Genomic DNA, 115,343 nt, shown 5'->3' with positions numbered 1-115,343 from the left:
ATATCACAAAAATCGACTATAACTATATGGTAGAAGAAGTTTTAAAAAATCCAGATTTCCCAAGAGATAATATTCTTATAAATCTTCCAGGAAGACTTGGAGATACAGCAGTTAGTGTACAAAATCGATTTGTAAAACCAATAGTATTTAATCCTAATACAAATGAAAAAATAGAAGATGAATCTAAAGAAATTACATATTTAGCAGCTTTTTTAAATGAACTTCATTATGGACAACCTTTAAAACTTATTGGAAGATTGGCTTTTGGATTTACAGCTGTTGGAACTTTGGCTTTAGTAGTAACTGGACTTATTTTAATATATTTATTTAAATTTAAATATCAAGCAAAAAATAGACAAGCCCTATTCTCTACAATTCATGTAAAAATTTTTACTTGGGCTTTTGTGCCATTTTTACTTATTACAATTAGTGGTGCAGTTATGAATGTAGGACTTATTTCTGCTCCACCAATGGCAAAAATGTTAACTCATGGTGAAGCAAAAGCAATAGATGAACTTGTAGGAAGTACACTTTTCCCACAAAATAAACCTATAAAAAAAGAGAATATTGAAGTTTCAATGTTACCTTTGAATGAACTTTTGATAAAAGCACAAGAGATAAATCCACAACTAACATTTAAACAAATAAAACTTATAAACTGGAATGATAAAACAGCACGAGTTGAGTTTATAGGATATAACCCTTATAAACCATTTTTTAACGGTGGAATATTCAATATTCCTTATGTAGCCTTAGATGCACACACAGGAGAATTACTTGAAAATAAAAAAGTTCTTGATAATATAATTCCTGTATTTATAGGAGAAGGACTATTTTTCTTACATTTTTTATTTGGTATTGATATCTTTTCAAGAACTATAGTAGCAATTATAATGGCACTTTGTGGAGTTGCTATTGGATTTGGGGTAATGTTATGGCTTGAAAAAAAAGCAAAAAAATTTGAAGGGAAAATCACTTTTTATCATTGGATGGGGAAATTATCTTTAGCAACAATGGTCGGAGTTATTCCTGCAACTGCAATTTTATTTATATTACAATGGACTTTACCATTTACTTTAGAAGATAGAGTTTTATGGCAACAAGGACTTTTTTATAATGTTTGGCTTTTCACTCTATTTTGGTCATTTTATAGAATAAATTCGTATCAAGCAAGTAAAGAGTTTTTATTTATTGGTGGAGTTTTATTTATTGTAGCTGTTTTCATGCACTTAACAAGTTTCAATTTTCAAACACTTTTAAATAGCTATTTTGGAGTTGATATAACTTTAGTTTTATTTGGATTATTATTGATTTATATTTCAAAAAAATCACCAAAAAATAGAGAAGATTTTACATTAACTAAAATATTTAACAAAGGAAAAACAGATGAAAAAACTATTTAAAATTTCACTTATATTATTTACACCTATATATCTTTTTGCTCACTCTTTAGTTTTGAGTTTATATGATAACAATGATGGAACAATAAGTGTTGTAGGAGAGTTTAATACAGGTGAAAGTGCTGCTGGAGCTTTAGTAAAACTTGAAGCTATTCATTCAGGAGAAATCCTTTTTCAGCAAAGATTAACTGATGATGAAATGGTTATAACAATTCCAAAAATTCCATATAAAGTTATTTTAGATGGAGGAGAAGGTCATACACAAGAAAAAATGGGAATTGCTCCACAAAATGGTTTTGAAAAAGTAGAAGAAAAAAAAGAGCTAAAAACTGAAACTAAAAAAGAAGAAAAACCAAGTAGAAATTTGATGCAAATATCTTCTAGTCCTGCTGTAACTATCAGTATAGTTTTAGCTTTTGTTTTACTTTTTGCAACAATTTTTATAAGTATAAAAAATACAAATAAACTTTTAAAAGAGATACAAAAATAGATATGTGAAAATCACATATCTATTTTATTCATCATCGCTAACTGTACCAACGGGCTCTAGTGCTGCTAAATAATCTTTAAATCTTTTTTGTCCTAAATTGTCAGTTTTATAATCACTTATAAGAGTTCCTATATAGTCTATAACTTTAGTTGAAGGAACTTTAATACCAATTTTTCTTGAAATTCTACTATTTAATGTACCTTCTAAATTTCCACCTAATAAAACTTCATATCCTTCAACTCTTTCACCTTCATATCTCATCATACAACCAACAAATCCAATATCAGCAATTTGAGGATGAGAACAACCATTTCCACATCCAGAAAATGAAATAGTTACATCTTCTTTAAAATCTGGGAATTTATTTTCAAGTTCAACTACAACTTTTTTTGCGTACTCTTTTGTTTCAGTAATTCCAAATTTACAGAACTCTTTTCCTGTACATGATTGTAATCTTGCTCTAAATGGTGTTGGTTCATAAGGATAACCCAAAGCTACAAATTCATTTGCTAAATCTTGAACAACCTCATCTTTTACATCATAAACTACAAAATTTTGAGTTGCAGTTAAAGCTATTCCACCTGCATTATATTTTTTACAGATTTCATAAAATTTAGCAAAATCACTTCCAGCAACTCTTCCAGAATTTGTTGCAAATCCAACATAAGAGTAACCTTTTGTTTTTTCTTTATTTATTCCAAAGTGATTTCTATTTTCAAAAGATGCAATCTTTGGTTCTTTTTCCCCAACTTCAAGTTTATAACCAATAACTTTTTCTATTTCATCAACAAACTTTTCGATTCCCCAATCATTTAAAAGATGTCTAACTCTTGCTTTATTTCTATTACTTCTATTTCCATTATCTCTAAAAATCTCAGCACAAGCAACTGCTACATCTAAAACTTGCTCAGGTTTTACATATCTTGAAGCTCTTGTTGCTATTTGTTTAGATTTTGATAAACCTCCACCAATAGTTAAATCAAAAGCAACTTCACCATTTTCTTTTTTAAATGCAGTAAAAGCAACATCTTGAATTTCATGAGATGCACAGTGACATTTACAGCCACTTATACCTATTTTATATTTTCTTGGAAAATTACAGAATCTATCATCATTTTTATCAAAATAGTTATCAACTTCTTTTACAAGTTCTCTTACATCATAAATTTCACCTTCATCTACTCCACTAACAGGACAAGTCATAATTGGTCTTGGTCCATCTCCTGATGCCATTCTTGAAGTTAAATTAACACTACCTAATAAATCAAATATCGCCGGAATATCTTTTATTTCAATATAGTGAAATTGAACATTTTGTCTTGTTGTAAAATCAACAAGTCCTTGAGCATATTTTTGCCCTATTTCACTCATAACTCTTAGTTGCTCTAAATTCATTTTAGTATCAACTAATTTGATTCTTTTCATAAAATATTTTTTATCTTCTGTTCCATCACTATTTACATGAGGATACATTCCATACCATTTTAAAAGTCCAATATACTCATCTTTTAATGGTATTCCTTCATTTGCCTCTTTATATAAATCATCTATTACTCTTAATGGATTTCTTGAAGCTTTTAGTTGCTCTAAAGCTGATAATTCTTTTTCCATAATAACTCCACAAAATAGTTAAATTTTTTGTTTTAAAATGTGATATTATATTCCTTTAACTTTAAATAAGTATTAAAATAATCTTGATTAAATTAGTATAATATAATTTTAATTATAAAAATTGAAATTTTTTAATTTTTTATAGTTTATAATTACGTCATAGAATAAAACAATTTCTTTATTCTATCTAAATTTTTCAGGAGAATATATTGAGCGCTTCATTTATAAATGAGCCAGAAAATTTTGTTCCTTTTCTTGACCTTTTAAAACAGCTAATAAGAGTTCCATCAGTAACTGGTGCTGAACACTCTTTTTTGCTATATTTAAAAAGAGAATTAGAAGAAATAGGAATAAAAACACAATATTACGATGGTTTACTCGTTGCACAAGGAAATAGTCCTACAAAAGGAATATTAAGTGCACACATCGATAGACACGGAGTTATTTGTACTGGACCAAATGAATTTCAGTTTGCTGCATTTTTGGCTAAAAATCGTTCAGATTTAAGAGGAAATTCACTATCAGAACAAACATATCAATTGATTGCTAAAAGATATATAAATCAACAAGTTCTTGCTTACGAACCTTGGAGTGGAAGTTATCTTGGAATTGGTCAAATAAAAGATGCTTTTATGTGCGAAGAAATAAACAATCTTATTTTTGAAATTGAAGGTTTATCTCACTTACAACCAGGAACACCTATAGCTTTTAGTGACAAATTAAAAAGAAAAGATGATTTAATATCTGCTCAACTTGATAATGTTATCTCTGCTGCAATAATAATCCATTTATATCAAAATGGATTTCAAGGTACTGCATTTTTTACAGCACAAGAAGAAGCTGGAAAATCTTGGAGGTATGTGTATGAATGGTTTAAAAAAAATAATCTATCAACAAATGAATTATTAGTTTTAGATACAAGTCCTTATGATACAAGAGAAGAAGCAGATAAACAGTTAGTTGTTTTGAGGAATAAAGATGTAAATGCAAAATTTAAATCTCCAATATTAAAACAGCTAAAAGAGTTTTGTCATAAAAATGATATTGATTTTTCTTGTAAAGATACTTTTATTGAAGAAAAAAATAAAATTAGAGAAGAAAAAGGATTACCAATTTTATCTTTGGGAAGTACAGAACTTGGAAGAATAGTTATGGAATCAGGCGGAACTATTCAAGGTACAACTTTACAAATACCAACAACTGGTTATCACACTGTTGAAGAAACAGCTTCAATAAAGTCTGTTAAAGCAATTTTACACATCTTAAGCAGTTTATATATTGATAAATGCTTAAAAAAATAAATACAATTTAATTTAGAGGAAATTAAAATTATGAATTTAGCTATTATTTACGAATTAAGAGCAAATGATGTAAGTGAAGAACATATTGAATTAATTATGGATAGAGTAAAAAATAGATTGACTGAAGATAACATCGATAAAGAACTTGTAAAGTTAGGTTATCCTAAAATATTCACTGTTGATTACGATGACTATGACAACTACAATTATGATGATTATAGTCCTACAAGCAAGGGAAATTATGAAGAAATTGACTAATAAAGAATTAGTAAAACTATATTATGATGAATTATGGAATAAACACAAAAAAGAGTATATTGATATCGTATTTGATGATAATATCACTTTTCACGGTTCATTAGATATAACTGTAAAAGGGAAAAAAGAGTTTGAAAAATATATGGATAGTATGATAACTGCTATTCCAAATCTTTTTCATAGTATTATAACAATGGTTTGTGAAGAAGATAATATCGCTGTAAGAGCTTTATACAATGGAAGACACACGGGTAAATTACTTGATTATGAACCAACTAACAATAAAATCACTTATAATGGTGCTTCATTTTTTAAATTTAAAGATGGAAAAATCATAGATATTTGGGTACTTGGTGATTTAAAAACACTTATTCAACAACTTTCATAAACTTAATGTTTATGAAAGATTTATAAATCTTTTTTAACAATAAACACTCACTTTTATATAAAACAAAGGCTTATTTTGAACAATCATTTAATAGAAAATTTAAAAGAAAAAACAAATTTTTCATCTAAAGTAATTTCAAATATCATAAAACTTTTAGATGAAGGTTGTACTATACCATTTATCGCAAGATATAGAAAAGATTTTACAGATGGTGCTACAGATGAACAACTTCGTATCTTTGAAGAAGTTTATGAATACTCTAAAAAACTTCTTGTGCGAAAAGAAGAGATAATAGCTCTTTTAAAAGAGAAAAATTTTTTAAATGAGAAAGTTTTAAAAAACCTTGAAAGTGCAACAACACTTCAAGCTTGTGAAGATATTTATGCTCCATTTAAAGAGAAAAAATCTTCAAGAACAACAGCTGCTATTGAAAATGGCTTAGAACCTTTGGCAAATATAATTCAAAGTATGAAATACTCACTTGAAGAGATAAATCAAAAAGCAAAACAATTTTTAAATGAAAATGTTTCAAATATTGATGAAGCAATAAATGGTGCAAAAGATATCATCGCACAAAGATATGCAGATGATTTTAAATCAAAAGAGGTTTTAAGAAACCTAATAGCAAATTGGGGAATACTTGAAGTTAAAGCAACTAAAGAGCTTGATAAAAATGGTCTTTATGCTTCATTTGTAGATAGTAATGAAAAAATAAAATATATAAAATCTCATAGAGTTTTAGCAATATTAAGAGGTGTAAATGAAAAACAACTCTTAATAAAAGTTGAAATTGATGAGAATCATATTTTAGAAAATATTAAAAAATATAAAATCCCAACAAATTCAGCCTCTTCAAAAGAGTTGGTTTTTGATGCTTACAAAGATGGACTAAAAAGACTACTTCTTCCAAGTCTAAAAAGAGAAGCAATAACAGCTTTAAAAGAAAAAGCAAGTAGTGAAGCCATAGAACTTTTTGGAAAAAATCTAAAAGAGTTACTTCTTACTGCACCACTTGTAAATCAAGTGATTTTAGGAATGGATCCAGGATATAAAACTGGTTGTAAATTGGCAGTTATTGATGAAAATGGACTTTATTTAGATAGTGCTGTTATCTATCCAACAAAACCAAAAGAGGATATAGTAAGCTCATCAAAAGTTGTATTAGATTTAATCAAAAAATATAAAATCACAACTATTGCAATAGGAAATGGAACAGCTTCAAGAGAAACTGCAAATTTTATAAATGAATTAATCAAACAAAATGATTTAAAAATAAACTATGCAATCGTTAGTGAAATAGGAGCTAGTGTTTATTCTGCTTCAAAAATTGCTATTGAAGAGTATCCAAACCTTGATGTTACAATAAGAGGTGCTATTTCTATTGCTTCAAGGCTTCGAGATCCTATGGCAGCTTTAGTAAAAATCGACCCAAAATCTTTGGGTATTGGTCAATATCAACATGATGTAAACCAAAAAGAGTTAGCTTTAAAACTTGAAAATATAACAATTGATTTGGTAAATAAAGTTGGAGTTGATTTAAACTCTGCTTCATATAAACTTCTATCTTTTATATCTGGTATTACTGAAAAGTTAGCAAAAAATATAGTAGAACATAGAAATAAAATCAAAAAGTTTAATACTAAAAATGAACTACTTAAAGTAAAAGGTATTGGAGAAAAAGCATATGAACAATGTGTTGGATTTTTAAGAATCAAAGATGGGAACTCTATCTTGGATAACACTGCAATTCACCCAGAAGATTATGAAGTAACTGCAAAACTACAAAAATCTTATAAAATTGAAGAGATAAAAGATTTTGAAAAAGTTTCAAATGAGATAAATACAAGTTTACTAAAACTAAAAGATATCGTAACTGAACTTTTAAAACCTGGATATGATGTAAGAACTGAGTTTAATCAAGTAAAATTTGCAAATGATATTTTAGATATAAATGATTTAAAAGAAGGCTATGTTTTAAGTGGAATTGTAAGAAACATTACTGATTTTGGTGCTTTTGTTGATATTGGACTAAAAAATGATGCCCTACTTCATATCTCACAAATAAGTGAAAAAAGAATCTCTCATGCAAGTGAAGTTTTAAGTATAAATCAAAATCTTGAAAATCTAAAAGTAATAAGTGTGGATTTAGAAAAACAAAGAGTTGGGTTGAGTTTAAAATGAAAATATCACAATCAAATATAGGAATAATATATATTGGATTATGTATTTTTCTTTGGTCACTGCTTGGCATTTTTGTAAAATTTGCACAATCAAACCTAGACCATTATCAATATATGTTTTATTCATCAGCTTTTTCATTTTTATCACTGTTAGTTTTATCAATCATAAATAAAAATTTAAAAGAAATTTTTACATATTCGAAAAAAATTCTTTTATTTTTATTTGCATTAGGATTTTTAGATTTTACATTTTATTTACTTCTATATTTTGGATATCACCATGCAAATTCTTTAGAAGTCTTAGTTATCCAATATACTTGGCCAATTTTTATAGTAATTTTATCTTTAATCATTTTAAAAGAAGAGTTCACAAAAAGAAAACTTTTCGCTGTTATATTAGGATTTATTGGAGTTAGTTTAGTTATAACAAAAGGCAATATTTCATCTCTTAGTTTTGAATCCGTAGATGTTTTGTTGATAGTTATGTTATCTGCTTTTTGTTTTGCTCTATTTTCTGTTTTAAGTAAAAAAGTTAAAATTGATGCCATAAACGCCGTTATGATTTATTTTTTTGCGGCAACAATTTATTCATTTATAAGTATGCAAACTTTTTCAAGTTTTGTTTTACCAACATCAAAAGATTGGATTAGTATTTTAGTAAATGGAATTTTTATAAACGGTATATCTTATGTATTTTGGATAAAAGGACTTCAAATTTTTGATGCTTCAAAAGTAGCACCATTTACATTTATAATTCCTATTTTATCAGCATTTTTTCTAATTTTAGTTTTTGATGAACCAATTTTAATGATTTATTTTGTAGGACTTGCTTTTGTAATATTTGCAGGATTAATAAATAGTTTAAAAAATAAAAAACAATAAAAATATATTAGTTTTTTATTTTTTAATCACCAAACAAAACCTCAACACCATATTCAGGATGAAGGATTACTTTTTTAAAGTAATCAACTCTTTGTTTTTGTCCATATCTTTTTTGAGATTTGAACTTTAACTCTAATTCTTCACCATTTAATATAGCTCTTACTTCACTATGTTTTAGATAGTGACCATATCGACTTAATGCATTTTGCCAAATCTTAAATCCACATTTAGAATCTGCACTCAATTCAAATAGTTCGCCATCTTCACTTACCCAAGAAGCATTTGAACAAGCATAAAGTTCGACTTTTTTACCTCGAACTTCTTTTTTTCTAACTTCTATTTGTCCATCATCACAATATGGGCATTTTCCTAAAAACATAAATATTTTTTAGTTTTTAAAAGCTATTGTATCTACTTCAACTAAAACATTTTTTGGTAATGTTTTAACAGCAACTGTACTTCTTGCAGGTGCAGTTTCACCTTTGAAGTATTGACCATAGATTTCATTGAAAGCTACAAAGTTATCCATATCAGATAAATAACAAGTTGTTTTTAAAACATTTTCAAAAGAACTTCCAGCTTCTTCTAATACAGCTTTTAGATTTTCCATAACTTGTTTTGTTTGCTCTTGAACTCCACCACTTACTATATCCATAGTTTTTGGGTCAAGTGCGATTTGTCCTGAAGTAAATACTAACTTTTCAAAAGTTGTTGCTTGATTATAGGGTCCTATTGCGCTTGGTGCATCTGGTGTACTTACTATTTTTTTCATTTTTTATCCTTTATTTTAAAATTTGTATTATATTTAGTTTTTACTTGTTTTTAGAAAAAAACAGTTCAAATTCATTTTTAAGATGATTTAAAATTGGAGTTTCACTCATATATAAACCACCACTTTTTACAGCAGCTTCTACGATAGCTTTTGTATAGTTATGAATATCATCTCGAATAAACATTTCATCAACATTTAGCCAAATAGCTTCACTAATTTCTTCTTTATCTTTTATATCAATTTTTGTACTTTTGGGAATAGCTTTACATAAAACATACAAATTTGACTTATGAAATTGATGTGGATAAAAGTGTCCCAAAGAGATAATCTTCTCAAATTCTACAACAACTCCAGTTTCTTCAAAAACTTCTCTACTTAAAGCAGTTGTTATCATCTCAGCATCATCAATATGTCCACCAGGAAGTTTATAATACTCATTTCGTATTTGCTCTTTTATCAAAAGTATCTCATTTTTTTTATTTATAACAACCGCACCAACTCCTAAAGTGTGATTTGCTAAAGTTGGAACTATTGCATTTTCTTTTAAAACTTTTACTAAAAGTAAATAATCACTATTACAAGAGTGAAAAGTAAAACCAAAATTTGTAGCTATTGAAATAAATGATGATTTTTTTATATCTATATAAATCCAAATTAGATTTCTTTTATCTTTTACTTCATCTATCAAATTAGCTAAATTAGTTTCAAACTCTTCTTTTGTTTTAGGTAAATCTTCACTTTGTATAGTCAAACCATTATATGGATCAAGACTTGTTTTAAAATCGAATATATATTCAATACTTGTATTATTCATAATATGCCCTTTTTAAACATACCTAATAGGTAAATAATAATCCAAAATAAACTCTCCATCATCACTTAAAAAATGGTTTTTATGGTAAATCGTATAAGATGGGCTAGGTGTTGTTTCATAACCACTTTTTATTAGCCAAGTATGGTAAACCCACTGAATTAGCTTTATAACATCTCCATATTTTCCACTTAAAGAAAATTTTGCATAAATTCCTTTTGGAATAATTAAACTTGGAAGTAAAAAATCTTGATAAGCTTTTTCTTTGTCTTCTAGAACAACAATCGCAATATATTGACAATCTTCAAGTGGTGTAATAATAGGATTATCATGATGAAGAGCCATTTGTTTATACTCTTTTATATCATTTGTATATATCCAAGTTTGAAGTTTTTGCCAAGTTTTTTTAATACTTTTATCATATCCTTTATGTCTTATATAATACCCTTTTATTTCTGGCATTTTTACAATACTTGGTTCTATATTTGAAAAATCTATTGTTTGACTATTTGTAGATATTTTTTCAACTATTTTATTTGAATACTCTTTATAACCACCATTTTTCCACTCTTTTGGTGTCATTAAAAATCTTTGTTTAAAACTTCTTAAAAATGAAGTTTGAGAGCTATATCCTGTCATTTTTGAAATATCTGTTATAGTTGAATATTTATTTGTAATAAGCAAATTTGCAGCTTTTTGCAATCTTATTGATTTTATACTTTCATAAATATTTTTACCAAACTCTTCTTTAAAAATTCTATGAAGATGAAATTTACTTATTTTCAAAGTCAAACATAACTCATCTATATTTATATCTGTATCTATATATTCATAAATATAATTCATCACATCATTTGATATTTTGGCTCGTTTTTCGAAGGTAACTCTTTTCATAAATAGAGTATAGCATTTTATGTATATAAAATTAGCAAAAATAGATAATAATAAAAGCATTTTTTGTAAAGTATAATTCAAAGTTTTTTTGTAGACTTTTAAAAAATAATATATAAGGGAATTTTTATCCATGAGTATCAAAAGATCATTTATTAGAGAAATCCTAGAAGCAATCGATGAAAAAACTATTTCATTTGCTGGTGGACTTCCAAGTGAAAATCTATTTCCAACACAAGATTTAAAAGAAGCAACATTAAAAATACTAGATAATCCAAAGGTTTATCAATACACAGTTAGTAATGGAATAAATGAATTAAGAGAACAAATTGCACTAAGATATACTAAAGAAGGCTTTCCAACAACTAAAGATAATATTTTGATAACAACAGGAAGCCAACAAGCCATGTATATTTTGGCAAAGTTTTTTGAAAATAAAGATATTACTATTGAAGAACCATCATATTTAGGAGCTATGAATATTTTTAGACTAAATAATCTAAAAATGAAAGGTGTTAAACTTGAAAATGATGGAGTAAATATTCAAGAATTTGAAAAAAGTTTTAAAAATACAAAATTAGCATATCTAATTCCAGATTTTCAAAACCCAAGTGCAACAACTTATAGTTTAGAAAAAAGAGATGAAATTGTAAAAATAGTAGAAAAAAATGATGGATATTTGATAGAAGATAGTCCTTATAGTGAACTATTTTTTGATAAAAAAATGCCTTATATCAGTGCAAAATTACCAAAAAATTCTTTTCATTTAGGAAGTTTTTCTAAAACTTTAGTTCCAAGTTATAGAATTGGTTGGATAAGAGCTGATGAAAAATTAATTCAATCTATTATGATTATAAAAGAGAGTATTGATTTACACTCAAGTGGATTTTCACAATATATACTTGCAGAATATTTAAAAGATGAAGCTAAATATGAAAAACATCTTCAAGAAATAAGAGATGACTACAATAAAAAAGCATCTTATTTTTCAGAACAATTAAACTTAATAATGCCAGAGTTTAAACACGAAAAACCAAAAGGTGGGATGTTTTTATATGGAACTTTTGGACAAGGAGTTGATACTTTTGCACTTGTTCAAGAGTGCTTAAAGAAAAAAGTAGTTTATGTTCCTGGAAACCAATTTTATATAGATAAAATTCCAAATGGTGAGATAAGATTTAACTACACACACTCAAACTTTGAGCAAATTGAAAAAGGTATTAAACTTATTAAAAGTTGTTTGTAAAATAGATTTTTCTATTTTACAAATTTACTTTTTAGTAATTTATAAATTCTTACAATCTTCTCTTTTAATCTACTTTTTGAAATAAAAAGATTTTCTTTTATCTCTTTTTTTATAATTGATGCTTTCTCTTTTATCAACAAATATGCTTTTGAACTTTTTATTTTATTTATAAATAAAACAAGCTTTTCATAAATATATTTAAACCAAATAAACTCTAACAATTTCTCTTTTGTTATATTAAAAAACCAAAAAATAAGTGCAGCAATTGGAATTTTTAAAAGATATAAAAAAGTTCCTAAAATTATATGTCCTGATATAAATACAAATCCTGCATAAACTCCTAAAAGTTCAACTAAAAAAAATGGAATTATAAAAATAATTAAAATGATATAAGAGTTTAAAGCTAAAATTTTAGGAGTTAGATTTTTAAAAAGTGGAAAATTTGATATATAAGAGATAATTGGTTTTGCAAATTTATCCCAAATTAACTCTTCAAAAATTATATAAACAAATACTAAAAATATTAAAAGAAAATTTATTATTCGTTTATACATATTCTATCCTTTTGTTTTTTTAACTCTTCTATAATAAAAATAGGCAAATATTGCTAATAAAATTAGAATTACTATAACAATTATATGCAAATACTCTTTTACTAAAGCTTGATTATTCCCTAAAAAATATCCTAAAATTGTCAAAATCAATACCCAAATTCCTGCACCTAAACTTGTATATAAACTAAATACAAAAATATTCATTTTTGCCAAACCTGCAGGGAGTGAAATATATTGTCTAACGCCAGGAATTAATCTTCCTGAGAATGTTGAAATATGTCCATGATTTTTAAAAAATTCTTCCATTTTTAAAATAGTCTCTTCACTTATTAAAATATATTTTCCATATCTTAATAAAAATGCTCGTCCAAGTTTTATGGCAAAATAGTAGTTAAATAACGCACCTGCAAGCGAACCTAATATTCCAAATAATAAAACTAGATAGATATTCATTTCACCTTTTGAAGCTAAATAACCAGCAGGTATCATCACAACTTCTGAAGGAAATGGGAAAAAAGAACTTTCTAAAAACATCATTATAAAAATTCCAAAGTAACCTAAGCTACTAACAGTTTCAACAATAAAATTAATTATACTCGATAACAAAAGATTTCCTTGAATTAGGATTTGTATTTAAAAAAGTTTTTTGAAAAGATTTGTATTTTTTGAAGGTTGACATAGAGTCAAAATTAAGGCGATGCCTTAATTTATCTTTTTAACTCTTTAATTCTTGCAGCTTTACCTTTTAATCCTCTTAAGAAGTTAAGTTTAGCTCTTCTTACTCTTCCTCTTCTGATTACTTCAAAAGATTTTAAAGATTCAGAATATAATGGGAAAATTCTTTCAACACCAATAGAGTTAGCACCAAGCTTTCTAATTGTGAAAGTAGCATCTACACCATTACCACTTCTTCCAATGATAATACCTTCGAAAGTTTGAATTCTTTTTTTCTCACCTTCTTTAATTTCAACACCGATTCTTACAGTATCACCTGATCTGAATTGAGGAATTTGTTTTTCTGCAATTTGCGCTGCTTCAAAGCTTGCAATATATCTATTTTTCATCGTATTTCCCTTTGGCGAAAGTGCCCGCATTTGCAACTTGCGGGGTATCACACTTTTATTTAAATTTTTTGTTTGTAACTAAACCTGGTCTAAAGTATTTTGTTTTGCAAATAGACAGGTTTTTTTTTAGGTCGAGAATTTTAATATGATTTCCCTTTAAATATTCTTTAATGACACTTAAATTTTGGTAATTTTCAGGTTTTGTAAAAGAAGGTGCTTCTAGAAGGTTGTTTTCATAACTTTCAACTTCTAAAGAATCAGCATTTCCTAAAACATTTTCAATATTTCTTGAAATTGCATCTGCCATAACAGTTGAAGCTAATTCTCCTCCTGTTAGTATGTATTCTCCAATACTAAAAACTTCATTAGCATACTTTTCTATAACTCTTTCATCAATTCCTTCATATCTTCCACTTACAAATACTATATTTTTTTTCTTTGCTAATCTTTTTGCATCATTTTGTTTAAAAGGTTTTGCTGCAGCTAAAGGAAAAATTATATAAGCATCTTTATTTTTGTTTTTTATTTCATCTAAACAGTCAAATAAAGGTTGGCAAGATAGAAGCATTCCTGCTCCACCACCTACCATTTCATCATCAACTTTTTTATGTTTATTAGTTGTAAAATCTCTAGGATTGTAAAACTCATAACTAATAAAGTTAGATTCAATAGCTCTTTTTAAAATAGAGTCTTGAAAATAAGGTTCGATTAAACTAGGGAAAAGTGTTACAAATGTAAATTTCAAAATTCCAAATCCATTTTTATTTGGAATAATATCATATTTATTTTTATTTATTATTAAGTATTATTAATTTAAACTTCACCTTTAATTATATTTATAAGGTTTTTACTTGAAAGTATTGAATGGTTTTGGAAAAAAATACTTCTCATTGTCATCTATTCAAGCATATAGTGTCGCTATAACACTACACAATATTGCTATATCTTGTAAAAATCACTTACAAATAAAATTACAATTGTCTTCTTCATTAGAAGATGAAGAAGAATCCATTCATCAAGGTTTAGAAGAAAGTTTATTATCTTGCTTTGCTATAAAAAGTAAGCCTTGTCATTGTGATTGTCTTTTTAGAAGAAAAACTGCATTAGCAGTAAGACTTTTTAGATATATTCCTAGATGTCCATTTTATTGTACATTTTTTGCTTTTAGAAGAACTGGCGTTCACCCTCCATTACATACTTTATAATTTCGTATCAATATAAATTTATAAGATACCTTTGTTTCTATTTTAGGCTTCGTTTTCGTAGCTTTTTAGGTCTTAATACTTTTTAGTGGTTTTTAATCCACTCTATAAAAGTAGTTAAATTATATATGGTTCTTAAAAAAAGAACCTTTGAAAAAGGATAAAGAATGTCAAAAAATTATGTAATAGGATTTCCAAGAATTGGAGAAAAAAGAGAATTAAAAAAAGTTTTAGAACAATATTGGTCTAAACAAACAGATTTCAATGAAGTTAAATATGTTGCAGAACAATTAAGAAAAAGACACTGGAATTATCAAAAAGAGGCAAAAATAGATTTTATTGCATCAAATGATTTTTCATATTATGACAATATGTTAGATACTACTATTTTATTAGGAGCAATTCCTCAAAGATTCCAAAACTTAAAAGATGAAGAGTTATATTTTGCAATGGCTAGAGGAAATGAAACTAGTGTTGCTATGGAAATGACTAAATGGTTTAATACAAACTATCACTATATCGTTCCAGAAATTTCAAAAGATACAAAATTTACTCTAAATTCAAAAAAAGTAATTGAAGAGTATAAAGAAGCTTTAGAGTTAGGAATAAAAACAAAAATCAATCTTATTGGTGCAATCACTTACCTTGGACTTTCAAAAAGTATAGATAATAGTGATATTTTTGCACATATAAATAATGTAGTAGAAGTTTATAAAGAACTTTTATTAGAAATTTCTAAACTTAATGATGAAATTGTTGTTGAATTTGCTGAACCTTTATTTGTAAAAGATTTAGACACTAAAGTTTTATCTTTAATCAAACCTGTTTATGATGCTTTAACAAATGTTGCACCAAATATCAAAATTGTTGTAACAACATATTTTGAACACTCAAATGAAGCTACAAAAATTTTGGTTAATACTCCAATTTGGGCATTAGGTTTAGATTTTATTCATGGAAATAAAAATCTTGAAACTTTAGAACTTATCAAAAACTCAAATAAAGTTTTAATTGCTGGAGTTATTGATGGAAGAAATATTTGGAAAAGTAATTTTGAAGATAAAGTAGCTTTACTAAATAAAATTTCAAATGTTGTTTCTAAAGAAAATATTATTGTAGGAACTTCTTGCTCTTTATTACACGTTCCATTTACTTTAAATTATGAAGAAAAATTAGATTCTGAAATCAAATCTTGGTTAGCTTTTGCAGTAGAAAAATTAAAAGAGTTATCACTTGTAACAAAACAATTTTTTGATTTAAAACTATCTTTAGAAGATACTGCAACTATTAAAAGAAATGTTGAAGAAAATAAACAAAGAAAAATATCTTCAAAAATTCATAATAAAGTAGTTCAAGACGAAATCAAAAATTTAAAAGTATTTGAAAGAGCTGATAAATTCCAAGATAGAATAAAAGTTCAAAGAGAATTTTTTAAATATGATGCACTTACAACTACAACTATTGGTTCATTTCCTCAAACACCTGAAATTAGAGAAAATAGAAAACAATATAAAGCAAATGCTATTTCAAAAGAGCAATATGTTGCAGAAATCAAAAAATATATTGATGATTGTGTAGCTTTCCAAGATGAAATCGGACTTGATGTTTTAGTTCATGGAGAACCAGAGAGAAATGATATGGTTGAATATTTTGGTGAATTAATGGAAGGTTTTGCATTTACTCAAAATGCTTGGGTTCAATCATATGGAAGTAGATGCGTAAAACCACCTTTAATTTTTGGAGATGTTTCAAGACCAAATCCAATGACTGTTGAGTGGATTAAATATGCTCAAAGTAAAACTAAAAAAGTTATGAAAGGTATGTTAACTGGACCTGTTACAATTTTAAATTGGTCATTTGTAAGAGATGATATTCCAAGAAATGAAGTAACAAAACAAATCGCACTTGCAATTAATAAAGAAGTTGATGATTTACAAAATGCTGGAATTAAAATGATTCAAGTTGATGAAGCAGCGTTTAAAGAAGGATATCCTTTAAGAATTGAAAATATAAAAGCTTATGAAAACTGGGCAGTTGAAAACTTCCGTCTAAGTGTTAGTTGTGCAAAAGCTGATACTCAAATTCATACACATATGTGTTATAGTGAATTTAATGATATTATAAAAACTATCGAAGCAATGGATGCAGATGTAATTTCAATCGAAACTGCAAGAAGTGGAAATAGACTTTTAAAAATCTTTAAAGAAGTTGCATATAAACAAGAAATTGGACCTGGAATTTATGATATTCATAGCCCAAGAGTTCCAAGTGTTGAAGAAATGGTAAATCAAATTAAAGCATTAATTGAAGTTTTACCAAAAGAACAATTATGGATAAATCCAGATTGTGGACTAAAAACTAGAAAATGGCCAGAAGTAAAACAAAGTTTAATAAACTTAGTTGAAGCTGTAAAAATTGTAAAAAATTCTAACTAGAGCTTTTGCTCTAGTTTAAAAATATGTTTTGTTATAACTTAATTATGATAAAACATATTTTTAGATACTATTTCGTTTCTAAATAAAAAAAACGAGAAAAGTAAAATGATTACATTAAACGATATAAAAGACGCAAAAAAACAGTTAGAAAAAGCCATTTCTCTAACTCCTTTGATGAAAGCCCCAATTTTAAGCAAAGAAAAAAATGCAGAAATCTATCTAAAAGAAGACAACCTTCAAATAACTGGTAGTTTTAAAATCCGTGGTGCATTTAATAGAGTTGCTTTACTTGATGAAAAAAGAAGAAAAAATGGAGTTGTAGCAGCAAGTGCAGGAAATCACGCTCAAGGTTTAGCTTTTGCAGCTAAATATTTTGACTGTGAAGCTACTATTTTTATGCCAGAAGCTACTCCACTTACAAAAGTTTTAGGAGTAAAATCTTATGGTGCAAATGTTGTTTTAACTGGTGAAAATTTTGATGAAGCATATGCAAGTGCAACAAAATTTGCAAAAGAAAATAACAAAGAATTTATTCATCCATTCGCTGATAATGCGGTTATTGCAGGGCAAGGAACAATTGCTTTAGAAATTTTAGAAAAACTTGAAGATGTAGAACAAATCATTGTACCAATTGGTGGTGGTGGTCTAATCGCAGGTATTGCTATTGCTGCAAAAAGTATAAATCCAAAGATTAAAATAACTGGTGTTGTTGCAAGTGGTGCAAAAGGAATGAAAGACTCTTTTTTAGCTGGAATTCCTATTGATTCAGCTTCTGTTAAAACTATCGCTGATGGAATAGCAGTAAGAGATGTTACTCCAAAACTACTTGATTTGATTTTAGAATATGTCGATGAAGTTGTAGAAGTAAGTGATAATGAAATAGCAAATGCAATTTTATTTTTATTAGAAAAACATAAACTTATGGTTGAAGGAGCAGGAGCAGTTCCAGTTGCAGCTATTATGCATGATAAAATTGATATTTCAAACAAAAAAGTTTGTGCTGTTGTAAGTGGTGGAAATATTGATGTTACGATGTTGTCACTTATTATTGAAAAAGGTTTAGTAAAATCTTATAGAAAAATGAACTTAATCGTTACTCTTATGGATAAACCAGGTTCATTGATGAAATTAACAGAAATATTTACGCAATGTTCTGCAAACATAATAGAAATAGATTTTAATAGAAACTCTTTAAAACTTGAATTTGGTGAAGCTTATGTAACAATTGCTCTTGAAACAAAAGGTGAAGAACATCAAGAACAAATAAGAGAAAATTTGAAACAAAATGGCTATAGATTTAAACAAATCTAAACTAAATTTTTTTATTTATAAAAATTTTAGAAAACAAATAATATAATAGGCGCATAATTTAGTAAATGTAGAAAACAAAAAAGGAAGAGTATGGAAGGAAGACTGTTTACATTCTTGGGTGCTATTGGTGGACACGGGCAAGAGTGGATAATCTTATCACACTATGTTTTAGTTATTGGAATTATTTTTATAATAGCAAGAGCTGCTACTAGAAAATTACAATTAGTTCCAACTGGAAGCCAAAATGTATTAGAGGCTTTTGTAGGTGGTATCATCTCTATGGGAGCTGATACAATGGGTGAAAAAAATTCTAGAACTTATATGCCACTAATTGGTTCATTAGCTTTAGTAATTTTTGTTAGTAATATGATTGGAGTAATTCCTGGTTTCGAAGCTCCAACTTCAAATATTAACTTCACTTTATCTTTAGCTTTAATAGTATTTGTTTACTATAACTATTTAGGTATTAAGAAAAATGGTTTTGTAAACTATTTTAAACATTTTATGGGACCAATGCCTGTGCTTGCACCTTTAATGTTCCCTATTGAAATAATCTCTCACTTATCAAGAATTGTTTCTTTATCATTTAGGCTTTTTGGATCAATCAGAGGTGATGATATGTTCTTAATGGTACTTTTAATGTTAGTACCTTGGATTTTACCTTTACCTGGATTTTTCTTATTAACTGCATTTGGTGTTTTACAAGCATTTATTTTCAGTATATTAACTTATGTTTATATTGCTGGATCTATTATGATGGAACACGAAGAGCACTAAAAATCAAAATAAGGCTTATATTAAAGGGAATAAGTTTTTACTTATTCCCTTTTTTAATTTCATGAAAAAATATCTTATAACAGACCCAAACTACTACACAAATAATGAACTAATATTTAAACAAACATTATCAGATGTTTTTGAAAAACATAACGTTGACTTTGCTTGTTTTAGAGATAAACAGTCAAATAACTTTGAAGCTTTAGCTAAAACTTTTATTGAAACTTGCCATGAAAAAAACATAAAAAATACTTTTTTAAATTCAGATTTTCTTTTAGCTCAAAAATTAGGATTTTATGGTGTTCATTTAACTTCAACACAATTTGAAGATATAAAAAAAGCAAAAGAGTTAAATCTTAAAATAATCATCTCTTGCCACAATACAAAAGATATAGAAACTGCTAGAGAGTATGAAGTGGATTATATAACATATTCTCCTATTTTTGATACACCAAACAAAGGAAAAGCAAAAGGTATCAAAGATTTAGAATTAGTATTAAATAGCTTTAAAGATATGAAAATCATAGCTTTAGGTGGAATAATAGATGAAACTCAAGTGAGTAAAATAGAAGAAACAAAAGCTTATGGATTCGCTTCTATTAGGTATTTTATATAGTTTTTTATTTGCATAAAAAAAGGTTGAGCTAAGCCCAACCTTTGAAAGATAAGTTTTTTAACTTCTAAAAATATTAGAATGTATATTCAACTTGGATTCTTCCTCTATTTTGGTCAGAATATTTTTCTTTATCACCATTGTTTTTGTATTTTTCTTCATAAGTACCATATCTTAAATATGTACTTAAGTTTTTAGACATTTTATAAGTTAATTGTCCAAATACTTCTTCAACTTCTAAATCAGTAAGTACACTTTTAGTACCATTTAATCCACTTGAAGGTCTATCAGCTTTTAGGTTACCATAGTTAGCAGATAAATTTAAGTTATCTAAAATATTTACACCTAAAACACCTTGCCAATAGTCAGCATCTGCAATACCGTTAGATGATAAATTCCATCCTAAAGTAGCATTTTCAGCATCTTGGTCAAATGCAGTTATACCACCATCTTTATCTGTTCCTGTATAAGAAACTTTAGCATTGAAAATACCTAAGTTACCAGTAACAGCAAGTCTATACATTGCATTATCATCTGAATCTAAACCAACTTTTTTACCATTGTCTAAAGTTAAAGAAACATATCTAGCTTCAACACCAATTTTTGAATCAGTAGAAGGTTTGAAATCAGCTTTAGCAACTAATGTATAAGAATCTAAAGCATCTGCAATATCTACATACCAAGCTTCAAGTTTAACTGGACTTAAGTCAGCTTGTAACGTACCAACATATAAATCTCTACTTCCTAAATTTTCACCAGCTGTAAAAGTTCCTGAAATAGCAGCTACATTTGCAACGTTAGTACCAGAATTGCTAACTAATTTTGTACCATTAATATTTCCAGATCTATCTAAGTTAGTTTGGTTAAAGTAACCAGCACCTGCAGTTACAGGTCCAACAGAAGAAAGAGCTAAAACCCCTGTTCCTGTATGTTCATTTCCATCAGAATCAATCGCAACTGTCCATGGAGTAGCTAAACCTTGTTTACCAGCAATAACCGTAGTATTTTGGATACCTGTAAACGCAAAGTTAGCATGAGATAAAGTTACATCTGGATTACTATCAGAACCTTTGTGCGCATCTAAATCAGCGAATTCACCTGTTCCACTAGCAACTAAAAATCTTGAATTGAATTTAACATAATCATTAACTTTTGAAGTTAAATTTAAACCAATTTTATATTTATTTCTTTCACTGTGGTGCTCATTTCCCCAAGTACCTTTGTCATCATCAAAGTTATCATATCTATAAACAACAGAACCTGAAGTTTCTACATTTTTGATAGCTTCTTCTAATGGTTGAGCATTAGCAGTTGAAAAACCAGCTACTGCAACAGCAGCTACTAAACTTAATTTTGAGATCTTTCTCATTTTTTTCTCCTAAAATTTCGAAATTCTAATCGATATACAAGAACTAGTTAGTTTTAGTACACCATGACGGGCATTTTATACGAGTTAAAATTAAAGTTTTCTTAAAATTGTTATTTTTTAGTTAATTAACTGTTAATTTAAGTTAGATTTCAATTAACCTTTAAAATATGCTACACTAATGCTATTTAGGACTTTTTTACTCGTATTTTATGCTTCAAAAATTAATATATTTATTGACTTTTATTTCAATTTGATTACAAATATTATAATTAAAAAAAACTTATTTTTATTTAATTCGATAAACTAACAATACAATCTTTTAATATTGTTGGTTTTGAGATTTTTAGTTTGAGATTTTTTATCTCATAAGTTTGATTTAGAAGTTTTGTTAGATATAAAATTGCATCTTCTATTAATTGAAATTTTTCTTTTTTCATAGTTTGTTTTATCAAATCTACTACTTGGGCATAATCTATGAACTTATCATTTGAGAAATTATACTCAAATGACAAATTTATAATAACTTTTTGTTTTTTTACTCTTTCAAAATCAAGTATTCCAATAATACATTTAAAAGTAAGATCTTCTATGTCTATTTTCATATAACTTTACTTTCTTGCCCTTTTATAAGTCTTACAATATTTGGAATGTGTTTATATAGAATAATAAATGCTATTAAGTACATAGGAACATTTGAATTTATTCCTAAATCATCATATATAAATATTGCACTTATAACAGCAGCAACCAATCCTAATAAAGAAGATAATGATGATATTTTTAAAACTTTTGCGCAAACTATCCAAACGAGTGCACCAATTAGTGTTGAATAAGGAATTAATACAATATACACACCAAGTCCAGTTGCTACTCCTTTTCCACCTTCAAGTCCTAAATAAATAGAATAACAGTGACCAAGTACAGCCAATACAGCTATTGCCCAAAGAGTTTCGCTACTTACTCCATAATATATACCAACTAATAAAACCAAAGTTCCTTTTAAAGCATCAAGTAATACTGTAGCAATTCCTAATTTTTTTGCTAAAGATGGGTTTGTTTGTTTTACAACTCTTAATACATTTGTAGCACCTATACTTTTACTACCTTGTGATTTTATATCAACTCCAGCAAAAGTTTTTGCTAAAATTAGTCCAAATGGAATAGAACCTACTAAATAAGCAAGAAGATAAAAAACTATATTTTGATTTGTTAAAAAATCCATAAATAACCTTTGATTTGTGTTTAAAATAAATCAGATTATAACTAAAAATTTGTTATATTCTCACTTAATAAAAATATGAAGGTTTATTTTGGATTTAAAAGAAGAGATTAAAAAACTAAAAGAAGAATTAGATGTAACTTTAGTTGCTCACTTTTATCAAAGAGATGAAGTTTTTGAATTAGCAGATATTACTGGCGATTCTTTAGAGTTAGCAAAAAAAGTTATGAATACAAATACAAAATTTGTTGTTTTTTGTGGTGTTGGTTTTATGGGTGAAAGTGTAAAAATAATGAGTCCAGAAAAAAGAGTTTTGATGCCAAAAGTTGCCTGTTGTGCAATGGCTAGAATGATTGATGAAGGCTATTTTGAACAAAATTTAAAAAAGATTAATGAAGCTGGAATACCAAATGAAAATATCTTACCAATTACTTATATAAACTCGAGTGCGAGAGTAAAAGCAAGAGTTGGAATGATGGGAGGAATGGTATGTACCTCATCAAATGCCTATAAAATTATAGAAAAAGGTTTAAAATCAGGTAAAAAAATATTTTTTGTACCTGACCGTTGTTTAGGACAAAATTTTGCTAAATCACTAAATCTAAAATCAGCTGTTGTTGGTGATGGAAGTGATTTAAAAGAAGCTGATATTATTTGTTATAACGGTTTTTGTTCTGTTCATCAACAATTTTCAACTGATGATATAGATTTTTACAGAGAAAAATTTCCTGATATTTTGATTGCTGTTCATCCAGAATGTGATCCAAGTGTTTGTGATAAAGCTGATTTTGTAGGTTCAACTTCTCAATTAATAACATATATTAAGAGTTTGGATCCAGAGCAAAAAATAGCCGTTGGAACAGAGTTTAATATGGTAAATAGATTAAGAACAAAAAATACTTATATTTTAAGTTCTACAAAACCAGAATGTCCTACTATGAATGAAACTACTTTAGAAGATGTTTATCGAACTTTAAAATCTATAAAAGATGATAGCATTTCAAAAGAAACTGAAATTTATGTAGATGAAGAGACTATAAAATGGGCAAAAGTAGCATTAGAAAGGATGTTTGAATTATGATAAATATAAGAAAATTTGTAAAAAATGCAATAAATGAAGATAATGGTAGAGGAGATTTATTTTTTGATATAGCTCCTGAAGGAAATTTTACTGCAAAAATTATTTCAAAAAGTGAAGGAATACTTGCAGGAGTAAAATATGCAGATATTTTGGCTAAAACTGAAAAATTCAAAATAGTATTTTTAAAACAAGATGGTGATTTTATTCATCCGGGTGATGTTTTAGCAACTTTAGAAGGTCGAGCTTCAAAACTACTTTCAAGTGAAAGAACTCTTTTAAATATGTTGCAACATGCTTCTGGAATTGCAACAATGGCAAATAAATATTCTAAGATGATTGAAGATACTGGTGTTGTATTACTAGATACAAGAAAAACTAGACCACAACTTAGAGATTTTGAAAAATATGCTTCAAGAATTGGTGGGGCAATAAATCATAGACTTGGACTTGATGACTGTTTGATGTTAAAAGATACACATTTAAGAACTATTGATAATCTTGCAGAATTTGTAAAAAAAGCTAGAAAAAGAATATCTTGGGTTACAAAAATAGAAATAGAGTGTGAAACTTTAGACCAAGTAAAAGAATCTATGGCTGCTGGAGCAGATATAATAATGTGTGATAACATGACTCCTGAACAAATAAAAGGTGTTGTTACTTTTAGAAATGAAAACTATCCACATATTTTGCTTGAAGCTAGTGGAAATATAAATTTTCAAACAATTAGAGAATTTGCACTAACAGGTGTTGATGCTATTAGTAGTGGAAGTATCATTCATCAAGCAACTTGGCTTGACTTTTCAATGAGAGTTGATTAACTTTTGGTTAGTAAGTTTTTGTTAGATTTAATTTTGAAAAAGGAGGATTAATATTGAAAAAAGATTTTATTCTAAATAATAAAGTTGATATGTCAGAATACACTAAAGCTTTAGAATTAATAGAAAAAAGCAAATATATTCTAATTATTACTCATGTTAATCCAGATCCTGATTCTATTGGTTCAGCTCTAGCTTTATCAAATCTATTTTATGAAAATAAAATAAAGCATAAGGTTTTTAATATAAGTTCTGATTTACCACAAAACCTTGATTTTATACCAAGATTTGAAAAAATCACATCAGAACTTCCTAGTTTTTTTGATTTAGCTATTAGTGTTGATTGTGGAACTTATGGAAGACTTGGATTTGAACTTCCTTCAAATATTCCACTTATAAATTTTGATCATCACAAATCAAATGATAATTTTGGAACAGTAAATGTTGTGGATTCAATGAAAAGTTCAACAGCAGAACTTGTTTACGAATTTTTCAAACACAATGGATTATATATCACAAAAGCTAGTGCAACAGCTCTTTATGTTGGAATTTATGATGATACATTAGCTTTTTCACTAAATCGTTGTGATGAGATAACTTTCCAAAAAATAAATTTTTTAGTTGAGTGTGGAGCTAGTCCATCTGATATAGCAAATAAACTTTTACGAAGAGATTCTTTGGCAAAATATAGAATAATTCCAAAAGTTTTAAATAGCTTAGAACTTTATCAAGAAGGAGCCGTTGCTTCAATTATTGCTAAAGAAGAGTGGTTCAAGGAAACAGGAGCTCACAATAGAGATTGTGAAGATGCTCTTGATATGATTATGAGCATGGCTATAGTGAGAATAGCTTTTTTTGTAAGGATTGTAAATGGTGTATCAAGAGTATCATTAAGGTCAAAAGGTAAAATTGATGTTGCTTTGATAGCGTCTAAGTTCAATGGTGGTGGGCATTTTAATGCCTCTGGTTGTACTTTAGAAATGAAAGATGTAGAAATCGCAAAAAATATAGTTTTAAAGGAAATTCTTGAGTTATATAAATAAAAAAAGTAGTTGGCTATACGTTCTTGTAGCTATTATGTTTGTTGTTGTTGGTGTGTTAGCATATGCTTTAACTTTGGATAGAAGTGCTCCAAAGATTATTGTTCAAAATGAAGTTATGGATAAAGATATTTATTGGAATTTACAAAATCCTATAAAAATTGATATAGGTGATGCAAGTGGAATTAAATCTTATGAAGTAACTTTCAATGATGGTCAAAGTCAAATAAATTTAGACACAAAAATAGTAAAAGAAGATTCAAATAGCGTATCTCTTGAAATTTATGCACCAAAAAATTCTGAGTTTTTAAAAGCTACAAATGGTACTTTAAAAATTGTAGCTTTTGATAATAGTAAATGGAATTTTTTTAAAGGAAATGAGAGTGTTAAAACTTCTAACATAATAATTGATAGAAGAAGTCCAATTGCAAATGTTATTACAAACTCTTATTTATTAAGACAAGGAGGAAGTGGTGTTTTAGTTGTAGAAGTAGCTGATGACAATCTAAAAGACTATTATGTAACTTTTAATGATGAAGTTATCTTTGAACTTTTTCCTTTTTACAAAAAAAATTATTATATAGCTATCATTACTTGGCCTATTGATATAAAAGAGTTTAAAAGAGTTAACCTTGTAGCTGTTGATATGGCTGGAAATAAAACTATTACAAAAATTCCATACTATATTCAACCATTTAAAGAAAAAGTTGATGAATTAAAAATTTCTGATGAATTTGCAAATACAATAAGTAAAAGAGTACTAGAAGAGAGTAATATGCCTGTTCCTTTAGAACCTGCAGAAATTTTTGTAAAAGCAAATAAAGAATTAAGACAAAAAAATGTTCAAACAATGAGAGATGTTGTAGTACAAAACTTCAAAAATAGTGAACAAATTCCTTTCAATGTAAAAACTTTCGTTAGACTTCCAAATGCAGCTACTTTTGCTATGTTTGGTGAAAGAAGACACTATTTTTATAATGATCAAAAAATTGATGAAGCTTGGCACTTGGGTATGGACTGGGCAAGTGTAAAAAGAGCGGATATAAATATAACAAATCCTGGAAAAGTTATATTTAAAGACTATTTAGGAATTTATGGAAATAGTATTATTGTTGATCATGGATTAGGTCTTGCATCACTTTATGCTCATACAAGTAGTCAAAATGTTGAAGTTGGAGATTTTGTAACAGCTGGTCAGCATATAGCAAATACTGGTGCAACTGGTGCAGTATTTGGTGATCACTTACACTTTGGAATCTTAATTCAAGGAATAGAAGCAAATCCAAATGAATGGTTAGATGTTAGTTGGATGAATAAAAATGTTGACCAAACAATGAAAGATGCAATAAAAATAATAGATGGGAAAAAATAGTAAATGAAACAAAGAACAATAGCAAAAAATGTAGATATTGTTGGAATAGGACTTCATAAAGGTGTTCCAGTTAAAATGAGACTAGAACCATTAGATAGTGATATGGGAATCATCTTTTATAGAAGTGATGCTGGTGTTACAATTCCAGTAAAAAAAGAGTTTGTTGTTGATACAAAAATGGCAACAGTTATTGGAAAAGATGGAGTAGTTATTTCTACAATAGAACATCTTTTATCAGCTATTTATGCTTATGGTATAGATAATTTACGAATAGTATTAGACAATGATGAAGTTCCTGTACTTGATGGAAGTTCTGCTGGTTATTGTATGCTTATTGAAGAAGCTGGAATAAAAGAGTTAGAAAAAAGTAAAAAAGCTATAAAAATCAAAAAAGAGATTGAAATCACAACAGAAGATGGAAAAAGAGTAACTTTAAAACCATCAGATAGAATAGTTTATGATTTTGAAATAAATTTTGAACATCCTGCTATTGGAAAACAAAAGTTCCATTTTGACTACTCAATTGAAGAATATAAAAATAATATTAGTCGTGCAAGAACTTTTGGATTTTTACATGAAGTACAATATTTAAGAAGTATAGGATTAGCACAAGGTGGTTCTATGGAAAATGCTATTGTACTTGATAAAACAAAAGTTTTAAATCCAGAAGGTTTAAGATTTGATGATGAATTTGTTAGACATAAAATCTTAGATGCAATTGGTGATATGGCACTTTTAGAATATACTTTAGTTGGTGAATATGATGCGGTTGCTGGAAGCCATCATTTAAACCATTTATTAACTAAAAAACTTTATGAAGATGAAGCAAACTATGAAATAATTGATTTAGAAGAAGCTAGTAGTGAAGCTAGTGTATTTGAAATGGCTTATTCAAAAGTTGAAAGTTTATAAAATTGATAGAAATTTTAGTTATAACTATTTCAAATCCTTTATTAATAGGAATTTATGAAAATAAAAAACTAATCAAAGAGTATAAATTAGATGGTAAAACAAGTGATGTTTTACCGACTCTTTTTCAAAAACTTTTAAATGAATACCAAATAGAAAAAATAATCTATGTTAACACACCTGGTTCTTTTATGGCTATTAAAGTAGCTTATATATTTTTAAAAACCGTTTGCCTTACAAAAAATATAGAATTTAACTCAATAAGTGGATTTGAATTCAATAATAATTCACCAATAAAAGCTTTAGGTCAAAAATACTTTATAAATGAAACAAATAACCTTAAAGTAGATTTTTTAGAAAAAGATTGTATAATCTGCGACTTTAAATTACCTATGTGTATAGAAAAATATAATTTTAATAAAGAAACGCTGCCAATTTATAATTTACCAGCTGTTTAAAGGAAAACTCCATTATGAAAGTAAGCGTTCCAGCTACGAGTGCAAATTTAGGACCAGGATTTGATTGTTTAGGTCTTGCAGTATCATTAAAAAATCAAGTAATTATTAGACCTTCAAAGTTTCATAGTGTATCATTAAAAGGTGAAGGTGCAAACAATCCAGCACTTAAAGATAATAATATGTTTATCTCTATTTTTAATGATTTTTATCAAAATTTATCTCATAAAAAAAGATTTTTTAGATTTGAATTTCAAAATGAAATTCCTTTATCAAGAGGTTTAGGAAGTTCTTCTGCTGTTATTGTTTCAGCAATTGCAAGTGCTTATGCAATAGAAGGAATAAAATTAGAAAGAGATAAATTATTGAATTTAGCACTTGCTTATGAAAGTCATCCAGATAATATAACTCCAGCAGTTATGGGTGGATTTAACGTTGCTTGTGTTCAAGAAAATGAAGTAAAATATATAAATAAAGCTATTCCAAAAAGTTTAAAAGCTGTTATTGTTGTACCAAATAGAGCTATTTCAACTGCCATGTCAAGAAAAGCTTTACCATTTAAATATTCAAAAGAAGATACTATTTTTAATATTTCTCACTCTTCACTTTTAACAGCTGCTTTTATGAGTGAAAATTGGGAAATGTTAAAGCATGCTTCTAATGATCAAGTTCATCAAAAATATAGGATGAAACAAATGCCAGAACTTTTTGATGTACAAAAAACTGCTTTAAAAGAAGGCGCTTTAATGAGTACATTATCAGGTTCAGGTTCAACTTTATTTTCAATGGCATACACTGATGACAGTAGAAATCTTGAAAAAGCTTTAAAAAGTAAATTCCCACATTTTAGAGTTTTTGTCGTTGATTTTGATAATACTGGTGTGAAAATAGAACTTTGATATTTTTTGCAATTAAGTATACTTTGGATATAATGCTTGGCTAATTTAAAAAAAATCTTAAGAACTTGTATTTTCTGTAAAGGGAAGTTTGAGCAAAAAGAGTTATTGAGACTTAAATGTAAAGATAAAAAATTGTCCTCTTATGACAATTTAGGAAGAAGTTTTTATATCTGTGAAGCTTGTATTTTGAAATTTCAAACTATAAATGAAAAAGATTATAAAAAATATGAAAAACCTCTTTGTAAAGAGTGTAAAAATAAAGATGAGTATGTTATACAACTTAAGGAGATTCTAACAGATGTCAGATACAGTAAGAGTTTATGAAATTGCAGAAGAAGCAGGTGCAAGTAGCCAAGATGTTATTGCAAAAGCTAAAGATTTAGGAATAGAACTTAAATCTCCTCAAACAGCAGTTTCTTATGAAGATGCAGAAGAGATCACAAATTATATGATGACAGGAAAAAGCAAAAAGCTAGTTAACAAACCTGCAAAAGTAAAAAAAGTAATAAAAAAAGAAGAAGAAAAAAAAGTAGAAGTTGAAGTTAAAACGCAAGAAGAGAATATAGAATCTATTCCAAAAATTGAAAATGAAATTAAAAAACCAGAAGTAAAAAAAGTGGTGATTTCAAAGCCAATTTCAAAAACTCCTCAAAAATCTGAAGAAGAATCTGAAAATATAGAAAATCCAAATAAAATTGTTCCAAAAAGAAAAGGTCTAGTTATTATTAAGAAAAAAAGACCAAAAGAAGAAGAACTAGAAGAGCAACAAGCTATAACAGAAAATCAAGCTAAAAAACAAATGAAATCATTAAGTGAAATACTTGGTGGAACAGATGATGAAGAAAAATCATATAATGAACCAAAAAATAAAGAAAATGATGATATAAGAAAACAAAAAGTTAAAAAAGAGAAGAAAAAAACTCTTATAAAAACACAAGATCATGGTAAAAAACTTGATGTTGATAGAGAATATTCAGATGAATTTTCAAGCAGTGAAGATTCACTTTTAGGTGAAGAAATTGTTTTATTAGATATGGATTTAAGCGATTCTTATAAAATATTCGATGAACCAAAACCTCAAAATCCTGTAAACCAATCAAGAAGTTCAAAACCAGCTGCATTTGGAAATGTTCCTCAAGGTTTAAAAAGAGGAAAAAGAAAAAAAAGAATCGTTAGAACTCAAGAAAAAGCTGAAATCACATCAGTTACAATTCCTGAAGATATCAGAGTTTATGAATTTGCAGAGGCTTGTGGTAAATCTCCAGCAGAAGTTATTACAGTTTTATTTAGTTTAGGAATGATGGTTACAAAAAATGACTTTTTAAAACAAGATGAATTAGAAATTCTTGGTGAAGAGTTTGGAATTGAAGTAACAGTTAAAGATGCTTTAGAAGATGTAAATTATGTTGAAACTTATAATGATGAAGAAGATATTGATACATCATCATTTGTAACAAGACCTCCAGTTGTTACAATTATGGGACACGTTGACCACGGTAAAACTTCACTTTTAGATAAAATTAGAAGTTCAAAAGTTGCTGCTGGTGAAGCTGGTGGAATTACACAACATATTACATCTTATACAGTTACTAAAAATGGTCAAGAAATTACATTTGTTGATACTCCAGGTCACGCAGCTTTCTCAGCTATGAGAGCAAGAGGAGCTAACGTAACAGATATTATTATTATCGTTGTTGCAGCTGATGATGGTGTTAAAATGCAAACAGAAGAAGTTATTTCTCATGCAAAAGCAAGTGGTTGCCCAATTATCGTTGCTATGAATAAAATGGATAAAGAAACAGCAAATCCAGATATGGTAAAAGCTCAAATGGCAGAAAAAGGTCTTACTCCTATTGATTGGGGTGGAGATATAGAATTTATTGGAGTTTCTGCTAGAACTGGTGATGGAATTGAAGATTTACTTGAAAATATTTTATTACAAGCAGAAATTTTAGAATTAAAAGCTGATCCTACTGCAAAAGCAAAAGCAACTGTTATAGAAGCTAGCTTAGAAAAAGGTAGAGGACCAGTAGCTAATGTTATTGTTCAAAATGGAACTTTAAGAATTGGTGATAATATAGTTTGTGATACTACTTTTGGTAGAGTAAAAGCAATTACTGACGATAGTGGAAAACCTGTTAAAGAACTTGGATTAAGTCAAACAGGTACTGTTTTAGGATTAAATGAAGTTCCAACTACTGGTTCTGTTTTAGTTGCTATGGATACAGAAAAAGAAGTAAGAGAAATCGCAACAACAAGAGCTGAACATGCACGTGCAAAAGAGTTATCAAAATCTACAAAAGTTTCTTTAGAAGAGATGAGTGGATTAATTGCCGAAGGAAAAATCAAACAATTACCAGTAATTATCAAAGCTGATGTTGGTGGTTCATTAGAAGCAATTAAAGGTTCTTTAGAAAAAATAGCAAATGATGAAGTTAAAGTAAAAGTTGTTCATGCAGCTGTTGGTGGAATAACTGAATCTGATTTAGTACTAGCAGGAGCTAGTGGTGATTGTATTATTTTAGGATTTAATGTAAGACCAACTGGTTCAGTAAAAGCAAAAGCAAAAGCTGATGGAGTTACAATCAATACTTACTCAATTATTTATGATTTAATTGATGATGTTAAAGATGCACTTTCTGGAATGATGAGTGCAGTAATAAGAGAAGAAAATACTGGTCAAGCTGAAGTTAGAGATACTTTCGTTGTTCCAAAAGTTGGAACAGTTGCAGGATGTTTAGTAACTGATGGTAAAGTAATCAGAGGTGGTCATGCAAGAATTATTAGAGATGGTGTTGTTACATATACTGGTAAAATTTCATCTTTAAAAAGATTTAAAGATGACGTTAAAGAAGTTGCTAATGGTTATGAATGTGGAATTATGTTTGATAAATTTAATGATATTAAAGTTGGAGATTTTATTGAAACATTTATTCAAATTGAAGAGAAAGTATCAGTAGACGATTAAGATGAAAAGTATAAATCTTCAAAGAACAGAATCACTTTTAATGGAATTAATTCCTCAAGCATTATCTAATTTAGATGATGAAAGAATTAATTCTTTACCTATTACAGGTGTAAACTGCAAAAATGGTAAATATGATGCAATAGTGTATTTTGATGGTAGTGATTTTGATAAAGATGAAATAAAAGCTATTATTTCTTTATTAAATAGAGCAAATGGTAGAATAAAAAGCGATGTATTAGCAAGTACAAGTTGGTATAAATGTCCTAATTTTACTTTTGTAAATGATACTAGTTTAGAAAAGTCAAAACATATTGAAGATTTATTTGCACAAATTAGAAAAACAAAAAGTAGTGAAGAATGAGTTTAGAAGAATCAATAAAATTAACAGTTGAAAGTCTTGGTGCTAAGCTATATGACATATCAACTCTAAGAGAACATGACAAAAATATTTTTAGAGTTAGCATAACTTGCGAAGGTGGAGTTAATCTTGATAAATGTGCAGAAATTTCAAGAATGTTATCTCCAATTTTAGATGTTGAAGAACCTATGAATGGTGAATATCTTTTAGAAGTTAGTTCTCCTGGAATTGAAAGAAAATTGAAAAAAGTTGATCATTTTCATGCTTCAATTGGAGAAAAAGTAAAAGTAAAAAATTTTGCAACAGAAGTTTTCAAAGGAGAGCTGGTTTGCGCAGATGAAGAAAAAATTGTAATTAAAACTGAATTTGGGAACGAAGAATTAACTTATGATAATATCTTAAGTGCTGCAACTTATTTTGAATGGTAAAAATAGAGTCAAATTATGAAAATTGATGATAATTTTTATATGAGACTTGCCATTGATGAAGCTTGGAAACATCAACTTTTAACTTATCCTAATCCTGCTGTTGGCTGTGTTATTGTAAAAAATCAAAGATTACTAGCTGTTGAAGCACATAAAGAAGCTGGTATGCCTCATGCTGAAGTAAATGCTCTTAAAACTGCTTATTTAAAAGATAATCCAAATAGTATTTTAAAAACAAAAAATTCATCTTTTGATATTCACCAATATTTATTACAAAATCATAATGGTTTTTTTAATGATTGTGAAATATATGTAACACTTGAACCTTGCAATCATATAGGCAAAACTCCTTCTTGTGCAAACCTTTTAAAAGAGTTAAAACCCAAAAGAGTAATTATTAGCGTAAAAGATCCTAATAAACAAGCAACAGGAGGCTTAGAAACGCTTAAAAATGAAAATATTGATGTTACATTAGGCATATTAGAAAAGGATGGTTTAAATCTAATTTTACCATTTATCTCTTGGCAAAATAAATCTTGTATTTTTTTTAAAATGGCACAAACATTAAATGGAAGTATTGATGGAAAAATATCTTCAAATAGAGCTTTAGCATATGTTCATACATTAAGAGATAAGATTGATTTACTTGTTATTGGTGGAAATAGCGTAAGAATTGATAAACCAACACTTGATACTCGATATATTCAAGGAAAAAATCCTGATATATTTATATATAGTAAAAATAAAGTATTTGATACTAATATCCCTTTGTTTAAAATTCCAAATAGAAAAGTCTTGATAAGTGATGATTTATATAAATTACTTGATTATAAATTTATTATGATAGAAGGCGTATATAATCTACTTGATAAATTAAAAGAAAGAATCGATTTTTTTATTTTAATAATAAGTCCAAAAATAAGAAAAGGACAAAATGCTTTAAATGAAATTGATTTAGATTTTGAAATAATTCATGAAAATTTTATTGGAAAAGATAAGATAGTTTTTCTAAAAAGAAAATAGTAGCTTTGCTACTATTTTACTTTTTCTAAGTATTCACCTGTTCTAGTGTCAACTCTGATTACATCACCTTCTAAGATATGGAAAGGAATTTGTACAACAGCACCTGATTCTAAAGTAGCTGGTTTTCTTCCACCTTGAGAATCACCTTTAAAGTTTGGTGGAGTATCAATTATTTTAAGTTCAACAACCATTGGTGGTTCAACAGTAATTGCTTTTCCGTTAAAATACATCATATCTACTTGCATTCCATCAATAATCCAATCAAATGCATCACCAACTTGCTCGTAAGTTAATCCTTCTTGTTCATACGTTGATGTATCCATGAATTGTAATAATTCACCATCATCATATAAAAATTGCATTTGTTTTTGTTGTAAGTTTGGAACTTCACATTTATCACCTGCATGGAAAGTTTTTTCAATAACTTTTCCATTTAAAAATGATTTTATTTTACATCTAACAAATGCTGCACCTTTACCTGGTTTTACGTGTTGGTATTCTGTAATTTTATAAGGAACTCCATCAACTTCGATTTTTAATCCCTTCTTTAATTCGCTCATTCCTATTGCCATATATTTCTCTCCTTAAATTTCTGCATAAGCTACTGCTACTGTAGCTTCTAAGTTGTCAAGATTTTTTATTATTTCTGAAGTTACTTTTTCATCAATTAAAGCAATAGCTAAAGCTATACCATCTTTCCCTCTTGATAATCTAAAATCAGCAATATTAATTTTGTTATCACCTAAAAGTTTTCCAACTGTACCAATAACACCTGGAATATCTTTATTTTTCATAATAATCATTTTACCTTTTGGATCAACATCAATTGCAAAACCATCAAGTTCAATTACTCTTTGAACATCATCTGCAAAAACTGTTCCAGATATAGTTTTGATACCATTTACTGTAGTTATTTTTATTGTTACTTTATTTTTATAACCACTATGATTTGCTAAAGCAGAAACTGATAAATCTATACCTTTTTCTTTTGCTATAAAATTTGCATTTACATAGTTTACTTCACTTCCACAACTAACTGCTAAAATGCCTAAAGTTGCAAAAGTTTGTAAAGAGTCTAAATAATCAGCTAATTCACCTTCAGCTGAAACATTTATTGATCTAATTTCACTTTTACTAATTTGAGCTAATAAAAATGCCATTTTTTGAGTAAGTTCAATATATGGTTTAACAAAAGGTGGTATTTTACTCTCATCAATTGGTAAATTTAAAGCATTTGGATAAGCAATTCCTCGTGCACTTTCAATAGCATTATTTGCTGCTTGAATAGCAATTTCTTTTTGAGATTCTTTTGTATTTGCTCCTAAGTGAGCTGTTACAGTTATATTTGGTAAATCTAATAAAGGATTTGAAGTTGCAGGCTCTTTTTTAAATACATCAATTCCAGCCATTGCAATTTTTCCTGATTTTAGGTTTTCATATAATGCTTCTTCATTATATAATCCACCTCTTGCACAATTAATTAAAACAACACCATCTTTCATTTTTTTGATTTCATCAAAACTTATCATATCGATAGTTTCTTTATTTTTTGGTGTATGAATTGTAATAATATCACAAGCTAAAATATCTTCAAAATTTGTTGTATATTTGATACCTAAATCAGTTGCTTTAGTTGAAGGAATATATGGATCGTAAGTAATTACTTCCATTTCAAATGATTTAGCTCTTAATGCAACTCTATGACCGATGTTACCAAAACCAATAACACCTAATTTTTTACCATAAAGTTCATTTCCATACCAGTCTTCTCTTTTCCAAACTCTATCATTTTTTAATTGATTATGAGCATAAGGAAATTTTCTCATACAAGATAACATATGCGTCATTGTTAATTCAACTGCCGCTATTGTGTTTGCAGTTGGAACATTCATAGCAATTATTCCTCTTTTACTACAACCATCAATATCAACATTATCATAACCTACTCCAGCTCTAATTAGAGCTTTTAGATTAACAGCGGCATTTAAAAACTTTTCATCAACATCAGTTGAAGATCTTGTAATTGCTACGTGAGCATCTTTTATAACATTTAATAATTCTGTTTTATCAATATCTGCTGCATATACATAATTTACATCGTCAGTATTTTTTAAAATCTCTAAACCAGCTTCATGTATATGGTCACAAACTACAATTGTATGTTTACTCATTTTAAATAATCCCTACTTTATTTGATCTTTTATAATATCACCTAAAGTCATAGATGTATCATCATTTACAGATTTTAAAACTTCTCTTTCTTGTTGTTGTTCTAATCTTCTTACAGATAATCTCACTCTATTCTTTTTAGTATCAATATTTATAATTACAGCTTCAATTTCATCACCATTTTTTACTTCATCAACTTTTAATGGCCCAAAATCTTCATTTCTAATTAATCCATCAAGATTATTTTCTAATTTTATAAAAATACCAAAATCTTTTATATCTTTAACTGGACCTTTTACAATATCACCTAATTTATAAGCATCTTGAAATCTTTTTGCTGGAGAATCAGAAATATCTTTGATTGAAAGAGAAATATTTTCTTTTTCTTTATCAATTTTTATAATTCTTACTTCAACTTCATCACCTTTTTTAAATAATGATTTACATTTTGCATTTGGTTCCCATGAAGCTTCTTCGTTGTGTAATAATCCATCAACATCACCAATATTTACAAAAGCTCCAAAGTCAGTTAAAGTTGCAATTTTACCTTTAATAACATCTCCAACTTTATGTTCATTTATAAATTTAGTAAATGGTTTTTCTTGAAGATTTTTTAAAGATACTCTTAATCTTTTTTGTTCAACATTTAATTCAATAACTTCAACATTGATTTCATCACCAATAGTTAAAAGTTCTTTTGGATTTTTTAAGTTTTTATTCCACGAAATTTCAGAAATATGTAATAATCCTTCAATATCATTTCCTAAATCAACAAATGCTCCATAAGATTCAAAATTAGAAACTGTAACAGTAATTGTATCTCCAACTTCTAATTGATCTTTTATCTCTTTCCATGGATTTGAAAGAGCTGCTTTAATTGATAAACTTAAATGTTGTTTTGCTTTATCATAAGCTAATACTACAACTGAAACTTCATCACCTTCATTATAATAATTTGCAGGATTAACTGGACCTTTATAAGAGATTTCATTGTAGTTTACTAAACCATCAATTCCACCTAAATCAACAAACATTCCATAAGAAGTTATTTTTTTAATAATTCCATTAATTGCTTCTTTTTTCTCTAAAATTTCTGCAACTTTATTGTCTTTTACACTTTTTGATTCTTCAATTAATTTTTTTCTTGAAACAATAATTGAATTTTGAGCTTTGTTAACTTTTATAACTTTAGCTTTTACAGTTTTTCCAATAGCACCTTGAGTTTTTAAATAAGATTGTGCCATTGGCATAAAATATTCACAACCAGCAGCGTCTTCAATTACAAAACCACCCTTTTGTTTAACTGAAACTATTTTACCTTCGATTGTAACATCTTCAAAATCTTCACCGTGAGTTTTTACAAAATTGTCAAATTTTTCTTTTTGAAGAACTTTTTTATGTGAAATATTAGGTCTTTCACCTTTATTTCCCATTAACATAACAGGAATTACATCACCAACATTATATTTTACTTGACCGCCAATTGTAATTTCAGAAACTGATAATTGTCCTTCAATTTTTTGACCAACATCAACTAAAACTCTATCGTTAGAAATTTCAACTATTACACCATCAACTACAGAATTATTTTCCGCATTCTCAAAAGACTCATTAAGCATTTGCTCAAAATCAAAGTCTTCACCTAAATCTATATCTTCGATACCCATATTATTCCTTCGTATTTACCAGTTTTATTAAATGGGACGATTATACAAAAATTTGACTTAAATCTCTTAGTTGACTGATTTGATTTTATCTATAACCTGTTTTATAATCCAGTCTGGTGTACTCGCACCTGCTGTTACTCCACATAACTTTTTATTAAAAAACCAAGCGTCTTTTAACTCATTTTCATTTTCAATTAGATAAGAATCTGAACAATTTTCTAAACAAATTGAATGAAGCTGTTTTGTGTTTGATGAATTTTTTCCACCAATTACAATCATAACATCTGCTTCTTTTGAAAGCTCTCTTGCAGAGTCTTGATTTTCGAAAGTTGCATCACAAATTGTATTAAAAACTCTAACTTCTTTGTTTTTTAAAATTAATGCATTTACAATTTCAAGATATTTTTCTTTTTTTCTTGTTGTTTGAGCAACTGTAGCAATTTTATTATTTTTAAAAGTAATCTTGTCTAAATCTGCTACTTCCAATACAATATGAACATCCTCTTGATCTTCACCATATGATTGTACACCTTTTACTTCAGGGTGTTCTGCATCACCAAAGATAAGAATAGAATATCCTTCACTTGACATTTTTTTTACTATTTGTTGAGGAGTTGTAACAAAAGGACAAGTTGCATTTATTATTTTTGCATCCAATGCCTTTAAATTTTTTAAATCATTTTTTGGTATTCCATGAGTTCTAATAATTACTGTATCATTTTGTTTTACATCACTTAAATTTGAATATAAACCAACATTAAATGAATTTTTTAATCTATTTATTTCATCTTGATTATGAATCAAAGGTCCCATTGTACTTGAATTTTGGTGTTCTTCTGCTATTTTTATTGCTCTTTTAACGCCAAAACAAAACCCATAATTAGATGCTAATTTTACTTCCATCACTTACCCTTAAAATTGTTCCAATTTTTAGGAACTTTTATTTAGTCATTTCTTTCTCTAAAAAAAACAACGAATTGTTTTTAATATAATGAGTCCAAAATCTCTTTAAAATTTGGGAAAGATGTTTCTATACATTGAATATCTTCAATATCCATATCACAGTTTAATCCAGCAATTGCAAAACTCATAGCAATTCTATGGTCTCCATGTGAATCTATAACTGCTTTTTGTAAAGAACCACCAACTATTTCATAACCATCTTCAAATTCTGTAAAATCAACTTTACAAAGCTTTAAATTATTTACTACACTTGAGATTCTATCGCTTTCTTTTACTCTTAACTCTTTTGCATTTGAAACTTTTGATTTGCCTTTTGCTAAACTCATAGCAATTGAAAGAGCTGGTAATTCATCAATCAACCAAGAGATATTTTCACTTACATCAACACCATTTAGTTCGTTGTTAATTACTTCGATATCACCAATTGGTTCATAAACATTCTCTTTTTCAATAAAATTTACAATTGCACCCATTCTTTTTAAAACTTGATATGCTTCAACTCTTGTTGGATTTAATGTTACATTTTTAATTAAAACTCTTGATTTTGGAGTAATAGCTGCTGCAACTGCAAAGAAAAATGCTGAACTAGGGTCAGTTGGAACTGTAATATTTAAAGGTTTTAAATGACCATTTAAAGGATGAATATTTATAAAACCATCATTATCATACTCTAAAGTTGCACCCATTCCATTTAACATTCGTTCTGTATGATCTCTTGTTAATTCATTTTCTTTGTATTTTGAAATTCCATTTGCTCTTAAAGCTGCTAAAATCATAGCTGATTTAACTTGTGCTGAATCAACAGGAGAATGATAAGTAAATGGTTTAAGCTCTTTTACACCTCTTATAAAAAGTGGTGCTTTATTTCCATTTTCTCTTCCATCAATAAGTGCACCAATACTTCTTAAAGGATCTGCAACCCTTTTCATTGGTCTATTTCTTAGATACTTATCACCAGTTAAAATAAAACTTCCATCAACACTTGCTAATAGACCACAAAATAGTCTCATTGCTGTTCCAGAATTTCCACAATCAAGAACATCAGATGGTTCAGTTAAAGTTGAAGTGGGAGTTATCTCAACATAACTTCCATCTCTTTTGATTTTTGCTCCAAGTTGCTCAACAATGCTTAAAGTATTTAAAGTATCTTCTGCTGTTAAATAATTTTTTATATATGAAGTTTGATTTGAAAAAAGTGAAAACATAGCACATCTGTGTGATATTGATTTGTCACTTGCTATTGAATCTATTTCAATATTGAATGGCTTTGTCAATTTTTTGATGTTAAATTTTTCCACTTTTTTATCCTTTTACCTTAATCCAATAGATAATTTTTGTTTTAAAACTTCTAAGATAGAGTTTATTATTGAATTAATATCATCTTCTTCTAAAGTTTTTTCATCACTTTGTAAAACAAATCTAATTGTTAAACTTTCATTTTCACCTAACTTTTCATCACTATAAATATCAATTAAGTTATATTGTTTGATATTTGGATTATTTAAAGAATTTATTGCTTTTTTTATCTCTTTATATTCTAGAGATTTTGGTGCAATAATACTTAAGTCTTTTTTAGACGACTGAAATTTTGAATAAGAAGAAGTTTTTAAAAGTTCATCTTTTACAGCTTCAAAATCAATTTCAGCAACAAATGTATCATTTAAATCAAAATCTAAACAAACACTTGGATGTAATTTACAAATATACCCTACATTTTTTCCATCAATAAAAACATTCGCATTTTGATATGGATGAATAAATGAATTTGAAATTTCGCTCATTGGTTCTAAATCAAATTTTCCAATAGTATTTAGTATTTTTTTAGCAAAAGCAAAAAAATCAATATTTTTTGGTTTTCCAGCATTTGAAATATCTTCAAGTTCCATTGCTCCAGTTTGAATGAAAGCAATTTTTTTACTTTCATTTCTATTTTCATCAAATATAGTTCCAATTTCAAAAAAAGCTGTAGAACGAGAACCTGTTTTAAAGTTATTTGAACAAGCTTCAACAAGATTTAAAAGTATTGTTGTTCTATATGTATTTAACTCTTTTACAATAGGATTTATCAGTTCTAAATCATCTTTTACTGTTTTGAATCCATATTTTTGAAGATCTTCTTTAGAGGCAAAAACATAAGTTAAAGTTTCAAAAAAACCATTTTCAATAGCTTTAAATCTAAGTTTATTTTTTTTGATTAAATCTTTTGAAGTTTTATTTACTCTATTTACTTCATCAATCTCTAAAGGTTTTGAAATGATATTATCAATCCCAATTATTCTTACAATTTCTTCTGTAACATCAGCAATATTTTTTATGTCATGTCTAAAATGAGGAATTTTAACTATTAAAATATCATCAATAGACTCTTTTACTTCAAATCCTAAAGATACTAAAATTCTTTCAATTTCAAATTTATCTATTACTTGTCCAATAATAGAATTTACTTTATTTATATTTACATCAATTGATGCTTTTTCTTTATCTTCAATGAAATTTTCATTTCCTTTATAAATTAAAGCACCTAATTTAGAAATATATGATGAAAAATAATTCATTCCAAATTCTATATCAGGTTCACTTCCTCTTGTTGCTTTGTAATAAATTTCACCTGTTTTTATCTTTTTTTCATACACTCTTTTTGATATTAAATCTGGATTTATATATGAAGCTTCAACTATAAAATCACTAATATTAGAAACATCTATTTCTTTATGTTCTACACAAATAGTACTTAATTTTTCATTTCCATAAACTGCATCAAAACCATTTTCATCTTTTTTAACATCTAAAATATATAGTTCACCATTTTTGATTGCTTTTTCTTTTGTATAAGCATTTAATATCACACCTATTGCATGAGTAGTATAAGTTAATATATTTTTTATATCATTACTATTTTCATATTTTCCAATAATTGCTGTTCTTAACCTATTTATTAATGATAATTTAAAATTAGTAAAATCAATAGCTTTATAAGATAAATCAGCATCAATATGACTATCAGAATTTATTTCTAAGAGTTGTCCTATACTGAATTCACTATAACTTATTTGCTTATCCTGCTCTATTAAATCTATATCATAAAAAGCACTTAATTCTCTAGCAATTCCATAAATACTTAAACAATCACCTCTATTTGGAGTTAAACCAATTTCTATAACATCATCACATAATTTTTTATAATCTTTTAACTCTTTTCCTAAAACTAATTCTCCAATAGAATTATCTAAAACCATAATTCCATCATTTAATTTTGGAAGTCCAAGTTCTGTAGAAGAGCAAATCATACCATTTGATTCAACACCTCTTAATTTTGCTTCTTTTATTATAAAATCATTTCCTAAATCACAGCCAATAGTAGCAACTGCTACAAATTGTCCAGCATCAACATTAGGAGCTCCACAAACTATTTGAACTGTTTTATCACCTAAATCAACTTGACAAACATTTAATTTATCAGCATCTGGGTGTTTTTCTTTTTCTAAAACTTTTCCTACTACAACTTTTGATGCAATATCAAAGCTTTCAAGACTATCAACTTCAAGACCTATTGCATTTAGCGTTTTACAAATATCTTTTGTAGAAATATTTGAAATATTAATAAACTCTTCTAACCAACTTCTTGTAATAATCATTTGAACTGTCCTAATAATCTTGTGTCACTTTCAAACAGTGATCTTAAATCTCCAATATTATGAATAAGCATTGCAAATCTTTCAATACCTAATCCAAAAGCATATCCAGATTTATTTTCATAACCAACTGCTTTAAATACATTTTCATCTACAACACCACAGCCTAAAACTTCAAGCCAACCAGTTTGTGAACAAACTCTACACCCATCACCTTTACAGAAAACACAAGAGATATCAACTTCTGCTGACGGTTCTGTAAATGGGAAAAACGATGGTCTAAATCTAACTTCAACTTCACCAAACATATGTTGTAAAAACTCAACTAAAACATGTTTTAAATTAGCAAAAGATACTTTATCTGCTTCATCAACAACTAAAGCTTCAATTTGGTGAAACATTGGTGTATGCGTAATATCAAAATCTCTTCTAAAAACTGTTCCTGGAGCAATCATTCTAATAGGAGATTTTTGACTAAGCATAGTTCTAATTTGAACAGGAGAAGTATGAGTTCTTAAAAGTGTAAAATCTTTATTATAAAAAGTGTCTGCCATTTCACGTGCTGGATGATATTTTGGTAAATTTAAGGCTTCAAAATTATGAAAATCATCTTCAACAAGAGGTCCTTCTTCTACTGCAAAATTTAAATTTTGAAAATATGTAATAATTTTATTCATTGTTTCAACAACTGGATGAGTCGCACCACAAGATAATTCATTGTTAAATTTTGTTACATCTATTTTTTCAGCTTCTAATTTTTCATTTAAAGCATCTTTTTCTAAAACTAATTTTTTTGTATCTAAAGCTTGCGTTATTAAAGTTTTTTGTATATTTAAATTTTCTGCAAAAGCTTTTTTATCTTCATTTGGAACACTTTTCATTTTAGCAAATTCTAAAGTTAATACACCTTTTTTCCCCAAAGTGTCAATTCTTAAATTTTCTAACTCTTCAAGTGATTTCGCATTGTTAATTTTTTCAATCCACTGAGTCACTTTTTCTCCTGACTTTTATAAAAATTTTATCGAATACTATAAGCTTGCGATTATACATAAGATTTTATTAGAGTTTGGTTATAATCGCTTTTAATCCAATTTTTAAGGAAAAAATATGTGTATATTTTGCAAAATTGTAAAAGGTGAAATTCCAAATCAAACTATATTAGAAGATGAAAATTTTTTAGCTTTTAATGACATAAATCCAACAAGAAAAGTTCATGTCCTAATCATTCCAAAAGAACACTATGATTCGTTTCAAGTAACACCTACAAATATCATGTCTTCAATGAGTGAATTTATTCAAAAAGTAGCTACAAAACTTAATATTGATGAAAGTGGTTATAGATTAATTACAAATATAGGAAATCATGGCGGGCAAGAAGTGCATCATTTACATTTTCATATGATTGGTGGAGAATCAGTTGGAAGATTAGTAAGAGACAAAGAAGATATTTAATCTTTTTTGTCTATTTTGTAAATGAACCTAAGTTCATAAGTTTTTGATATTTTTTATCTAATCGCTCTTGAGGAGTTAGTTTTTTTAACTCAGCTAGAGATTTTATAAAATACTCTTTTAAAGCAAAAATTGCTTGTTCTTTTTGTCTATGAGCACCAATTAAAGGCTCATTTATAACATCATCTATTAAATTTAATTCTTTTAAGTTTTCAGCTGTTATTTTTAAGGCATTTGCTGCTGTTTCAACTTTTGTTGGATCATTCCATAAAATTGCACTACAGCCTTCAGGAGAAATAACTGCATAAACTGAATATCTCATCATTGCTAATCTATCAGCAACCGAGATAGCCAAAGCTCCACCTGAACCACCTTCTCCAATAACAACAGAAATAGTTGGTGTTGTTAAATCTGCAAATTCAAATAGATTTTTTGCTATAGCTTCAGATTGATTTCTCTCTTCAGCTCCAATTCCAGGATATGCACCCGGAGTGTCAACTAACATAAGAATTGGAATTTGAAACTTATCAGCCATCTTAGCTGCTCTTAAAGCTTTTCTATATCCTTCAGGACTTGGCATACCAAAATTTCTTTGAAGCTTCTCTTTTGTTCCTCTTCCTTTTTGTTCACCAATTACTAACACTTTTTGATTATCAATAAAACCAAAATAACATACTATTGCATGGTCATCAACATAATGTCTATCTCCATGAACTTCATAGGCATTTTTTAAAAGTCCTGAGATATAATCAAGAGCATAAGGTCTATCAGGATGTCTTGCTAATTGTAATTTTTGATAGTCATTTAAATTTTTAAAAGTTTTTTCAACTTCTTTTTCTAATTTTTTTTCTAAGATATCCACAGCAGGTTCATCAGCTTTTGTTTTTGCTACAATGATATCCTCTTCTATTTTTTTGATTTTTTCTTCAAATTCTAAGTAAGTCGCCAAAGTTTTTCCTTAAAAAAAGAGCTAAATAAATTAGCTCTTTAATGGTTAGGTTTATAAATTATTTTGTATATTTTTTAAAAATTACGGAACCATTTGTTCCACCAAAACCAAAGTTATTACTCATAACAGTAGTTAACTCTAATTTTCTTGCAACATTTGGAACTACGTCTAAATCGCATTCAGGATCTTGATTTTCAACATTTATCGTAGGAGGAATAATTCCTTCATCTAATGCTTTAATTGCAAAAACTGCTTCAATAGCACCAGCAGCTCCTAAACAATGACCAATTTGACCTTTTGTTGAAGAAACTGGAGGACATTTTTCTTTTCCACCAAATAATTCTTTTATTGCTGATGTTTCATTTTTATCACCAACTGGTGTTGAAGTACCATGCACATTGATATAATCAATTTTTGGATATTCTCCTGTTATATTTTTAGCCATTTCAAAAGCAGCTTTCATTGCTCTTAAAGGTCCATCAATTACAGGAGAAGTTATATGATTAGCATCACCTGACTCTCCAAAACCTATAATTTCACAATAAATTTTTGCATTTCTAGCTAATGCAGATTCTAAAGTTTCTACAACTAATGCTCCTGCACCTTCACCCATAACAAAACCATCTCTATCAATATCAAATGGTCTTGATGATTTTTTAGGATTATCATTTCTTGTTGATAATGCTTTCATTGCAGCAAATCCACCAACACCTGCTCCACAAACAGCAGACTCAGCTCCAACAACTAAAATTCTATCTGCACCACCTAGTGCAATTGTTTTAACTGCATCATTTAAAGCATGAGTAGAAGCAGCACAAGCTGTAACATGTCCTAAAGATGGTCCTTTTAAATTATGCTCAATTGAGATAAAACCACTTAGCATATTTGCTAAAGAAGATGGAATAAAAAATGGTGAAATTTTTCTAGGCCCTTTATTTTCACAAGTCACAGAATTTTTTTCGATTGTAGATAATCCACCAATTCCTGAACCTGAAATAATTCCAAATCTATCTGCAATAGAAGAATCAACTTTTTTATCTTCTTGTGTTACGTAACCAGAATCAATCATCGCTTCTAATGCAGCTTTAATTCCTAATTGAATAAACCTATCAGCTTTTTTTACTTCTTTTTTATCCATTACAGTTTCAGGGTCAAAATTTTTAACTTCACCTGCTATTTGTACAGGAAATTCACTCGCGTCAAATAATGTTATTGTATCAATACCACAAACACCATTTGTAACTGCTTCAAAAGAATCTTTTACGTTGTGTCCTGTTGAATTTATAGTACCCAAACCTGTAATAACAACTCTTCTCATCTAAATATGCTCCAATGTAAATTAATTATTCGAATTATTCAATTTTTAAATAATAAAAACTCAATATTTTAAATATGTAAATAGAAGATCAAATCTTCTATTTAAAAGCGTTAAAATTACGCGTTATTTTCGATGTATTTTATAGCATCTGCAACAGTTAAGATTTTTTCAGCATCTTCATCAGGGATTTCGATGTCGAATTTTTCTTCTAAAGCCATTACTAGTTCAACTACATCTAGTGAATCAGCACCTAAATCTTCAATGAATTTTGAATCTTCTTTTACTTCAGCTGGATCACAATCTAATTGCTCTACAACTACCGCTTTTACATCATCTAATAATGCCATATTTATTTCCTTTTATAAAATTATCGCTGTATTATAGCAAAAAAGTTTTTAAAAACTCTTTTAAACTATAAAATTATATTTTTTTGATTATAGTAATTAAACGTATAATCCACCATTTACTTTTAAAATTTCCCCTGTAATATAAGAAGAATGATCACTTAATAAAAATGCTACTGCATCGGCAATTTCACTTGGTTGACCAAATCTTGAAAGTGGAATATTTTTTTCATATTCAGCTTTTACTTCCTCTTTTAATTCATGTGTCATATCAGTTTGAATAAATCCAGGAGTTACTGCATTATATCTAATACCTCTAGACGCTGCTTCTTTTGCAAAAGATTTAGTCATTGCATTTAATCCACCTTTTGATGCTGAATAATTTGTTTGACCAGGATTTCCCATTTCTCCAACAATTGAAGAGATATTTACAACAGAACCAAATCTTTTTTTACCCATAACTTTTAAAGCTTCTTTACATCCAATAAAAGCCGAAGTTAAATTTGCATTTATAACATCAGTAAAATCTTGTACACTCATTCTTAAAGCTAATTTATCTTTTGTAATTCCTGCATTATTTACTAAATATGCTAATTCTCCATCAGCATCAATAATTGTTTTAATAGCATTTACAAACTCTTCTTCATTTGTAACATCAGCTTTAATTATTGCAGCTTTTCCACCAGCTTTTTCAATCTCTTCTTTTATTGCTTCAGCAGCTTGTGCACCACTTCTATAATTTATCCAAACTTTTAATCCGAAACTTGCAAGTGTCTTTGCAATTTCAGCTCCAATTCCTCTGCTTGCACCTGTAACTAATACATTTGAACCAGTAAATTTCATCTTAATCCTTTTATTTTTTACATTTCGTACTTATTATATCAATATTTTTATTAGAGTTTAAACTCCTCTTTTATTATTCCAAACTCTAATGTGTAACCTATCACAATATTTAAAACCATTTTCTATTGCCATATTTATAACATCTTCACAATTTTTATTTATTTCATCAGCTGTATCACCTAATGGCATTAAATAAACTTCACATTTTGGAATATCTTTTAATATTTCAATAATTTCAGCTTTTGATTTATTCAAAAAATCTTTTCCAATTACAAATTTCATATAAGAATCTTTTGTATTTTCTAAAATCTTTACTAAAGTATTTTTATTTATTCTTTTATTTAAAGGTTCCAAAGAATTACTTAATTTGACACTCATTGAAAATAAAATTTCTTTTTGGTAATCAAATTCAAAATTTATATTTAAAGAAGCATTTGTCTCAATAGTAACTTTATGCCCATTTTCTATGTAGTGTTTTAATAATTTTTGAAACTCTTTTTTATTCCAATATAAAAGAGGTTCTCCTCCAGTTATTACAATATCAATTTTGTAATTATAATTATATGTTGAAATTAAATTATCAACTTCAGCCACAATATCATTATAACTTTGATATTTCATCCAAGTATCTTTAAACTCTTTATCTACAGCATAATAAGAATCGCAAGCACACTTTTTTATACCACTTGGAGTTTCATAAACGACACCAAAACCAGTACAACTAAAATTGCATTTTCCAAATCTTATAAAAATAGAAGGTGTTCCAACAAGTTTTCCTTCTCCTTGAATTGTTGGTCCAAATATCTCATTTATTTCAAGCATAAAAAGTACTTTTACTTTTTGGAGTTTCTAAAAATTCAATTTTTGATACTTTTATATTTAATCCATTCATTTTTTCTTGTACGATTTTTAAAAACCATGCTGATAAATTTTCACTTGTAGGTACAAAATCAACCACTACATAACTTTCATACAATTCTAATTCTTCGTTTTTGAAATTTGTTAAATTTATTGAGAAATAACCTTCATCAAATTTTATTAAGTCTTCTTTTTTTATATTTGGAACCAAAGTAGAAAACAATGGATCATTAATATCTAAAATAAATTTATGGTCAAGTACATCATCTAAAAAAGCTTTAAACCAATTTAAGTGTTTAAAATCTGTAACCATTGAATTATTTAATTCATTTGATTCTAAATATACAATGACTTTTCCTTGATGACCGTGAAGATGCCTACATTTCAAACAAGCATCTAAAGAAAAATCAATATTTAAAGTTTGAGACCAAACTCTATGTCCATAACAAAAGTCAAACTCTTTTGAAATTTCCCATTTCATTGAAATTCCTTATATTTTATTGGATCTTTTTTTCCAGCTTGTTCAAATCCATTTAATCTTAATCTACAAGAATCACAAACTCCACAAGCTTCTTCTTCCTCTTTGTAACAAGACCAAGTAAGTTCAAGTGGAACATTTAGTTTTATAGCTTCTTGAACAATTTGAGCTTTTGACAGATGAACTAAAGGCGTAATTATCTCTATTTTTGTATCTTCTTTAGTTCCTTGATTTATTGCTTTTTTCATATCTTGAATAAATTCTTCTGTACAATCTGGATAACCAGAACTATCCTCTTGTACAACACCAATATACATAGCAGTTGCTCCTTCTTTTTCAGCAATTGCTGCAGTAATTGCTAAAAAAATACCATTTCTAAATGGAACATAAGTTATAGGAACACCAGCTTCTAAACCACTAGTTGGAACATCAATACTCATATCTGTTAAGGCATTTGCTCCAATTTGAGTAAAAAATGGAATATCAATTTCATATTTACTTTTTATATCTAGTTCATTACAAATATCTCTAAATGCTTTTAATTCTCTATTTTGAGTTCTTTGTCCATAATTAAAATGTACAGCAATTATTTCAAAACCATCTTTTTTTGCAATGTATGAACTTAAAGTAGAATCCATTCCTCCACTTAAAATACATATTGCTTTTTTTGTTGATACTTTATTCATATTATATATAAATCCTTTGATTACACTAAAATCATATTAAAATTTAAAATTTAAAACTTATGACAAGTTGGCTATAATACCAAAATTTTTTAAAAGTGAGATAAACGATTAATGGAACTAATGCAAGATGCAATTCAAACTCATGTTTACACAATATATTTTTTCTTATGTATAATGTTATTTAATTTATACTCTGTTTTAAGTCAGAAAAACTTTATTAGCTTAGCTAAAAGACTTAAATTTATGACACCTTTATATCATTTAACAAACGCAATTGTTATTTATACAGGAACAATTGTAGCTTTTTATGCTCAACACTTTAGTATTACAATAGCTTTGATGATTCCAGCTTCAATATTTTTACTTGTAATTGAAATAAAAAGATATAAAAAAATGAGAGTTATAAAAAGTGAACAAATCGAACTTCAAAATGATTTTTATAAATATGCAAAAAAGATCTATATTATTGAAATTTCAGTTTTGATTTTTGTTTATGCAATTTCTAAGGTATTTTAATGCAATTTACTTATGATGAATTTTGTGGAAATGAATCTTTAGAAATAAAAGATGAAGTTTACAATTATTTAATAAAAGCTAGACGTCATAAGATTGATGATGAAATTTATTTTAGAAATTTAAAAGATAAATATATTTATTTATATAAAATTTCTTTTATTGATAAGAAAAAAGCTCTTTTAAACTTACTTTCAAAAGAAGAAAAAGTTTTAGAAAATGAAAAAAAACTACACCTTGGTTGGTGTATTGTTGATCCAAAAACTATCGAAAAGTATATAACATCTTTAAATGAAATTGGAATTGAAAAAATCACTTTTATATATAGTGATTTTTCACAAAAGAACTTCAAAATAAATATAGAAAAACTAGAAAAAATACTTATCAATTCTTCTTCTCAGTGTGGTCGTTCAAGTATTATTAAATTAGAAATTTGTAAAAATTTAGATGAATTTATGGAAAAAAATGATGAAGTTTATTTTCTTGATTTTTCAACTACTTCAATTGATGAAAAAAAAGAGAATATAAAAACTTTAGTTATTGGCTGTGAAGGTGGGTTTTCTAAAAATGAAAGAGATAAATTCAATAAAAATTTTATTGTTGGATTTGATTCAAACTTAATACTTCGTTCTGAAACAGCAATTATTTCTGCTAGCTCAAAAATTATTCTTTAATAAATAAAAAAAGGTATAGATTTTAAAATCTATACCTTTTTTATTTTGAAAAGATGTTCTTAGTGAACATCTCTCCATTTACTTGCTTTCCATAAGAATGCAAATATTGCAAAAACTACTAGATAGATTAAGAACTTAGGTCCTAATTCTTCTCTTTGTAATTTTTTAGAATCTCCAACTTCTTCTAAATAAGAAATTACTTGTTTTTGTGACTCTTCAGTTAATCCAACTCTTGGCATAGATGTACCTTCAAGTTGTTTTTGAGGATCATTAATAAATGTATCTAAATACTCATGACCTCTACTTCTGATATATTGAGATAAATCTGGAGGTAATTTACCCATATAAGTTTTAATATCTGCATTTGGAGTAAATGCAGTCATTGAACCACCTTTCATATCAGCATATTTAATAGAGTGACATCTTTGACAAGCATCATGGAAAACTTCTTTGTTAGTCATCTCTTTTGGAGCAATTGATTGTAAGTACGCAACTATATCAGCAATTTCTTGTGCTGACATCCAATCATATCCTGGCATTGGATGAACTTTTCCATCAACAAATTTGTGTTCAACTTTTGAAGCTTTAACTGGGTTTTTTACAAATCCAACTAAATACTCTTTAGAATAAAGTTTTCCTACTGCACTTAAATCAGGAGGAGTAACACCATAAGCTGATGCTGCAGTAGCATTATCCATAACTTTTGGAAAACCTTTTGATTCAATACTATGACAAGCTGTACAGTTTGTTGTAACTAAAGTTTCACCATTTGCTACATCACCAACTGCTTTAATTGATTCTTCGTTAGAAGCCCAAAATTCATTAATGTCTTTTTCAAAAGTTGTTTTAGCATCTAAATCAGTTTTTGCTGTATGAATAGCTTTTTCATTTCCAGCTTTTTCAGCTTCAGCTAAAGCTTTTTCAGCTTTTTCAACACCTTCTTTTGCTGATTCTTTATCAGCTTCAGCAAAATTAAAATTTGCAGGAGACACATGTGGATGCATTTGCGAATGAGCAAATGGTTCAACTCCCCAGTAAGTAATTAGTGTTAAAACTATTACTACTGCTAAAATTTTAAATTCTCTCATAGTGTTCCCCTTCTTTTTGCATCAATTTTTGTAATTATTGGAAGTACAATGAATAATAAAATAAATATTACAGCTGCAAAGAATCCAACCCATGCATTTGCTCCTGTTGGAGGTAATTTACCATAAACAGTTAAAACAATTAAATCTACCATTAATATCCAGAACCAAATAAAGAATGCTGGTCTTCTGTGTGCTGGTAAAATTTTTGGATCTCTATCTAACCAAGGTAATACTAAGAAAATACCATTAGCGAAAGCAAAAGCCATTAATCCAATATCAAAAGCTTTAATTCCAGCAATATCAAAGAAGAAACCTCTTAATACTTCATATGACCATAAGAAATACCACTCTGGATAAATGTGAGCAGGCGTAACCATTGAATTTGCCGGGTCAAAGTTTACTGGATCCATTGCAAAATTATAATGGAAGAATACTAAGTAGAAATAGAAAATCAAGAATATTCCAAGAACCGCTAAATCTTTAGAGATAAATATTGGCCAGAAAGGAATAACTTTTGATTCTTTTTTGTTTCCACTTAAATATTTTTCAGCTTCAGCATCAAAATCAAATTCATCAGAAGATTGGTTATTAACGTGAGGAATTCTTAATGTATAAAAGTGTAGTCCAATAATACCCATAATAGTAATTGGTAATAAGAATACGTGTAACATAAAGAATCTTGTTAATGTAGCATCAGCAACGTTAAAGTCACCTCTAATCCATACAACTAATTCAGGACCAATAACAGGAACTCCACCAAATAAGTTAGTAATAACCATTGCAGCCCAATAAGACATTTGTCCCCATGGTAACATATATCCAGAGAATCCAGCAGCAGAGAATGTCATAAATAATAACATACCTGAAATCCAAATCATTTCTCTACCTTGTTTATAAGAACCATAATAAATTCCTGTAAACATGTGAATATAAATAATTAAGAATACAACAGAAGCTGCAACACCATGCATATGTCTAAATAACCAACCAAATGCAACTTCTTGCATAATTGTATAGTTAACTGAATCAAATGCTAATGCAACATCAGGTTTGTAATACATCATTAAAAACAGTCCAGAAATTACTAAAATACCAAAAGTAGTAGCTAATAATACACCCATTGCCCATAAGAAATTTATATCTTTAGGAATCCAATATTCAGTCATCATAACTTTATTGAATGTAGTTAGATTTAGTCTTTGGTCTAACCATTCTCCAACAGAGTTAGCTTTTTCAAATTTTGCCATTCATCACTCCTTATGCTTTTAATGTATCAGCGATTTTTTTGTATTCAGGACCTTCGTTACCTAAAACGATTGTAGTTCCTTTTACTTCAAATGGAGGTAAATCTAGCGGTCTTGGTGGTGGTCCAAAAACATTTTTTGCACTAGGGTTAAATTCCCCACCATGACATGCACATTTCCACTTATCTTTTTTCCATGCAGGAATACAACCTAAGTGTGTACAAAGACCAATAGCAACAGTATATCTATCTTCACCGATAACTAAATCTCTATCACTATTTTCCATCTCAGTTGTTTTTTTCAAAACAAAAATAGGTTTTCCTCTCCATGTAAAAGTTTCTGGTTCACCCGCTTTTACTGAAGATAAATCTATTTCTGTAAATCCACCTGCAAGAACACTTGGAAGTGGATCCCATACTTGTTTCATTCCAACAAGAGACGCAGCACCACCTACCGCAGCAACTGCAGCAAATGAATAACCAATAAAATCTCGTCTATTTGTTTTATTAGACATATTTGGCTTCCTTTATATAAAATTTAGAATTAGGCTTGATTTTATAATAATTTTTCTTAAAATATATTGATACATATCAAATTATTTAGAGGATTAGTTTTGTAATTTTTAATTATTTTAGTATAAAATATTTATATAAAATTTTTATTAGAGAAAATTATAATTCTCTAATAAATTTTACGATTTCAGTTTCAATATCTTCTTTATTTATTACTAAAGAGTGGTTGATTTTTGCATTAAATAATTCTTTAATACTTTCAGGTAAGATTGCACTATATTTTGATGAAATTTCTTCTAAAGCTTCTTTGTCAGCATATTTTATAGAGTTTTCATTTAAAGAATTTAATACAGTTGGAGAAAATTTTGTCCATTCAGCAGTTGAATAAATAACAGTTTTTAAAGGTTTTTCTTTCAACTCATTATATGCTTTTATACAAGTTGCAGTATGAGGATCCATTAAGTATCCAATATCTAAAAACTCTTTAATTGTTTTAGCTCCAAAAGTGTCATTTGAGTAAATAGCAGAAAAATATTTTTGTAGTTGTTCTGTTTCTTTTTTACTCATTTCAAATATATTATTTTTATTTAACTCTTCCATTAACTCTTTTGTTCTATTTGCTCCAAAAAGTGAATAAATTACTCTTTCAATATTTGAAGATTTCAAAATATCCATTGCTGGAGATTTTGTAAGTTTTAGTTCTTTATTTCTAATATCATAAATTCCTGTATTTATCCACTCTGTTAAGATATTATTTTCATTTGATGCTACTAAAAGTTTTTCTATAGGAAGTCCCATTTCTTGAGCATAAAAAGCTCCTAAAACATTTCCGAAATTTCCACTTGGAACAACTAAATAAATTTTTTCACCAAATGTAATTTCATTTTGTTTCAATAGTTGAATATATGACCAGAAGTGATAAATTATTTGAAATATAATTCTTCCAAAGTTTACTGAATTTGCAGCACTTAATTTAATATTATCTTTTTCTAATTCCTCTTTAAAAGTTTTTGAAGCAAGTAAATTTTTAAGGGCATTTTGAGCATCATCAAAGTTTCCTTTGATTCCTAATACTTTTAAGTTTTTCCCATCTTCACAAACCATTTGAAGTCTTTGAACATCACTTGTTCCACCATCTGGATAAAGGCAAACTACTTGAATATTCTCTTTATTTTTAAATGTATTTAATGCTGCTGGTCCTGTATCTCCTGAAGTTGCAGCAAGAATAAGGTACTTTTCATCTCTTTTTTTTGCAATTGAGCTTAAAATTGAACCAAAAGGTTGTAATGCCATATCTTTAAATGCTCGTGTTGGTCCATGATATTGTTCATGAACAAATAAATCTTCTTTTACCTTTACAACTGGACAAGGATTTGAAGCATCATCAAAATTATCATATAAATCTAAAGCTTTTTTGATTTCATTTTCATCAATATCAATTTCAAAAGCTTTCAAAATATCATAAGCTAGCTCTTTGTAGCTTTTATTTACATGATTTTGAATAAAATTATCTTCTAATTTTGGTAAATGCTTAGGTACATAAAGCCCTCCAAAAGATGTACTTGGATTTAAAATAGCTTCACTAAATGGAACTTCTACAGGTTTTATTCCGTCATTTCCTCTTGTTTCTATAAAATTCACTTACTTTCCTTTTCTCTTTTAATCTTGTTTATTTAATAATTTTTCGATATCAACACCATTATTTGGATTATCAACTCTGATAAATTGTGTTCCAATTCCATCACTTGTAAATAACTCTAATAAAATTGAATGCTCAACTCTACCATCAATAATATGTGCTTTATTTACACCATTATGAATAGCTTCAATACAAGAATCAACTTTTGGTATCATTCCACCAGCAATTGTTCCATCTTTTTTAAACATTTCAACATTTGCTTTATCTAAAGTTTGAATCAATTCACCATTTTTATTTAAAACACCAATTGTATCAGTTAAAAATATAACTTTTTGAGCTTTTAATGCCATTGCAATTTCACAAGCTGCAACATCAGCGTTTATATTAAATCCTGGATGATTTGCTTCATCTCCATTTGCTATTGGTGCAATTACAGGAATAAATCCCTCTTTTATTAGATTATTTATAAGTTCTCCATTTACAGAAGTTATATCTCCTGTATAACCAAACTTTCCACCATCTTTTGGAACTGCTTTTATAATTCCAGAATCTTTCCCTGAAATTCCAATGGCTTTTGCACCATGAAAATTTAATAAAGAAGCAATATTTTTATTAATTTCTCCACTTAAAACCATTTCAACAACTCTCATACTCTCTTTACAAGTAACTCTATATCCATCAACAAAAGATGATGGAATTTCAAGTTTATTTAAAAGTTCTGTAATTCTTGCTCCTCCACCGTGAACAACAACAGGTTTTATTCCTAAAAGAGTTAATAAAACTATATCTTGAGCAAATTTTTCTTTTAAATCATCACTTGTTTGTGCAGATCCACCATATTTTATAACTATCGTTTTTCCATAGAATTTTTTAAAATATGGAATAGCATCTATTAGAGTTTGAACTTTTGGATTTGTTTGTGCCATTAAATATCCTTGAGATTTTTAAAGTTAAGATTATAGCTAAAACAATCTTATTAACAAAAAAGTATTACTTTAGTATTATTAGTCCATGAAAAATTACTTAGCATTAAAAGCAAGTGCAGGAAGTGGTAAAACTTTCGCACTAACAGTTCGATATATTTGTTTACTTCTTCTTGGTGCAAAACCAAATGAGATTTTAACTCTAACATTTACAAATAAAGCTGCAAATGAAATGAGCGAAAGAATCTATAAAACTCTTCTTACTTTAGGAGATGATGAAGCATATTTAAATGCAATAGAAAATGAAGTAAATTTAAGTAAAGAAGAAATTCTTGGTAAAAAAAATATCTTAATCAAACAATTTTCAAATGCAAACTTATCTATTTTTACAATAGATAAATTTGTAAATAAAATTTTAAGAGAATTTTGCGGATATATCGGAATAGGTGATGATTTTGAAATAAAAAATGATGATATTGAAAAACTTAGTTATGAATTTTTAAAATCACTTAATGAAAAAGATTTTCAAACTTTGATAGATTTATCATTTTATGAAAAAAAGAAATTCAACTCTATTTTTGAATTGTTTAAAACTATTTTAGAAAAAAATGAAGATATAGAAGTTATAAATATCGATGCAAGTTTGATTGAACTACAAAAAGAGAATATTTTAAAAGAGGCATTTAAGATAAAAGAATCAATTTTATCTTGTGCAAATGCAAGTAATAGTGCAAAAAATGCAGTTGATTTTGAGACTTTTGAGGATTTATTTGGAAGAACTTGGCTTGAAAAAGAGAATTTTGAAGATTATTCATATTTTAAAAAATGTGCAAATGAATCAAATAAAAATGATTTTTTTAAGTTAAAAGATGAGTTATCAATTTACTATAAAATAAGAGCTGGTTTTAGCTTGAACAAGATATTTGAAGTATATTTAAAATTTAAAAATTTTAAATTTGAGTTTAATAAAAATAAAAACTATTTAGAATTTAATGATATTTCAAATTTAGTTTATGACTTGTTATCTACAAAAATAGATAAAGATTTTTTATATTTTAGACTTGATTCAAACTATTCTCATATTTTAATAGATGAATTTCAAGATACTTCACTTTTACAATACAAAATTTTAGAACCATTAATTGATGAAATTTTATCAGGCGATGTTACAAAATTCAAAACATTTTTTTATGTGGGAGATACAAAACAATCAATTTATAGATTTCGTGGTGGGAAAAGAGAACTTTTTGATTATGTAGCAAATACAAATAAGATTTTGGAAGTTGAAGTTTTAAATACAAATTATCGTTCATGTGAAAATGTAATAAATTTTGTAAATGAGCTTTTTTTAAATTTGCCAAATTATGAGTATTTTAAACAAGAATCAGTAAGAACAAATGGTTATGTAGAAGTTGTTGTTGACACTGCTTTTGAAGAAGATGAAAAGTTTGTAAATGTTGCAAAAAAAATTGAAGAGTTATTGAAAAATGGCGTAAATTTTAATGATATTTCAATTTTAACTTATACAAATGATGATGTTTTATCTTTATATTATTATTTAAAACAAAAATTTCCAAATATGAAAATTTCAACAGAAATGACTTCAAAACTCATAAATCAACAAAATGTAAAAGCAGTTATAAATGCCATAAAATATACCTATTTTAAAGAAGAAATTTATAAAGAAAATCTAAATGCTATTATTGGAAATAAACTTTTAACAACTTTAGATTTGGAAATTAATTTAGATGAAATTTCTGTTCAAGAACTAATAAAAGAGTTATCAAAAAAACTAAAAATTATAGATGAAAATATAATTAAACTTATTGAAGTAAGTTCAAATTTTAATAACATAGTTGATTTTGTTTATGAAATCGATAAACTCGAAGCTATTATGGAAAATAGTGAATCTAAAGGGCTTCAGATATTAACTATTTTTAAATCAAAAGGTTTAGAGTTTCACACTGTAATACTTCTTGATAGAATAAAAAGAAAAAATGTTGATAAATCTTCACTTCTTTTTGATTATGAAAACTTAGAATTAAAAAATATTTTCTATAAAATAAAAGGTTATGAAAACTTCAATAAAGAGTATGAAAAAGCTATAGAAAAAGAAAAAAAACTAAGCTTAGAAGATGAAATAAATATTTTATATGTTGCAATGACAAGAGCAAAAAATAATATGATTATTTTAAAAAAAGAGAAATCAAGCGTTTTTGATATATTAAATATGAATGTTTGCAAAATTGGAAAAATAATTGAGAGTTCAAATTTAGTAAAAATAGACGAAGGAAAAAATATAATTTCATATACTCCATTAAATTTAGGAACTCAAGAAAAACAAATAGTAAAAGAAAAAGAGATAGAAGTAAATCATCTTCATGCAAAATATTTTGGTTTAGCAACTCACTATTGTTTGGAAATGATGAATGATTTTTCTAAAGAAAATTTAAAATATTTTGTAAACTTATCAAAAACAAGATTTTCAAACTACTTAAATGATGAAGATTTTGTGGATATTGAACGACGATTAAATTTTTTATTAAATAATGAATTATTTAATTCCATAATAATAAATTCTTCGTTCATTAGTGAACAAGCTCTAATCTATAAAGAAGAAATAAAAATTATAGATTTGCTTCTTTATAAGGATGATAGTTACTACATTATAGATTATAAAACTACAAAAGAAGAGTTAGAAGAACACAAAAGTCAAGTTTTATATTATAAAAAAGCAATAAAAGATATATTCCAAACTGCTAATGTAAAATCATATCTAATATATCTAAAAACAGATAGTTGTTTGATGTATGAAGTTTAATTTCTTATAAAAATTTAATCTTATTATGATAAAATCTTGCAATTTAAAAAAAAGGATTTTATCTTGAAAAAAGCTATTCTTTCTTCTATTTTACTATTAGGAACGACTTCTATTTTAGCTGATACAACTATGTGCTTTAAAGAAAATCATTCTTCTATGAGTACTATTGAAAATATTGCCCTTGATGGTGGTGCATGTGCTGGAAAGTTCTCTGTAAATGATATGAAAAAACAAGGTTGGGCAGTTGATGATATTAAAATTTCTCAAACTGCAAATGGTATGAATTTTATTTATATTCTAAAAACTCCAACAACTCAACAGTTTGGAACAACTCAATTTGTAGGGAATCAAGCTCAAATGGAAGCAAATATCCTTGCAAAATTAGAGCAAAAAAAACAAGCTGAAGAAAAAGCAAAAATTGAAAAAGAGGTTCAAGAAGCAAAAGTTGATGCTCAAAAAATTTATGTTAATCAATGCCAAACTTGTCATGGAGCAAAAGGTGAAGTTAAAAAAGGTGGTGTAGCTTTAAATTCTTTATCTGTTGAAGATATGCAAAGTTCTTTAAAAGATTATGAATTAGGTAGAAATGGAAAAGAAAGTTCTTTAAATGCAGCAATTCATACAAGTAACTTAAATAGCAAAACAATTAAAGGTATTTACGCTTACTTAAAAGATTTAAATAATCCTTCTAAAAAATGAATAAAGGGCTAATAGCCCTTTTTCAACTCTCTTTCAAAACACAACTTTTATAAACACTTTTTAAAGGATTAAAAAATAAATGGACGCATACGAATATTCAGAATTATTAAAACTTCTAAATACAAAATTAAATAATATAAAAGGTATTCTAAAACCTGATATTTTAAATAATAGATTAGCTGAAATAAAAAATGAGGAAGCATCTCAAGATTTTTGGAATGATGTTGAAAATGCTACAAAAATAGGAATAGAAAAAAATAGAATTTTAGGAAAACTAAATAAATTTAATAAAGCATTTGACTCATTAACTGGAACAAATGAACTTTATGAAATGGCAACAGCAGAAAAAGATGAAGAAACTTTAGAGATGCTTTATGAAGAAGCTAGTGATTTAGAAAATTTAATCAAATCAACTGAAATATCTGTAATGCTTTCAAATCCAGATGACGCTTCAAATGCAATAGTTTCTATTCATCCAGGAGCTGGTGGAACTGAATCACAAGACTGGGCAAGCATTTTATATAGAATGTATCTTAGATGGGCAGAAAGAAATGATTTTAAAGTTGAACTTCTTGATTATCAAAATGGTGATGAAGCAGGAATAAAAGATGTTTCTTTTATCATCAAAGGTGAAAATGCTTATGGATATATGAAAGCAGAAAATGGTATTCACAGACTTGTACGTATTTCTCCATTTGACTCAAATGCTAAAAGACACACATCTTTTTCATCAGTTATGGTAAGTCCAGAAATTGATGATAATATCAATATTGTAATTGAAGATAAAGATATTAGAATTGATACATACAGAGCAAGTGGAGCTGGTGGACAACACGTAAATAAAACTGAATCAGCTATTAGAATTACACATATTCCAACAGGAATTGTAGTTCAATGTCAAAATGATAGAAGTCAACATAAAAATAAAGATAGTGCTTTTAAAATGTTAAAATCTAGATTATATGAATTTGAACTTGAAAAACAACGAGCAAGTAAAGATGGTATAGAAAAAAGTGAAAATGGTTGGGGTCATCAAATTAGATCTTATGTACTTCAACCTTATCAACAAGTAAAAGATAGTAGAAGTAATATTGGTTATTCAAATGTTGATGCTATTTTAGATGGCGATATAACAAAAATTATTGAAGATGTATTAATAGCAACAAGTTCTAATAAATAGAACTTGTGTGTATTTATTCCCTATTACAAATGATTTTATAAGAACAGTATAAACAATTTGCTTTATCTTCGCACTTAAAAAAAGATATTTTTTCTTTTGAAAGCTCTTTTAATTCATCAAATTTTTGACTTAGTAGCTCTAATTTCTCATTTATTGAAATTTCTGGGATAAGAGAAGGAGTATTTAAATCATAATAATATGCTTTTATGTTAGTTGTCTTAAAAAGTTGATTCATTGCAATATAATAAAATTCTAGTTGGAAATCTGAACTTTTTTCATAATTTTTTAAAGTATCAACACTTAAACTTGAAGATGTTTTATAATCAATCAACTCATAATTATCTTCAATTTTATCAATTCTATCAATAATTCCTCTTATTTTTATGCCATTAAATTCACATTCAAAATTCTTTTCTAAATTAACAATTACCCTATTTTGTAATCTTTGTTTATCATATAAATAAAATTCATAAAGTTTTTTCTTCCAAATTTCCAAATCTAAAATCAAAAAAGGATTTGAACTTTTATATTTATAAAAAAGTTCTTCAATTTTTTCAAAACTTAGTTCATTTGAATTTTTATCAATAGTATAATAATCTTCTAAAATAGAGTGAATAATATCACCTAACTCATACCCTTTTGGTTTTAAAGAGATTGAATGTTCCCTGATTTTTAATATATTTTGCAAATAAAACTTTCTTCTACATTGTAAAAAAGTTTTAAATGATGTAGCAGACCAAATAAATTTTGTTAAATCAATTTGCTCTAATATCTCTTCCTCAAAATGAGAAATTTTATGATTAACATATAAAATATGTTTGTAGAAGTTGTCATTTGTATCTGTTATAATATTCTTTTCAAAAAGTTCATTTGCAAATCTTGAAATTTGGTTTGTTTCAGAGTTCACATAAGATATAAAAACATTTTTTGAAGAACTTATCAATCGTTTGTAATAATATTTTTGTAAAGATTCCCTATCAAATTGAGTTGGAAGATTTGCTAATTGTTTTAATTTTGTTGATAAAAACTTATCTTTAACTGAAATCTTTGGAATAAATGACTCATTAAAATCACAAATTATCACGGTATCAAAAGAAATAGCTCTTGTTTCAAGTAATCCTAAAACTGTAATTCTTCCAGAATTTATATCATCTAAAGTAATTGTTGATAATTTTTGTAAAAATATTTTATATACATCTTTTAATAAAATTTGATTTTCATTTGAAAAAAGTACAATATTTAGTTTGTAAAGAAGTTCATCATACTTTTCAAGTAACTCTACATTTTTTTCTTTTTCTTTTATGAAATCTGTAATAAATAAAAGTAACTCTTTATTTGTAATTTTATTCCAAAAAGGTTTTATGTTTTTATCTATGACTTCTTTATCAACTTTTAAATAAGTTAGATTTGAAATATTTTTTTCTTCATCTTCACTAAGATATAAATAAATTGCATTTGCTATTTGGTAAAGTTCTTTATTTTTTATGCTTTTCCCCATAGCGTAATTAAAATATCTTTCATCATCAAATAGTTGAAGAGTATCTGCAAAACTCTCATCCGGTAAAACTAAAGCTATATTTGTAGGATTCACTCCATTTAACACAGATTTTTCTATAGAAGATTTTATATATGCTATTTGATTTAACCTTGATGAAAATCCTTTTATTTCATAACTTTCTAATAAGCTTTTTATCTCTTCTTCATCTAAAATAATTTTATTTGTTAAATCAATTTTATATTTGTGATCAATTTTTAGATTAATATTAAGATTTTTAAAAACTTCTAATGATTTTTGATTGTAATAATTTGAATAAAATATAATTTTTGTATCTATTTTTTGGGATATTTTTTCTACAATTTCAAACTCTACTTTCGTAAAATATCCTTCAAAATAGAGCTCAACATCTTGAAATTTATCTAAAAAGTTTTTATTTATTGAGTAAGATTTATCAAAATTTATTTTATCAACATAAGAGTTTTTTTCTAAAATTTCTATATATTTTTTTTTAATAACTTTTAGAATTTCTAAATGCTCTAAATAAAAGTCATATGTATCAACATTTTGTATCTCTTCAATTTCAACTTTCTCACTTGCTAATTCCAAAAAAAATCTATATATATAATCACTTTGCTTCAAAAATTTTGTAAAATTATTTGAAATTCCTAGTTTCTTTATATCAACATTTTTTATTGCTTCATTTAAAAAAAGAATTCTATGTTCTTCTTCACAATATTTTAAATCTGGTAATGATATTGATTTTTTTAAAAATTCATCTATAGTTAGAATAAAAGGCAAAAGAGTATTATCACTCTTTTGTTTAGAGATATAATCTCTGATTGCTCTTGAAGTTGGAAAAACTAAAAGTTTTTTTTTAGATAGCATTTGTTTTAATATAAATATAACCTATTGTTTCATCAACATTGAAACTACCTGTTATAATCCAATTATTTGCCTCTTTTATATCAAAATTTGAAGAAAAAGTATTATTTAAATTTGTAAAATTATCATTTTTAATAGGTATATCACTATCATTAGTCATAGTTTTTGAAACTATTAAATCAATTTTCATATCTTTTTTTTCTTTTGTTATTTTGTCTACTACTACAATCTTTAGATTGTTTTCACCTATTTTTAAAAGGTTTTTATTTTCTGAATATTTTTCAATTACTCTTTGAGAATATTTTATATCTTCTGTAGTTAAATCAAATTTCTTACCATTTAAATACATTTCAAAATCATATTTTGATAGAAATTTTTGATTTGATTCCATCATTACATTAAAATGTTCATCGACATCTTGATATTTTTTCATAAAACTTCTATCTTCAATTGTAGGGACACTTACAGCTTTGTTAATTGTCCAAACAATCATTGAAAATACAAAACTAAAAATTCCTACAAAAAACAGTGGCCAATAATTTCTTTTCATAATTTATTTTCTCTTTCTTAAAACAGCATAAGTATAAGTCAATAGTGCAACAACAACAAGAGTATACATAAATACCCTCCAAATTGTACCAGAAACTTTACCAGAATTTCCTATACTACTTTCTAATTTTATATTTTTAGAATCTGCTAAAGTATCAGCAATAGCTGCATAGCCATTCAAAGTTGCTGCACTAACTTTTGCATAAAGAGTATTTTTATCTTTTGATGCAAGAAGAGGAACAACATAGCCATCTAAAATATCATTTTTATCAATTGTATTTTTTAAATCTTCTGTAAAAATTAAATTTACGATATTTTCTTCAACATAAATAGTCATTAAAATATATGGATTTTGCAAATTTTCTAAAATCTTATTTTCATTTGATTTTATTATTTCAATTTTATCTTTTATTTTAATATTATCATCTAAGCCTAAAGTAGATTTTGCATAAATATATATATTAACACCTAATTTAGACTTAACTTCATCACCAATTTGATTGATTTTTTCTTTTGCTCTATCATCAATTAATTTATCATCATTCAAGATGTAATTTTGAGCATTTAAGCTTGTATAGAAAAAAAGTAAAAGTGAAAAAATCACTCCTACTTTAAAAAATTTAACTTTTTTCATTTAACCAACATATACTTTTGCTGCATCAAAATAACCAAAATATATAGTCATTATAGCTGCAACTACAAGTAAAATACCAATAATTTTTTCCATATTTTACTCCTTATTTCTCATTACCAACAAGTTGGTACTGTGTATGATTATCTGCACTATTTGCTTTTAAACCATTTAAATCTTGGTTTATTTTATAGTAGTTTGTAGCTTCTCTTTGTTGAACTAATACTGCATTTACTACTAAAACAGCAAGGATTGTTAATAATAGAACAACAGCTACTAACATACCTGAAATTCCATTTAATTTAAAAATACCTCTTTCATTTTCGTTCATTTGTGTATTTCCAGCCATATTACTCTCCTAAACTTCTTAAATATGAAGCCAATGCTCTCTCTTGAGTTTCGTTAAGTCTTTCATTAAAGCTTGGCATTGTACCAATTAGACCTTTTTTACCTTCTTTTAATACAGCCATAACTAATGCATCATCATAAGCTTTAATATTTGGACCAACAAAAGGCATACCAGTTCCATCTTCACCATGACAAGTTGCACAAACAGCATAAGCAGCTGGTTGTTCACCTTTGAATCCACTTGCAACGTATGTAGCAACTGTATCAATATCAGCATCTTCTGTTAACATCATTGGTGGCATTCCTGCAGGGAAATCTGTTGTTAAATTATTTGCACCATTTTTAATAGTATAAACAATTTGTTCTTTAGATATTCTTTTTGTTAAATTATGAGCTTTCCCTTCAATACCTTCTGCATCAACACCGTGACAAGGAGCACATTGAACTAAGAATACTGATTGTCCCATAGCTTTTAAAGTCTCTTCAGATGGATTTACCCATTTTTGTTCAAATTTAGCATTATACTCATTAGTCTCTTCATTCCATTGACCAATTTGAGAGAATCCAGTAATTGGATAACCTACAGTAAAATACCAGAACATCCATAAAATTGCACCTATAAATGCTAATCCCCATCCTGTTGGAATAGGATTTTTATATTCACCGATACCATCCCATTTTTCTTCAGTTAATTCCCCACTTGCAGTATCATTTTTCATTTGATTAACATATTTTAATACAACAAATACGCTGATTGTAATAATTGCTACTGCACCTAACATTGTTAGGCTATTAATATAATCATCACTGTTAAAAGCATCACCCGCTACAAAGTAAGTTCCTGCCATTAGAGCGATGATAAGAATTATTCCACCTATAACCATAGATTTCATCTTATTTCTCCTTATTATCTATATCATTATTTTTTTTTCTTTCTTCAAGAGGAGTTGAAACACTTGAATCATCATGTACAAGCTTTGAGTATTTTTCAAAATCCCTTTCCCCTGTTTTATCCCTTTTATAAATAGAATAAGCATATGAGTAAAATATAATGAATACAGCTAAAACTAAAAAGAATTTAGCGTAGCCTTGTACTGTTAAAAGTGTTTCATATTCCATCAGAGACCTCTTATTTTAAAGAATTTAAATATGCAATTAATGCAACTATTTCAGGAACTTCACCGTTTGCAACAGCTTTTTTAACATCTTCATTTTTCATATTTTCTGCAATTGCTTTTGCTTCTTCTAAAGCAGCAGCTTTTGCTTCTTCCCAAGTTCCAAGTTTAGGCATACCTTCTTGGTCATAAGGAGTATTAAATACTTTTTTAACTGTTAAAGCTTCTGCATAAGCAGTTTCTACATCAGCAATATTTGAAAATTGATGTTTATACGCTGGCATAATACTTCCAGGAACAACAGATGAAGGTTGCCACATATGATTTTCATGCCAATCAGTAGTTCTATAATTTCCAACTCTCATTAGATCTGGACCAGTTCTTTTTGAACCCCATAAGAATGGTCTATCATATGCATATTCACCTGATAATGAATACATACCATATCTATCTGTTTCAGATTTAAATGGTCTAATTAACTGAGAGTGACACGCATTACACGAATCTTTAATATAAACATTTCTTCCAGCTAATTCTAATACTGAATATGGTTTTGTACCAACTGTTGGTCTACTTTGTTTTGCAAAGTCTGGAATTACTTCTATAATTCCTGCAAATGCAACAAATAAAAATACTAGTACCGCAAAGAAAAACGGTCTTTGTTCAAACCAATGAAACATAATCTCTCCTTTTCTTACGCAGCTACTGGAGTTGCATTTACTGGCTCTTTATCAAGCACTCTACCACATTTAATTGTTTTATAAATGTTATATGTAAATATAAAGAATCCAATTAGGTATAATAACCCACCAACTGCTCTAATTGTATAATATGGATGTAATACATTTACTGTATCAATAAATGAATATACTAATGAACCATATTCATCATAAGCTCTCCACATCATACCTTGTGTAATACCTGCAATCCACATAGAAGTAAAGTATAAAACGATACCAGTAGTTTGTAACCAGAATTGTGTATCCATTAAAGATTTAGAATATAACTCTTTTTTATACATTCTTGGAACCATGTGATATAAAGCTGCCATAATCATAAATACAACCCATCCTAAAACACCATCATGAACGTGACCAGGAATCCAATCTGTAAAGTGTGCAATTGCATTTACCGATTTGATTGATTGAATTGGACCTTCAATAGTAGATAACATATAGAAAGTTGAAGCTAATACCATAAATTTAATTAATGTATTTGTTTGTAATTGTTGCCATTCACCTTTCATTGTTAAAAGCATATTAATTGCAGATCCCCATGATGGTAAAATTAAAACAACTGACATAACAGAACCCATAGTTTGCATCCAATCTGGAACAGTTGAATAAATAAGGTGGTGTCCACCAGCCCATAAGTAAACAAATAATAATCCCCAGAATGCTAAGATAGATAATTTATAAGAATAAACATTTTGTCCAGATTCTTTTGGTAAAAAATAATAAATCATAGCAATAATTGGTGTAGTAAATACGAATGCAACAGCATTATGTCCATACCACCATTGTACTAGTGCATCATTTGTACCAGAATACATAGATACAGAGTGAATCCATGAACCATATCCAGAAACTAAATAAGTTGGAACTTCCATATTATTGAATAAATACAACATTGCAACTGCAATAAATGTAGAAATATAATACCAAACTGAAATATATAGAGTTCTTTCTCTTCTAATTCCAATAATTCCAAAAATTGAGATACCCCATAAAACCCACCAAACAACAACTAAAATGTCAAGTGGCCACTCTAATTCAGCATATTCTTTTGATGTTGTAATTCCCATAAACAAAGTAACAACAGCTAAAAGAATAGTAATGAAATATAACAAAAAGTGTAATTTTGCAATAGCCATTAAAAAAGGTGATTCTTTTAATGAAACTTTAAATACCCTTTGAGATACGTAATACCAAGTTGCGAAAATACCACTTAAAGCAAAACCAAAAGCAACACCATTAGTGTGTAAAGGTCTTAATCTACTAAATGTACCATACTCCCCTGCTAAATGATTTAGCTCTGGGAAAGCTAATTGAAACGCAAGTACAACACCAATTGTCATACCTATGATACCAAACAATATTGTTGCAAATGTAAAGGCTTTTGCAACTGAGTAATCATACTCAATTTGTGCACCGTTTTGCATCAATCTCCTCCTACTAATTTTATATACAAGTCACAAAAAGTCACTCATTGAACAAAATCATAGCTAAGAGAAACTTAAAATTAACAAAAAAATTAACAATTAATTAACAAATGAGTTATTATTCTAATTATAATTTAAACTTATAAAAGAGATAAAAAATATCCTATTTAAAAGATTTTAAAACTTGTTCAGTTTCACGTTTCATAGTTTTTGCTTTTAAATCTTCTCTTTTATCATGTAATTTTTTACCTTGTGCTGTTGCAACTTCAACTTTAATCATATTTTTATCATTAAAATATAATTTTAATGCAACTAATGTTATCCCATCTTTCGTAACTTTAGAGTACATTTTGTCTATTTGTTTTGAATGAAGTAAAAGTTTTCTAGATCTTCTTTCATCTGGTCTATAAGTTGAGTGAGTTGTACTTAAATGAGAGATATGAGCATTAAGTAAAAATACTTCACCTTTAATTATACGAACAAAAGAATCTTTTAGATTAACTCTACCCTCTCTTATTGCTTTTACTTCACTACCTTCTAAGACAATTCCAGCTTCTAAAGTTTCTAAGATAGTAAAGTCATGAAATGCTTTTTTGTTTTTAAAAACTAAATTCTTTTTTGTATCTTTTTTATTTGCCATTATTTATCCTAAAAAATGAACTTCCACTACCACTAAAATACCAATCTTTTTTTTCATAATCGCCTAATTGCGAATATAAACTCAATGCACTTTCATATAAATCATTTGCATCTTTTATACCAAATTGTTTTAGTATATCAAAAGATTTCATACTAAGCAATTTATTGGCTTCTTCTTTTGATATCTCTTTATAAAACTTTTCTCTAAAAATTTTGAAAATTTCACCAGTATTACATTTAATATCAGGAGTAATAGTTTCTATATTTAAAATTTCTTCATCAAATTTCTCAACAATTTCTCCGATGCCTGTAACATTCGCACTGTCATATTCATATACAAAAAATGGAACATCAGCACCAATTTTAACTGCAATTTTGCATAATTCATCTTTTGATAAGTTTAGTTTACAATATTTATTTGTCATAATCAAAAATGTAGCTGCATTTGAACTTCCACCACCAAGTCCTGCAAACTCTGGAATATTTTTTTCTACTTCAACGCTATACTCTTGAAAAAAATCTTCAACACCTTTATAGCTTTTAATAAGTTCATATGCTTTAAAAATAGTATTTGTTTCCATTTTGCAACCAAAATTTCCTATAATTTCAAAAGCTTTCCTTTTAGATTTAATAAAAGAGATTTTGTCATAAAGACTATGAACTCGTACAAATCTTGATACAAGTTCATGGTAATTATCTCTTTTATTTGCTATTTTTAAAAAAATATTTACTTTTGCATAAGATTTTTCAGTCATTTTATATTCCATATTTTGGTACTTTATTTATTAGATATTTTACATCATTATCTACTATTTCAATAATAGAAAAAAACTCTTCAGTTATTATAAGATATTTCCCATTATCTTTCTTATCAACATACTCAATTCCTATCTTTTTACCTTTTTCTAGCCATTCAGCTGTGCCCAAATATTTATTTACAGGTAATTTTATAAAATCTAATGGATTTAACTCTTTTTCATTTTCATAAAAAAATTCACCTTCATTTAATCGTTCAAGATAAGATAAAGTTCCAAAACTATTTAATTTTTCTAAAAGTATTTGTGCAAAAGATCTAACATAAGTTCCTTCACTAACAGTTACTTCAAAAGTTATAAATGGATGATTATATAAAACAAATTTCGTATCAAAAATCGTCATTTTTGTTTTATTCAGTTCAACTTCAACTCCATTTCTTGCTAATTCATAAGCTCTTTTTCCATCAATTTTTTTTGCACTAAATTTTGGAGGAATATATTCTATTTCGCTTTTTAGTAAATTTAACTCTTTTATAATATGGCTTTTATCTAATTTGTCTATTAAATCTATACTTTCAATTTCTTCTATATCTAAAGATTTTGATTTTACTCCAAGCCAAATTACTGCTTTATATGTTTTTGGAGTTTTTGATAAATATTTAAAAAGCTTTGCATATTGTCCAAAAGCAACAATCAAACAACCTTTTGCAAAAGGATCTAGTGTTCCACTAAATCCAGCTTTTTTATTTTTATATTTTCTTTTTATTCTGTTCAAATAAAAATTTGAACTCATGAATATAGGTTTATTCACTACTAACAATTTATTTAATTGTTCTTTTTCATAAAATCTTACTTGCAAAAGCTTATCCTATTTAAGCTTTTTCCACAAATGAAGATAATATATCTCTTTTTGTTCCACCAAAGTTAATAGTTAATTTATAATCTTTACCAGCACTCGTTACTTTTTCTACTCTTCCCATTCCAAAGATTTTGTGAGAAACGATATCACCTTTTTTAAAATCTGCTTGTTTTTGAATAGTTAAACTTCCTTTTATAAGTCCAGATTCACTTAAAAATCTACTTTTTGAAAGAACTGTTCTTTTTCCTTTATAAAATCTTGAATGAACAAAAGATAAAGTAAGATTATCTTTTGCCCTTGTAATTGCAACATAACCTAATCTTCTTTCTTCTTCTAAATCACTTCCATCACCAGTAATTGGGAAAAAACCTTCCTCTAAACCAATAATAAATAGATGTTTAAACTCTAAACCTTTTGATGCGTGTACACTCATCATTGAGACAGCTTCACCACTATAATCATCATTTTCATTTTCAAGTGCAATCTCATTTAAAAAATCTTTTAAATCTAAATGAGGATTTTGAATAAAATAATCTCTTATATATCCATAGAACTCATCAATATTTGCTTGTCTTTCAAAACCATCAGGAAGATTATCATATGAAGCTCTATAATCAAAAGTCTCCTCAAAGTTATCTAAAAATCTCATTTTTGATTGAGTTAGGGATTCTCTTAAATCTAAAATAGAAGCTTCAAATACTTTTAGTGTTCTTGCATTCTTTTTACCAACAATTAAACTAATACCTTCAGCATCAAGATCTTGAATCAAATCAAAAATAGATTTACCAGTTTCAATAGATTTTTCTTCAAGTTTTTCAATTGTTGTTTTTCCTATACCTCTTTTTGGTTTATTTATGATTCTTTTTATAGAAAAATTATCATTTAGATTTGTTAAAATTCTAAAGTATGCAATTAAATCTTTAATTTCACTTCTTTCGTAAAACTTCATTCCACCAACAAGTTTATAGTGTAATCCTGCTTTGTTAAATCCTTCTTCTAAAGAACGTGATAGTGCATTTACTCTAAATAAAATTGCTATATTTTTAGGATTTTCTCCACTATCTATAAGTTTTTTTACATCTTCTACAATTTTTCTTGTTTCGTCATTTTCATCATTTGATTCATAAATTCTTATAGAATCACCTTTTGTTCTAGTTCCTATTAATTTTTTTCCTAATCTATCTCTATTATGCTCTATTAATTGATTTGCATGATTTAAAATAGTATCTGTTGAACGATAATTATCTTCTAATTTTATAACTAAACTATTTTCAAAATGATCAGAAAAATTCAATATGTTTTTTATAGTCGCACCACGCCATCCATAAATAGATTGATCATCATCACCAACCACACAAAGATTATTATGGCTTGAACATAAAAGTCTTAAAAGTCTATATTGTAACTCATTTGTATCTTGATATTCATCTACCATAATATACTGGTATTTTTGACTAATTTGTTTTGCTAAATTCTCATTGTTTTTCAATATTTTATAAGGAAGAAGAAGTAAATCATCAAAATCTACTAAATTGTTTTTTTCTAAATAGTTTTCATAATCTTCATATATTTGTGCTATTTCTTGATAAAGTTTTAACTGTGCTGTTGCTTTAACTTCACTTGGAGCTAATATTGAATTTTTATATTTTGAAACTTCCGAAGCTAAAAGAGCAGAAGGAATCTCTTTATTAATTGACTTTAAAATTCTTTTTTTATCATCTGTATCAATTATAATAAAATTGTTTTTTCTTTCCAATTCACTCATATGAAATTTTAGAAATAGTAAACCAAATTTATGAAAAGTACAAAGTAAAGGTGGAGTAAATATCTTAGATGAATCAAATAAGGAAAATGCTCGTTCTCTCATCTCAGTTGCTGCTTTATTTGTAAAAGTTAAAGTTAAAATTGAACTTGGATCTATACCAATAGATATTAAAAAAGCAAGTCTTGTTGTGATAGTTTTTGTCTTCCCACTTCCGGCACCAGCTAAAATAAGTAATGGACCATCGATATGTTGAGCAGCAATTTTTTGTGAATCATTTAATGATAATAATAAATTTTCAGACATTTTCTCTCCAATTGTTATTTATTATACCATATATAATATAAATTCATTATTTCTCTTAATTATTCTATATATAAATAAATGTTATTATTCTTTCAATTTATTTATTGGAGATTGTAATGCTCACTGATTTTGCAAAATTAGAAACTTTTTTAACTGTTGTTAGAGAAAAATCTTTTTCGAAAGCTTCTGCTAAGCTAGGAATTTCTCAACCAGCAGTAACACAACAAATGAAATTTATTGAAGATTATTTAGATGTTCAAATTGTTGACAGAAAAAAGAATGGTATAAAATTAACTAAAGAGGGGCAAATACTTCACGGAATTGCTCTTAAAATTGAAAAATGTGTCGCAAATGCTGAAAAAGAACTATTAAAAATAATGAATAAAAATGTAACATTTGTATTTGGTGCTTCTTTTATAATCGGGAATTATATACTTCCTAGATTTTTAAATAATTTAAAAGAAAATATTCATAATGATGTATCTATAAATGTTTCAGTTTCTCATGAAGCTATTCAAGATTTACTCGATAAAAAAATAGATATAGCTTTGGTTGAAAATTACATTCCAAATGAAGAAATCATCTATAGAGAATGGATGGAAGATGAAATTGTAATATTTTCTAATCAAAAACTTCCATTAAAAGCTAAAGCTGAAGATTTATTATCTTATAAATGGGTTTGTAGAAATCCTGAATCAAATACAAGATTATTATTTAAAGAAAATCTTGAAAAAGCAAATTATCCTGACTGTGATACATTTAATGTAACTAGTGAAGTTACATCAGCAACAACAATAGTTCAGACTGTTTTACACTCAGATAAAAATTTAACTCCAACTGTTTCTATTGTTTCAAGAAATGCAATTGAATCACTATTAAAAGCTGGTGCTTTATATGAATCAAGAATTGGTAATCAAAAAATGTTAAGAAAACTTTATATTGCATATAGAAAAGATAAAAAACATGATGCATTTATTGAAAATGTAGTTGACTACCTTTTAAAAATGAAATAGTACCAAAAGGTACTATTTAATAGTTCCATCCCTCTTTTTCTAAAGCTAATCTAATATTTTTCATTTGTTGATGTTTATCTTTACACCATTGTGGTGACAATAAACTACTATCATCTATTCCAGCAGTTATTCTTTGAACTGATATATTTGAAGGCAGATTTATAATAGATTTTACAACTGTATCAATATATAGTTCTTCAGAAATTGGAGTAAATCTTCCTTTTTTAAAATCATTTGTTAAAAGTGTATTTTTCACTACATATAAAGGGTGGAATTTTATAGAATCAACTTCTAACTCTAAAGTTTGTTTAAAAGTTTCAAGCATCATCTCTTGTGTTTCATTTGGCAAACCATAAATCAAATGTCCACAAACTTTCAATCCTCTATCTTTTGTTCTTTTTATCCAATATTTCATATTAGAAACACTATCACCACGATTTATTTTTACAAGTGTTTCATCAAAAAATGACTGAATTCCATACTCAATCCAAATCTCTTTATTTTTAGACTTTTCTACTAAAAAATCTAAAATTTCATCTGTCATACAATCTGTTCTTGTTCCAATACTCAAACCAATAACATTATCAAAACTCAAAGCTTTTTCATATAAAGCTTTTAAAGTATCAAATGGAGCATAAGTATTTGTAAAAGATTGGAAATAAACTATAAATTTTTTTACACCAAATTTATTTTCAAGTCTTTTTTTTGTAGCAAAAAACTGCATTTCTAGCTGTTTTAATTGATTTTCTAAATATGGATTCTCATTAATTTTAGGATTAAGTTTAAATTTTGTTCTTTTTTCTTGTAAATTTGGGCTAAAAGAATCATTTTCACAAAAAGAGCAACCACCACGAGCTACTGTTCCATCAATATTTGGACAAGTAAATCCAGATATTGAAATAGGAATTTTGTAAACTTTTTCACCAAATTTATTTTTTAAGTATCTTCCGATAGTTAATACATTTTTTAATTCACTCATTACGCTTTTACGAAGTAATCTCCATCAAAACTTTCAAGTGCATAATTTCTATCATTTCCGATTGCATTTACTAAATCATCAATCGATAAATATTCTAAACTATCAGCTTCTATATATTTACAAACTTCTTCTTTACTCATATTATTTGAAATTAATTCTTCTTTATTTGGAGTATCAATTCCATAGAAACATGGAAATTTTATTTCTGGGCTAGCAACTCTGAAATGAACTTCTTTAGCCCCTGCTTCTTTTAGTAATTTTACTATTCTTTTTGAAGTTGTTCCTCTTACAATTGAATCATCAATAACAAGTAAAGATTTTCCTTCAATTAAAGATCTCATAGGACTAAGTTTCATTCTTACTTTTAAATCTCTCATCTCTTGAGTTGGCTCAATAAAAGTTCTTCCAACATAGTGATTTCTAATGATTCCATATTTAAAAGGAATTCCACTTTGTGTTGCGTAGCCTAGAGCTGCAGGAACTCCAGAATCTGGAACAGGAACAACCATATCTATTTTGATATTTTTATTTTTATCATTCATAGCTAAAACTTTGCCCATATTTTCTCTAGATGTATATACATTTTTACCATCAATAACAGAATCTGGTCTAGCAAAATATACGTATTCAAAAGCACATGGTCTAAATTCTGGTTCAAATAATTGAATAGATTCTGGCTCACAACCTTCAGCTAAAATAAGCATTTCACCAGGTCTTACATCTCGTATAAACTCAGCACCAACTAAGTCAAAAGCACAAGTTTCACTAGCAACTATATATCCACCACTTTTTAATTTCCCAATAGATAACGGTCTAATTCCGTATCTATCTCTAATAACAAATTGTTTACTTCTACTTTGCACTATAAAACAATATGCACCAATAGTTTTTTCTAATGCTTCTTTAATTCTATCTCTTAATCTATCTTTTGTATTTTTTGCAATTAGATGAATCAAATTTTCAGTATCCATTCCTGTTTGAAAAATTGCACCTTTATCAATTAAATCTTGTCTAACTTCATCTTTATTTATTAAGTTTCCATTATGAACAATTGATATTTCACCAAGTTTATATTTTGCATAAACAGGTTGTGCATCTAAAATAGAATCTCCACCAGCTGTTGAATATCTATTATGCCCAATTGCCATATTTCCTTTTAGATATTTTAGTGCGGCATCAGTAAAAACTTCTGAAACTAAACCTCTATCTTTTTTTGTATAAATTTTTCCATCACATGATGAAGAAATACCTGTTGCTTCTTGACCTCTATGTTGCATCGCAAATAGAGCAACCGAGGCTAATCTCGCTGCATTATCATTCCCAAAAATTCCAACTATTGCACACATATTATTTTCCTTATAGACCTAAAGCATCATTGATTGAATATAGTTTTGCATCTTTTCCTACAATCCATTTTGCAACTTTAATTGCACCTCTAGAAAAAGTATTTCTTGCAGTTGCTGTATGATTTAATTCTAAGAATTCTCCATCATTATATAACCCAACTGTATGTCGTCCTACTATATCTCCACCTCTTAATGCCATAACAGCAATCTCATCTTTAGTTCTAGGTCCAACATTTCCATCTCGTCCTGAAACTCTTACATCATCTAAGTTCAAATCTCTTGCATTTGCAGCATGTTCAGCTAATGTTAAAGCAGTTCCAGAAGGTGCATCAATTTTATGTTTATGATGTTGTTCTACAATTTCAATATCGAAATCTCTTAATGTTTTAGAAGCTAAAGCTACAAGTTTATTTAAAACTGCAACTCCTAAACTCATATTTGTTGCATATAAAATAGGTACCAGTTTACTAGCTTCAACTAATAAATTTTGCTGATGTTTATTTAATCCAGTTGTTGCAATCACTAACGGTTTTTTTGCACCATTTTCAACAACTTCAGTTAAAAGTGCCTCAGTTGCAGAAGGTTTACTAAAATCAATAATTACATCACAAGAATCAAATAAAACTTTTATATCATTTGTAACGACTGTTTCTTGTGGCAAAGTTTTTAATAACTTTCTAGTAACATGAACTACTGATAATTTAGCATCTTTATCATTTTGTAAATCATCAATTAATAGCGAACCAACTCTACCAGTACTTCCTAAAATACCTATTTTAACCATTTAAATTATTCCCTTATCCTAAATACTCAATAATATTAACCGCTGCTGTTGCACCATCACCTGCTGCACAAACAACCTGTTTTGCTGCATCAATTCTGATATCACCTGCTGCATAAAGTCCTGCAACTGATGTTCTCATTTTTAAATCAACCACAACTTCACCACTTTCTCTCACATCACATAAAAAAGAACCATCTGCTTGTTTTAAAGGCGCATTTAAAACATCTCTTCCTACAAAAATAAATACACCTGGAGTTGGTAAATCTCTGATTTCACCAGTTTTATTACATTTTACTTTTAATCCTGTAACTCCACTTGCATCACCAAATACTTCTTCAACGCTAACATTTGTAACTTCTTCAATATTTTCTGTGTGTTTCATGTGTTCAACTGTACTAGGCGCTGCTCTATAAGTATCTCTTCTATGAACTAAATATACTTTTTTACATAATTTTGCTAAATATATAGCTTCCTCAATAGCAGAGTCTCCACCACCAACAACAGCTACTTCTTTTCCTTTGTAGAAAAATCCATCACAAGTTGCACAAGTAGAAATCCCTTTTCCAAAGAATTCATCTTCGCCTTTAAATCCTGCACGTCTTGGAACAGAACCAGTTGCCATTAAAACTGATTTTGCTTCATACTCTTTTTTATCTGATGTTACTATTTTAAAAATATCACCATTTTTTGAAACATTTTCAACTTGAGCCATTTCATGTTTAAGTCCAAATCTTTGACACTGTTCTGGCCATTTCATCATTAAATCCATTCCAGAAACAATTTCAATTTGTCCAGGATAATTTTCAATTTCAGAAGAACTTGTTATTTGTCCTCCAGGCATTCCCATTTCAAACATAGTAACATTTTTTAAACCACCTCTAGTAGCATACAATCCAGCAGTTAAACCAGCTGGTCCTCCACCTATAATTGCTAAATCTAACATATTGAAATCCTTAATTTAATTTTAATTCATCTCATATATTTATAAAAATATTATGATACTAAAATATTTGTAAGTTATAGATTATATAAAACAAATATTATGGAAAAATTTTATCATTTAATAATTTATATCTATCTTAAATACTAAATATTTTAAATAAAAAAAGGAAGATGTAAAAACATCTTCCTTCTAAATTTTAATCTTTTATTTAATTATAAAAGAGAATTAATTTTATCAGTAAATGCTTGTTTTGAAGAAGCACCAACTGTTTGGTCTACAACTTTACCATCTTTGATATAGATAACAGTAGGAATTGATCTAATACCAAATTTTACAGCTAAATCTTGTTCTTCATCTGTATTTACTTTGCAAATATTTGCTTTTCCTTCAAAATCGCTTGCTAATTCTTCAATAACAGGAGCAATCATTCTACAAGGTCCACACCAAGGAGCCCAGAAATCTACCATAGATACACCTTTGCTTGTTACTTCATCAAAATTTGAAGCTGTTAATTCAATATATTTTCCCATATTTTATCCTTTTATTAAATTTTATTTATCATTTATTTTATTTCATAGTTTTTTAAAACGTGAAAAATTATAACTTTTAAAAACTTAAATCTAGTTTTATATTTTATAAACTTCTACTAATCAAGGCTAAATAAACTTTTGGATAAAATAAAGAAATTTTATATAAATAACGGATAATTTAATGGATATTAGAAAAGAATATTTAGAGTTTTTTAGAAGCAAAGGACATGAAATTGTTTCATCTATGCCTTTAATTCCTGATGACCCTACATTAATGTTTACAAATGCTGGTATGGTACAATTTAAAGATATATTTACTGGAGTTGTTCCAAGACCTGAAAATCCAAGAGCTACATCATGCCAATTATGTGTAAGAGCTGGTGGAAAACATAATGACCTTGAAAATGTGGGTTACACTGCACGTCATCACACTTTATTTGAGATGTTAGGGAACTTCTCTTTTGGAGATTATTTTAAAGAAGATGCTATTGCTTATGCGTGGGAATTTGTTACAGTTAATTTAGCACTTCCTATAGACAAATTATGGGTTACAGTTCATAACAATGATGATGAAGCTTTTGATATTTGGTCAAAGTACATAAATCCGTCAAGAATTATGAGGTTTGGAGATAAAGATAATTTTTGGTCAATGGGAGATACAGGTGCTTGTGGACCTTGTAGTGAAATTTTTTATGACCAAGGAGAAGAAAACTTCAATGGTAAAGAAGATTATATGGGAGGAGATGGAGATAGATTTTTAGAAATCTGGAACTTAGTATTTATGCAATACGAAAGAACAGCTGATGGAAAACTAAATCCTCTTCCAAAACCATCTATCGACACAGGAATGGGTCTTGAAAGAGTAATTGCAATTAAAGAAGGTGTATTTAATAACTTTGATTCGTCTAATTTCAAACCAATAATTAAAAAAATCGAAGAAATTTCTTCTAAAAATGCAACTTCAGAAAATATTGGTTCATATAGAGTAATTGCTGACCATTTAAGAGCTTGTTCTTTTATGCTTTCACAAGGAATATTATTTGGAAATGAAGGAAGACCTTACGTTTTAAGAAGAATATTAAGACGTGCAGTTAGACATGGTTATTTAATAGGATTTAGAAAACCATTTATGGCGAAACTTCTTGACACTTTAATAGAAATAATGGGTGGACACTATACAGAACTTGTTGAAAATAAAAATTTCATTGAAGAACAATTAACTTTAGAAGAAGATAGATTCTTTAAAACTATTGATTTAGGGATGTCTTTATTTAATGAAGAACTAGAAAAAACAAAAGATATTTTTTCTGGTGTTACTGCATTTAAATTATATGACACTTATGGTTTCCCTTTAGACTTAACAGAAGATATGTTAAGAGATAGAGATTTAAAAGTTGATTTAGCTAAATTTGATGAATTAATGAATAACCAAAAAGCTATGGCAAAAGCAGCTTGGAAAGGAAGTGGTGATACTTCAAACGAAGGTGATTTTAAACAATTATTAGAAAAATTCGGTTCAAATGAATTTGTTGGATATAACAATACAACTTACAAATCAAAAATTATTGCTCTTTTAGATGAACATTTTAAAGAAGTGAAAATTTTAGAAAAAGATTCAACTGGATGGGTAATGTTAGATAAAACTCCATTTTATGCTACAAGTGGTGGACAAAATGGAGATATTGGAGCTTTAGAAGATAATAAACATATTGCTATTGTTGAAGAAACTACAAAATTTCATGGACTAAATCTTTCAAAAGTAAAAGTTGTTAATTCATCTTTAAAACAAGGTGAGAGTGTTGATGCCATCGTTGTAAATAGAAATGAAGTTGCAAAACACCATAGTGCTACACATCTACTTCAAAGTGCTCTAAAAATAGTTTTAGGAGATACTGTTTCTCAAGCTGGTTCTTTAAATGATGCTTCAAGACTAAGATTTGACTTTACTTATCCAAAAGCTATGACAAAAGAACAAATTGATGAAGTTGAAGACTTAGTTAACTCTATGATAGCAAGAGGAATTTCAGGAAATGTTGAAGAACTTCCTATTGAACAAGCAAAGAAAAAAGGTGCTATTGCTATGTTTGGTGAAAAATATGGTGATGTTGTAAGAGTTGTAAGTTTTGAAGATGTTTCTGTTGAATTTTGTGGTGGAACTCACGTAAGAAATACAGCTGATATTGGAAGTTTTTATATAGTAAAAGAATCAGGTGTTAGTGCGGGAGTAAGAAGAATAGAAGCTGTTTGTGGAACTGCTGCAATAAAATATACTAAAGATATAATTTCAAAAATGAATGAAATTCAAGCAGAAGTTAAAAACAGTGATGTAATTTTAGGTATAAAAAAACTAAAAGAGCAAATCAAAGATTTGAAAAAAGAGATAGAAACTTCTCAAAGTAAAACTTCTTCTCCTATTGAAGAAACTATTATAAATGATACAAAAGTTATAGTTTCAGTAGTAGAAAATGGTGATTTAAAGAAAATTGTTGATGATACAAAAAATGCAAACGAAAAAGTTGCAATTTTCTTATTACAAGCAAAAGATGATAAAGTTTTGATTGTAGCTGGAAGTAAAAATACAAACATCAAAGCTGGTGATTGGATAAAAAATATTGCTCCAATCGTTGGTGGAGGTGGAGGTGGAAGACCTGACTTTGCACAAGCAGGTGGAAAAGATACTTCTAAAATCGAAGAAGCTAAAACTAAAGCTTTAGACTACGCAAAAGAAAACTTATAATTTTAAGAGATAGTATTAAACTATCTCTTAATCATTTAAATAATACTCAACTGTTGATACAATTCTAATATTTTTTATGTGTTCGCTATTTTTATCTCTACTAGTTATTTCAAATTGTCCTTGAGTTGCTTTTTTGATTTTACCTAATTTACTATTTGAATCTTGAGCAAATTTTTGTGCAACTTCTCTAGCATTTGCCGTTGCTTCTTCAATCATAGCTGGTTTTATTTCATTTAATTTTGTATATAGATACTCTATTTTTGAATCCCAATCATCTACTCTGAATAAAATTCCATTTTGTGATAATTCAAATAGTTTTCCACTTACATCTCTTATTTTTTCAATATCTTGAGAATATATATTTATAGTTCTATTTGCTAAATATCTCAAAGTATAGTCTCTTTCTGTAAATTCATTTGCATTTTTATCTATGATTGATGGAGAATTAACTGTAATATCTTCTTTTTTTACTCCATATTTATTTAAAAACTCTAAAACTTTATTTGTATCACTTTCAACTTTTTTTGATAATTCATCTAAAGTTGATGCTGTTGCAGAAAATTTTATAGGCCATAATACAATATTTGCTTGTACCTCTTTTTCTGACAAACCTTTTACAATAACTGTTCTTTCTAACTCTTTTGATTTTAAAAAACTACTCGAAATAAAATATCCCAAAGTTCCTAAACCAATAAAAATAAAAAAACCTAAAACAAAAGATGATTTTAAACTTAACTTTTCCATTGAAATTCCTTTCTATTTTATAGATTATATCAAAACAATTTTTTATTGATAAAAACAACTATTTCTACTACGACTAAAATAAGCGCAAATAGATATATCATAAAATCCCAACCAAAGTTTTTATAAATAATTGTAGGTAAAAAAGAACCCATTGCTCCACCTAAATAGTAAAAAGTTAAATACATTCCAGATGTTAAAGATTTTTGAGAAGATTTCATAGAATTCGCAAGTTGTGTACTTACAGTATGAGCTGTAAACATTCCAATACAAAATAAAAATAGAAGTAAAAATAAATATATAATGTCATTATTTGTTAGAAATATTGTTACAAATATAAAAAAACCACATGCAACTAAAATAGTATTTATTTCATTTTTAAAAAATTTTATAATCTTTTTTGAAGTTAAAGATACCAAAATACCCATTCCATAACCTAAATATAACAATGATATTTGAAATTCTGAAAAATGTTCAGAGATGTCTTTTACTCTAAATGGTAATACATTTAAAACACCAGCAAAAACAAAAAAAATACAAAACATTACGAAATAAATTATAACAAACCTTTTATCTTGTAAAATATTTATTACATCATTTATCTTTGGTTTTATAATAGTTGCATCACCATTGTAGTCCAACTTTTTTATCAAAGTAATAGATACTAAAATTGCTAAAGAAAGAGAATAAAATACATATTCATAAGAAAATGTTGTAGCAATAAATCCAGAAAATATTCTTCCAACAAGTCCACCAAAAACAGTTGCTGCAACATATATTGACATATTAAATTTTACATTTTCTTTATCAATATTTGCCAAAATACTCATCAAAGAAGTTAAAATAGCAGGTACAACTAAAGCTTCACAAACTCTAAAAAATAAAAACATTTCATAATTTGTAGATAATCCCAAACAAATATTTGTTATCAGTAAAATAAAAGAAGCATTTATCAACATCTTTTTTGCACACATTTTTTCTAAAGTGTATCCATAAATAATAGGAGAAATTGCCATAAAAAGTAAAATAACTGCTGTAAACCAAGAAGCTTGAATAACTGTAATATTAAACTCTTTTGCCAAAAGTGGTTGCAATGGTTGTGTTGCATACATAACTGACATTACAACAATAAGGCAATAAATAATAATTAAAAGATTAATTCGCAAAAGATTCTCTCTCTTTTGAGAAATATGAATTTATAAAATTCATTCTTACTAAACTATTTGAATAATTTGTATCCAATCTTGGTTTTTCTAAATAAATATTTGTGTAGTTGCTGTCATATTTTTTTATTAGATTTGTTGTATAAAATCCTTTATAATCTATTATAAAAATATCTTCAAAAACTTTATATTGATTTACGATATTTACATAATACATATCATCAACCAAATAAGTATTTACTTCTATATTAGAAAAATCTAATCTTTCAACTAATTTATATGATTTAGCTTTTATAGTATCCATAAAAAGAGATACAAAATAACCTCTTGCTAAGCCATTCCATTTGCAATCACTATTTAAATTTATATGTTCAACAAAAAGTTTTCCATATTTTATATCATCAATTTGTGAAATATATGAAAAATTTGTACAACTATCAAATGTTGATATCTCTTTTTGATTTGAAAATCTTTCTTCAATAATTGAAGGTGTTGTTTTTGGAATACAACCAGAAAGAATAAAAATTGTTGCTAAAAGAAATATATTTTTAAGCATTTTTGCTCCTTAAAATAAGTTTTTATTGTACTCTTAAAAATATTAATTGTAAACTATTTGAGAAGAAAATATAGGAAATACAATGACTTATGAAGAGTGGTTTTTAAATCAAGGAAAAGAACATCAAAAAATTATAACAAAACTGAAAGATTATAATATTGATGAAATAATAGATTATTTTAAATTTGAAAATATGGTGATTAATGAACCAAATTTTTGTCTTCTTTATAAAGAAAATAAAAAATGTCACAATATAGAAAATTTAAATTGCTATTTATGTGCTTGTCCACATTTTAGATTTAATGACAAAGGCTTAAAAAAGCAAGACAATAAAATATTATATTCATATTGTAGTATTGATTCAAAAAATGGTTCAAAATTTGAATCTGAGAATTTTATACACCATGATTGTTCTAATTGTACTATTCCACATAAAGAAAAATATATCAAAAAACATTTTAATAAAAATTGGTTTGAGATTATGAAAGAGTGCAAAATTTAATTATTTTGCCATCTTTATAATAAAATAGTTTTTTCCATCTTCATATTTATATTCTAACTTATATTTATGCAAATTTACAATAGTTTTTACAATATAAAGCCCCAATCCAAAACCTTCACTTCTTTTCTCTTCTTGACAAAAAGCTTCAGTATAGTGTGATAAATCATTTTTTAAAGGTTTACCTAAAGAGATAATTTCTATAAAATTTTTATTTGCATTTATTGTTGCTTTTTTATCTAACGAAAATTTGATAGCATTGTCAATTAGATTTTTTAAAACTATTGACATCATGTAAGTATCAACTTCAAAGTCAAAATCATCTACATTTGCATCAATATTTTGAGGATTTATCATCATAATTTCTAGAGTTTTTTTATAAATATTTGAGAATTTTGTTTTCTCTTTATATATCATGGTATTTTGAGAAGTCAACTTTTCAACTGTTGCAAGTTCTTTGATAATATCGTCCATTCTTTTAAAAGCTCTTTGAAGATTTTCTCTTGTTTTATCATCTTCTAAAGTTTCTGCAATAAACATCGCTTTTGTGATAGGAGTTTTTAGCTCATGCATCATATTTCTCATAAATAAATCTTTTGATTTTGACTGATTATTTATAATATTTATTGCTTCATTAAAATTTCTTGCTATTGTTCCTACCTCATCAGTACTTGTGTAATTTAATTTTATATCTTTATTTCCTTGCGAAAATTCAATAATTTGTTTATTTAACATCTTTAATGGTTTTAACTTTTTCATTAATATTTCATATAAAATTAAAAAAGTAAAAATAGAAACTATAAATCCTAAAACAATAAATGCCATATTATAACGATGATTTGCAGAATCTTTTAGCATAACATTATAACCATACTGTTGTACATAAATATAATAAATATCATCATATTTATAAACTCTATAAGTTCCTAAATAATTTTGAGTTATAGTTAATTCTTGAGCATTTTTTATAATCTCAAGCTTTTCATCTTTATCTTCAATGGGAGAAACTTGAAATTTTTTGTATAAAGATAAAAGTACTTCAACCGTTGGATTATTTTGAAATGTTATTAAAATATTTTCAGCAATTAACTCATATCTATTTTGTAAAGTTAATTCATGTTTTTGTTTATCATAATTCACAAATATTGTAAAAGTTACAAATATAGATAAAAAAGCTAACGCAAATATTATATTTACAAAAGTAGAAATAGAGATATTTTTTATCATATAAGTTGATATCCAATACCTCTTACTGATTTTATATAAGTATTACTATCATCAATTTTTGCTAGTTTTGTTCTAATTCTTGAGATAATTACATCAATATTTTTTAAAGATGAATCATCTTCTATATTATCACTTGCATATATAAAATCTTCTCTTGCTACAACTCCATGATTTCTTTGAATTAAAAGTTTTAAAATATCATACTCCGCTAAAGTAAGTGTTAAATGAACACCTTTAAAAAGTATCTGCATATCTGCTTCTCTTATTTCAAATAAAGAACTTTGTTCAGCTTTTTTAGGTTCAGTTTTTAAATCAACTCTTTTTAAAATTGTTTTTATTCTAGCTTGAAGTTCTCTTGGATTATATGGTTTTGGAAGATAATCATCTGCTCCTCTTTCTAATCCCATAACTTTATCTAAAATATCATCTCGTGCAGAACTGATAATAATTGGAATATTTGATTTTTCTCTAATTTTTGGAATCAACTCTAATCCGTCAATTTCAGGAAGTGTTAAATCTAAAATTATCAACTGATAATCTTTATGAACATTGAGCATTGATAGTCCGTTATATGGACTATCTGTATTTGTAATTTCTATATCAAACGATTTTAAATAATCTGTAATGATTTGAGCTAATTCTAAATCATCTTCTATCATGAGTACTTTAATAATGGGAAATCCTTTTTATTGAATTATAAATAAAATCGTTTGACCATATCTATTTACATAAACTCTTTTATTTTTATTTTCATATTTTTTTATTGCATTCTCTAAATTTGCAAAATTTTTAATCTCTACATCTTCAATTTGAATAATAACATCTCCAGCTTCAAAACCAGCTTTTTCAGCTTTTGATTTTGGCTCAACATCTGAAATTAATATACCAATTGTATCAGATGATAGTCTATATTGCTTTTGAGTAACAGTGTCAATAGCACTAAGCTTTAATCCACCTAAGAAAAGATTACTTTCTGCTGTTGGAGTTTGTCCTAAATTAGTTGCTCTATCTTCTAAAACAATATTCAAAGTTATATCTTTACCATCTCTTTCAACATCTAATTTAACTTTTTCTTTTGGTTTAAATGATGCAATGCTATTTTGTAAACTTGTTCTATCTTTTACAACTTTACCATTTATTGCATATACTAAATCCCCTCTTTTTAATCCATATTTAGAAGCTGGTGTGTCATTTGATACGTCTAAAACTAAAGCACCCTCTTTTCTTTTATAAACTTTTTGTGTTTCTTTATCTAAATCAGCTATTACAACCCCTAAATATCCTCTTACAACTTTTCCATCAGTTACAAGTTTTTCAACTACATCTTTTACCATATCAACTGGAATTGCAAATCCTATACCATTATTTCCTCCACTTTTAGAAATAATTGCAGTGTTAATACCTATTAATGCGCCACGACTATCTACTAATGCACCACCAGAGTTTCCTGGATTTATAGAAGCATCTGTTTGAATATAGTTTTCATATTTATTTATTCCAACTTTATTTTTATTTAAAGCTGAAACAATTCCTTGAGTAACTGTACTTCCAACACCAAATGGATTTCCAATTGCAAAAATCAAATCTCCAACCATTACACTGTTTGAGTGTGCAAATTTAATTGGAGTTAAATCAGTTTTTACATCTATTTTAATTACTGCAATATCACTATCTGCATCTTTTCCAATTAATTTTGCATTATATTCAGTTGTATCATCACCAATAGTTACAGTAATCTCTTCAGCATTTTCAATAACATGGTTATTTGTAACAATATATCCATTCTTTGAAACGATTACTCCTGATCCTAATGATCTTTGTACTCTATTTTGTTTAAGTTGATTTCCAAACTGGTCTCCAAAAAATCTTTTAAAAAATGGATCATTAAACATTTGCAATGGTAAGCTATCAACATCAGTATCGACACTTTTTTTTGCAGATATATTTACTATAGAATGAACAGAATCTTTTATACTATTATTAAATGATAAAATTTCATTTGTTGAATTTGGGCTAATTCTTTGTGGATCTTTTTCCATCATCTCTAACTCTATTGTTTTTGCAAAGAGTTGAGTTGCTATTAACGTAGAAATAAGTAAAAGTTTTTTCTTCACTTTTATATCCTTTTTAATTAAATTATTATGATATGTTAAAGCAAAAAAGTAAACTATTTTTCAATAAATAGTTAATAAATTATTAATTTAAATAGGCAAAATAGCCTATTTAAACTATAAATCAGTTTTTAAAACTGCTCCGCTACTTGCATTTGTTACAAGAGCTCTATATTGTCCTAACCAAGAAGAGTTAAGAGGTTTTTTAAGAGGTTTAAATTCCGCTTTTCTTTTCGCAATTTCTTCATCACTTAAGTTTACAGACAAAATATATTGGTCAACATCGATATGAATTTCATCACCATCTTTTAATAATCCAATCATTCCTCCTTCTGCTGCTTCAGGACTTACGTGACCAATTGAAGCACCTCTAGTTGCACCACTAAATCTTCCATCAGTAATAAGTGCAACAGAACTTCCTAATCCCATTCCCATAATTAGACTTGTAGGTGCAAGCATCTCTTGCATCCCTGGACCTCCTTTTGGTCCTTCATATCTAATAACTACAACATTTCCAGCTTTAACTTTTCCAGAAACAATTCCTTTGATAGCTTCTGGTTGCCCATCAAAACAAACAGCAGTTCCTGTAAATACTCTTGAACCAGTAATTCCAGCAGTTTTAATAACAGCACCTTGTTCAGCTAAGTTACCATAAAGAATTGCTAATCCACCAACTTGAGAATAAGGATTATCAATAGTATGAATGATATTTGTATCTAATATCACCGCATCTTTGATTTTTTCTAATAAAGTTTCACCAGAGATTGTAAGGTTATTTAATAAAATATCATCACCTCTTTTTGTCATCTCTTTCATAACAGCATTAACTCCACCAGCTTTGTTGATATCTTCCATGTGAACAGTCGATAAAGATGGAGAAATTTTTGCAATATGAGAAACTCTTTTAGAAATTTTATTAATATCTTCAAGATTAAAATTAACATTTGCTTCTTTTGCAATTGCTAACATATGTAAAACTGTATTCGAACTTCCACCCATTGCCATATCAACAGCAAAAGCATTTTTAACTGCATTTTCATTTAAAATATTTTTTAATTTATATTTTTCCCTTGATGCTTTATCAAGTGCAATTTCACAAATTCTTCTAGCTGCTTTTCTATACAACTCTTCTCTTTGTGGCGTTAAAGCTAAAATTGTTCCATTTCCAGGAAGTGCAATACCCATAGCTTCCATAAGTGTATTCATAGAGTTTGCAGTGAACATTCCTGAACATGAACCACCACTTGGACAGGCATTACATTCGATGTCTTTTAATTCTTCATCACTCATTTGTCCAGCTTCATGTTTTCCAACAGCTTCAAATGCAGTAGCTAAATCAATAGGAGTTCCATCTTTAGTGTAACCTTTTTCCATAGGTCCTCCACTAACAAAGATTGTTGGAACATTTACTCTTAAAGCACCCATAATCATACCTGGTACAATTTTATCACAGTTTGGAATAGCAATCATTGCATCTAGTTTATGTGCATTCATAACTGTTTCAATAGAGTTTGCTATTAACTCTCTTGATGGTAAAGAAAATAACATTCCATCATGTCCCATCGCAATTCCATCATCAACTCCAATAGTATTAAATTCAAATGGTACACAACCATTAGCTTTTATTTCTTCTTTTATAATAGCAGATACTTTATCTAAGAAAAAATGTCCTGGAATTAACTCAATAAATGAGTTTGCAACTCCAATGAATGGTTTATCGAAATCTTCATCTTTTAATCCAGTAGCTCTTAATAATGATCTGTGAGGTGTTCTATCAAACCCTTTTTTTACTTCATCACTTCTCAATTTATAATCCTTTTGATTTTCATTAAATAATATAGCTAGATTATACATTTATTGCTTTTTGTTTTTTATTAAAAAATCAAGCTATTTTATAAATTCTAAAATTTCTAAAAAATACTCTTGACAAAAAATAAAAAAATGTATATACTTCCAGTCCATTTTGAGTTTAACGACTTGAAAATGACTTACCAAATGCGAGTGTGGCGGAATAGGTAGACGCGCGGGACTTAAAATCCCGTTCCGGTTTCGGAGTGTGAGTTCGATTCTCACCATTCGCACCATTGATGTGTAGAGAGTTGACAGAGTTGGTCGATTGTACCGGTTTTGAAAACCGGCGAGGTTCACGCCTCCGAGGGTTCGAATCCCTTGCTCTCTGCCATACACATCTCCTCAAAATCATCTAACTTCTTATTTTATTTGATTTTTTATTATGGAGCTATAGCAAAGCTGGTAATGCCTCGGATTGCAAATCCGACATGCGTTGGTTCGAGTCCGACTAGCTCCTCCACTTTTAAATTTAAGCCTTTTTTATAAATATTTTTCAATTCAATTTCATAGCAAAATATCAAAATTATATTAAAATTGTCCTATTTTCAATTTTTACTAAAAATATTCAAATTTATTCACAATTTATTAACAATTTTTTGGTACTATTCCACTTGTTTTTAACAAATATATTTAAAAGGACGCTAAGATGAAAAAAGTATTATTAGGGACAGCTGTATTAATGGCTTTATTAACAGGTTGTACAGAAGAAAAAAAACCTGCAGCAACTACTGAAACAAAAACTGAAACTCCTGCTGCTGAAGTTAAAGAAGCACCAGTTGCTGAAGTAAAAAATGAAACTCCAGCTACTGAAGTTAAAGAAGCTACTGCTACTGAAGAAAAAGCACAAACAGAAGAAGCTACTCCAGCTACTGAAGAAAAAGCTGCTGAAACTACAACTGAAAATAAATAATTATATTTATAAATCCGTAAAATTTTACGGATTTATAAAAAGACTCCATTTATAATAAAATATCTAATCACATAAAAAGAATTCAAAAATACAAATAAGGTATTAAAAATAATTGAATATCTATAAATAAAATCAAAATCTTTTTTCAAAATTAATTTTAAAACAAAACTTGCTACTCCAAAAAATGTTCCTAAAAATAAACTTCCCCAAATAAAATAACCTACAAAAAAGTACTCTTTTTGAAGCATACAAAATGGGCATTGATGAGTTGGTAGTTGATAAATATATGTTGAAAAAAAGTAAGTAGTTGCATAATATGCAATATATAAAAATAAAAAATTTGTAAGCAAATTTAAAAATGCTTTTTTTTGAAGATTTAGAAAAATTATCAACAAATATATCATATAAAAAAGCATTAAAAAAGTATTTATTGATAAATCAAATGGTATTTTACTTCCGATACCATTTACTCCAAAAATCACTGAACAACATAAAACTGGCTCTTTTGTAGGAATATTTGATAAAAACAAAAAATCTAAAATTAGTTCAAGAATAGAGAAAATAAAAATAAAAATATATAAAAAATATTTTTTCTTTGTATATGGATAAGTTTTTTCTTTTATATCAAAAGAGTTGATGATAAGCCAAATTCCTATAAAAAATAAAATTACAATTTTCAAAAATAAATTTATCTGTCCATATTTATTTGCTCCAACAATTCCAGCAGCACACATAGCGCCAGGAACAACATTTGACAAATTGTCTAAGGTATAAGCAAAATAAGGAAATAAAAATATTTTTACAATAAGTGTAAATGTTATGATTAAAATGACTAAATATGAAGTTTTTTCTAGCTTGTATTGTTTATTTGAAGTTTTACTAAAATCCCAATTTTTTATAATAAAAAACGAAAAATAAAAAGCTACAAATAAAAGAATAAAAAGAGTTAGTTGTACAAATAAAAAAATGATTATCTCATTTGATAAAAATATACTATTCACAAATTTGTCCATTTTTTATAAGAATTTCAGAATCTACAAAATCAAGATTATCAAAAATTGGGTCATGAGTTGCAATAATAATTGTTTTTTTTAGTTCTTTTAACTCTTTTAAAATCTCTATAAAATTTTTAGAGTTTTCATAATCTAAGTTTGCAGTTGGTTCATCACAAAGTATTATTTCACAATTATTTACTAAAGCTCTTGCAATTGCACATCTTTGTTTTTCTCCACCTGAAAGATTTGAGACTAATTCATCTTTTTTATGTAAAATATTTGCAAGTTTTAAAGTGTTTATTACTTTTTCATCTATTTGTTTTTGAGAAAATCCAAGAGGAATTAAAGGAAGACTAATATTATCTTTAACGCTTAACTCATTAAAAAGGTTAAATGATTGAAAAATAAATCCAATTTTTCTTGCTCTAAAATTCGAAGCATGAAAATCAGGAAGTTTTGCAATACTTTCATTTTCTACGACAATTTCACCACTAGATGGTTTTTGTAAAGTTGCAATAAGAGATAATAAAGTTGATTTTCCACTCCCACTAACTCCTTTTAAAACAACACAAGATGATTTTTTTATATTTAAATTTATATCTTTTAAAGCATAAAATTCTTTATTTGTATTTTCATAGAAGACTTTATTTAAGTTTTTGATTTTTATCATTTCATACTCTTTGTAGCATCAATTACTGCTATTTTCCAAACAGGAATTAAAACTGCACTTAAAAATGGAACCATAAAAAATAAAAATAATGTAATAAGATTTGAAATTCTTATATTTTCATTTAAAATAAAATCATTTTTGATATTTGAAAAACCTATAAAAATATTTTTTAATACTGGTGCTTGTAAAATAAATACAAAAATATAAGCAAAAATTACTCCTATAATAAATGCCATAAAAGCAACTATGAAATTTTCTATAATTTTAAGTTTTATAATATCTTTTATACTCCAACCAACTGCTTTTAAAATACCTATTTCTCTTTTATCATTTGAACTAATCATTGAATATCTTTGATATAAAACTAAAATAAATGTAAATATTACAACTATAAATAAAATCAAAAAAATTCCGCCTTTATAATTAAACATATTTTCATACTCTTTTTTTAGTTCATCTTTTTGTAAAATTCTTATGTTTGACTCTTTTAAAAGAATCTGTTCTTTTACATTTTGTCTTTCAAGTGGATTTGGAACATCTAAAACTATGTCTGTTGCAAAATCTGGTTTAATATCTAAAATCCTTTTTGCGATATTTATATCCATAATTATCAGATCATTTGCTATTAAATTTGCTTCTTTTGGTAAATCTTTAAAAATTTTGATATTTTTTGAATTTTCATTTTCAAGTTTAAAATCATAAGAATCAAAATAAGCATATTTATCCAATACTTTTTTAATACCATTTCCAATAATCATAGAATCTTTTTCTAAAAACTTTGAAATATTTAAAAAGTTTAAAAGTTCTTTTAAATCTTGATTTGTAGTTTCTTCAAAAAAATCAATTCCAATAATAGTAAAGTAGATATTTTCTGGCATAAAATAATATTGTCCATAAACTCTTTGAGTTACTTTTGAAACTCCATTTATTTCATAAAATTTATCTATTAAAGAGATATCAATATCTTTTATTTTATTAGCTATAGTTTTTTGTACTATAAAATCACTTTGGTTTTCTAAAGCTTCAGAAATCTCTTGTTGTAAACTATTTTTGATGAATAAAATTGATGAAGTTAAAAACACAATAAAAATTGATATTAAAAAAATAGCAAAATGTTTTGATTTGTGTTTTACTAAAAGCAAAAAAATGAAATTGAAAAAAACACTATTTTTCATATACAAAATCCAAATAACTTATTTGTAATGGAACCAAAACTAAATTCGAATTATTATTTTGATTTTCTTTAAATCTTGATTCAAAAATACTATTTGAATATGCCAAATTAGAATTTTTAGTAATCTTTGTAATGATTGATGAATAACTAGTTTTATTATTTAAAAAAATACAATAAATAAAAATTGATAAAAAAGTTAAAATAAATAATATAAAAATTTTTGATAAAGCCGAAATAGTTAACTCCTTTGTCGAAAAATTATTGTACCAACTTTAAGTTAAGCAAGCGTTAAATTCAAAGAAATCCTATAATATTTACCTTTTATATTACTTTAACCATTTATATATATTAAAAAAGATATAATCGCGCAAATTTAAGGAGAGAATATGGCAAATAAAACGCAGATTGACGAGTTAAGAGCTATTTTACTTGAAAGAAAAGAGAATATTTTGTCTCATGTTAATAGCAGTAGAGAAAATATTGACCAATTAAAAGAGCAAGACATAAATGACGATTTAGATTATGCTGAACTTGTAAGTGATTCATTTATTGAAGGTATGATTACAAATCACCAATTGGATGAATTAAAACAAATTGAAGATGCTTTAAAGAAAATTACTCTCGGAACTTACGGAATTTGTGATATGTGCGGAATAAATATTCCTTTAGGTAGATTAAAAGCAAAACCTTTTGCTAAGTTTTGTACAGAGTGTAGAACTGTTTACGAACAAGAAAACCTAAAAAGAGCAAAAAGTTGATAAAAAGATTTTATCCATCAAATGATAAAACTCTAAACTTTAAATTTATTCAGAATGAAGAGGATTTTATAGTTGAAGAACAGCCAATAAAATTCTCTTTATCTGGTAACTTCTTAGTCTTAAAAATAAAAAAAACAAACTGTGATACTTGGGAACTTATAGATAGGATTGCAAAATTTTTAAATGTGTATTCAAATGAAATTGGTTATGCAGGATTAAAAGATAAAAGAGCAACTACTACTCAATATATAACTATTCCTAAAAAATACTCAAAAGAGATAAAAAATTTCAGAAGTAAAAAAATAGAGATTTTAGAAATTTTTTTACATAATGAAAAACTAAATATTGGTGATTTAGAAGGAAATAGATTTAAAATAAATCTTTATGATGTTGAAATTTCTGATATTAATCATATTCAAAAAATTATCAAAATAATATCTAAAAATGGAATGCCAAACTATTTTGGTTATCAAAGATTTGGAAAAGAAGTTGTAGATAATATTGAAAAAGCAAAAAATGTTGTTTATGGTAAAGAGATAATAAAAGATAAAAAATTATCTAAGATGTTAGTTTCTGCTTACCAAAGTAGTTTTTTTAATGCTTGGTTAGTTGAAAGATTAACACTATCTAAAGATGAATTTAAACTTTTAGATGGAGATGTTTTTTTAGATTTAGAAAAAAATAAATTTTTCACTCCAAAAACAATTACTGAAAAAATCATTAAAGATTTTAAAGATGAAAAAATCATTCCAACAGGATTACTTCCAGGAAGAAATGTATTTAAAGCAATGAGCGAAGCTTCAAAAATCGAATCAAAATATGATGATTCATATATTCAAGAAAAAGGATATAGAAGAGAAGCAATTGTTTTCCCAAAAAATATTTCATGTAAATATGATGCTTCAAAAAAAGTTTGTAGTTTAGATTTTATTTTACAAAAAGGCTCTTATGCGACTGTTTTTGTGGAGTTTTTAGCGAATAGAAATTTTTCTTAAGAAGTTTCTATAAGCCTAAAAAGGCTTATAGTTATGGTAAAGTTATATAATCAGACCCAAAATAAATTTTATTTCCAATAGCAATCATTCTTTCTTCATTATCAAAACTAAAATCATATATCACGTCTTTATCAAAGTTTTCATCTATATTAATCAAATAACCTTGAGATTCAACCGCATATAAAGAGTCAGAGAATGCTAAAGCATGAATTTTTGCATATTTATACTTTTTCTTTGCTACTTCATCTAAAGTTGGATTTAATTTAATAATTTGACCATCAATTGTTGCTATATAAACATCATTATTATTAACAATAATATCTCTTAAGTCATACTCTTTTGAAATAACATCTCTTGGAGAAATTGATACAACTCTATTTGGGCTAGCAACTATTAAAGTTTGATTACTTTCAATTACTCCTAAATAAATGATATTATTAAATTGACTATCTGGATCAACTGAAATATTTCTAACAGCTTCATTATTTACAGAAGATACAATAATAACTCTACCATTTAAGCTAGGAAATAAAATTAAATTCCCCATAAAAAGTGGATTTGCAATTCTTGTATCATTTGCTAATGAAATTGGTAAATACTCTTTAAATAGAGTTTTATTTGTATTTATATCTATTAATTCCATTGAGTTATCAGAATAAATAAGTGCTAATTTTTCATTTCTTAAACTTGCAGCTACAACAACTTCATTTACTTTCTTTTCTTGATTTCCAATTAAAATTTTATCAATGTAATTTGTGGCAATAACTCTTCCATCTTCAGTTAAATTTAAAAATTCAAAACCTTCAGGAAGTTCATTTTGCGAGATTCCATTTTTTGTAATGAATTTGTTATCTTCTAAAGTAGCACCTATTTTGTTAATTGCTTTTATAGTTGCAGGAATAGATTTTTCATTTAATTCTATATTACTACTTGTATCTTCTGGCTCAAAATATTTTTTACCTGAACAAGCTGTAAATAAAAAAACTGACAGTAATGAAACTAAGATATATTTCATATTTTTTTCCTTATTTTGTTAATAAATAGTGGTTTAATAAAGTTGCTAACTCATAGGCTTTTGAAGTTTGAGAGATTTGACTTAGCTCTTTTTTTGCCTCTTCATATTTTCCTTCATTTACCAAAACTAAAGCCTTATTAAATAAAGCAAACTCTTTTAATAGAAAATCACTTTGCATTGTTAAAGAGTTTAATTCTTCGATATTATTTGAAGCTGTTGCTGTTTGAAACTTTACTAATTCTTTTAACATAGGAAGTTCTATTGAAGCTACCTTATTGTCTTTTTTAGCTTGTAGAAATAATGCTATTTCGTAAAGTTTTTCACTTTTATTTTTTAGTGTTTCAAGTGCTTTTTCATCACCATTTTCTAAAAATTGACTTAAAGCAATATTTGCATCATGTTTATTTGAATTATCAATACTTTTTTTAACTGTAAAACCAATTAAACCAATAATTAAAATAACTACAGCTGCAATAATTAATGTTTTATATTTTTTAAAAAATCTTTCGCCTTTTACAAAATTTTCAATAAATTTTTCTTCGCTACTCAACTCATTTTTGATATAACCAACATCTTCTTTTAAACTCATTTTAAAAACCTTTTTTTAAACTAATTGATATGGTACAAAATTTTTGATAAAATCTTACTTTCTTTTATGAACTTTTTTGTATAATATTTCCCTATAAATTTTAAAGGCTATAAAAAAATGAATAAATTATTTCTAGTAACTACAACTGTAGCATTAGTTCTATCTCACTCACTTTTTGCAAAAGAAAAAGTAGAAGAAACTGAACAAACGAGATTTGAATCGTTATCAAAATTGACGAAAGTTATAGGAACTGTTGAAAAATATTATGTTGATGATATAAAACTACAAGAAATTGTTGATAAAACTTTAAAAGGCTTAATGCAAGAACTTGATGCACATTCAAGCTATCTTGATAAAAAAGCTTCAAAAGAGATGAGTATTCAAACTCAAGGTGAGTTTGGAGGACTTGGTATTACTGTTGGAATGAGAGATGGTGCTTTAACTGTAATTTCTCCAATAGATGATACTCCTGCATTTAAAGCTGGTATTAAATCTGGTGATATTATTTTAAAAATCAATGAAACATCAACTATTGGTATGACTTTAGATGAAGCAGTAACTTTAATGAGAGGTGAACCTAAAACTAACATAACAATTGCTGTTGTAAGAAAAGGTGAACTAAAACCATTAGAATTTAAAATGCAAAGAGATATTATAAAAATCCAATCAGTTTTTGCTAAAAAAATAGAAAATGAAAATTTACTTTATCTTAGAATTGCTAGTTTTGATGAAAAAGTTACAAATGACTTAGAAAAAATCATCAAAGAGAATAAAAATGTAAAAGGACTTATTTTAGACCTAAGAAATAATCCAGGTGGTTTATTAAATCAAGCAATTGGTGTTGTAAATTTATTTGTTGATAAAGGTGTAATTGTTTCTCAAAAAGGAAGAAGTGCTGAAGATGAAGAAAAATTTGAAGCTACAACTTCTGGAACAAAAACAAAGCTACCTTTAGTTGTATTGGTAAATGAAGGTTCAGCTTCAGCTTCAGAAATTGTTAGTGGTTCTTTACAAGACCACAAACGAGCAGTTATTGTAGGTGAAAAAACATTTGGTAAAGGTTCAGTTCAAGCTGTTCTTCCAATAAATGAAAGTAAAACAGAAAATATTAAATTGACTATTGCAAAATATTATTTACCAAGTGGAAGAACTATTCAAGCTGAAGGAGTAACTCCTGATGTAACAGCATATGCAGGAAAAGTTACACAAAATGATGATAATTCATTTAAAATAAAAGAAGCAGATTTGAAAAAACATCTTGAAGGAGAACTTCAAAAAGTTGATGAAACTAAAGATGCTATAAAAAAAGAAGAAAAAGCAATAAAAGATGAAACTAAAAAAACAATTTCGAAAGATGATTTATTAGAAGACAATCAATTAAATACTTCATTAGCGATTTTAAAAAGTTTAGTAATTATGAATAAATAACTGGAGAAAGAATGAAAATAGAAAAAATTATAGAACTTAATCTTTGGCCAAAAACAAAGAAAACTACAACTTTAAAAGGTATTTCAGAATTAGAAAATTTAGGTTACAACCTTTTTTACATAGGGAAGAATGCGGATTTATATAGCTGTCCAGGTGAAGAAGCTAAAGTTTTACTTGTAAGAAGTGATAGATGTTCTGTATTTGATATTCCATTAAATTTAGAAATAAAAGGAAAAGGTGTTTCTCAAACTGCGATTTCAAATTTTGGAGCGGATTTTGCAAAAAAAGCTGGAATTAGAACTGCAATTTTATCTGAAAATGTTGATTCATCATTAAGTATCGCACCAAGATGCCAAATGATGGAATTGTGTAAACCATTAGAAGCACAAATTGATGGTGAAGTAGTTCAATTTGAATTAATTTTTAGAAATTATTTAACTGGTTCTTTATTTGAAGCAACACAAAAAGGACAAGATCCTTATGGATTAAATCTTTCTTCTGATTTAAAAGAGTGGTCAAAATTTGAAACACCATTATTTACTCCTACAACAAAAGGTGTAAAAGATATTCCTTTAAATTCTCAAAAAGTAAGAGAAACTTTCCCAGAGATTGTTTCTAGTTTAGAAAAATTATTTAAAGATTTTACTAAATTTGCGCAAGAGAATGGAATTATTGTAGTTGATACAAAACTTGAAGTTTTTGTGAACTCAAAAGGTGAATGGGTTTTAGGAGATGAAGTTTTAACTCCTGAAAGTTCTAGATTTATTTCAAAAGAAGATTTTGATGCAGGAAACTATATCTCTATGGATAAACAAATTTTAAGAGATTTTGGAAAATCAGAAAATTGGAAAGAAAAAGCTAAAGATTTAAAAGCTGGTGAAAAATTAGAAGTTATTGTACCAGATAGCATAAAAAATAAAATATTAGATGGTTATAGCACTATATTAAATAGATTAAGTAAATAAACTGCTATAAAGTAGTTTTAGATATAATCCCAAAAATATTAAATGTAAGGTGATAAATGAAAGCAATTGTAAATGTAGGATTAAAACAAGGTGTACTTGATGATCAAGGGAAAGCAACTCATCATGCTTTAGATACTTTAGGTTTTAAAGATATAGTTAAAAATGTTAGAATTGGTAAACAAATTATTATTGAATTAAATTCTTCAAACAAACAAGATGCAGAAGTTGAAGTAAAAAAAATGTGTGAAAAACTTTTGGCAAATACAGTTATTGAAGATTACAATATAGAAATAGTAGGTTAATATGAAAATTTCAGTATTACAATTTCCTGGAACAAACTGTGAATATGATACAAAATATGCTTTTGAAAAATTAGGATGTGATGTAGAAATCATATGGCACAAAGATGATAAAATTCCTTCAGACACTGACTTAGTTGTAATTCCTGGTGGTTTTTCTTATGGAGATTATTTAAGAAGTGGAGCAATTGCAAGATTTGCAAATGTTATGGAATCTGTTAAAGAATATGCTGCAAAAGGTGGAAAAGTTTTAGGAATTTGTAATGGATTTCAAATATTATTAGAAGCTGGTTTATTACCTGGTGCTATGAAAAGAAATGACTCTTTACATTTTATTTCAAAATTTCATACAATAAAAGTTATAAATAATGATAATAAATTCTTAGCTTTAACAAAAAAAGACGATATTTTAAATATTCCTGTTGCTCACCATGATGGGAATTATTATATTGATGAAAAGGGATTAAAAGAGTTAGAAGATAATAATCAAATTCTTTTAAAATATTGTGATAAAAATGGTAATGTAGTGAATATGAATGGTTCTGTTTCTAATATCGCAGGAATTTGTAATAAAGATAAAAATGTATTTGGTTTAATGCCACACCCAGAAAGAGCTATCGAAGATATTTTAGGTTCAATTGATGGTGTAAATATGCTGAAAGGTTTTTTACAATAAAGAATTTTTCTTTATTGTAAAAAAAGAAATGAAAAAAAATATTTTTCTACTAATCTTAATCAACATCTTTTTATCACTAAATCTTTATGCTGCAAAAAATCTATATCTTTCTTACAAAGAAATCCCTGATAATGTTTATAAAAATCAAAGATTTGAAGTTACAGTAAAAGCACTTATTACTACAGATAATTTTACAAATTTAACTACAACTTTTTCAGATTCTTCAAATATAGAATTACTAAATGAAAATAATTCTTGGAAAAAGATTTCAAATGACACTTATGAAAATAGTTACTTTTTTAAAGTAAAAAGTGGTAATTTTAAATTACCAAATATTGAAGTAAATTTGTGGAATAACAATCTTTTAGTTGATTCATCAGAACTTAGTCCAAGTTTAGTTAGATATTCAGAGATTGGCAAAAGTGATGAAAGATACTCTAATATTATTGCTGATAATATAATATTAAAAGCATACAAAACAAAGCAATATAATAATACATCTGCTCTCACAATAATTGATATCGATGCAATTAACTCTAATTTAGAAGATTTCAAACTAAAAAATGTAGAAGAGCAAGGTTTATCAAATTTAAAAGAATGGGAAGATATTCAAAATTTAGTTTACTACTTTGTAACTCCAATATACCAAAAGAATCTAATTTTTACATACTATAATACAAAAACAAATAGCTTTAAAGATGTAAAAATACCATTGATTCTACAAAATGAATTAGTAAGTACACAAACTGATTTAAATCCTAATGATTCAACTTTTGAAAAGTATAAAAAAATAGCTGCAATAGTTGTTTTTGTTATTTTATTGCTAATTTTTATTTGGAAAAGATATAAAATAATACTATTTTTAACTATTATTTCATTAATTACTGCTATATTATATAACTTACCAAATAGTACAGGAATTGTAAAACCTGATTCGTTTGTATATATTTTACCTACAAAAAATTCAACGATTTTCTTTAAAGTAGATAAAGAAGAAAAAGTTGAAGTTTTACAAACAAAAAATGGTTTTATTAAAGTTTTAGGTATAAATAATGGATTTATAGGTTGGATAAAGGAAGAGAGTTTTGAAACGAATTAGAGGAATAGTTTTATTTATACAGTTTTCAATTACTGTTGCTATTACTGTTATGTTTATGTATATTTTCAGAAATCATACACATAAAGTTATAAAAATATGGATGAATTTCCAAATGTTTGTTTTGGGAATAACTCTTGAAACAGAAGGAAAACTAGACGAATCTTGTGATATGATAATAATTAATCATCAATCTTTACTCGATATTATCGTAATGGAATATATTCATTCAAGGGATATTGCTTGGGTTGCAAAAAAAGAGATAACTGATTTATTTTTCTTCGGTCATATAATAAAAGCACCAAGAATGATAAGTATTGATAGGGAAAATAAAGCTGGACTTATTCATCTATTAAGTGAAACAAAAGATAGATTAGAAAAAGGAAGACCAATAGCTATGTTTCCAGAGGGTACAAGAAGCGATGGAACTTTCATAGGAGAATTTAAGCCTGGTGCAAAAATGGTTGCAAATAAATATAATCTAAGGGTTCAGCCAGTAGTTATGTTTAATACAAGAAATATTGTAAATTCACAAAAAGCTGAAGCAGCGCCAGGAATTGTAAAAGTTGTATATCTTGAACCAGTACAAGCTTCAAAAGATACATCTTGGTATGAAGATACTGAAGTTTTAATGAAAAAACGATTTGAAGAAGAGTATAGAAAGTATGTCTCTTAGTTGGCAGACAGTTTTAGCGATTGGACTAGGAGGATTTCTAGGTGCAATAGTAAGAGCTTATTCTGTTCATTTTACAAATAGATATTTTTCAATAGAATTTCCTTTAGGAATTTTATTAGTAAATCTTATTGGTTCATTTGTTATTGGAATACTTTTTGCTTATTTTTCTCATTACACTATTTCAACAAATATAAAAGCTTTTTTAACAACAGGTTTTTTAGGTGCGTTGACTACCTATTCTACTTTTGCAATTGAGACTTATTTATTGTTTGGAACATCACTTTATCTTGCGATATTGAATATTTCATTAAATTTAATCGGAACAATCGTTGCTGCAGGTAGTGGATATAAGTTAATTCAATTTTTTTTAAAATAATTTAAAAGAAAAATATTTAAGCATTTTATAGTTATAATATTTGGAATATCAAAAAAAGGATAAACAATGCATATGCCAAGCGGTATGCAATTATTAGTAATTGTATTAATTATTTTAATATTATTTGGTGGTAAAAAAATCCCTGAACTTGCTAAAGGCTTAGGTTCTGGAATTAAAAACTTCAAAAAAGCTGTAAGAGAAGATGATGAAGAAACTGCTGATATAAAAAAAGTTGAAGCTGATGAAAAAAAAAGTGAATCATCTTCTAAAACAGAAACAAAACAGTCATAAGATACTAAAAAGGATTAATTATGAGTATGCCTAGCGGTATGGAATTATTAATAATTGTTTTAATTGTTTTAATCTTATTTGGTGGTAAAAAAATCCCTGAACTTGCTAAAGGCTTAGGATCTGGAATTAAGAATTTTAAAAAAGCCATGAAAGAAGATGAAGAAGAAATTGCTGATGCAAAGAAAGTCGATGAGATAGAAAAAAAAGAACAAACAACAAAATCATCTGAATCTACACAAACAAAACAATCATAAGAGAAAACATTGCAAAATTTAGTAAAAGAATTTATAGAAAAAGTATTAGAAACAAATATTGTTTTAGAAAAACCTAAAGATGTATCTTTAGGTCATTATGCAACTCCTGTTGCTTTTTCACTTGCAAAAGAGTTAAAAAAATCTCCTATGCTTATTGCACAGGACTTAATTGGACAACTTCAAAATCCTACAATTTTTGAAAAAGTTGAGGCGGTAAATGGATTTATCAATTTTAAATTATCTGCTTCATTTTTACAATCTTTAGTTGATATTTCACTTTCAGATAAAAAGAATTTTGCTAAACAAAATAAAAAAAGTGAAAAAGTTTTACTTGAATATGTTTCAGCAAATCCAACTGGACCACTCCATATAGGACATGCAAGAGGTGCAATTTTTGGAGACTCACTAGCTCGTGTTGGTAAACATTTAGGCTATGACATAACAACAGAATATTATATAAATGATGCTGGTTCACAAATGGATTTATTAGGACTTTCTGTAAATCTTGCGGCAAGAGATTTTATTTATGGTGAAGATATAACTTATCCTGAAGTTTATTATAGAGGCGATTATTTAATAGATATTGCTAATTTAGTAATAGAAAAATATGGAAAAGATTATATTTATGATGAAAATAATTTCAAAAATATAGCACTTTTTGGAAAAGATTTTGTTATGAATCTTATAGTTAAGGATTTAAAAGATTTAGGAATAGAGTTTGATAATTTTGTTTCAGAAAAATCTTTATACTCTTCTTGGGATGAAACAAAAAGAGTTTTAGAAGAAAATGGTTCTCTTTATGATAAAGATGATAAAACTTACTTAAAATCAACACAATATGGTGATGATAGTGATAGAGTTGTTGTAAGAGACAATGGAATTCCAACATATCTAGCTGGAGATATAATATATCATAAAAATAAATATGATAGAAATTTTGATAGATATATAAACATTTGGGGTGCAGATCACCATGGATATATCACAAGAGTAAAAGCTGCTATTGAATTTTTAGGAAATGATTCTTCAAAATTAGAAGTTCTTTTATCACAAATGGTTCAACTTTTAAAAGGTGGCGAACCATATAAAATGAGTAAAAGAAAAGGAAATGTTATTTTGATGTCAGAAATAACAGAAGAAATTGGAAGTGATGCTTTAAGATTTATTTTCTTGACAAAAAAAAGTGATACACACTTAGAATTTGATATCGATACACTTAAAAATCAAGATTCCTCTAATCCAATTTTTTATATAAATTATGCTCATGCTAGAATAAATCAAGTTTTTGTAAAAGCTGGAGTAAATTTTGATGATATAAAAGATATTAGTTTTGAAAAACTTAATCAAGATGGCTTAAACTTAGTTTATGAATCTTTACTTTTAGAATCAATCTTATCTGAAGCTTTTTCAAAAAGAGATATGCAAAAAATTACTGAATATCTATATAATTTAGCTTCATCTATTCATAAATTTTATAATGAACATAAAATTATAGGAAGTGATGAACAAAACCTTTACTTAAAAGTTTTAAGCATTGCTGCTTTAAGTATAAATGTAGGATTAAAATTATTAGGAATAGAAGCAAAAGAGATTATGTAATCTCTTTTTTCTATTTATTTTTCTTCTTTTCCAAAAGTTGCTAGAAATTCTTCTAAAGAGTATTTTATTCTATATTTTTCACTCATTAAGTGAATAAAAATATCACCCAAATCAATAATTGTCCAATCTTCATCTTCATCAACTCTTAAAAACTCTTCGCCTTTTGGCTTTAAACCTGTTTTTAAATAATCCAACAATGCAAAAGCATGTTTTGAATTTAAAGTTGTTGCAATAACAACATAATCAACCAAATAATTTTTTGATGTTAAATCAAAAATTTCAATATTTTCAGCTTTTTTATCACTTAATATTGTTTTTATATCTTCTAATCTCGTATTCAATGCTTACCTTTATCTAAATTTAATATATCCTCTTTTATCTCTTTTGGGATATATTTTGTATCAATTTGAGTTCTTAATAATGTAGAACTAACATCGATATCAATATTTAAGGTTTTAAAATCTTTTAATTTATCAGATTTATAACCACTTCTTGTTGCAATTACAAATTCTACCATTTTTTTTAACTCTTCAATTTTATACCATTTATCTAAATTTTCAACATTATCTTGACCTAAAATAAAATATATTTTAGAAGCTTTATATAAATCTTTTAGATAATTTACTGTATTAAAAGAGTAACTTAATTTTTCTTGGTTTATTTCATAATCGCTAATTTCAACTTTTTCAACTTTTTCAAAAACTTTCTTTAAAAGTTCAAATCTAACTTTAGGTTCTAAATAAAAATTACTTTTAAAAGGATTTAAGTATGTCGGAACAATAATCAGTTTATCAATTTCCAACTCTTCTAACGCTCTTTTCACAATAGCTTTATGAGCTATATGAATTGGGTCAAAACTACCACCAAAAATTGCAATTTTCACCTATTTAAAACCTTTGTAATATACTTAAATATTATTATAGCAATTTTTGGATAAAATATCTACCATTTAGATTTAGATTAAAGGGAACACATGGCTGTTAAAGTTGCAATAAATGGTTTAGGAAGAATCGGAAGATGTGTAGCAAGAATAATTGCAAGTCGAAACGATGTTGAGTTAGTAGCTGCAAATGCTAGTGGTAGTGAAGATATGATCCAATATAACTTAAAATATGATACAGTTCACGGACCAAAGCTTGATGTAAAAGTTGAAGATGGATATATTTATATTGGTAAAGATAAAGCTAAATTATTAAGTGAAAGAGATCCTGCAAAAATTAATTTTGCTGCTTATGGAGCGGATGTTGTTTTAGAGTGTACTGGTGCATTTTTAACTCAAGAGTCTTGTCAAGCATATATAGATAATGGTGTAAAAAAAGTTGTTATTTCAGCACCTGCAAAAGATGATACTCCAACATTTGTAATTGGTGCAAATGAAAATAGTTATGCAGGAGAACCAATCATATCAAATGCTTCTTGTACTACAAACGGTCTAGCTCCAGTAGCTCGTGTATTAGATGATGCGTTTGGGATTGAAAAAGGTTTAATGACAACAATTCACTCATATACTTCATCTCAACCAATTTTAGATGCAAAAGACAAAAAAGATCCAAGAAAAGGAAGAGCAGGTGCAACTAACTTAACTCCTTCAAGTACAGGTGCAGCTAAAGCTATTGGAAAAGTTATGCCTCATTTAAAAGGTAAACTAAATGGACAAGCAATTAGAGTTCCAACTCCAAATGTTTCTTTAGTTGATTTAACTGTTACACTTAAAAAAAATGTAACTTTGGAAGAAGTTTGTGAAGCATTTAAAGTATCTGCAAATGGAAACTTAAAAGGCATTTTAGGTATTGATGAAGAATATAGAGTAAGTTCTGATTTTAATGGTGAAACATTATCAACAGTTGTTCCCTTAGACACAATCCAAGTTATCGAAGGCAATATGGTAAAAGTTTTATCTTGGTATGACAACGAATGGGGATATTCAACAAGATTAGTGGACATGGGTGTTCACGTAGCTACAAAATAATTCTTTCAAGGGTAAAAATGCAATTACAAGAGATTAAAAATATTGAGATTACAGGTAAAAAAGTTTTTATTAGATGTGATTTTAACGTTCCTATGGATGAGTATAACAATATTACAGATGACAGAAGAATTAGAAGTGCTTTAAATACAATTAGATATTGTATTGATCATGATTGTTCAGTTATTTTATCGTCTCATTTTGGAAGACCAAAAGGTGGTTTTGAAGAAAAATACTCTTTATTACCAATAGCAAAAAGACTTCATATTTTATTAAAACAAGATATAAAAATGGCTCCAGGAGTTGTTGATGAAGAAACACTTAAAATAGCAAAAGAACTTAAAAGTGGAGAGATTTTACTTCTTGAAAATATGAGATTTGAGCTTGGTGAAACAAAAAATGATGAAGAATTAAGCAAAAAATTAGCTTCAATGGCAGAAATTTATATAAATGATGCTTTTGGTGTTTCACATAGAGCTCATGCTTCAGTTGAAGGAATTTCTAAATATTTTGATATTGAACACAAAGCTGCTGGATTTTTAATGGCAAAAGAGATTAAATTCTTTCACCATATAATTCACAATCCTAAGAGACCTTTTGTTGCAATCGTTGGAGGTTCAAAGGTGTCTGGTAAACTTGAAGCACTTTATAATCTTGTTCCAAAAGTTGATAAAATAATTATTGGTGGAGGAATGGCATTTACATTTTTAAAAGCACTTGGACACGAAATTGGAAACTCTTTAGTAGAAGATGATTTAATGCCAGAAGCTTTAAAAATTATGGAAAAAGCAAAATCAAAAGGGGTAAAACTATATTTACCTGTTGATGTTGTAGCAGCTGAAGCATTTGATGCAGAAGCAATTGCAAAAATTTCAACTATTCAAGAGATGCCAAAAGGTTGGATGGGATTAGATATAGGTCCAGCATCAGCACTTTTATTTAGTGAAGCTTTAAGTGATGCAAATACTATTTTATGGAATGGACCAATGGGTGTTTATGAAATGGATAGATTTGCAAAAGGTAGTACAAAAATTTCTCACGCAGTTGCAAACTCTTATGCGACAACTGTTGTAGGTGGAGGTGATACTGCTGACTTAGTTAGAGTAACTGGTGATGAGGATGATATGACATTTATTAGTACTGGAGGAGGAGCTTCTTTAGAATTAATAGAAGGAAAAGTTTTACCAGGAGTTAAAGCTTTAGTTATTGAGGAAAATGATTAATGCCTATAATTGCAAGTAATTTCAAAACTAATCATACAAGAAAATCAACTACTTTATTTGTAAATGAAGTAAATAATTTTTTGAAAAAAAATAAAATTTCTAATGAAGTTTATATTTTTCCAACATCAACTTCGTTGGATCATTTTGAGACTGTTCCTAATCTTATCATTGGAGTACAAAATGCTTATCCAACAACAAGTGGCTCATTTACTGGAGAAATAGGAACTTTTCAATTAAATGAATTTGAAATTAAAACAATTTTAATAGGTCATAGTGAAAGAAGACATATCTTAGGCGAAACTCAAGAAACAATTACAAAAAAATATGAGTTTTACAAAAATTTAGGATATAAAATCATTTATTGCATAGGTGAACCTTTAGAGATAAAAAAACAAGGTATTGAAAAAACTTTAGAATATATTTATGAACAATTTATTGGAATTGATGTAAATTACTCTAATTTGATACTTGCTTATGAACCAGTTTGGGCTATTGGTACAGGAGTTACTGCTACAATAGATGATATAAAAAATGTTCACAATGCAATAAAACAAAAAATTAATAAACCACTTTTATATGGTGGTAGTGTTAAAGTAGAAAATGTAAGAGAAATCTGCCAAATAGAAAATGTTGATGGTGCTTTAATTGGAACTGCTTCATGGAAAGTTGAAGATTTTATAGAAATTTTAGAAAATACAAAGGATTTATAAGATGTTAATGAAAGGTAAAAAAGGTGTAATTTTAGGTGTTGCAAATGATAAGTCAATTGCTTATGGAATAGCGAAAGCTTGCGCAGCACAAGGAGCTAAAATAGCTTTTACATACTTAAATGATTCACTAAAAAAAAGAGTTGAACCAATTGCTGCTGAATTTGGAAGTGAAAATTTAGTTTATCCTTGTGATGTTTCAAAACCTGAAGAAATAAAAGCATTAAAAGAGTCTTTAGAAAAAGATTTAGGAGAAATTGATTTTATCGTTCATTCTATTGCTTTTGCTCCAAAAGAAGGTTTAAGTGGAAGATTCTATGATATTTCAAAAGAGGCATTTGATATAGCTATGGATGTTTCTGTTTACTCTTTAATCGAAGTTACAAGAGAATTAAAACCACTTTTATCTAATAATTCATCTATTTTAACTCTATCTTATTATGGTGGAGTAAAATACATTCCAAATTATAATCTTATGGGAGTTGCAAAAGCAGCTTTAGAGATGACAACAAAATATCTTGCAGAAGATTTAGGAAAAGATGGTGTTAGAGTAAATGCAATTAGTGCAGGTCCAATCAAAACTTTAGCAGCAGCTGGAATTGGTGATTTTAGATTTATGTTAAAATGGAATGAAGCTCATTCACCACTTAAAAAGAATGTTTCTATAGATGAAGTAGGAAATTCAGGAATGTATTTACTTAGTGATTTAAGTAGTGCTGTAACTGGTGAAATTCATTATGTTGATAGTGGATACAATATTATGGGAATGCCAGCAGTTGATTTTTCAGGTGAAAAACCAAAAATTGCTTGGAATGGAGAAAAATAGTCAATAAGCGTAAGCTTTGACTATTTTGAAAGTTTTAATTCTGAATTTTTTTATAAAAGTTTAGATTTAAAATTTTAATTATGTTTAGGAAAAAAATGAGTATTAATTTTAAAGAATTAGCAAATAAATATCAAACACCATATTATGTATATGATTTTAACTATATTACGAACCAGTATGAAGAATTAAAAAGTGCCTTTAGAGCAAGAAAATCTCTTATTGCTTACGCAGTTAAAGCAAATTCAAATTTAAGTGTTATTAAACATTTAGCAAATCTTGGAGCTGGGGCAGATTGTGTTAGTATTGGTGAAGTAAAACGAGCTTTAAAAGTTGGTATTCCATCATACAAAATCATATTCTCAGGTGTTGGAAAAATTGATGATGAAATAAGACAAGCCTTAGAACTTGATATTTTAATGATAAATGTGGAGAGTTCTGCTGAACTTGATAGAGTTGAAATTATTGCAAAAGAGTTAAATAAAATTGCAAGAATTTCTATAAGAGTAAATCCAAATATTGACCCAAAAACTCATCCATATATCTCTACTGGATTACATGAAAATAAATTTGGAGTTGATATAGATACAGCAAAAAGAATGTATATTCAATGTAAAAATAGTGATTTTTTAGATCCAGTTGGAATTCACTGTCATATTGGTTCTCAATTAACTGAACTTCAACCAATAAAAGAAGCAGTTAAAATTGTTGCTGATTTAGTAAGAAACTTAAAAGCTATAAAAATTGAATTATCTTTTATAGATATTGGTGGTGGATTAGGAATCATTTATAAAGACGAAAAATTAATTGATACTTATGAGTATGCTCAATCAATTTTAGAAACTATGTTTGGTCTTGATATAACTATTATTTGTGAACCAGGAAGATTTATAGTAGGAAACTCAGGGATATTTGTAACAAAAGTTTTATATGAAAAAATAAATGGAAATAAAAGATTTGTTATTGTTGATGGAGCTATGAATGATTTGATTAGACCAGCTTTGTATAATGCTTATCATAAAATTGAAGTTTTAAATGACAATCAAGATTTTAGTGATTGTAATTTAGTTGGTCCTGTTTGTGAAAGTGGAGATTTTTTTGCCAAAAACATAAAATTACCAAAAACTGAACATAATGATTTAGTAGCAATTTATAGTGCAGGAGCTTATGGATTTACAATGTCAAGCAACTATAATACAAGAGGAAAAGTTGCTGAAATTGCTATTGAAGATGGAAAAGATAGATTAATTAGAAAAAGAGAAACTTTTGAGGATTTAATTGCTTTAGAAGAAGAGTTTATAAAATAAAGGCAAAATCTATGGCAAATGAAGATGGATTATTAGAGTTAAGAAACCAACTTGATAATATTGATAATAAACTTTTAGATTTACTAAATGAAAGAATGAAAATTGTCCATAAAGTTGGTAGTTTAAAAGCCAAAAGCGGTGGAGCGATATATAGACCAGATAGAGAAAAAGCTATTATTGATAGACTTGATAAAATTAATCAAGAAAATTCTGGACTATTAAATAGAAGTGCAATAGAAGCACTATTTTTAGAGATTTTTGCAATATCAAGAAATATAGAACTACCAGAAAATATAGGTTATCTTGGACCTCAAGGAAGTTTTACTCATCAAGCAGCAGAAGCTAGATTTGGAGCTATGAGTTCTTATGTTTCAGTTAGTTCAATAAAAGGCATTTTTAAAGAGTTAAAATCTAAAAAAATAAAATTTGGTGTTGTTCCAATAGAAAATTCATCAAATGGAATTGTAAATGATACTATAAATGGATTTACAAATTATGACTCAAAAATTGTTGCTGAAGTTATTTTAAATATTCATCATACTTTAGCAACAACTTGTGATAAAATAAGTGATATTAAAAAAATATATTCAAAAGATATCGCGTTTGATCAATGTAGAAAATTTTTAACAAATTTTGGACTTGATGAAGTTGAGTTAATTCCAGTAGAATCAACAACTAAAGCAGCAAAATTAGCAGCCAATGAAGCAAATAGTGCTGCAATTTGTGCTCATGTTGCTGCAAAACTATATAATCTTCCTATTTTATTTGAAAATATAGAAGATAAAGATAATAATAAAACAAGATTTTTTATTTTAAGTGATTTTGAAAATGCACCAAGTGGAAATGACAAAACTTCTATTTTAGTAAATCTTCCTGATGAACAAGGTGGATTAGTAAAGTTTTTAAATGATTTTAATAACGCAGGCATAAATTTAACAAAAATAAAATCGCATATAGTTGAAGGGAACTCTATATTTTTTATAGATTTTGACGGTCATAAAGATGATGAAAATGTAAAAAAAGTTTTAGAAAAACATAAACCTAGTGTAAAAATTTTAGGTTCTTATGTAAAAGAGATAAAAGATATTTAAAAGAGGAAAAAATGATATTTAATGAAGTATTAAAAAATGTTTCTACATATGAAGCAGGAAAACCAATTGAGTTAGTTGTAAGAGAATATGGAATAGATTCAAAAGATGTAATAAAACTAGCTTCAAATGAAAATCCATATGGAACAAGCCCAAAAGTTATCGCAAAAATTCAAGAATTAGCTAAAAATATGTGTTTATATCCAGATGATTCTATGTATGAATTAAAAGATGCTTTAGCTAAAAAATATAATTTAGAAAGCTCTAATATAATCATTGGTTCAGGAAGTGACCAAATACTAGAGTTTTGTATTCATGCAAAATGTAAAAAAGATTCGAAAATACTTATGGCAAAAACAACTTTTGCAATGTATGAAATCTATGGAAAACATGTTGGTGCAGAAATTATAAAAACAAACTCAGAACAACATAACCTTGAAGAGTTTTCAGAACTATATAAAAAACATGGTGCAGATATAATCTTCTTGTGTATTCCAAATAATCCATTAGGTGAATGTTTAGATAAAAATGATGTTTATGAGTTTTTAAAAACTATTGATAAAAATACCTTGGTTGTAGTTGATGGTGCTTACCAAGAATATGCAGCATTTAAAGATGAGAAAAAAAGAATTTGTCCAAAAGATTTAATAGATACTTTCCCAAATGCTATATACCTTGGAACATTTTCAAAAGCTTATTCTCTTGGTGGAATGAGAGTTGGTTATGGATTTGCACAAAATGAGATTATCCAAAACCTATATAAAATAAGAGCTCCGTTTAATATAACAACTTTGAGTTTAGCAGCAGCAATAGAAGCACTAAAAGATAAAGAGTTTGTAAATGATTGTATTTCTAAAAACTTTGAAGAGATGAAAAGATATGAAGAGTATGTAACAAAAAAAGGTTTTGAATATATACCTTCATATACAAACTTTATTACAATAAAATTTGGTGATAAATATGTGTCAAAAGAAGTAGCACAAAAACTATTAGAACGTGGTATGATAGTAAGAGATTTGACAAGTTATAAACAAAATGCAATAAGAGTTACAATAGGGAAACCTGAACAAAATACAAAATTATTTCAATTATTAGATGAAGTATTACAAAATTTATAATAGAGTTTAAAATGGATATAAAAGATAAATCACTAAAAGAGTTAGAAGAACTTTCTTCCCAAATCAGAGAAAGAATAATCGATGTTGTATCAAGAAAAGGTGGACATTTTTCATCTACTCTTGGTGCAGTTGAGCTAACACTTGGAATGCACTATGTATTTGATGCTTATAGTGATCCTTTTATTTTCGATGTATCTCATCAATGTTATCCTCATAAACTTCTTACTTCTCGTTGGGATGAATTTGAAACAATAAGACAATTTGGTGGACTTAGTGGTTTTACAAAACCAAAAGAAAGTCCTGCTGATTATTTTGTAGCAGGACATAGTTCAACTTCTATTTCACTTGCAGTTGGTGCAGCAAAATCAATAAAACTAAAAAAAGAAAAGAAAGTTCCAATAGTTATGATTGGTGATGGTTCTATGAGTGCAGGAATGGTTTATGAAGCACTAAATGAACTTGGAGATTTGAAACTTCCTGTAGTAATTATCTTAAATGATAATGAAATGAGTATTGCAAAACCAATAGGTGCTATTTCAAAATATTTATCTAAAATTTTAGCTGGAAAATATTATCAAAGTTTTAAATCAAAAGTTGATAAATTTATAAGAAAAAATATGCCAGAAGGTACAACATATCTAGCAAAAAGATTTGAAGAGGCATTTAAACTTATAACTCCTGGTATTTTATTTGAAGAGATGGGAATTGACTATATTGGTCCTATTGATGGACATGACTTAAAAGAAGTTATTGAAACTTTACAAATAGCAAAAGCTATGCAAAAACCAGTAATTGTACATGCTCATACAATAAAAGGTAAAGGTTACAAAATAGCAGAAGGTCAACATGAAGAGTGGCATGGAGTGGGACCATTTAATATTAAAGATGGTGAATTTATAAAAAAAGAAGCTCCAAAATCTGCAACTGCAGTATTTTCAGATGCCCTTTTAAACTTAGCCTGTAAATATGAAAATGTAGTAGGAGTAACTGCTGCAATGCCAAGTGGTACAGGAATAAATAAACTTATGGATGAATTTCCTGAAAGATTTTGGGATGTTGCAATTGCTGAACAACACGCAATAACATCAATGGCAGCAATGGCAAAAGAAGGATTTAAACCATTTATTACTATTTATTCTACATTCTTACAAAGAGGTTTTGATCAAATTATTCATGATGTTTGTTTGATGAATTTACCTGTAGTTTTTGCGATGGACAGAGCAGGAATTGTAGGAAATGATGGAGAAACACATCAAGGTGCATTTGATATTTCATTTTTAAGATTTATTCCAAATATGGTTTTATTTGCTCCAAGAGATAATGAAACATTAGAAGAATCTTTAGAATTTGCATATAATTTAAATAATCCTTGTGCTATTAGATATCCAAGAGGAGCTTTTAAAAAATTGAATTATGCCCCTACTCCTTTTGTTTTAGGAAAAGCTGAAATATTAAAAACAGGAATATCAAGTAAATTATTCATTGGTTATGGAGCAGGAGTATCAAGAGCAATCGATACAGAAGCTTTGCATAATGAAGATATAACAATTGTAGATTTAAGATTTGTAAAACCTTTGGATAAAAATTTATTGTTAGAACTCTCTAAAAAATATAATGATTGGTATATTTTCAGTGATTCACAAAAACAATGTGGTGTTGGAAGTGCTATTTTAGAATTCCTAAATGATGAAAAAATACATAATGTTCAACTAACTTCTTTTGAATACAATGATAAATTTATAGAACATGGTGATACAAAACTTGTAGAACAAAGTCTAGGTTTACTTCCTGAACAATTAGTTCAAAAAATAAAATAAATCAGCGATTCCAACTCGTTTAAATAGGATATTTTTTATCTTATATTATAAGAAGAAATTATAAAAATATTCTAAATTTATTATAAAAATTTATTTTCACTTAATAAAAATTCTCCTATAATAACTTACATTTCATTTAGGAGGATTTATTATGAAATTAGCAATCTCTTTATCAATATTATTAGGTGCAAGTACATTATTTGCAACTTCGTTGGTACAAAAAGCGAAAGATAGTGGCTTAGAAGCAATTCCTGCTCAAAAAGCACAATTGATGAAATTAATTGATGATCCAAAAGATCCAATCACAAAAGAAAAAGTAGATTTAGGGAAAAAATTATACTTTGATCCAAGACTTTCAAAAAGTGGAATTATTTCATGTAATACATGTCATAACTTAGGTTTAGGTGGAGCAGATGGAATTCCTGTTGCAATAGGTCATGGTTGGACAGCAAATCCACATCATTTAAACTCTCCAACAGTTTATAATTCTGTATTTTTTAAAGCACAATTTTGGGATGGTAGAAGCCCACACTTAGCAGATCAAGCACAAGGTCCAATTCAAGCAGGTCCAGAAATGGCTGCACCTCCATCACTTGTTGAACAAAGAATTAACTCTATTCCAGAATACGTTGCTGAATTTAAAAAAGCTTATGGAAATGATGTAAAAATTGATTTTGAGAAAATCACATCAACAATTGCAACTTTTGAAAAAACTTTAGTTACTCCTTCAAAATTTGATGAGTTTTTAAATGGAAATACAAAAGCTTTATCAAATGAAGAAAAAGAAGGATTAAATTTATTTATTGATAAAGGTTGTACAAGTTGCCATAATGGTATAGCTTTAGGTGGAACAATGCAACCATTTGAAGTTGCTTCAAAATATAAATTTACAAATGTTGGAGATTTTAAAGGTGATGCAAATGGTATGGTTAAAGCTCCAACTTTAAGAAATATAACAGAAACAGCACCATATTTCCATAATGGACAAATTTGGTCACTTAATGAGGCAGTTAAAGAGATGGGTTCAGTTCAATTAGGTATTGATATTTCTGATAATGATGCAGCAAAAATTGTAACATTTTTGAAAACATTAAAAGGTAAAAAACCAGCAATCTCTTATCCACAACTTCCAGAATCAACTCTTGATACTGAGAAACCGTCATTTAACTAAAAAATTTAAGAGGATTTTCCTCTTAAATTATAAAAACATTTTTAACTTTTCTACACAAAGTCCCATGGCTGTACTTTCATATCCAATAACATTTTTTATATAAGGTTTACAAAATCCTTCAACCATTATTGCTCCAGCTTTTCCAAAACATTCACCTGAGTTTAAATACTCTTTCATATCTTCTTTTTTAAATTCTGAAAATTGATAAGTTGTAATAGAAATATCAATAAATTCTTTCTCTTTTGATTTATAAATCATACAAGTAATAACTGAAGTTTTATTTTCACTTTGAAGTTCAAGCATAGCTTTAGCATCATCATAATCTTTTGCTTTTCTTAAAAGTTTCCCTTCACAAGTAACAACACTATCTGCAACTAAAAGTGCCATATCTTCAACACCATATTTTTTATAAAGTTCTTTGAATTTTCCTAAAGTTGCTTCATAACAAAATGATTTTGGATTTGTTGTTTTTATACTATCTTCATCAAAATCTCCACCATTTTGAATAAAATCAATTCCAAAGTTTTTTAAAATAAGTGCACGAGTTGGTGAATTTGAGCCAAGTCTTATCAAAATAGTCCTTTTTTATTTGGATTATACTCAA

General features: G+C 27.3%; 119 protein-coding genes and 3 tRNA genes (1 of these 122 running past the window's edge). 59 read left to right on the top strand and 63 right to left on the bottom strand.

Going from position 1 to position 115,343, the window contains the following annotated elements; genetic code table 11:
• Together B0175_RS08485 and B0175_RS08480 are read left to right on the top strand one after the other, a co-directional pair.
• Positions 1-1,403, top strand: the 3' portion of a protein-coding gene (locus tag B0175_RS08485; RefSeq protein ID WP_108528165.1) for a PepSY-associated TM helix domain-containing protein. It extends 172 nt beyond the left edge of the window; only the last 1,403 of its 1,575 coding nucleotides appear in the window; its start codon lies beyond the left edge, outside the window; its stop codon occupies positions 1,401-1,403.
• On the top strand, positions 1,387-1,890 hold the full coding sequence (locus B0175_RS08480) for a hypothetical protein (RefSeq protein ID WP_108528164.1): 504 nt from the start codon (positions 1,387-1,389) through the stop codon (positions 1,888-1,890). Before B0175_RS08485 ends, B0175_RS08480 begins: the two co-directional genes overlap by 17 nt.
• Before the next feature lie 24 nt (positions 1,891-1,914).
• On the opposite strand, the gene B0175_RS08475 is transcribed toward B0175_RS08480, so the two are convergent.
• Positions 1,915-3,501 (bottom strand): nitrite/sulfite reductase, encoded by a 1,587-nt coding sequence (locus B0175_RS08475; RefSeq protein WP_108528163.1) that lies wholly within the window; start codon positions 3,499-3,501, stop codon positions 1,915-1,917.
• A 209-nt stretch (positions 3,502-3,710) separates the two neighbouring features.
• Between B0175_RS08475 and B0175_RS08470 the strand changes: the two genes are divergently transcribed.
• From B0175_RS08470 to B0175_RS08450, 5 genes are all read left to right on the top strand, one after another.
• Complete coding sequence (locus B0175_RS08470) at positions 3,711-4,802, top strand: peptidase M42 (RefSeq protein WP_108528162.1); 1,092 nt, start codon at positions 3,711-3,713, stop codon at positions 4,800-4,802.
• A gap of 30 nt (positions 4,803-4,832) precedes the next feature.
• Positions 4,833-5,060: a hypothetical protein gene (locus B0175_RS08465; protein ID WP_108528161.1), complete on the top strand. Its 228-nt coding sequence runs from the start codon at positions 4,833-4,835 to the stop codon at positions 5,058-5,060.
• Positions 5,044-5,448 (top strand): ester cyclase, encoded by a 405-nt coding sequence (locus B0175_RS08460; protein WP_004510902.1) that lies wholly within the window; start codon positions 5,044-5,046, stop codon positions 5,446-5,448. Before B0175_RS08465 ends, B0175_RS08460 begins: the two co-directional genes overlap by 17 nt.
• Before the next feature lie 75 nt (positions 5,449-5,523).
• Complete coding sequence (locus B0175_RS08455) at positions 5,524-7,629, top strand: helix-hairpin-helix domain-containing protein (protein WP_108528160.1); 2,106 nt, start codon at positions 5,524-5,526, stop codon at positions 7,627-7,629.
• Complete coding sequence (locus B0175_RS08450; protein WP_108528159.1) at positions 7,626-8,510, top strand: DMT family transporter; 885 nt, start codon at positions 7,626-7,628, stop codon at positions 8,508-8,510. Before B0175_RS08455 ends, B0175_RS08450 begins: the two co-directional genes overlap by 4 nt.
• A gap of 22 nt (positions 8,511-8,532) precedes the next feature.
• Here B0175_RS08450 and B0175_RS08445 read toward each other — a convergent pair whose 3' ends face one another.
• From B0175_RS08445 to B0175_RS08430, 4 genes are read right to left on the bottom strand one after another with little or no spacing between them, the layout of a single operon-like run.
• Positions 8,533-8,889: a hypothetical protein gene (locus tag B0175_RS08445; RefSeq protein WP_004510905.1), complete on the bottom strand. Its 357-nt coding sequence runs from the start codon at positions 8,887-8,889 to the stop codon at positions 8,533-8,535.
• A 9-nt stretch (positions 8,890-8,898) separates the two neighbouring features.
• The gene (locus B0175_RS08440; RefSeq protein WP_014469326.1) at positions 8,899-9,282 is read right to left on the bottom strand and encodes a RidA family protein; all 384 of its coding nucleotides are present in this window, start codon (positions 9,280-9,282) and stop codon (positions 8,899-8,901) included.
• 40 nt (positions 9,283-9,322) lie between these two features.
• Positions 9,323-10,096, bottom strand: coding sequence for an NUDIX hydrolase (locus B0175_RS08435; RefSeq protein WP_108528158.1), 774 nt, complete (start codon positions 10,094-10,096; stop codon positions 9,323-9,325).
• A gap of 12 nt (positions 10,097-10,108) precedes the next feature.
• Entirely contained in the window at positions 10,109-10,987 is an 879-nt protein-coding gene (locus B0175_RS08430; protein WP_108528202.1) for an AraC family transcriptional regulator, read from the bottom strand.
• 130 nt (positions 10,988-11,117) lie between these two features.
• Here B0175_RS08430 and B0175_RS08425 point away from each other — a divergent pair, with 130 nt between their 5' ends.
• On the top strand, positions 11,118-12,230 hold the full coding sequence (locus B0175_RS08425) for an aminotransferase-like domain-containing protein (RefSeq protein ID WP_108528157.1): 1,113 nt from the start codon (positions 11,118-11,120) through the stop codon (positions 12,228-12,230).
• An 11-nt stretch (positions 12,231-12,241) separates the two neighbouring features.
• Here B0175_RS08425 and B0175_RS08420 read toward each other — a convergent pair whose 3' ends face one another.
• The 4 genes from B0175_RS08420 to trmD all read right to left on the bottom strand — a co-directional run bounded on the left by B0175_RS08420 (position 12,242) and on the right by trmD (position 14,593).
• Positions 12,242-12,784: a hypothetical protein gene (locus B0175_RS08420; protein ID WP_108528156.1), complete on the bottom strand. Its 543-nt coding sequence runs from the start codon at positions 12,782-12,784 to the stop codon at positions 12,242-12,244.
• 3 nt (positions 12,785-12,787) lie between these two features.
• A complete protein-coding gene (locus B0175_RS08415) occupies positions 12,788-13,390 on the bottom strand; it encodes a DedA family protein (RefSeq protein ID WP_108528155.1) in 603 nt (200 codons plus the stop codon).
• A 101-nt stretch (positions 13,391-13,491) separates the two neighbouring features.
• Positions 13,492-13,848: a 50S ribosomal protein L19 gene (gene rplS / locus B0175_RS08410; RefSeq protein WP_012147912.1), complete on the bottom strand. Its 357-nt coding sequence runs from the start codon at positions 13,846-13,848 to the stop codon at positions 13,492-13,494.
• 55 nt (positions 13,849-13,903) lie between these two features.
• On the bottom strand, positions 13,904-14,593 hold the full coding sequence (gene trmD, locus B0175_RS08405) for a tRNA (guanosine(37)-N1)-methyltransferase TrmD (protein WP_108528154.1): 690 nt from the start codon (positions 14,591-14,593) through the stop codon (positions 13,904-13,906).
• A 106-nt stretch (positions 14,594-14,699) separates the two neighbouring features.
• On the opposite strand from trmD, the gene B0175_RS08400 reads away from it, so the two are divergent.
• The 5 genes from B0175_RS08400 (at position 14,700) to B0175_RS08380 (ending at position 20,189) form a co-directional block, all read left to right on the top strand.
• Positions 14,700-15,053, top strand: coding sequence for a hypothetical protein (locus B0175_RS08400; RefSeq protein ID WP_108528153.1), 354 nt, complete (start codon positions 14,700-14,702; stop codon positions 15,051-15,053).
• A gap of 164 nt (positions 15,054-15,217) precedes the next feature.
• Positions 15,218-17,485, top strand: coding sequence for a 5-methyltetrahydropteroyltriglutamate--homocysteine S-methyltransferase (gene metE, locus B0175_RS08395; RefSeq protein ID WP_108528152.1), 2,268 nt, complete (start codon positions 15,218-15,220; stop codon positions 17,483-17,485).
• A 105-nt stretch (positions 17,486-17,590) separates the two neighbouring features.
• On the top strand, positions 17,591-18,796 hold the full coding sequence (gene ilvA / locus B0175_RS08390) for a threonine ammonia-lyase (protein ID WP_108528151.1): 1,206 nt from the start codon (positions 17,591-17,593) through the stop codon (positions 18,794-18,796).
• 90 nt (positions 18,797-18,886) lie between these two features.
• Positions 18,887-19,573 (top strand): F0F1 ATP synthase subunit A, encoded by a 687-nt coding sequence (locus tag B0175_RS08385; protein ID WP_108528150.1) that lies wholly within the window; start codon positions 18,887-18,889, stop codon positions 19,571-19,573.
• A 61-nt stretch (positions 19,574-19,634) separates the two neighbouring features.
• Positions 19,635-20,189 (top strand): thiamine phosphate synthase, encoded by a 555-nt coding sequence (locus tag B0175_RS08380; protein WP_108528149.1) that lies wholly within the window; start codon positions 19,635-19,637, stop codon positions 20,187-20,189.
• Positions 20,190-20,262: 73 nt separating this feature from the next.
• On the opposite strand, the gene B0175_RS08375 is transcribed toward B0175_RS08380, so the two are convergent.
• From B0175_RS08375 to plsY, 3 genes are all read right to left on the bottom strand, one after another.
• A complete protein-coding gene (locus B0175_RS08375; RefSeq protein ID WP_108528148.1) occupies positions 20,263-21,555 on the bottom strand; it encodes a major outer membrane protein in 1,293 nt (430 codons plus the stop codon).
• Between the two features lie 290 nt (positions 21,556-21,845).
• Positions 21,846-22,157, bottom strand: a complete 312-nt coding sequence (locus B0175_RS08370; protein WP_108528147.1) for a dihydroneopterin aldolase — start codon at positions 22,155-22,157, stop codon at positions 21,846-21,848.
• Positions 22,154-22,777, bottom strand: a complete 624-nt coding sequence (plsY, locus tag B0175_RS08365; RefSeq protein ID WP_108528146.1) for a glycerol-3-phosphate 1-O-acyltransferase PlsY — start codon at positions 22,775-22,777, stop codon at positions 22,154-22,156. The genes B0175_RS08370 and plsY overlap by 4 nt, the downstream gene beginning before the upstream one ends.
• 88 nt (positions 22,778-22,865) lie before the next feature.
• Between plsY and nadA the strand changes: the two genes are divergently transcribed.
• From nadA to ribD, 12 genes are read left to right on the top strand one after another with little or no spacing between them, the layout of a single operon-like run.
• Entirely contained in the window at positions 22,866-23,855 is a 990-nt protein-coding gene (nadA, locus tag B0175_RS08360) for a quinolinate synthase NadA (protein ID WP_108528145.1), read from the top strand.
• Entirely contained in the window at positions 23,852-24,673 is an 822-nt protein-coding gene (gene nadC, locus B0175_RS08355; RefSeq protein WP_108528144.1) for a carboxylating nicotinate-nucleotide diphosphorylase, read from the top strand. Before nadA ends, nadC begins: the two co-directional genes overlap by 4 nt.
• 53 nt (positions 24,674-24,726) lie before the next feature.
• On the top strand, positions 24,727-25,713 hold the full coding sequence (locus B0175_RS08350; RefSeq protein WP_108528143.1) for a DHH family phosphoesterase: 987 nt from the start codon (positions 24,727-24,729) through the stop codon (positions 25,711-25,713).
• On the top strand, positions 25,697-27,082 hold the full coding sequence (locus B0175_RS08345; protein WP_108528142.1) for a M23 family metallopeptidase: 1,386 nt from the start codon (positions 25,697-25,699) through the stop codon (positions 27,080-27,082). Before B0175_RS08350 ends, B0175_RS08345 begins: the two co-directional genes overlap by 17 nt.
• 3 nt (positions 27,083-27,085) lie before the next feature.
• Positions 27,086-27,994, top strand: a complete 909-nt coding sequence (gene lpxC, locus B0175_RS08340) for a UDP-3-O-acyl-N-acetylglucosamine deacetylase (RefSeq protein ID WP_108528141.1) — start codon at positions 27,086-27,088, stop codon at positions 27,992-27,994.
• Between the two features lie 2 nt (positions 27,995-27,996).
• Positions 27,997-28,449, top strand: a complete 453-nt coding sequence (locus B0175_RS08335) for a hypothetical protein (protein ID WP_108528140.1) — start codon at positions 27,997-27,999, stop codon at positions 28,447-28,449.
• 14 nt (positions 28,450-28,463) lie between these two features.
• Positions 28,464-29,345, top strand: a complete 882-nt coding sequence (gene thrB, locus B0175_RS08330) for a homoserine kinase (protein WP_108528139.1) — start codon at positions 28,464-28,466, stop codon at positions 29,343-29,345.
• A 36-nt stretch (positions 29,346-29,381) separates the two neighbouring features.
• The gene (locus B0175_RS08325; RefSeq protein WP_108528138.1) at positions 29,382-29,669 is read left to right on the top strand and encodes a YlxR family protein; all 288 of its coding nucleotides are present in this window, start codon (positions 29,382-29,384) and stop codon (positions 29,667-29,669) included.
• Complete coding sequence (gene infB, locus B0175_RS08320; protein ID WP_108528137.1) at positions 29,644-32,313, top strand: translation initiation factor IF-2; 2,670 nt, start codon at positions 29,644-29,646, stop codon at positions 32,311-32,313. The genes B0175_RS08325 and infB overlap by 26 nt, the downstream gene beginning before the upstream one ends.
• Before the next feature lies 1 nt (position 32,314).
• Positions 32,315-32,674: a 30S ribosome-binding factor RbfA gene (rbfA, locus tag B0175_RS08315; RefSeq protein ID WP_004510931.1), complete on the top strand. Its 360-nt coding sequence runs from the start codon at positions 32,315-32,317 to the stop codon at positions 32,672-32,674.
• Positions 32,671-33,099: a ribosome maturation factor RimP gene (gene rimP, locus B0175_RS08310; protein ID WP_108528136.1), complete on the top strand. Its 429-nt coding sequence runs from the start codon at positions 32,671-32,673 to the stop codon at positions 33,097-33,099. The genes rbfA and rimP overlap by 4 nt, the downstream gene beginning before the upstream one ends.
• A gap of 15 nt (positions 33,100-33,114) precedes the next feature.
• Positions 33,115-34,119, top strand: a complete 1,005-nt coding sequence (gene ribD, locus B0175_RS08305; RefSeq protein ID WP_108528135.1) for a bifunctional diaminohydroxyphosphoribosylaminopyrimidine deaminase/5-amino-6-(5-phosphoribosylamino)uracil reductase RibD — start codon at positions 33,115-33,117, stop codon at positions 34,117-34,119.
• 11 nt (positions 34,120-34,130) lie between these two features.
• On the opposite strand, the gene efp is transcribed toward ribD, so the two are convergent.
• The 7 genes from efp to B0175_RS08270 form a co-directional block, all read right to left on the bottom strand.
• Positions 34,131-34,691 (bottom strand): elongation factor P, encoded by a 561-nt coding sequence (efp, locus tag B0175_RS08300; RefSeq protein WP_108528134.1) that lies wholly within the window; start codon positions 34,689-34,691, stop codon positions 34,131-34,133.
• A gap of 12 nt (positions 34,692-34,703) precedes the next feature.
• Positions 34,704-36,290 carry a phosphoglycerate dehydrogenase gene (serA, locus tag B0175_RS08295; protein WP_108528133.1) on the bottom strand — a complete coding sequence of 529 codons (1,587 nt, stop codon included), beginning with the start codon at positions 36,288-36,290 and terminating at the stop codon, positions 34,704-34,706.
• 12 nt (positions 36,291-36,302) lie between these two features.
• A complete protein-coding gene (locus B0175_RS08290; RefSeq protein WP_108528132.1) occupies positions 36,303-37,955 on the bottom strand; it encodes a 30S ribosomal protein S1 in 1,653 nt (550 codons plus the stop codon).
• Between the two features lie 66 nt (positions 37,956-38,021).
• Positions 38,022-38,858 carry a 4-hydroxy-3-methylbut-2-enyl diphosphate reductase gene (locus tag B0175_RS08285; RefSeq protein WP_108528131.1) on the bottom strand — a complete coding sequence of 279 codons (837 nt, stop codon included), beginning with the start codon at positions 38,856-38,858 and terminating at the stop codon, positions 38,022-38,024.
• Between the two features lie 80 nt (positions 38,859-38,938).
• On the bottom strand, positions 38,939-40,216 hold the full coding sequence (aroA, locus tag B0175_RS08280) for a 3-phosphoshikimate 1-carboxyvinyltransferase (RefSeq protein ID WP_108528130.1): 1,278 nt from the start codon (positions 40,214-40,216) through the stop codon (positions 38,939-38,941).
• Positions 40,217-40,228: 12 nt separating this feature from the next.
• Positions 40,229-42,553 carry a phenylalanine--tRNA ligase subunit beta gene (gene pheT / locus B0175_RS08275; protein ID WP_108528129.1) on the bottom strand — a complete coding sequence of 775 codons (2,325 nt, stop codon included), beginning with the start codon at positions 42,551-42,553 and terminating at the stop codon, positions 40,229-40,231.
• Positions 42,550-43,542: a phenylalanine--tRNA ligase subunit alpha gene (locus tag B0175_RS08270; RefSeq protein WP_046997103.1), complete on the bottom strand. Its 993-nt coding sequence runs from the start codon at positions 43,540-43,542 to the stop codon at positions 42,550-42,552. The genes pheT and B0175_RS08270 overlap by 4 nt, the downstream gene beginning before the upstream one ends.
• Before the next feature lie 115 nt (positions 43,543-43,657).
• On the opposite strand from B0175_RS08270, the gene B0175_RS08265 reads away from it, so the two are divergent.
• Positions 43,658-44,002 (top strand): histidine triad nucleotide-binding protein, encoded by a 345-nt coding sequence (locus B0175_RS08265; RefSeq protein ID WP_046997818.1) that lies wholly within the window; start codon positions 43,658-43,660, stop codon positions 44,000-44,002.
• Between the two features lie 10 nt (positions 44,003-44,012).
• On the opposite strand, the gene accA is transcribed toward B0175_RS08265, so the two are convergent.
• The 7 genes from accA to queC form a co-directional block, all read right to left on the bottom strand.
• The gene (gene accA, locus B0175_RS08260) at positions 44,013-44,948 is read right to left on the bottom strand and encodes an acetyl-CoA carboxylase carboxyl transferase subunit alpha (RefSeq protein ID WP_004510942.1); all 936 of its coding nucleotides are present in this window, start codon (positions 44,946-44,948) and stop codon (positions 44,013-44,015) included.
• A gap of 58 nt (positions 44,949-45,006) precedes the next feature.
• Positions 45,007-46,266: a beta-ketoacyl-ACP synthase II gene (locus B0175_RS08255; protein ID WP_108528128.1), complete on the bottom strand. Its 1,260-nt coding sequence runs from the start codon at positions 46,264-46,266 to the stop codon at positions 45,007-45,009.
• Between the two features lie 116 nt (positions 46,267-46,382).
• Positions 46,383-46,613, bottom strand: coding sequence for an acyl carrier protein (gene acpP, locus B0175_RS08250; RefSeq protein WP_004510944.1), 231 nt, complete (start codon positions 46,611-46,613; stop codon positions 46,383-46,385).
• 96 nt (positions 46,614-46,709) lie between these two features.
• Positions 46,710-47,453, bottom strand: coding sequence for a 3-oxoacyl-ACP reductase FabG (gene fabG / locus B0175_RS08245; RefSeq protein WP_108528127.1), 744 nt, complete (start codon positions 47,451-47,453; stop codon positions 46,710-46,712).
• Between the two features lie 57 nt (positions 47,454-47,510).
• The gene (locus B0175_RS08240; RefSeq protein WP_108528126.1) at positions 47,511-48,275 is read right to left on the bottom strand and encodes a 7-carboxy-7-deazaguanine synthase QueE; all 765 of its coding nucleotides are present in this window, start codon (positions 48,273-48,275) and stop codon (positions 47,511-47,513) included.
• Complete coding sequence (locus B0175_RS08235; RefSeq protein ID WP_014469351.1) at positions 48,268-48,792, bottom strand: 6-carboxytetrahydropterin synthase; 525 nt, start codon at positions 48,790-48,792, stop codon at positions 48,268-48,270. The genes B0175_RS08240 and B0175_RS08235 overlap by 8 nt, the downstream gene beginning before the upstream one ends.
• The gene (gene queC / locus B0175_RS08230; RefSeq protein WP_108528125.1) at positions 48,789-49,475 is read right to left on the bottom strand and encodes a 7-cyano-7-deazaguanine synthase QueC; all 687 of its coding nucleotides are present in this window, start codon (positions 49,473-49,475) and stop codon (positions 48,789-48,791) included. Before queC ends, B0175_RS08235 begins: the two co-directional genes overlap by 4 nt.
• A gap of 120 nt (positions 49,476-49,595) precedes the next feature.
• On the opposite strand from queC, the gene B0175_RS08225 reads away from it, so the two are divergent.
• Both B0175_RS08225 and B0175_RS08220 read left to right on the top strand, forming a co-directional pair.
• The gene (locus B0175_RS08225; RefSeq protein ID WP_228156088.1) at positions 49,596-49,991 is read left to right on the top strand and encodes a hypothetical protein; all 396 of its coding nucleotides are present in this window, start codon (positions 49,596-49,598) and stop codon (positions 49,989-49,991) included.
• Positions 49,991-50,662 (top strand): 16S rRNA (uracil(1498)-N(3))-methyltransferase, encoded by a 672-nt coding sequence (locus B0175_RS08220; protein WP_108528123.1) that lies wholly within the window; start codon positions 49,991-49,993, stop codon positions 50,660-50,662. The genes B0175_RS08225 and B0175_RS08220 overlap by 1 nt, the downstream gene beginning before the upstream one ends.
• A 59-nt stretch (positions 50,663-50,721) precedes the next feature.
• Here B0175_RS08220 and B0175_RS08215 read toward each other — a convergent pair whose 3' ends face one another.
• The 5 genes from B0175_RS08215 to argB all read right to left on the bottom strand — a co-directional run bounded on the left by B0175_RS08215 (position 50,722) and on the right by argB (position 56,071).
• Positions 50,722-51,750 (bottom strand): c-type cytochrome, encoded by a 1,029-nt coding sequence (locus tag B0175_RS08215; RefSeq protein ID WP_108528122.1) that lies wholly within the window; start codon positions 51,748-51,750, stop codon positions 50,722-50,724.
• A complete protein-coding gene (locus B0175_RS08210; protein ID WP_108528121.1) occupies positions 51,747-52,997 on the bottom strand; it encodes a cytochrome b in 1,251 nt (416 codons plus the stop codon). The genes B0175_RS08215 and B0175_RS08210 overlap by 4 nt, the downstream gene beginning before the upstream one ends.
• 10 nt (positions 52,998-53,007) lie before the next feature.
• On the bottom strand, positions 53,008-53,508 hold the full coding sequence (gene petA, locus B0175_RS08205; RefSeq protein WP_108528120.1) for a ubiquinol-cytochrome c reductase iron-sulfur subunit: 501 nt from the start codon (positions 53,506-53,508) through the stop codon (positions 53,008-53,010).
• 157 nt (positions 53,509-53,665) lie between these two features.
• A complete protein-coding gene (gene thrC, locus B0175_RS08200) occupies positions 53,666-55,147 on the bottom strand; it encodes a threonine synthase (RefSeq protein ID WP_108528119.1) in 1,482 nt (493 codons plus the stop codon).
• An 18-nt stretch (positions 55,148-55,165) separates the two neighbouring features.
• A complete protein-coding gene (gene argB, locus B0175_RS08195) occupies positions 55,166-56,071 on the bottom strand; it encodes an acetylglutamate kinase (RefSeq protein ID WP_108528118.1) in 906 nt (301 codons plus the stop codon).
• Positions 56,072-56,156: 85 nt separating this feature from the next.
• Here argB and B0175_RS08190 point away from each other — a divergent pair, with 85 nt between their 5' ends.
• The 3 genes from B0175_RS08190 (at position 56,157) to prfB (ending at position 60,768) form a co-directional block, all read left to right on the top strand.
• The gene (locus B0175_RS08190) at positions 56,157-58,889 is read left to right on the top strand and encodes a RecB-like helicase (protein WP_108528117.1); all 2,733 of its coding nucleotides are present in this window, start codon (positions 56,157-56,159) and stop codon (positions 58,887-58,889) included.
• Between the two features lie 63 nt (positions 58,890-58,952).
• Positions 58,953-59,588, top strand: a complete 636-nt coding sequence (locus B0175_RS08185) for a c-type cytochrome (protein WP_228156087.1) — start codon at positions 58,953-58,955, stop codon at positions 59,586-59,588.
• Positions 59,589-59,667: 79 nt separating this feature from the next.
• Complete coding sequence (gene prfB / locus B0175_RS08180; protein ID WP_108528115.1) at positions 59,668-60,768, top strand: peptide chain release factor 2; 1,101 nt, start codon at positions 59,668-59,670, stop codon at positions 60,766-60,768.
• A gap of 13 nt (positions 60,769-60,781) precedes the next feature.
• Here the strand turns inward: prfB and B0175_RS08175 are convergent, their stop codons facing one another.
• The 12 genes from B0175_RS08175 to B0175_RS08120 all read right to left on the bottom strand — a co-directional run bounded on the left by B0175_RS08175 (position 60,782) and on the right by B0175_RS08120 (position 72,273).
• The gene (locus tag B0175_RS08175; protein WP_108528114.1) at positions 60,782-63,151 is read right to left on the bottom strand and encodes a PD-(D/E)XK nuclease family protein; all 2,370 of its coding nucleotides are present in this window, start codon (positions 63,149-63,151) and stop codon (positions 60,782-60,784) included.
• Positions 63,141-63,698, bottom strand: coding sequence for a hypothetical protein (locus B0175_RS08170; RefSeq protein WP_108528113.1), 558 nt, complete (start codon positions 63,696-63,698; stop codon positions 63,141-63,143). The genes B0175_RS08175 and B0175_RS08170 overlap by 11 nt, the downstream gene beginning before the upstream one ends.
• Positions 63,699-63,701: 3 nt before the next feature.
• Positions 63,702-64,331 carry a hypothetical protein gene (locus B0175_RS08165; protein ID WP_108528112.1) on the bottom strand — a complete coding sequence of 210 codons (630 nt, stop codon included), beginning with the start codon at positions 64,329-64,331 and terminating at the stop codon, positions 63,702-63,704.
• 103 nt (positions 64,332-64,434) lie between these two features.
• Positions 64,435-64,677, bottom strand: a complete 243-nt coding sequence (locus B0175_RS08160) for a DUF4006 family protein (protein WP_108528111.1) — start codon at positions 64,675-64,677, stop codon at positions 64,435-64,437.
• A gap of 1 nt (position 64,678) precedes the next feature.
• A complete protein-coding gene (locus B0175_RS08155) occupies positions 64,679-65,569 on the bottom strand; it encodes a c-type cytochrome (protein WP_108528110.1) in 891 nt (296 codons plus the stop codon).
• Between the two features lies 1 nt (position 65,570).
• Entirely contained in the window at positions 65,571-65,795 is a 225-nt protein-coding gene (locus B0175_RS08150; protein WP_108528109.1) for a cbb3-type cytochrome oxidase subunit 3, read from the bottom strand.
• Between the two features lie 10 nt (positions 65,796-65,805).
• Positions 65,806-66,471, bottom strand: coding sequence for a cytochrome-c oxidase, cbb3-type subunit II (gene ccoO, locus B0175_RS08145; RefSeq protein WP_108528108.1), 666 nt, complete (start codon positions 66,469-66,471; stop codon positions 65,806-65,808).
• 14 nt (positions 66,472-66,485) lie between these two features.
• The gene (gene ccoN / locus B0175_RS08140; protein WP_108528107.1) at positions 66,486-67,952 is read right to left on the bottom strand and encodes a cytochrome-c oxidase, cbb3-type subunit I; all 1,467 of its coding nucleotides are present in this window, start codon (positions 67,950-67,952) and stop codon (positions 66,486-66,488) included.
• 163 nt (positions 67,953-68,115) lie between these two features.
• Positions 68,116-68,592 carry an SsrA-binding protein SmpB gene (gene smpB / locus B0175_RS08135; protein WP_108528106.1) on the bottom strand — a complete coding sequence of 159 codons (477 nt, stop codon included), beginning with the start codon at positions 68,590-68,592 and terminating at the stop codon, positions 68,116-68,118.
• Positions 68,582-69,346 carry a 4-(cytidine 5'-diphospho)-2-C-methyl-D-erythritol kinase gene (locus tag B0175_RS08130; protein ID WP_108528105.1) on the bottom strand — a complete coding sequence of 255 codons (765 nt, stop codon included), beginning with the start codon at positions 69,344-69,346 and terminating at the stop codon, positions 68,582-68,584. Before B0175_RS08130 ends, smpB begins: the two co-directional genes overlap by 11 nt.
• Before the next feature lies 1 nt (position 69,347).
• Positions 69,348-70,205, bottom strand: a complete 858-nt coding sequence (gene truB / locus B0175_RS08125) for a tRNA pseudouridine(55) synthase TruB (RefSeq protein ID WP_108528104.1) — start codon at positions 70,203-70,205, stop codon at positions 69,348-69,350.
• 13 nt (positions 70,206-70,218) lie between these two features.
• On the bottom strand, positions 70,219-72,273 hold the full coding sequence (locus B0175_RS08120; protein WP_108528103.1) for an ATP-dependent helicase: 2,055 nt from the start codon (positions 72,271-72,273) through the stop codon (positions 70,219-70,221).
• A gap of 116 nt (positions 72,274-72,389) precedes the next feature.
• Here B0175_RS08120 and B0175_RS08115 point away from each other — a divergent pair, with 116 nt between their 5' ends.
• On the top strand, positions 72,390-73,286 hold the full coding sequence (locus tag B0175_RS08115; protein WP_004510974.1) for a LysR family transcriptional regulator: 897 nt from the start codon (positions 72,390-72,392) through the stop codon (positions 73,284-73,286).
• Between the two features lie 16 nt (positions 73,287-73,302).
• Here the strand turns inward: B0175_RS08115 and B0175_RS08110 are convergent, their stop codons facing one another.
• The 5 genes from B0175_RS08110 to trxA form a co-directional block, all read right to left on the bottom strand.
• On the bottom strand, positions 73,303-74,265 hold the full coding sequence (locus B0175_RS08110) for a TIGR01212 family radical SAM protein (protein ID WP_108528102.1): 963 nt from the start codon (positions 74,263-74,265) through the stop codon (positions 73,303-73,305).
• Positions 74,265-75,611 carry an amidophosphoribosyltransferase gene (purF, locus tag B0175_RS08105; protein ID WP_108528101.1) on the bottom strand — a complete coding sequence of 449 codons (1,347 nt, stop codon included), beginning with the start codon at positions 75,609-75,611 and terminating at the stop codon, positions 74,265-74,267. The genes B0175_RS08110 and purF overlap by 1 nt, the downstream gene beginning before the upstream one ends.
• A gap of 10 nt (positions 75,612-75,621) precedes the next feature.
• Complete coding sequence (dapB, locus tag B0175_RS08100) at positions 75,622-76,395, bottom strand: 4-hydroxy-tetrahydrodipicolinate reductase (RefSeq protein ID WP_108528100.1); 774 nt, start codon at positions 76,393-76,395, stop codon at positions 75,622-75,624.
• Positions 76,396-76,408: 13 nt separating this feature from the next.
• Positions 76,409-77,338, bottom strand: a complete 930-nt coding sequence (trxB, locus tag B0175_RS08095; protein ID WP_108528099.1) for a thioredoxin-disulfide reductase — start codon at positions 77,336-77,338, stop codon at positions 76,409-76,411.
• 212 nt (positions 77,339-77,550) lie between these two features.
• Entirely contained in the window at positions 77,551-77,868 is a 318-nt protein-coding gene (trxA, locus tag B0175_RS08090; RefSeq protein WP_004510979.1) for a thioredoxin, read from the bottom strand.
• A 181-nt stretch (positions 77,869-78,049) separates the two neighbouring features.
• On the opposite strand from trxA, the gene alaS reads away from it, so the two are divergent.
• Positions 78,050-80,605, top strand: a complete 2,556-nt coding sequence (alaS, locus tag B0175_RS08085; protein ID WP_108528098.1) for an alanine--tRNA ligase — start codon at positions 78,050-78,052, stop codon at positions 80,603-80,605.
• 27 nt (positions 80,606-80,632) lie between these two features.
• On the opposite strand, the gene B0175_RS08080 is transcribed toward alaS, so the two are convergent.
• From B0175_RS08080 to B0175_RS08070, 3 genes are read right to left on the bottom strand one after another with little or no spacing between them, the layout of a single operon-like run.
• Positions 80,633-81,349, bottom strand: coding sequence for an SIMPL domain-containing protein (locus B0175_RS08080; RefSeq protein ID WP_014469373.1), 717 nt, complete (start codon positions 81,347-81,349; stop codon positions 80,633-80,635).
• A gap of 29 nt (positions 81,350-81,378) precedes the next feature.
• Complete coding sequence (locus B0175_RS08075; RefSeq protein WP_080952706.1) at positions 81,379-82,512, bottom strand: MFS transporter; 1,134 nt, start codon at positions 82,510-82,512, stop codon at positions 81,379-81,381.
• Entirely contained in the window at positions 82,502-83,065 is a 564-nt protein-coding gene (locus B0175_RS08070) for a hypothetical protein (protein ID WP_108528097.1), read from the bottom strand. The genes B0175_RS08075 and B0175_RS08070 overlap by 11 nt, the downstream gene beginning before the upstream one ends.
• Before the next feature lie 82 nt (positions 83,066-83,147).
• On the opposite strand from B0175_RS08070, the gene B0175_RS08065 reads away from it, so the two are divergent.
• Entirely contained in the window at positions 83,148-83,567 is a 420-nt protein-coding gene (locus tag B0175_RS08065) for a hypothetical protein (RefSeq protein WP_108528096.1), read from the top strand.
• Here B0175_RS08065 and B0175_RS08060 read toward each other — a convergent pair whose 3' ends face one another.
• The 4 genes from B0175_RS08060 to ilvD form a co-directional block, all read right to left on the bottom strand.
• On the bottom strand, positions 83,568-84,791 hold the full coding sequence (locus B0175_RS08060; protein ID WP_108528095.1) for an ArsS family sensor histidine kinase: 1,224 nt from the start codon (positions 84,789-84,791) through the stop codon (positions 83,568-83,570).
• The gene (locus tag B0175_RS08055) at positions 84,788-85,465 is read right to left on the bottom strand and encodes a response regulator transcription factor (RefSeq protein ID WP_228156090.1); all 678 of its coding nucleotides are present in this window, start codon (positions 85,463-85,465) and stop codon (positions 84,788-84,790) included. The genes B0175_RS08060 and B0175_RS08055 overlap by 4 nt, the downstream gene beginning before the upstream one ends.
• A 12-nt stretch (positions 85,466-85,477) precedes the next feature.
• The gene (locus tag B0175_RS08050) at positions 85,478-86,905 is read right to left on the bottom strand and encodes a Do family serine endopeptidase (RefSeq protein ID WP_108528093.1); all 1,428 of its coding nucleotides are present in this window, start codon (positions 86,903-86,905) and stop codon (positions 85,478-85,480) included.
• Between the two features lie 114 nt (positions 86,906-87,019).
• On the bottom strand, positions 87,020-88,708 hold the full coding sequence (gene ilvD, locus B0175_RS08045; protein WP_108528092.1) for a dihydroxy-acid dehydratase: 1,689 nt from the start codon (positions 88,706-88,708) through the stop codon (positions 87,020-87,022).
• A 191-nt stretch (positions 88,709-88,899) separates the two neighbouring features.
• Between ilvD and B0175_RS08040 the strand changes: the two genes are divergently transcribed.
• From B0175_RS08040 to B0175_RS08025, 4 genes are all read left to right on the top strand, one after another.
• A tRNA-Leu gene (locus tag B0175_RS08040) sits at positions 88,900-88,986 on the top strand.
• A 9-nt stretch (positions 88,987-88,995) separates the two neighbouring features.
• Positions 88,996-89,084: transfer RNA gene (locus tag B0175_RS08035), tRNA-Ser, on the top strand.
• A 53-nt stretch (positions 89,085-89,137) separates the two neighbouring features.
• Positions 89,138-89,213 (top strand) — tRNA-Cys (locus tag B0175_RS08030).
• A 186-nt stretch (positions 89,214-89,399) separates the two neighbouring features.
• On the top strand, positions 89,400-89,663 hold the full coding sequence (locus tag B0175_RS08025) for a hypothetical protein (protein WP_108528091.1): 264 nt from the start codon (positions 89,400-89,402) through the stop codon (positions 89,661-89,663).
• 32 nt (positions 89,664-89,695) lie between these two features.
• Here the strand turns inward: B0175_RS08025 and B0175_RS08020 are convergent, their stop codons facing one another.
• The 3 genes from B0175_RS08020 to B0175_RS08010 are packed head-to-tail and all read right to left on the bottom strand — an operon-like array spanning position 89,696 to position 92,503.
• Positions 89,696-90,664 carry a hypothetical protein gene (locus B0175_RS08020; RefSeq protein ID WP_228156086.1) on the bottom strand — a complete coding sequence of 323 codons (969 nt, stop codon included), beginning with the start codon at positions 90,662-90,664 and terminating at the stop codon, positions 89,696-89,698.
• Positions 90,657-91,328, bottom strand: coding sequence for an ABC transporter ATP-binding protein (locus tag B0175_RS08015; RefSeq protein ID WP_108528089.1), 672 nt, complete (start codon positions 91,326-91,328; stop codon positions 90,657-90,659). Before B0175_RS08015 ends, B0175_RS08020 begins: the two co-directional genes overlap by 8 nt.
• Complete coding sequence (locus B0175_RS08010) at positions 91,325-92,503, bottom strand: ABC transporter permease (RefSeq protein ID WP_108528088.1); 1,179 nt, start codon at positions 92,501-92,503, stop codon at positions 91,325-91,327. Before B0175_RS08010 ends, B0175_RS08015 begins: the two co-directional genes overlap by 4 nt.
• Positions 92,504-92,888: 385 nt before the next feature.
• On the opposite strand from B0175_RS08010, the gene dksA reads away from it, so the two are divergent.
• Together dksA and B0175_RS08000 are read left to right on the top strand one after the other, a co-directional pair.
• A complete protein-coding gene (gene dksA, locus B0175_RS08005) occupies positions 92,889-93,260 on the top strand; it encodes an RNA polymerase-binding protein DksA (protein WP_108528087.1) in 372 nt (123 codons plus the stop codon).
• Entirely contained in the window at positions 93,257-94,255 is a 999-nt protein-coding gene (locus B0175_RS08000) for a tRNA pseudouridine(13) synthase TruD (RefSeq protein ID WP_108528086.1), read from the top strand. Before dksA ends, B0175_RS08000 begins: the two co-directional genes overlap by 4 nt.
• A 31-nt stretch (positions 94,256-94,286) precedes the next feature.
• On the opposite strand, the gene B0175_RS07995 is transcribed toward B0175_RS08000, so the two are convergent.
• The gene (locus B0175_RS07995) at positions 94,287-95,270 is read right to left on the bottom strand and encodes a hypothetical protein (RefSeq protein WP_108528085.1); all 984 of its coding nucleotides are present in this window, start codon (positions 95,268-95,270) and stop codon (positions 94,287-94,289) included.
• 10 nt (positions 95,271-95,280) lie between these two features.
• Complete coding sequence (locus tag B0175_RS07990; protein WP_108528084.1) at positions 95,281-95,859, bottom strand: tetratricopeptide repeat protein; 579 nt, start codon at positions 95,857-95,859, stop codon at positions 95,281-95,283.
• Positions 95,860-95,976: 117 nt separating this feature from the next.
• On the opposite strand from B0175_RS07990, the gene B0175_RS07985 reads away from it, so the two are divergent.
• The 10 genes from B0175_RS07985 (at position 95,977) to argS (ending at position 103,519) form a co-directional block, all read left to right on the top strand.
• A complete protein-coding gene (locus B0175_RS07985) occupies positions 95,977-97,287 on the top strand; it encodes a S41 family peptidase (RefSeq protein WP_108528083.1) in 1,311 nt (436 codons plus the stop codon).
• Positions 97,288-97,298: 11 nt separating this feature from the next.
• Positions 97,299-98,252, top strand: coding sequence for a phosphoribosylaminoimidazolesuccinocarboxamide synthase (locus B0175_RS07980; protein WP_108528082.1), 954 nt, complete (start codon positions 97,299-97,301; stop codon positions 98,250-98,252).
• A 56-nt stretch (positions 98,253-98,308) separates the two neighbouring features.
• Entirely contained in the window at positions 98,309-98,554 is a 246-nt protein-coding gene (purS, locus tag B0175_RS07975; protein WP_108528081.1) for a phosphoribosylformylglycinamidine synthase subunit PurS, read from the top strand.
• A 1-nt stretch (position 98,555) separates the two neighbouring features.
• Positions 98,556-99,227 (top strand): phosphoribosylformylglycinamidine synthase I, encoded by a 672-nt coding sequence (gene purQ, locus B0175_RS07970; RefSeq protein WP_108528080.1) that lies wholly within the window; start codon positions 98,556-98,558, stop codon positions 99,225-99,227.
• A gap of 28 nt (positions 99,228-99,255) precedes the next feature.
• On the top strand, positions 99,256-100,326 hold the full coding sequence (locus tag B0175_RS07965; RefSeq protein WP_108528079.1) for an SH3 domain-containing protein: 1,071 nt from the start codon (positions 99,256-99,258) through the stop codon (positions 100,324-100,326).
• Positions 100,313-100,999, top strand: coding sequence for a lysophospholipid acyltransferase family protein (locus tag B0175_RS07960; RefSeq protein ID WP_108528078.1), 687 nt, complete (start codon positions 100,313-100,315; stop codon positions 100,997-100,999). Before B0175_RS07965 ends, B0175_RS07960 begins: the two co-directional genes overlap by 14 nt.
• Positions 100,989-101,375: a fluoride efflux transporter CrcB gene (gene crcB / locus B0175_RS07955; RefSeq protein ID WP_108528077.1), complete on the top strand. Its 387-nt coding sequence runs from the start codon at positions 100,989-100,991 to the stop codon at positions 101,373-101,375. Before B0175_RS07960 ends, crcB begins: the two co-directional genes overlap by 11 nt.
• A gap of 66 nt (positions 101,376-101,441) precedes the next feature.
• A complete protein-coding gene (gene tatA / locus B0175_RS07950; RefSeq protein WP_108528076.1) occupies positions 101,442-101,666 on the top strand; it encodes a twin-arginine translocase TatA/TatE family subunit in 225 nt (74 codons plus the stop codon).
• A 20-nt stretch (positions 101,667-101,686) separates the two neighbouring features.
• Positions 101,687-101,920, top strand: coding sequence for a Sec-independent protein translocase subunit TatA/TatB (locus B0175_RS07945; protein WP_108528075.1), 234 nt, complete (start codon positions 101,687-101,689; stop codon positions 101,918-101,920).
• A gap of 9 nt (positions 101,921-101,929) precedes the next feature.
• Positions 101,930-103,519 (top strand): arginine--tRNA ligase, encoded by a 1,590-nt coding sequence (argS, locus tag B0175_RS07940; protein WP_108528074.1) that lies wholly within the window; start codon positions 101,930-101,932, stop codon positions 103,517-103,519.
• Positions 103,520-103,533: 14 nt separating this feature from the next.
• On the opposite strand, the gene rsfS is transcribed toward argS, so the two are convergent.
• Positions 103,534-103,860, bottom strand: coding sequence for a ribosome silencing factor (rsfS, locus tag B0175_RS07935; protein ID WP_108528073.1), 327 nt, complete (start codon positions 103,858-103,860; stop codon positions 103,534-103,536).
• Positions 103,857-104,402 (bottom strand): nicotinate (nicotinamide) nucleotide adenylyltransferase, encoded by a 546-nt coding sequence (gene nadD, locus B0175_RS07930; RefSeq protein ID WP_108528072.1) that lies wholly within the window; start codon positions 104,400-104,402, stop codon positions 103,857-103,859. Before nadD ends, rsfS begins: the two co-directional genes overlap by 4 nt.
• Positions 104,403-104,492: 90 nt before the next feature.
• Between nadD and gap the strand changes: the two genes are divergently transcribed.
• From gap to B0175_RS07885, 9 genes are all read left to right on the top strand, one after another.
• On the top strand, positions 104,493-105,488 hold the full coding sequence (gene gap, locus B0175_RS07925; RefSeq protein ID WP_108528071.1) for a type I glyceraldehyde-3-phosphate dehydrogenase: 996 nt from the start codon (positions 104,493-104,495) through the stop codon (positions 105,486-105,488).
• 17 nt (positions 105,489-105,505) lie between these two features.
• Entirely contained in the window at positions 105,506-106,708 is a 1,203-nt protein-coding gene (locus B0175_RS07920) for a phosphoglycerate kinase (RefSeq protein ID WP_108528070.1), read from the top strand.
• Entirely contained in the window at positions 106,708-107,418 is a 711-nt protein-coding gene (locus B0175_RS07915) for a triose-phosphate isomerase (RefSeq protein ID WP_108528069.1), read from the top strand. The genes B0175_RS07920 and B0175_RS07915 overlap by 1 nt, the downstream gene beginning before the upstream one ends.
• A 1-nt stretch (position 107,419) precedes the next feature.
• Positions 107,420-108,241: an enoyl-ACP reductase FabI gene (fabI, locus tag B0175_RS07910; RefSeq protein WP_046994613.1), complete on the top strand. Its 822-nt coding sequence runs from the start codon at positions 107,420-107,422 to the stop codon at positions 108,239-108,241.
• Positions 108,242-108,336: 95 nt separating this feature from the next.
• Complete coding sequence (gene lysA / locus B0175_RS07905) at positions 108,337-109,545, top strand: diaminopimelate decarboxylase (protein WP_108528068.1); 1,209 nt, start codon at positions 108,337-108,339, stop codon at positions 109,543-109,545.
• An 11-nt stretch (positions 109,546-109,556) separates the two neighbouring features.
• Positions 109,557-110,636: a chorismate mutase gene (gene pheA / locus B0175_RS07900; RefSeq protein ID WP_004511018.1), complete on the top strand. Its 1,080-nt coding sequence runs from the start codon at positions 109,557-109,559 to the stop codon at positions 110,634-110,636.
• Between the two features lie 11 nt (positions 110,637-110,647).
• Positions 110,648-111,751: a histidinol-phosphate transaminase gene (gene hisC / locus B0175_RS07895; RefSeq protein ID WP_108528067.1), complete on the top strand. Its 1,104-nt coding sequence runs from the start codon at positions 110,648-110,650 to the stop codon at positions 111,749-111,751.
• A gap of 11 nt (positions 111,752-111,762) precedes the next feature.
• Positions 111,763-113,568 (top strand): 1-deoxy-D-xylulose-5-phosphate synthase, encoded by a 1,806-nt coding sequence (gene dxs, locus B0175_RS07890; RefSeq protein ID WP_108528066.1) that lies wholly within the window; start codon positions 111,763-111,765, stop codon positions 113,566-113,568.
• Positions 113,569-113,719: 151 nt separating this feature from the next.
• Positions 113,720-114,739, top strand: a complete 1,020-nt coding sequence (locus B0175_RS07885; protein ID WP_108528065.1) for a cytochrome-c peroxidase — start codon at positions 113,720-113,722, stop codon at positions 114,737-114,739.
• A gap of 27 nt (positions 114,740-114,766) precedes the next feature.
• On the opposite strand, the gene maf is transcribed toward B0175_RS07885, so the two are convergent.
• A complete protein-coding gene (gene maf, locus B0175_RS07880) occupies positions 114,767-115,312 on the bottom strand; it encodes a septum formation inhibitor Maf (protein WP_108528064.1) in 546 nt (181 codons plus the stop codon).
• Positions 115,313-115,343 lie beyond the last annotated feature (31 nt).

The organism is Arcobacter lacus (assembly GCF_003063295.1).
Classification (GTDB): Bacteria; Campylobacterota; Campylobacteria; order Campylobacterales; family Arcobacteraceae; genus Aliarcobacter; species Aliarcobacter lacus.
This window is presented reverse-complemented; position numbering and strand designations above follow the sequence as displayed.

Excerpts from the sequence above, each read along its gene's own strand:
- B0175_RS08480 (WP_108528164.1), top strand. The coding sequence starts at position 1,387 with ATGAAAAAACTATTTAAAATTTCACTTATATTATTTACACCTATATAT.
- B0175_RS08475 (WP_108528163.1), bottom strand. The coding sequence starts at position 3,501 with ATGGAAAAAGAATTATCAGCTTTAGAGCAACTAAAAGCTTCAAGAAAT.
- B0175_RS08465 (WP_108528161.1), top strand. The coding sequence starts at position 4,833 with ATGAATTTAGCTATTATTTACGAATTAAGAGCAAATGATGTAAGTGAA.
- B0175_RS08460 (WP_004510902.1), top strand. The coding sequence starts at position 5,044 with ATGAAGAAATTGACTAATAAAGAATTAGTAAAACTATATTATGATGAA.
- B0175_RS08450 (WP_108528159.1), top strand. The coding sequence starts at position 7,626 with ATGAAAATATCACAATCAAATATAGGAATAATATATATTGGATTATGT.
- B0175_RS08445 (WP_004510905.1), bottom strand. The coding sequence starts at position 8,889 with ATGTTTTTAGGAAAATGCCCATATTGTGATGATGGACAAATAGAAGTT.
- B0175_RS08440 (WP_014469326.1), bottom strand. The coding sequence starts at position 9,282 with ATGAAAAAAATAGTAAGTACACCAGATGCACCAAGCGCAATAGGACCC.
- B0175_RS08435 (WP_108528158.1), bottom strand. The coding sequence starts at position 10,096 with ATGAATAATACAAGTATTGAATATATATTCGATTTTAAAACAAGTCTT.
- B0175_RS08430 (WP_108528202.1), bottom strand. The coding sequence starts at position 10,987 with ATGAAAAGAGTTACCTTCGAAAAACGAGCCAAAATATCAAATGATGTG.
- B0175_RS08425 (WP_108528157.1), top strand. The coding sequence starts at position 11,118 with ATGAGTATCAAAAGATCATTTATTAGAGAAATCCTAGAAGCAATCGAT.
- B0175_RS08420 (WP_108528156.1), bottom strand. The coding sequence starts at position 12,784 with ATGTATAAACGAATAATAAATTTTCTTTTAATATTTTTAGTATTTGTT.
- rplS (WP_012147912.1), bottom strand. The coding sequence starts at position 13,848 with ATGAAAAATAGATATATTGCAAGCTTTGAAGCAGCGCAAATTGCAGAA.
- metE (WP_108528152.1), top strand. The coding sequence starts at position 15,218 with ATGTCAAAAAATTATGTAATAGGATTTCCAAGAATTGGAGAAAAAAGA.
- ilvA (WP_108528151.1), top strand. The coding sequence starts at position 17,591 with ATGATTACATTAAACGATATAAAAGACGCAAAAAAACAGTTAGAAAAA.
- B0175_RS08385 (WP_108528150.1), top strand. The coding sequence starts at position 18,887 with ATGGAAGGAAGACTGTTTACATTCTTGGGTGCTATTGGTGGACACGGG.
- B0175_RS08380 (WP_108528149.1), top strand. The coding sequence starts at position 19,635 with ATGAAAAAATATCTTATAACAGACCCAAACTACTACACAAATAATGAA.
- B0175_RS08375 (WP_108528148.1), bottom strand. The coding sequence starts at position 21,555 with ATGAGAAAGATCTCAAAATTAAGTTTAGTAGCTGCTGTTGCAGTAGCT.
- B0175_RS08370 (WP_108528147.1), bottom strand. The coding sequence starts at position 22,157 with ATGAAAATAGACATAGAAGATCTTACTTTTAAATGTATTATTGGAATA.
- plsY (WP_108528146.1), bottom strand. The coding sequence starts at position 22,777 with ATGGATTTTTTAACAAATCAAAATATAGTTTTTTATCTTCTTGCTTAT.
- nadC (WP_108528144.1), top strand. The coding sequence starts at position 23,852 with ATGATAAATATAAGAAAATTTGTAAAAAATGCAATAAATGAAGATAAT.
- lpxC (WP_108528141.1), top strand. The coding sequence starts at position 27,086 with ATGAAACAAAGAACAATAGCAAAAAATGTAGATATTGTTGGAATAGGA.
- thrB (WP_108528139.1), top strand. The coding sequence starts at position 28,464 with ATGAAAGTAAGCGTTCCAGCTACGAGTGCAAATTTAGGACCAGGATTT.
- infB (WP_108528137.1), top strand. The coding sequence starts at position 29,644 with ATGTCAGATACAGTAAGAGTTTATGAAATTGCAGAAGAAGCAGGTGCA.
- rbfA (WP_004510931.1), top strand. The coding sequence starts at position 32,315 with ATGAAAAGTATAAATCTTCAAAGAACAGAATCACTTTTAATGGAATTA.
- rimP (WP_108528136.1), top strand. The coding sequence starts at position 32,671 with ATGAGTTTAGAAGAATCAATAAAATTAACAGTTGAAAGTCTTGGTGCT.
- ribD (WP_108528135.1), top strand. The coding sequence starts at position 33,115 with ATGAAAATTGATGATAATTTTTATATGAGACTTGCCATTGATGAAGCT.
- efp (WP_108528134.1), bottom strand. The coding sequence starts at position 34,691 with ATGGCAATAGGAATGAGCGAATTAAAGAAGGGATTAAAAATCGAAGTT.
- serA (WP_108528133.1), bottom strand. The coding sequence starts at position 36,290 with ATGAGTAAACATACAATTGTAGTTTGTGACCATATACATGAAGCTGGT.
- B0175_RS08290 (WP_108528132.1), bottom strand. The coding sequence starts at position 37,955 with ATGGGTATCGAAGATATAGATTTAGGTGAAGACTTTGATTTTGAGCAA.
- B0175_RS08285 (WP_108528131.1), bottom strand. The coding sequence starts at position 38,858 with ATGGAAGTAAAATTAGCATCTAATTATGGGTTTTGTTTTGGCGTTAAA.
- pheT (WP_108528129.1), bottom strand. The coding sequence starts at position 42,553 with ATGATTATTACAAGAAGTTGGTTAGAAGAGTTTATTAATATTTCAAAT.
- B0175_RS08265 (WP_046997818.1), top strand. The coding sequence starts at position 43,658 with ATGTGTATATTTTGCAAAATTGTAAAAGGTGAAATTCCAAATCAAACT.
- B0175_RS08255 (WP_108528128.1), bottom strand. The coding sequence starts at position 46,266 with ATGAGAAGAGTTGTTATTACAGGTTTGGGTACTATAAATTCAACAGGA.
- acpP (WP_004510944.1), bottom strand. The coding sequence starts at position 46,613 with ATGGCATTATTAGATGATGTAAAAGCGGTAGTTGTAGAGCAATTAGAT.
- fabG (WP_108528127.1), bottom strand. The coding sequence starts at position 47,453 with ATGAAATTTACTGGTTCAAATGTATTAGTTACAGGTGCAAGCAGAGGA.
- B0175_RS08240 (WP_108528126.1), bottom strand. The coding sequence starts at position 48,275 with ATGCTTGAAATAAATGAGATATTTGGACCAACAATTCAAGGAGAAGGA.
- B0175_RS08235 (WP_014469351.1), bottom strand. The coding sequence starts at position 48,792 with ATGAAATGGGAAATTTCAAAAGAGTTTGACTTTTGTTATGGACATAGA.
- queC (WP_108528125.1), bottom strand. The coding sequence starts at position 49,475 with ATGAATAAAGTATCAACAAAAAAAGCAATATGTATTTTAAGTGGAGGA.
- B0175_RS08225 (WP_228156088.1), top strand. The coding sequence starts at position 49,596 with ATGCAAGATGCAATTCAAACTCATGTTTACACAATATATTTTTTCTTA.
- B0175_RS08220 (WP_108528123.1), top strand. The coding sequence starts at position 49,991 with ATGCAATTTACTTATGATGAATTTTGTGGAAATGAATCTTTAGAAATA.
- B0175_RS08215 (WP_108528122.1), bottom strand. The coding sequence starts at position 51,750 with ATGAGAGAATTTAAAATTTTAGCAGTAGTAATAGTTTTAACACTAATT.
- B0175_RS08210 (WP_108528121.1), bottom strand. The coding sequence starts at position 52,997 with ATGGCAAAATTTGAAAAAGCTAACTCTGTTGGAGAATGGTTAGACCAA.
- petA (WP_108528120.1), bottom strand. The coding sequence starts at position 53,508 with ATGTCTAATAAAACAAATAGACGAGATTTTATTGGTTATTCATTTGCT.
- argB (WP_108528118.1), bottom strand. The coding sequence starts at position 56,071 with ATGGCACAAACAAATCCAAAAGTTCAAACTCTAATAGATGCTATTCCA.
- B0175_RS08190 (WP_108528117.1), top strand. The coding sequence starts at position 56,157 with ATGAAAAATTACTTAGCATTAAAAGCAAGTGCAGGAAGTGGTAAAACT.
- prfB (WP_108528115.1), top strand. The coding sequence starts at position 59,668 with ATGGACGCATACGAATATTCAGAATTATTAAAACTTCTAAATACAAAA.
- B0175_RS08175 (WP_108528114.1), bottom strand. The coding sequence starts at position 63,151 with ATGCTATCTAAAAAAAAACTTTTAGTTTTTCCAACTTCAAGAGCAATC.
- B0175_RS08170 (WP_108528113.1), bottom strand. The coding sequence starts at position 63,698 with ATGAAAAGAAATTATTGGCCACTGTTTTTTGTAGGAATTTTTAGTTTT.
- B0175_RS08165 (WP_108528112.1), bottom strand. The coding sequence starts at position 64,331 with ATGAAAAAAGTTAAATTTTTTAAAGTAGGAGTGATTTTTTCACTTTTA.
- B0175_RS08160 (WP_108528111.1), bottom strand. The coding sequence starts at position 64,677 with ATGGCTGGAAATACACAAATGAACGAAAATGAAAGAGGTATTTTTAAA.
- B0175_RS08155 (WP_108528110.1), bottom strand. The coding sequence starts at position 65,569 with ATGAAATCTATGGTTATAGGTGGAATAATTCTTATCATCGCTCTAATG.
- B0175_RS08150 (WP_108528109.1), bottom strand. The coding sequence starts at position 65,795 with ATGGAATATGAAACACTTTTAACAGTACAAGGCTACGCTAAATTCTTT.
- ccoO (WP_108528108.1), bottom strand. The coding sequence starts at position 66,471 with ATGTTTCATTGGTTTGAACAAAGACCGTTTTTCTTTGCGGTACTAGTA.
- ccoN (WP_108528107.1), bottom strand. The coding sequence starts at position 67,952 with ATGCAAAACGGTGCACAAATTGAGTATGATTACTCAGTTGCAAAAGCC.
- smpB (WP_108528106.1), bottom strand. The coding sequence starts at position 68,592 with ATGGCAAATAAAAAAGATACAAAAAAGAATTTAGTTTTTAAAAACAAA.
- B0175_RS08130 (WP_108528105.1), bottom strand. The coding sequence starts at position 69,346 with ATGACTGAAAAATCTTATGCAAAAGTAAATATTTTTTTAAAAATAGCA.
- B0175_RS08120 (WP_108528103.1), bottom strand. The coding sequence starts at position 72,273 with ATGTCTGAAAATTTATTATTATCATTAAATGATTCACAAAAAATTGCT.
- B0175_RS08115 (WP_004510974.1), top strand. The coding sequence starts at position 72,390 with ATGCTCACTGATTTTGCAAAATTAGAAACTTTTTTAACTGTTGTTAGA.
- B0175_RS08110 (WP_108528102.1), bottom strand. The coding sequence starts at position 74,265 with ATGAGTGAATTAAAAAATGTATTAACTATCGGAAGATACTTAAAAAAT.
- purF (WP_108528101.1), bottom strand. The coding sequence starts at position 75,611 with ATGTGTGCAATAGTTGGAATTTTTGGGAATGATAATGCAGCGAGATTA.
- dapB (WP_108528100.1), bottom strand. The coding sequence starts at position 76,395 with ATGGTTAAAATAGGTATTTTAGGAAGTACTGGTAGAGTTGGTTCGCTA.
- trxB (WP_108528099.1), bottom strand. The coding sequence starts at position 77,338 with ATGTTAGATTTAGCAATTATAGGTGGAGGACCAGCTGGTTTAACTGCT.
- trxA (WP_004510979.1), bottom strand. The coding sequence starts at position 77,868 with ATGGGAAAATATATTGAATTAACAGCTTCAAATTTTGATGAAGTAACA.
- alaS (WP_108528098.1), top strand. The coding sequence starts at position 78,050 with ATGGATATTAGAAAAGAATATTTAGAGTTTTTTAGAAGCAAAGGACAT.
- B0175_RS08080 (WP_014469373.1), bottom strand. The coding sequence starts at position 81,349 with ATGGAAAAGTTAAGTTTAAAATCATCTTTTGTTTTAGGTTTTTTTATT.
- B0175_RS08070 (WP_108528097.1), bottom strand. The coding sequence starts at position 83,065 with ATGCTTAAAAATATATTTCTTTTAGCAACAATTTTTATTCTTTCTGGT.
- B0175_RS08065 (WP_108528096.1), top strand. The coding sequence starts at position 83,148 with ATGACTTATGAAGAGTGGTTTTTAAATCAAGGAAAAGAACATCAAAAA.
- B0175_RS08060 (WP_108528095.1), bottom strand. The coding sequence starts at position 84,791 with ATGATAAAAAATATCTCTATTTCTACTTTTGTAAATATAATATTTGCG.
- B0175_RS08025 (WP_108528091.1), top strand. The coding sequence starts at position 89,400 with ATGAAAAAAGTATTATTAGGGACAGCTGTATTAATGGCTTTATTAACA.
- B0175_RS08015 (WP_108528089.1), bottom strand. The coding sequence starts at position 91,328 with ATGATAAAAATCAAAAACTTAAATAAAGTCTTCTATGAAAATACAAAT.
- B0175_RS08010 (WP_108528088.1), bottom strand. The coding sequence starts at position 92,503 with ATGAAAAATAGTGTTTTTTTCAATTTCATTTTTTTGCTTTTAGTAAAA.
- dksA (WP_108528087.1), top strand. The coding sequence starts at position 92,889 with ATGGCAAATAAAACGCAGATTGACGAGTTAAGAGCTATTTTACTTGAA.
- B0175_RS07995 (WP_108528085.1), bottom strand. The coding sequence starts at position 95,270 with ATGAAATATATCTTAGTTTCATTACTGTCAGTTTTTTTATTTACAGCT.
- B0175_RS07990 (WP_108528084.1), bottom strand. The coding sequence starts at position 95,859 with ATGAGTTTAAAAGAAGATGTTGGTTATATCAAAAATGAGTTGAGTAGC.
- B0175_RS07985 (WP_108528083.1), top strand. The coding sequence starts at position 95,977 with ATGAATAAATTATTTCTAGTAACTACAACTGTAGCATTAGTTCTATCT.
- B0175_RS07980 (WP_108528082.1), top strand. The coding sequence starts at position 97,299 with ATGAAAATAGAAAAAATTATAGAACTTAATCTTTGGCCAAAAACAAAG.
- purS (WP_108528081.1), top strand. The coding sequence starts at position 98,309 with ATGAAAGCAATTGTAAATGTAGGATTAAAACAAGGTGTACTTGATGAT.
- purQ (WP_108528080.1), top strand. The coding sequence starts at position 98,556 with ATGAAAATTTCAGTATTACAATTTCCTGGAACAAACTGTGAATATGAT.
- B0175_RS07965 (WP_108528079.1), top strand. The coding sequence starts at position 99,256 with ATGAAAAAAAATATTTTTCTACTAATCTTAATCAACATCTTTTTATCA.
- crcB (WP_108528077.1), top strand. The coding sequence starts at position 100,989 with ATGTCTCTTAGTTGGCAGACAGTTTTAGCGATTGGACTAGGAGGATTT.
- tatA (WP_108528076.1), top strand. The coding sequence starts at position 101,442 with ATGCATATGCCAAGCGGTATGCAATTATTAGTAATTGTATTAATTATT.
- B0175_RS07945 (WP_108528075.1), top strand. The coding sequence starts at position 101,687 with ATGAGTATGCCTAGCGGTATGGAATTATTAATAATTGTTTTAATTGTT.
- gap (WP_108528071.1), top strand. The coding sequence starts at position 104,493 with ATGGCTGTTAAAGTTGCAATAAATGGTTTAGGAAGAATCGGAAGATGT.
- B0175_RS07920 (WP_108528070.1), top strand. The coding sequence starts at position 105,506 with ATGCAATTACAAGAGATTAAAAATATTGAGATTACAGGTAAAAAAGTT.
- B0175_RS07915 (WP_108528069.1), top strand. The coding sequence starts at position 106,708 with ATGCCTATAATTGCAAGTAATTTCAAAACTAATCATACAAGAAAATCA.
- fabI (WP_046994613.1), top strand. The coding sequence starts at position 107,420 with ATGTTAATGAAAGGTAAAAAAGGTGTAATTTTAGGTGTTGCAAATGAT.
- lysA (WP_108528068.1), top strand. The coding sequence starts at position 108,337 with ATGAGTATTAATTTTAAAGAATTAGCAAATAAATATCAAACACCATAT.
- pheA (WP_004511018.1), top strand. The coding sequence starts at position 109,557 with ATGGCAAATGAAGATGGATTATTAGAGTTAAGAAACCAACTTGATAAT.
- hisC (WP_108528067.1), top strand. The coding sequence starts at position 110,648 with ATGATATTTAATGAAGTATTAAAAAATGTTTCTACATATGAAGCAGGA.
- dxs (WP_108528066.1), top strand. The coding sequence starts at position 111,763 with ATGGATATAAAAGATAAATCACTAAAAGAGTTAGAAGAACTTTCTTCC.
- B0175_RS07885 (WP_108528065.1), top strand. The coding sequence starts at position 113,720 with ATGAAATTAGCAATCTCTTTATCAATATTATTAGGTGCAAGTACATTA.